This window comes from Gemmatirosa kalamazoonensis, assembly GCF_000522985.1.
Lineage (GTDB): Bacteria > Gemmatimonadota > Gemmatimonadetes > Gemmatimonadales > Gemmatimonadaceae > Gemmatirosa > Gemmatirosa kalamazoonensis.
Genome location: NZ_CP007128.1, coordinates 2234267 through 2349609, shown reverse-complemented (window position 1 = coordinate 2349609; position 115343 = coordinate 2234267). Strand labels below are relative to the sequence as shown.

The following is a 115343-nucleotide window of genomic DNA, read 5'->3' as shown; positions in this document are numbered from 1 at the left end:
CATCACGGTGGGCTGCGACACGTACCCTTCGGTGCGTGTGCGGCCGTCGAGCGCGTTCGTGAGGCGGGTGCCGCTGACGACGGCCTGCGCGCCGATCGCGCCATGGACGCGGCGCGCCGCCGGCTCGTCGTGCCCCATGTGTCCCGCCGGGTGCTGGGCCGCGAGCGGCGCCGCGGAGATGGCGAGGACGAGGACCGAGCGGGCGAGGGGCATCAGTGGGGAACGAGCGCGACGGACGACGGCTGCCACGGAGCAACACCGGAGGCCGGTGCGTACCCCATGCCGCGGCCGCCGTTCAGCGCCCGGCCGCCGCCGTGCGTTCTCGGTTCGGCCCGTCCCGCCGGCCAGGCCTCGATGCCGGCGGCTCCTGCCCCTTCCCCGATCCCATGCGACGCCTCTCCCTCGCCCTACTCGGCGCGGCCACCGTCGGCGCCACGCCGCTCGCCGCCCAGGATTCCACCACCGCCGGCGGCGGCCGCCGCGGCAACGCGGTGCCGAACACGCGCGTCGACACGACGAACCAGGCCCGCCGCGACGCGCTGAAGGCGCAGGCGGTGAAGGCCGTGGACTCGATGGCGACGTTCACGCAGCAGATGGTCGACCAGATCTTCAGCTACGGCGAGCTGGGGATGCAGGAGACCGAGACATCGAAGTATCTCGTCGGCATCCTGCGGAAGAACGGCTTCACCGTGCAGGAGAACGTCGCCGGCATGCCGACCGGCTGGGTGGCGCGGTGGGGATCGGGCAAGCCGGTGATCGCGTTAGGCAGCGACATCGACGGCATCCCGCAGGCGTCGCAGAAGCCGGGCGTGGGCTACCGCGACCCGATGATCGAGGGCGCGCCGGGGCACGGCGAGGGACACAACAGCGGCAACCCGCTGAACGTGACCGCGGCGCTCGCGGTGAAGAAGATCATGGAGCGCGACCACATCCCCGGCACGATCGTGCTGTTCCCCGGCGTGGCCGAGGAGCTCATGGCGGGCAAGGCGTTCTACGTGCGCGCCGGGATCTTCAAGGACGTCGACGCGGTGCTGTTCTCGCACGTCGACAACAACCTCGGCGTGTCGTACGGCCAGGGCGCGCAGAACGCGCTGCTGTCGGCGGAGTTCAAGTTCCGCGGCACGAGCGCGCACGCGGCGGGGAACCCGCAGCGCGGACGGAGCGCGCTGGACGCGGTGATGCTCATGGGGCAGGCGTGGGAGTTCCATCGCGAGCACATGGGGATCGCGCAGCGGTCGCACTACGTCATCCGCGACGGCGGCGACCAACCGAACGTGGTCCCGTCGACGGCGTCGATCTGGTTCTACTTCCGGAACATCGACTATCCGACGACGATGGAGATGTTCGAGGCCGCGAAGCGGATGGCGCAGGGCGCGGCGCTCATGACGGACACGAAGGTCGACACGATCCGCATCCTCGGCTCCGGCTGGTCGGGACACTTCAACAAGCCGATCGCCGAGGCGATGGCGTCGAACATGTCGACGGTCGGACTGCCGACGTGGGACGCGAAGGACCAGGCGCTCGCCCGCGGCATCCAGAAGGAGCTCGGCGTCCGCACGGAGGGGCTCGCGACGCGGCTGCAGGGACTCGGCGGCGGCGTCGACGAGCGGCAGCGTACCGGCGGCGGCTCGGACGACATCGGCGACGTCGCGTGGAACGTCCCCACGGTGACGCTGCGCTACCCGGCGAACATCCCGGGGCTGCCGGGGCACAACTGGGCGAACGCGATCGCGATGGCGACGCCGATCGCGCACAAGGGAACGACGGCAGGCGCGAAGGTCCAGGCGATGACGATGATCGACCTGCTGCTGTCGCGCACGCTGGTGAGCGACGCGATGCACTACTTCACGGACGTCCAGACGAAGGACGTGAAGTACAAGCCGTTCATCAGCGCCACGGACCAGCCGCCGATCGAGCTGAATCGCGAGGTCATGGCGCGGTACCGGGATCAGATGCGGAAGCTGTACTACGATCCGACGAAGTACCGGACGTACCTGGAGCAGTTAGGCATCAAGTATCCCACGGTGCGCGCGGACACGACGAAGGCCGCCATCGTGCCCTGACGCATCCGAGGGACGCGGTCAGTCGGTGGCCTCGACGTGCCACTCCTCGGGGCTCTCGGGGTGGTTCACGAGCGGCCGATGCAGGCCGAACTTCGCCAGGTAGGCGTCGATGTCGCCGGCCTTCGCCGCCGTGAGCTTGGCGGTGAGCGTGGTGAGGTCGCTGCTGTTCAGATCCGCGGCGGCCTCCTCCAGGTGCTTCGAGCGGCCCGCGCCACACTTGCACGGCTCGCCGCAGGGCGACATGCCGGAGGACACCATGGCGGTGCCGCTGTTGCCGATCTTCGCCGCGACGAGCAGCGCCTTCACGTTCTCGAGCGTCTTGGCCTTGTCGGGCTCCTGACCGGCCTTCCAGCCCTTGGGATCGCGCACCGGAGTGCCGTTCGACTTCGTGCGCAGGAAGTCCGACCACAGCACCCCACCTTCCCACACGACGGACGCGTCCTGCAGGTGGGTCCACGAGATCGTGCGCTCGCCCTTGTCGACGTTCGCCGGCTGCGTGGACGTGTACTTGTTGTACGCGAACATGTGGGCGACGTGGTGCTTCTGCTGCCACGCCGCTGTGCGACCGGAGTCCTTGTGCACGGTCACGGCGTAGGTCGCGAGCGCGTCGGCCTGGAACGCGGCGAGTCGATCGAGAAAGCTCTTGCCCTTCGGGTCGAACGCCGGCGTCGCCGCGGCGGTCGGGGTGAGTGACGGCGTAGGACTCGTGGTCGGCGCGGTCATGAGGCCTCCTCGACGAATGGCTGTCAGTTGACGTAGAACGCGGCCACTTTGCGTGTTCGCGGATTCATCCCCGTCATCGCCGTGTGCTCGACGTCGCCCTCGCCGCGCAGGAAGACGACGAGCGTCAGCGCGGACCAGCGGGGGTCGGCGCTCGCCAGCTCGCGCGCGAACAGCGCGGACTTCGACGGCGGGTGCTCCACCGCCGTGGGCTGCCGCACGTGGACGCGACCGGCGAGGTCGGTGAAGAACCGGCGGCGTGCCTCGGTGCCCGCGACCACGGTGTCGAGGGGCGGGCCGAGCGTGAAGCCGACGCCGTCGCTGGCCGTCCGCCACTGCTGCTCGCGAAAGAGCAGCGTGTCCGCCGAGAGCTGGAGCAGCGCGTCGACGTCCCGCGCGTTCACGGCGGCGATGAATCGCTCGGCCTGCGCCCGCGGATCGGACGGCTGCAGCGTCTCGCGCGGCTCGCGGGTCCCGCGACAGGCGAAGGCTGCGCCGAGCAGGAGCAGGGGCACGGCACGAGCGAGTCGGCGATGCACGCTTCCGCGATGCGCTCTCATGGTGTCCTCCGTCGACCGACGGCGCCGCACGCACCATGGCGCACACGCGCGCCATGGGCACCCGATGATACGTCGTCTCCGGAAAGCAGGCCAGAAGAGCGAGCGACCCGCGGGACGCTCGGCCCGATTCACCCCGTCGGCCACGCGTGTCGCAGCACGGCGACAAAGTGGCACGCGCTCCCCGCCGCGACGCACAGGTGCCACACCGCGTGCCCGTAGCGCCACCGGCAGTCGCGCGCGTAGAACACGACGCCGAGCGTGTACGCGAGCCCGCCCGCGGCGAGCCACGCGAAGCCGACGACGCCGATCGCCGCGACGATCGGCCGGATGGCGAACACCACGATCCAGCCCATGCCGAGGTAGAGCGTCAGCGACACGCGCTCGTACTCCGGCCGGCAGCCGACCCAGAGCTTCATCGCGACGCCGACGAGCGCGATGCTCCAGACGACGACGAGCAGCGTCCAGCCGACCGTACCGCGCAGGGCGCCGAGCGCGAACGGGGTCCACGTGCCGGCGATGAACAGGAAGATCGCCGCGTGGTCGAGCACCCGGAGCGCGTGCTTGAGGCGCGGAACGGTGACCGCGTGGTAGAGCGTCGACGCGAGGTAGCAGAGGACGAGCGTCGCGCCGAACACGACGGCGCTGAGCCGGTGCAGCGGATCGCCGCGGGCCGACGCGGCGACGAGCAGCGCTGGGAACGCGGCGACACTCGCGACGAGCCCCACGCCATGCGTGAGGCTGTTCGCGACCTCTTCGGCGAGCGACTGCGGTCGGGCTTCTGACATCGGCGGCGGCGACGGGACGCGTACGAGAGATCCACGTACCGTGCCACCCGCCATCGCGGGGCGGGGCTAGCGGCTCTCCCGCCGCGCTCGGCGCACGGCGACGAGGCCCACCAGGCCGACCGCGGCGAGCGCCGCCGGCGGAGGCTCGGGGGTCGTCACGGCCGGCGCCGAGTCGAGCACCTCCCAGTAGATGCTGTTCGGGTTGAGGGACGGGCTGGAGAGGACGAAGTACTTCGCGCCCGCGCCGGCGAACGTGAGCGACAGCGTCTTGCCCTGCCAGAAGCTCCTGGGATACGGCGTGTCCCAGACGCCGAGCGACGCGTCGGACGGGTCGAACGCGGCGATCCGCGCCGGCGTATCGTCATCGCCCCCGGCGTCGCCGAACGCGAACGTGATGCTGCCGACGGGCCGGAGGAACGTGAAGACCAACGGCACGAAGGCCAGCCCCGGCCTGACCCCCTGGACGAGACCGGTGACCGCCTGCGTGCCAAGAAGCGCCATGCCCGGGAAGGCGACGTTCACCAATCCGTTAGGCGCCCCCGGCGTGACGGTGAGCGTCTGCGCCCCCGAGGTGACCGTCAGCGACGGGGCATAGAGCCCGTTGGGACCGTAGTCGTCCTCGAAGCCGAACGCCTGCGCGGCGGCGACGGACGGCGCGAGGGTCACGGCGAGGACGAGCAGCGAACGGCGCATGGCTCCACTCCCGACTGCGGCGACGACGACCGGTTCCCACGTCTCACGGGAAAGCTCCGTGCCATGGCCGCCGCCGCGGGCTCAACGTCCGACGAGCGCCGCCTCCCCGAGCACGCCGGTGCGCGACACACCCCACACCGCGACCCCGTCGGCCCCGCCCCGCCTAACGAGCGACCGCGCCCCGCCCCATGCCCGCTCGGCCGGCGTCCACGCACCGTTCACGCGCCACGACACCGCCCACCAGCGCGACGGCTCGCCGCCGGCGGGCGCGACGCGGGCAACGACCGCGGCCGCGCCGTCGACCGTCGTGTCGGCGATCGTGGCGACCGTCGGCCGGCCGGGCGCACCGCCGCCGAGCCACGGCATGGGCGGCACGAGCGCGGGCGCGGTGAACAGCGAGTCGCGCACGCGCTGCCCCATCGCCCCGCCCGCGCGCACGAGCACCGACGAGCCGTTGTAGAACACGACGCCGCTCGCGTGGCGTGACGCACGTGCGCGCGTCTCACGCACCTGACGCAGGATCTCGTCGGGCCGGTAGCTGAACGTAGCCGAGTCGGCGATGCGCGGCAGCGTCGCGGAGTCGGGTCGGAGCGCGGTCGTGTCGACGCGGTACGACGCGAGCCCCGGCCACACGGGACGGCCTAACGGATTCTGCTCGGGCTGCGTCCACCAGTCGAGCAGCGCGGTGAAGCTCTGCGCCGGCGGATCGATCGCCCAGTAGAGCTGCGGCACGAAGTAGTCGAGCCACCCGCGCTGCAGCCACACGCGTGAGTCGGCGTAGATCGACTCCACGGGGTCGAGGCCCTTGATCTGCGCGGGCGTGCCCGGTCGCCAGATGCCGAACGGCGAGATGCCGACCTTCACCCACGGCTTCACGCGGTGCACCTCGGCGTACATCCGCTCGACGAACCGGTTCACGTTGTCGCGGCGCCAGTCGGCCCGCGACAGGTTGCGCGGGTTGTGCGCGGCCCACGTCGCGCTGTCGGGAAAGTCGATCGCCTTGCGCGTCGAGTCGTACTGCGGGTACGGGTAGAAGAAGTCGTCGATGTGCACGCCGTCCACGTCGTAGCGCCTAACGACGTCGGTCATCGCGGCGAGCGTGCGCTCGGGGACGGCGGGGTCGCCCGGATCCATCCACAGCGCGCCGCCGTAGACCCGCACGAGGTCGCGGTTCGTGCGGAAGACGTGATTCGCGGGGAGCGCGAGCGAGTCGCGCGCGCTGCCGGCGCGGTACGGGTTGAACCACGCGTGCAGCTCGAGGCCGCGCGCGTGCGCCTCGTCGATCGCGAACGCGAGCGGATCCCATCCTGGGTCAGTGCCCGGCGTACCGGTGAGCAGCCCGGCCCACGGCTCCAGTCGCGAGGTGTACAGCGCATCGGCGCCGGAGCGCACCTGCAGGATGACCGCGTTCATGCCGTCGGCGGCCGCGCGGTCGAGCAGCGTGCGCAGCTCGGTCTTCTGGCGCGCGCTGTCGCCGCGCGACGCGACGCTCGGCCAGTCGATGTTCGAGACGGTCGCGATCCACACGCCGCGCATCTCGGCGCTCGGCGGTGTGGGCGCGCCGGACGTCGCGGCGCCGGACGTGGGCGCGCCGGGCGCGGTCGTGGCGCGGGGGGCGCAGGCGGCGAGCGCGAGGAGGACGAGAAGAAGAGAGCGAGAACGCACTTCGGGACTCGGGACTCGGGACTCGGGACTCGGGACTCGGGACTCGGGACTCGGGACTCGGGCGTTGAATTCGACCATCCCGCAACGGAACGGTGCATTGACCCTCCGCGCGTCCGGTAGCGTGCGGTGCAAGTACCGTCCCGCACCGACCGTCTCATGGGCTTCGGCGATTTCCGCGACCTCGAGGTATGGCAGCGAGCCATGGAGCAGCAGCGTGTCAGCTTCGTGGTCGCCCGACGACTCCCTCACGAGGAGCAGTACGGCCTTGCCGCTCAGATCCGGAGCGCTGCCAATTCCGTCGTCGCGAACATCGTGGAGGGCTACGCTTCGCCGACCCGCGCCAACTATCGGCGATACATCGGCACCTCCAGGTCTTCCAATCGCGAGCTGCAGGGCCACCTGCTCACGACGATCTCGGTCGGCTACCTGGGCGAGGGCGATCTGCGCGAGCTGCTCGTGTTGAACCAGCGCGTCGGGCAGATGCTGACGAAGCTCTACGATCGCCTCGGCCCGCGTCGCGAATAATCCCGAGTCCCGAGTCCCGAGTCCCGAGTCCCGAGTCCCGAGTCCCGAGTCCCGAGTCCCGACTACTCCGCTCGCAGCGCCCGCGCCGGATCCACCCGTGTCGCGCTCCGGGCCGGCACGAACGCCGCGACGAGCGCCACCGCGAGCAGCAGCGCACACGCGCCTAACAGCGCGAGCGGGTCGGTGGGGGTCACCTCGTAGAGCTGCGAGGCGAGCAGCCGCGTGCCGACGAGCGCACCGGCCAGCCCCGCGACCGCCCCCACGCCGGCCACGGCGAGCGCGCGCCGCAGCACGTCGCCGCGCACGCGCGACGGCGTGGCGCCGAGCGTCATGCGCACGCCGATCTCGCGCGTCTGCTCGCGCACCGCGGACGCCATCACGCCGTAGAGGCCGATCGCGGCGAGCAGCAGGGCGACGACGCCGAAGCCGGACAGCAGCACCGTGCTGAGACGCGGCTGCGCCAGCGGACCCGCGAGGTAGTCGTCCATCGTCTGCGCGCGCCAGAGGTCGATCCGTGGGTCGACGTCGTGCAGCAGGCGGCGAACGGACGGCAGCACGAGCGCGAGGTCGCGGTCGGTGCGGATGGCGAACAGCCCTTGCCAGTAGCCCTGCCGCCACGGGTAGTAGATGACCATTGCCGGGTCGCGCAGGCTGCGCAGCCGCGTGTCGGCGGCGACGCCGATGATAGTCACCGCGCTCGTGTCGCCGGGCGCGCGCAGGCGGCGGCCGATCGGGTCGCCGTCGCCCCAGAAGCGGCGCGCGAGCGACTCGCTCACCACGGCCACCGGCGGCGCGTTCTCGACGTCGGTCGCACTGAAGCCACGCCCGCGGATCAGCGGGGTGCCCAACGTCGCGAAGTAGTGCGGACCGCCGATCTCCCACGACATCATCGCCGAGACCGCGAGCGGGTCGGGCGCGTCGGCGGGCGCGAGGCGAACGTTGAACACGTTCGTGCCCACGAACGGCGGTACGACGACCGGCGTCGCGGCGACGACGCCCGGCAGCGCCTCGAGGCGCGCGAGGAGCTGCTCGCCGAGCGTGACCCAGTCGACGATGGTGCCGCCGGGCGTGACCTTGGGTGGCCCCGGCTGCGGCACCGGGGTGGCGAGCGTGAGCACCGCGAGGTGCGTGGGCGTGTAGCCTAACGGCTGCCGCTCGAGTCGACGCAGGCTGCGCGCGAGGAGCCCGGCACCGGCGAGCGTGACGAGCGCGAGCGCCACCTGTACCGCGACGAGCGCGTGTCGCACGCGGCGCCGGCCGATCGACTCGCGCCCCGAGCGCGCGTCGTGCCGGAGCAGGGCCGCGAGCGCGCCACGCGTGGCGACGAGCGCGGGCGCGACGCCGAACAGCAGCACGGCGAGCGCGGTGACGCCGGCGGCGATCGCCACGGGCGCGCCGGCGAGCGAGACGACGTCGACGCGCGGCAGCTTCGCGGGCGCGACCGCGACGAGCGCGCGCAGGAGCACCGTGGCGCACGCGAGGCCGAGCGCGCCGCCGACGACGCCCAGCAGCGCGCTCTCGACGACGAGCATGCGCGCGACGGCGCCCGGGCCGGCGCCCAACGCGCGCCGCACCGCCAGCTCGCGCGCGCGGCCGGTGGCGCGCAGGAGCAGCAGGTTGCCGACGTTGACGCACGCGATCGCGAGCAGCAGCGCGACGGCCGCGGTGAGCGCCGCGAGCATCGGCCGCGCGTCGCCGCCGATCGCATCCACGAGCAGCGGCGCCTCGGCGCGCACGGGGGCGAAGCGCACCGGATGCTTCTCGTCGACCCGGCGCGAGAACGCGAGGTACTCGGCGCGCGCCGCCGCCGGCGTGGCGCCGGGCGCGAGGCGCGCGACGACGCTCAGCAGCGAGCGAGCGAAGCCACCGAGCGGCATCCAGTAGTCGGTGCCTAACGGATAGTCGAGCCCCGCCGGCGCGACACCGACGATCGTGTACCACGTCTGCTGGTACGGCTCGCGCAGCTTGCGGCCGACGACGCGCGGGTCGCCGCCGAAATCGCGCCGCCATGCGGCGTAGCTCAGCACGAGGACCGGCGGCGCACCCTTCACGTGGTCCTCGGGGCGCAGCAGGCGGCCGAGCGTGGGGCGCGCGCCGAGGACGTCGAAGAACGGGCCGGCGACCACGCTGCGGTTGAGCACCAGCGCGCGGTCGCCGTCGCGCAGCGGCGTCTCGTTGGAGCCCCAGTGCGCGAAGCCGCCCACGCCGCGCATGGTGCGCGAGTCGCGGCCGAGCTGCTCGAGCTCCTCGGGCCACAGCGCGAGCTCGACGCCGGCCTTGTCGTACGTGCGCGGCGCGACGAGGCGGTCCTGGTCCCGCACCGGGAGCGGCCGGCGCAGCACCGCGTCGTACACGGTGACCATCGCGCTCGCCATGCCGATGCCCAACGCGAGCACGACGAGGACGGCGGCGGTGAACGCGGGCGCGCGGCGAAGGCCACGGAGCGCGAGGCGGACGTCCTGCAGCACGTGCGACACGATTGGCCTTCCGGGTAGGGGTTCAGTCCGCGCGCAGCGTGCGCGCGGGATCGACGCGCGTCGCCGCGCGCGCGGGCACGAGCGCGGCCACGAGCGCGACGGCGAGCAGCGCGCCGCACGCGCCGCCGAGGGCGAGCGGATCCGTCGCGCTCACGTCGAAGAGCAGCGCCGCGAGCAGGCGCGACGCGACAAGCGTGATCGCGAGCCCGACCGCCGCGCCCGAGCCCACGACGATCGCCGCCCGCCGCAGCACCGCCAGGCGCACGCGACCCGGCGCGGCGCCCAACGCCATGCGGATGCCGAACTCCCGCGTCCGATCGCGCACGAGCGCCGCCATCGCGCCGAACAGGCCGACGCCCGACAGCAGCAGCGCGACGGCACTGAAGCTCGACGTCAGCAGCGCACCGAGCCGCGGCTCGGCGAGCGGCTCGGCGAGGATCTCGTCCATCGTCTGGCGGCTCCACAGCTCGACGTCGGGGTCGACCTCGCGGCCGGCCGCGCGGAGCGCGGGCACCAAGGCCGACAGGCTCGTGGCGCTGCGGATCGCGATCGAACCCTGCCAGTAGCCCTGGAGCGACGGGAAGAACACGGTCGGCGAGACCTCGCGCAGCGTGCGCAGCCGCGTGTCGTGCGCGACACCGACCACCGTCCGCCACCCGTCGCCGCCGGCGATGCCTCCGGCGTTCGCGCCCGGGATGCGCACCCGCTTGCCTAACGGATCCCGCCCCGGCCAGAGTCGGCGCGCGACCGACTCGCTCACGATCACGACGAGCGGCGACGCCGCGTCGTCGCGCGCCGTGAACGCCCGGCCGCGCACGAGCCGCACGCCGAACGTCCTGAAGAACTCGGGCCCGCCCATCTCCACGGGGAACAGCGGGTTCTCCGCCACCGCGGCCGGCGCCTGTCCCTCCACCTCGAAGCGGACCTGCCACACGCCGTTGCCGAGCATCGGGGGCGCGACGATCGGTGTCGCCGCCGTGACGCCGGGGATCGCGCGCACGCGGCGCGCGAGGCGGTCGCCCAGCGCGATCAGCTCGGGCACCGAGTCTTGCTTGTGCGCGTTCCACGAGTACCAGAGCACCGAGAGGTGATCGCTCGCGAAGCCCGTGTCCTGCCACTCGAGCCGCGCGAGGCTCCGCGCGAGCAGCGCGGCGCCGCCCGACATCACCATCGCGAGCGCCATCTGCGACGCGACGAGCGCGTGGCGCAGTGCGCGCCGCCGCGCCGTCTCGTGGCCGGCGCGCGCGTCGAGGCGGAGCGGCGCCGCGACGTGCCCGCGCGCGACGAGCAGCGCGGGCGCGACGCCGAACACGAGCACCGCGAGCGTCGCGATCGCCGTCGCGACGCCCACCGGCGCGCCCGCGAGCCGCACCTCGTCGAGGCGCGGGAGCTGGACCGGCGCGTACCGGACGAGCGTGCGGAGCGCGGTGGCCGCCACGAGCAGCCCGAGCGCGCCCCCGGCCGCGGCGATCGCGAGCGCCTCGACGACGAGCGGCCGCGCGAGGTCGCCGAACCCCGCGCCTAACGCGCGCCGGACCACCAGCTCGCGTGCGCGCGTCGCCGCCCGCAGCAGCAGCAGGTTGCCGACGTTCAGGCAGGCGATGGCGAGCAGCAGCCCGACCGCTGCGGTGAGCACCTGGAGCACCGGGCGCGCGCTGCCGAGCACCGTGTCGGCGAACGTCGCGGCATGCGCGCCGCGGAGGTTGAGCTGCGGCGTGAGGCGCTTCTCGATCGCGAGGTACTCGTCGCGCGCGGCGGCGACCGTGGCGCCGGGCGCGAGCCGCGCGACGGCGAACGCGGAGACGCTCGACTGCCACCCCGACCACATCGGGATCCAGTAGTCCACGCCCGCCGGGTAGGCGAGTCCCGCCGGCGCGACACCGACGATCGTGTAGTCGGTGCCGAGCAGCGGCTCGACGAGGTGACGGCCGATCACCGACGAGTCGCCGCCAAACCTCTCGCGCCACGCGCGATACCCGAGCACCATCGCCCGCGACGCGCGCGTGTCGCCCGGTGACGACGCGTCGGCCTCGTCGTCGCTCGGCCGCAGCAGGCGGCCGAGCGCGGGGCGCGCGCCGAGCACGTCGAAGAAGTTGCCCGTCACCATGCCGCGACTCAGCTCGACCGACCGATCGCCGTAGACGAACGGCGAGGGCGTCGCCGGCCAGTGCGCGATCGCGGCGATCCGCCGCATGGTCCGCGACTCGCGGCGCACGACCGACAGCTCCTTGGTGCCCGTGACCACGTCCGTGTGCGGGTCCGCCACGTACGTCCACATGACCACCACGCGGTCCTGGTCGACGACGGGCAGTCGGCGCACGAGCACCGTGCGGAACACGCTGAACATCGCGACGGACATGCCGACGCCGAGCGCGAGAATGACGACCGCCGTGACGAAGACGCCGGGCGTGCGCCGGAAGCCGCGCAGCGCGAGCCGCGCGTCCTGCGCGAGCGTGGGCATCGCCGCGCTCATTCGGACCGCAGCACGTCCGCCGGATCCGCGCGCGCCGCGCGCCACGCCGGCACGGCGGCCGCCGCGAGACAGACGCCGAGCAGCACGACGGCCGCGCCGCCTAACGAGAGCGGGTCCGCCGGCGACACGCCGTGCAGCGTCGCCGCGAGCAGCCGCCCGCCGGCGACCGCGCCGAACAGCCCCACGGCCGCCCCGACGAGCACCACGCGGAATCCCTCACCGAGCACCAGCGCCCCGAGCGCGCGCGGCGTGGCGCCGAGCGCGGAGCGCACGCCGAGCTCGCGGCGACGCTGCGCGACCGCGCCGGCGACGACGCCGTAGAGTCCGGCCACCGTGAGCACCACCGTGACGAGCGCGTACGACGCGAGCACCGCCGTGAGCAGTCGCGGTCGCGCGAGGGGTGCGGCGACGAGGCGACGCATCGTCCCCGTCTCGCTCACGAGGATCGCCGTCGAGACCTCGCGTGCCGCGCGCCGCACCGCGCCGAGCGCGAGCGACGGATCGAGCGCCGTGCGCACCGCGAGGTAGTTCGGCGGCTGCGCGAACTGGCGGTACGGGAAGAACAGCGACGGCCGCGGATCGAAGTAGTCGCGGTAGCGCGTGTCGCCGACGACGCCGACGACCGTGAGCAGCGACCCGCCGGCGCCCATGTGCACGCGCTTGCCGACCGCGTCCTCGTTCGGCCACAGCAGCCGCGCCCCGCGCGCGCTCAACACGATCACGCTCGGCGCGCCCTCGCGATCGGCGTCCGTGAGGAAGCGGCCGCGCAGCAGCGGCACGCCCGTGACCTTCAGGTAGTCGGCGCTCGTCGACTCCATGTTGAGGTACACGCCGCGCGCGGAATCGTTAGGCGCGGCGCCCTCGGGCACGAGCTGGCCGTCCCATCCACCCGTGCCCGAGAACGGCGGCGCGACCACCGGCGCGACCGCGACGACACCGGGCGTGCCGCGAAGCCGCTCGGCCACCGCGGCGAGCGCATCGAGCCACCGCGTGTTGCCGTCGTCGCCGTCGAAGTCCCCCGCCCCGACCGACGGCAGCAATTGCACGATCGCGAGACGGTCGGCGGCAGGGATGCCGAGATCGAGCGCGGCGAGGTTCGCGAGGCTCCGGCCGACGAGCAGCGCGCCCGCGAGCACCACGAGCGCGAGCGTGACCTGCGTGCCGATGAGCGCGCGGCGCGCGCGCGTGTCCGCGTGTCGGCCCACCGCGCCGCGCGCGCCGCCCAACGTGTCCGCGGGTGCGACGCGCGACGCAGCGACCGCCGGCGCGACGCCCACGAGCAGCACCACGACCGCGGTGACCGCGCCGGCGGCGACGAGCACCGACCAGTCCACGCCGACGTCCGCGATGCGCGGCAGCTCGGCCGGCGCGAGCGCCACGAACGCCCGCACCGCGCCGGCGGCGACGATCGCGCCCAACGCGCCGCCGGCCGTGGCGAGCAGCGCGTGCTCGGCGAGCAGCTGTCCGATCAGCCGCGCGCGGCCGGCGCCGATCGCGGCGCGCACGGCGAGCTCGCGCCGGCGTCGCGCGGCGCGGACGAGCACGAGCCCCGCGACGTTGCCACACGTCACGAGCAGCACGATCGCCGCCGCGGCCGCGAGCGCCGTGAACGCGGGGCGCGCGTCGCCGGCGACGAGCGTCGGCAGCGTGCGCACCGAGGCGCGCGCGGTCCCGAACAGCGATGCGGCCCGTCCGGTCTTGCCGTGATAGAACCGCGTGAGCGCGTCGCGCAGCTGCTCGGGCGACGTGCCGGGCGCGAGCCGCGCGACGACGTCGACGTCGAACGGCGACTTCTCGAGCGAGCCGTTCACCGCGGCGGTCGGCGCCATCGCCGTCCAGAACTGCACGCCGCGCGGTTCGTCGAGCCCCGGCGGCATGACGCCGACGATCGTGTAGTCGGCGTTCCACACCACCGCGTGCAGCGTGCGGCCGATGACGCGCGGATCGCCGCCGAACTGGGTGCGCCACGCGGCGTGACTCAGCACCATCACACGCGGCGCGCCGATCACGTCGTCCTCCGGGCGCAGCGCGCGGCCGAGCACCGGGCGCGCGCCCAGCACGCGGAACAGGTTGCCGCTCGCGATGCTGCCGCGCAGCCGCAGCGGCGCGTCGGCGCTGCCGACCGCACGGAACGGCCATGGCCACGCGCCGTTGTAGTCGACGCCCGCGACCTCCGCCCGGCCGCGCACGGTGGCCGCGAACCTCGGCAGGTCGGTGAGGCTGAGCGGCAGGTGGCTCAACGTGCCCGCGGCGTCGCTCCCCCAGAGCACCACGACCCGCTCCGCGTCGCGCACCGGAAGGCCCGCGAACGCCACCGCGCGCGCGATCACCGCGGTACCCGCCGCGAGCCCGATCCCCAGGCCGAGCGTGAGCGTCACCGCGAGCGTGAAGACGGGCACGCGCCCGAGTGCGCGGAGCGCCTGGCGCGGGTCGTTCCAGAGCTGCGACATGTGCGCCCTCCGGCGACCCGGCGGGCCGGATCGCAGTTACCAGGGGGGCCTCCCCCCCCTTCGCCCAGGGTTGTGCCGCCGCGCGTGCGAGCCGGTACCATTCGAGCGCGCGACCGCGCATCCTGACGCACGTGCCGCGCCGGGCGCACGTCGTCCGCGTCGTACAACACGCACACCGGGCCGTCCCCCACCCCGTCCATGCGCAGGCTTCTTCTCCTCGTCGGTCTCGCGGCCGCCGTCCCCGCCACGGCACAACCGCGGCAGTCCTCGCCCGGGGTCACCCAGGGCGACTTCACCACGCGCGACTTCCGGTTCGAGAGCGGCGAGACGCTCCCCGAGCTGCGGCTGCATTTCCGTACGCTGGGTCGCCCACGGCGCGACGCGCGCGGCGTGGTGCGCAACGCGGTGCTCGTCCTGCACGGCACCGGCGGATCCGGAAGTCAGTTCCTGAGCCCGCAGTTCGTGTCGCTGTACGCGCCGGGCCAGCCGTTCGACACGTCGCGGTTCTACGTCGTGCTGCCCGACGACATCGGCCACGGCGGCTCCAGCAAGCCGAGCGACGGGCTGCGCATGCGCTTCCCGCGCTACGGCTACACGGACATGGTGCGTGCCGAGCACCTGTTGCTGACGCAGGCGTTAGGCGTGAACCACCTGCGCGTGGTGCTCGGCACGTCGATGGGGTGCATGCACGCGTGGATGTGGGGCGAGGCGTACCCGGATTTCGTCGACGGGCTCGTGCCGCTCGCCTGCGCGCCGACGCAGATCGCGGGACGCAACCGCATGATGCGCCGTCTCGCGATGGACGCCATCCGCGCCGACCCGGCGTGGCAGAACGGCGACTACACGACGCCGCCCGTACAGGGGCTGCGCGGCGCGATCGAGATGCTGTGGATCATGGGCACCGCGCCCATCCAGCAGCACGCGCAGGCCCCGACGCGCGACGCGGCGGACAGCGTGATCTCGGCGTACATGCAGCGCCAGCTGCGCGCGACCGACGCGAACGACTTCCTCTACCAGTTCGACTCGTCGCGCGACTACGACCCGTCGCCGAAGCTGGAGACGATCCAGGCGCCGGTGCTCGCGATCAACTCCGCCGACGACGAGGTGAACCCGCCGTCGTTGGGCATCATGGAGCGGCTCATGCCGCGCGTGCCGCACGGGCGGTACGTGCTGATCCCGGAGAGCGCGCAGACGCGCGGACACGGCACGCACACGGTAGCTGCGGTGTGGGGCGCGCAGCTCGCGGCGTTTCTCGGAAGCTTGCCCGAGCGGTGAGCTTGCATGTCGCGCGCGGAGACGCGGAGCACATCGATGGGGCGAGGTGGCAATCGAGTACTCTGGGGATCCAAGTGCGATCGAAAAGATCTCGAGATCCTCTTCATCGCCGTTGGATCCCCAGGGTACTCGCCCAGCACCTCGAGCAAGCAGAAGAGAACATCAACTGCTTTTGACCACAGAGGGCACAGAGGACACAGAGGAAACCCATTGACGTGGTTCTCCTCCGTGTCCTCTGTGCCCTCTGTGGTTCAATTCAAAGAGGACAGTCCTCTGCGGCCCTCTGCGTCCTCTGCGGTTCAATGTTGTTATCCGCGTCCTCCGCGGCTCCGCGTGAGCACGAATCGCCCCACCTGACATGATGACCGACATCGGCCTGATCCCGACGCCCGCCGTGTGGGAGGACGCGCCCGGGCTCGATCTCCCGACGTTAGGCGGCGAGGTCGAGGCCGACGTGTGCGTCGTCGGGCTCGGGGGCTCGGGGCTCGCGGCGGTGCGCGCGCTCACCGCGGCGGGCCGGCGCGTCGTCGGGATCGATGCGGGCGAGGTGGCGTGCGGCGCCGCGGGGCGCAACGGTGGGTTCCTGCTCGCCGGGCTGTACGAGTTCCATCACGACGCCGTCGCGAAGATCGGCCGCGCGCGCGCGCGACGCCTGTACGAGCTGACGATCGCCGAGGTCGCGCGGCTCGCGGCGGAGACACCGGAGGCGGTGCGCCTCGTGGGATCGCTGCGCGTCGCGGCGTCACCCGAGGAGGAGGACGACTGCCGCGCGCAGCTCGCGGCGATGCGCGCCGACGCGCTCCCGGTCGAGTGGTACGAGGGCCCCGAGGGACATGGTCTCCTCGTCCCCACCGACGGCGCCATGCACCCGCTGCGTCGCGTGCGCGCGCTCGCCACGCGTGCGCTCGGCGACGGCGCGCGGCTGTTCGAGCGCACCCGGGCGGTCGACATCGCGGGCGATGTCGTGCGCACGGACGGTGGCACGGTGCGCTGCGGCGGTGTCGTCGTCGCCGTCGACGGGGCGCTCGACCGGCTGCTGCCCGAGCTCGCGCCGCGCGTGCGCACCGCGCGGCTGCAGATGCTCGCCACCGCGCCGGCGCCAGAGGTGCACGTGCCGCGGCCGGTGTACGCGCGGTGGGGTTACGACTACTGGCAGCAGCTCGCCGACGGCGCGATCGCGCTCGGCGGCGCGCGCGACGTGGGCGGCGACGCGGAGTGGACGCACGACGCGCGGCCGACCGCTCCGGTGCAGCGCGCGCTCGAGACGCTCCTGCGCGACCGACTCGGCGTGCGCGCGCCGGTCGTCAGGCGGTGGGCGGCGCTCGTCGGCTACTCGGACACGGGGCTGCCGGTGCTCGCCGAGGTCCGGCCAGGGGTGTGGGCGTGCGGCGCCTACAGCGGCACCGGCAACGTGCTCGGCGCGCTCTGTGGACGCGCGGCGGCGCTGCACGCCGCCGGCGCGCCGGACGCGGCGGCGCGGGAGCTCGTCGCGCTGCTGCGGGGGGCAGACTGATGCGACGGGTCGGCTCGCCTGCGGGACGCCGTGCGGCGGGACGATCGACGACGCCTCGCGCGCGGTACCTAGTATCCAGGGGGGCTCCCCCCCCTTCGCCCAAGGTTCCACGCCGTCGATCTTTCCGCCGTACCTTTTCGACGCGTACCCCGTCCCGCCGTACGCGTCCCGCGGTCGATCGTCCCGCCCTCGACCGTCCCGCCCTCAGCCGTCCCGCCGCACCCGCCCCCTCATGCGCCTCCGCCTAACGCTCGCCGCGCTCCTCCTCCCCGCGGCGCTCGCCGCCCAGCCCAGGCCGTTCGACTTCTCCATCGCCAACATCATGCGCGGTCCGGAGCTCTACGGCCGCGAGCCGCAGCGCGTGCGATGGAGCGCCGATGGGAAGTGGATCTACTTCCAGTGGAACCCGCCGGGCACCGACTGGCGCGAGACGCCGAAGGCGTACCGCGTGCGCGCGCAGGCTGGCGCGACGCCCGAGCGCGTGAGCGACGCGGCGATGGATTCAGCCGGTCCGCTGCTCGAGCGCGGCTCGCTCTCGCCGGATCGTCGCTGGCGCGCCGTCGCATCGGACGGTGATCTGTTCCTGCTCGACGCGCGCACCGGGTCGGTCCGCCGTCTGACCGAGACGCTCGCCGCCGAGTCGTCGCCGCAGTTCTCCGCCGACTCGCGGCGCGTGTTCTTCGTGCGCGACAACAACGTCTTCTCGATCGACCTCGACGGCGGCCTCGTTCGCCAGCTCACCGACGTGCGCTCCGGGCCCGCGCCCGTCGACAGCGCACGAGCGGCCGGACAGCGCGGCGCGCTCGAGGCCACGCAGCGCGAGCTGTTCGAGGCGGTGCGCGACCGCGCCGCGCGCGACAGCATCGCCGCCGCCGAGCGCAAGGCGCGCGAGGCGCGGCTGCCGAAGCCGCTCTTCCTCCTGCAGGGCGAGCGCGTGCAGTCGGTGAGCGTCGCGCCGAGCGGCACCGCGCTGCTCATCACGACGTTCCAGCCGGCCGCGCGCGCGCGCGGCAGGTGCAGGTGCCGAACTACGTCACGCTGAGCGGCTACACCGAGGAGCTGTCCACGCGGACGAAGGTCGGCGACGACCAGGCTGCAGGGCGCGTCGCGTTCGTATCGCTGCCGCGCGGCGACGTGAAGTGGCTTCGCGTGGTGCCCGGCGACACGACGCATCCTCCCGCGACCGCGTTCGTCATGGGATGGGACGACGCGGGCGCGCGGGCGCTCGTCTACGCGGTGAGCCGCGACTACAAGACGCGCGTCATCAGCACCGTCGGCGCGGACTCCGGCGTCGTGCGTCCCATCGACGTCCTGCGCGACTCGGCGTGGGTCGGCGGACCGTGCGCGGGGTGCGGCGGCTGGCTGCCTAACGGATCGCGCGCCTGGTGGGTGAGCGAGGCCGACGGCTACGCCCATCTCTACTCCGCGGCGCCGGACGGCACTGACCGGAAGCAGCTCACCGCCGGGAAGTTCGAGGTCGTGAGCGCGGAGCTGTCCCCCGACCGCACGCAGTTCTGGCTGCACACGAGCGAGCAGTCGGCGTTCGACCAGGACTTCTACACCATGCCCGTCGGCGGTGGCGCGCGCACGCGCATCACGCGCGGCGACGGCAGCCACACCGTCACGCCGTCGCCCGACGGTGCGCTGCTCGCCGACGTGTACTCGCGCGCGAACCGCCCGCCGGAGCTGTTCGTGCTGCCTAACAGGGCGGGAGCGGCCGCGGCGCAGCTCACGACGTCGCCGACCGCCGACTGGCTCGCGTTCCCGTGGCTCGCCCCGGAGATCGTCATGGTGCCCGCGAGCGACGGCGTGCAGGTGCCGGCGCGCATCTACCGCCCGCAGCAGATGAACGCGCAGCCGAACGGCGCCGCGGTCATCTTCGTGCACGGCGCGGGCTACCTCCACAACGTACACCATTACTGGTCGAGCTACTCGCGCGAGTACATGTTCAACCACTACCTCGCGTCGAAGGGCTTCGTGGTGCTCGACATCGACTACCGCGGCTCCGCGGGGTACGGGCGCGACTGGCGCACCGCGATCTACCGCCACATGGGCGGCCGCGACCTGCAGGACCAGGTCGACGGCGTGAAGTACCTCCAGCGCACGTTCGGCGTGCCACCGGAGCGCGTCGGCATCTACGGCGGCAGCTACGGCGGCTTCATGACGCTCATGGCGCTGTTCACGGAGCCCGACTGGTTCGGCGCCGGCGCCGCCCTCCGCTCCGTGACCGACTGGGCGCACTACAACCACCCGTACACGGCGCAGATCCTCAACACGCCGGAGAAGGACAGCGTCGCCTACCGCCGCTCGTCGCCGATCTACTTCGCCCAGGGGCTGAAGGACCCGCTGCTCATGGCGCACGGCATGGTCGACGTGAACGTGAACTACCAGGACATCGTGCGGCTCGAGCAGCGGCTCATCGAGCTCGGGAAGACCGACTGGTCGCTCGCCTCGTATCCGGTCGAGGACCACGGGTTCGTGCGGCCCTCGTCGTGGACCGACGAGTACCGGCGGATCTTCGAGCTGTTCGAGTCGACCATCGGCCGCGCGCCGGGAACGCGGGCGACCGGCACGCGTTGAAGCTGCGTGGCTGCGTGGCTGCGTGCTGCGTGACCAGCCGTTACGCAGCCACGCAGCCACGCAGCCACTCTCTACTGTCGTTCCCGTGTCCCAGACGCGCCTAACGGGCGTCGTCCGTTAGGCCCGCTGACGAACCGCGGCCGCAGCACCCGCTCGCCGATCCGCGTCCGCGGCTCACGGATCGCGAGCGACGCACCACCCACCACCGAGGCCGGCGACACGATGTCCGCCCCCGTCTCCGTCACCTGATACCCGAGGTCGCGCAGCGACTGCACGCTCACCACGCTGAGCGGGTTCGGCGTCGCGCCCACCCACCCCGTCATCAGCTCGCCGCGGAACACCGTCTCGCGCCAGTGCCCGCCGTCGGTCTCCACCTGCGCGCCGTCGGCGGCGTTCGGCGTGAGCCCCACGCGCGCCGTCGCCGACGACGCGTTCGCACCGGTGAAGCGCGCGTCGCCGTTCACGCTGCGCAGCAGGTTGCCCGCCGGCGTGTAGCCGGCCGTCCACAGCGTGCCGATGCCCAACACGTGCCCCAGCTCGTGCGCGAGCACGTCCACGCCGAAGCCGCCCGCCGCCGTGATCTGCGCGACGTCGGCGTCGTCCACCGTCATCGTCCCCGCGAGCGGCAGCCCGCCCGAGCCGAGGTCGCGCAGCATGCACGGCCCCGCCGACGCGAGCGTGTTGTTCAACCCGTCCATCGCGCGCGTGGCGATGAACACGACGATCCCGTTCGTCGACTGGTGCACGGCCGGCGTGCCCGTGTCGCAGTCGCCGACGTTGAGATCGAGCTGACGCGTCGGGAGCGCGGCGGTGATCACGCGCTGCCACCGCTGCACCGCCTGCTGCGCCACCGCGAGCAGCGCCGGCGGCACCGTCCCCACCGGCTGCACGTCGATCTGGAACGCGCTCGCCGGCGCCGCCGACACCGTCACGCTCACGCTCGTCGGCGCGCCGCCGGCGACGCTCGCCAGCACCGACGCGGTCCCCGGCGCCACCATCGTCACTCGGCCGCTCGCGTCCACCGTCACGACGCCGGCGTTCGTCGACTGGTACGTGACGCTCGACGCGGCCTGCACCACGCCGCTCCCGTCGAACGCGCCGACCGTTAGGCGGCCGACCGCGCCCGGCGCCGCGGTGATGCTCGTCGGGAACGCGACGTTGGTCGCCGCGCCGGTACCGGAGCGGCGCACCGCCTTCAGCAGCCACGGCGCCGGCGGGCTCCCCGGCGCGACGGTGCCGAGGTACGTCGCGCCGTTCATCCGCCACACCACGATCGTCCCCGCGGTCGGGTCCTGCCAGAAGATGTCGGCGTGCCCGTCGTCGTCGTAGTCGCCTAACGCGGCGATCGTCCAGCCGGGCGGCACCACGCCGAGGTCCACGGTGCTCGTGTGCGTCGTGCCCGTCATGCGCCACGCCACGCGCGCGCCGGTCGACGTGTTCTGCCACACGATGTCGGCGTTGCCGTCGCCGTCGAGGTCACCCGCCGTCGCCACCTGCCACGCCGTCGGCACGTTCGCGAGGTAGAGCGACGACCCGAACGCCGTGCCGTTCATGAGCCACAGCACGAGGTCCCCGGTCGTCGTGTTGCGCCATACCAGGTCGGCCGAGCCGTCGTGATCGAAGTCCGCCGTCGCGAACACCTTCCACGGCGACGGCGCCGACGACGGCAGCGTCAGCGTCGCGCTCGACGCGTCGGTCGCGTCCATCCGCCACGCGACGAGGCCGTTCGACGGCGTGTGCTGCCAGTAGATGTCGTCGATCCCGTCGTTCGACCCGTCCGCCACGCCGACGATCGACCACGACGTCGGCACCACGCCGTACGACCCGGTGCTCGCGATCGCGCCGTTGCGCACGCGCCAGTACGCGTGGTCGCCCGTACTCGGCTGCTCGAACACGAGCTGCAGGTCGCGCCCCGTCACACCCGTCGCGAAGTGCGGCCCGTCAGGCGTCGCGCGCATGCGGTCGGCCGCGGCCGCCTCGGCGGGCGTGGTGGGCGCGTCGACGCAGGCGGCGAGCGACACGAGAGCGAGCGCCGGAACGGCGCTCGCGGCACGAGCGGAAAGCATGGCAGGCGGGGCGGGCGGGCCGTGGCCCGGGCGGGGATCGCGGCGCGCGCGGCGCCGCGACGAGGTCACGCCCTACTGACGAGCCTGGGGCCCCAACCGTCTCGTGCCGCCCTTCCCGATCACGTACCTCGGCTTCAGCAGCCGCTCGCCGATCTGCAGCGGCGCCGTGAGCGCCCCCGGCAGCGGCACGCGCGAGAACGCCGCCGCCCCGCCGACGATCGACGACGGCGACACGATGTCCGCGCCCGTCTCGGTCACCTGATAGCCGATGTCGCGCAGCGCCTGCACCGTCACCACGCTGAGCGGGTTCGGCGCGTCGTTGATCCAGCCCGTCATCAGCTCGCCGAGGAAGACGCGCTCGCGCCAGTGGCCGCCCGCGGTGCCCATCCCTCCCTCGTCCTCCACCGGCACGCCCGCCGCCGCGTCCGTCGTGAGCCCGAGCCGTACCGTCGCCGCCGACGCCGCCGCACCGATGAACCGGATGTCGGCCGCCGGGTCGCGTATCAGGTTGCCCATCGGCCCGTCGGCGTCCCACATCGTGCCGATGCCGAGCACGTGTCCCAGCTCGTGCGTCAGCACGTCGAGCGCGAGCGCGCCCGTGGACCCGGTGAGCAGCGACACGTCGGCCTTGTCCACCGTCATCGATCCCACGATCGGCAGGCCGCCGTAGCGCGCCTCGCGCACCGCGCACGGGCCCGCGTACGCGAGCGTCCCGCGCGAGCCGTCGATCGGCTGCACCATGAGGTAGACGATCAGCCCATCGGTGAGCCGCTGGATCTGCGACGTGCCGACGTCGCACTCGTTCGCGCTCATCTGCACGATCTCCGCCGGCAGCGCCGTCGTGATCACCCGCTCCCATCGATGCGCCGCCTGCGTCGCGGCGTCGATCACCGCCTGCGACACGACCCCCACCGGCACGATCTCGATGTGGTACGAGCCGACCGGCGCCTTCGCGACCGTCACCGCGACGCTCGCCGTGAGGCTCCCGCCGCTCGTCGCGACGAGCGAGGCGGTGCCCGGCGCGACCATCGTCGCGCGGCCGCTCGCGTCCACCGTCACCACGGCGGCGTTCGTCGATCGCCACGACACGGGCCCCGTCACCACCGGCGTCCCGCTCCCGTCGACGAGCGACGCCGACAGCCGGCCGACCGCGCCCGGCGCGGCGGTGATCGTCGTCGGGAACGCGCGGAACGTCGTGCCCGCGGTCGTCACCGTCACCGCGAGCAGCGCGGTGCGCCCGTCCACCTCGGCGTTCACCGTCGCCGTCCCCGTCGCGAGCCCGTCGAGCGTGAGCGTCGGCGACCCGTCGGCGGCGGTCCCCGGCGTCACGCGCACCGCGCCGGCGGTGCCGCCGAGCGAGTACGCGATCGGCGCGCCGAACACCGCGTTCCCGTCGAGGTCCAGCGCCGACATCGTGATCGTCCGCGAGTCGCCGACGCCGAGCGCGATCGTCGCCGACGGGAACGACAGCCGGGCGACCGGCAGCCGCGCCGCGATCATGGTGTAGCGCGCCTCCGCGCCGTCGATCCGCACCGACACGGTCGCGTTCCCCGTCCCCACCCCGCGCGCCGTCGCCGTGTACCCACTCGGCGAGCGCCCCGCGTCGTCGGGCAGGCCGGCCACCGAGATCACGCCCGCGCGGTCGGTCGACCACGTCACGCTCCGCCCGGCGAGATCGGCCGACGCGAGCGGCGTCCCGTCCGGCGCGATCGCGCTCGCGCGCAGCGTCACCGTGCGTCCGACCAGCACCGTGTCCGGCGCCGCGAGCGTCAGCTTCGCGACCGGCACCGGCACCACCGCCACCGTGATCGTCGTCGTGACCCCTTCGCTCTGCGCCACGAGCCGAGCCGAGCCGAGGGCCGTGCCGCGCAGGAGGACGCTGCCGTCGGTTGCCGTCGCCACCGAGAGCACGGCGCTGTCGGGCGAGCTCCACGTCACCACGCGATCGGAGAGCGCGGTGCCGTTCGCGTCGCGCGGCTGCGCGCGGAGTGTCTGGGTGCGCGCGAGCCACACCGTATCGGCGAGCCGGTCGGCGACGAGGCTCGCCACCGGACGCCGGCGCACGTTCACCACGAGCTGTCCCGTGCGACCCTCGCTCGTCGCCGTCACGGTCGTCCGTCCCGGGGCGAGCGCGGTGAGCGCGCCGGCGCCGTCCACCGTCGCCACGGCGTTGTCCGACGACGTCCACGACACGCCGCGCCCGGTGATCGGGGAGCCGTTCGCATCGCTCAGCGCGGCGACGAGCGACCGCGTGTCGCCGACGGTGATCGTGTCGGCCACGCCGCTCACGACGACGCGCGCCACGGCGGGCGGGCCGTCGGTGTGGCAGGCGCCGAGCAGCGCGGCGCACGCGACGACCAGCGCGACGACCGATGAGGCGCGGCGGCGCGGGAATGCGGAGGACATCAGGCTACGACGATCGAGACGCGTCGTCGTCACGCGTCCTCCCATCGATTCAGAGGCTCAGTTCGCGCTCGCCGTCGGGAACACGATGACGTGGAAGTGCGCCGGGTGGTGCTCCTCGGTCGCGTCCACCGCGCCGCGCTTCGACTCCGCGAGCAGCGTCTTGCGCAGCCACGGGCGGCACGAGCCGCTCGGCGCGCGCAGGTCCACGGCCATGCCGGTCGGATGCACCGACTTCGCGACGCCGTTCGGCAGCTGCTTCTGGAGCGCCGTCGGGCGCATCGCGCTCGTGACGACGAGCGGCGCCTGGCACGCCTGCCGGTAGCTCGCCGCCAGCCGCACCACGAAGTCGCGCGTCGCCGGCAGCACGTACGGCACCGCGACGCCCTTCAGGCGGTAGTTCGAGCCGCCGCGCAGCCGCACGTAGTCGCCTTCCTTCACGCGGTCGCTGATCTCCGAGCGCGACGTCGTGAACTCGATGCCGCGCCGGCGGGCGAACTGGTACGCGCGATCGACCTTGGCCTTCGAGCCGCGGAGCGACTGCGCGTCGAGCTCACGCGCGGAGACGAGCAGACAGATGCCGGAAAGCGCGATGGCGCCGTGCGACAGGACGCGGCGGAGGGGTGACATGGCTCACAGTCTAAACGACGTCGGACGACCTGCAAACGGGGATTCCGACCCCATGACGCGCGAGCGCCACAGGTGTAACCCGCGTCACACTGTCACGAGCCCAGCGCCCCCGCGGTGCGGTCCGTCGCCCGCGACTGCTGCCGCCGCCGCTGTCGCCGCTGCCGGTAGATGAGCAGCGCCACCACGCCGATGCCGATCAGCACCGCCGCGACGTACTGGTCGTAGTGCTCCATGCGGCGCAGCGCGGTCACCGCCGCCTCGCCGAACAGGTAGCCCACCTCGGTGAACAGCACCGCCCACACGATGGAGCTCACCGCCGACCCGATGAAGTAGAGCCACATCGGGAGGTGCGCCGCGCCGCACGCGAGCGGCAGCAGCAGCCGCGCGCCGAACGCGAAGCGCACCGCGAGCGCGCTCCGCCACGGCCGGCGCCGCACGGCGCGCAGCGCGCGCTTCATGTAGCGCCCCACCTTCGGCCACCGACGCCGCACCCAGCGCCCGCGCCACGCGCCGAGCAGATAGAGCAGCGTCGTCGCGATCCACCCGCCGAGGGCGATGGAGATCATCACGCGCTTGAGCCCGAGCTCCCCCTGCGACGCCGCCAGCCCGCCGACGATCGGCGTCAGCTCCTCGGTCACGATGGTCGACGCGCCGAGCGTCACGTACGCCCACAGCTCCTGGAGCGGCGTCAGCGGCGTCAGCGGATCGAGCGTCGGCAGCAGAATGGGAGCGGTCCTCGGCGAAGCGGTCCGGAGGTCGGCGTCGGACCGTGCAATCTACAGCGACGCCTGCGCCCCAGCAGATCTCACGCGGAGCCGCGGAGGAGGCCGAGTATCGCCTCGTGAATCGAAACGCGGAGGGCCGCAGAGGGCCGCCTCGTATTGAACCACAGAGGACACGGAGGACACGGAGGAGAACCCTTCAAGAAAGGCGGTTTCCTCCGTGTCCTCCGTGTCCTCTGTGGTGAAAAGCAGTGCCGTTCTCCGCGGCCCTCTGCGGCCCGCTGCGGTTCGAACCAAAGCGACGTCGCTCCGCGTCCTCCGCGCCTCCGCGTGAGAATGAAGGGCGGCTCGCCAGACTGACCGAGCGATCAGTGCGCGATCGGCCGCGCCTCCGCCGCGAATCCAGGCACCGTGTGCTCCGGCGGACGGATGCCCTCGGGCACCTTGAACTCCGCCGTCCGCTGCTTCGGCCGCATGCCGAAGCGGCGCGCGAGCCCGCTGCGCAGCCCGTCCAGGATCTCGTACACGGTCGGGATCACGAGCAGCGTGAGCAGCGTCGACGTCAGCGTGCCGCCGATCACCGCCACGCCGAGCGGCGCGCGGAACTGCGCCCCCTCGCCGCGGCCGAGCGCCACCGGCAGCATGCCGGCGATGAGCGCGAACGTCGTCATGAGGATCGGCCGCAGACGGATCGCGCCCGCCTCGATCAGCGCGTCGCGCAGCGACACCCCGCGCTCCTCGCGCGCCCACTTCGCGAAGTCGATGAGCAGGATCGCGTTCTTCGCCACGATGCCGGCGAGCAGGATGATCCCGATCAGGCTCATGATGTTGATCGTCTGCCCACCGACCGACAGCGCGATCATCACGCCGATGAGCGACAGCGGCAGCGACACGAGGATCGCGATCGGGTCGAGGAAGCTCCCGAACTGCAGCACGAGGATCAGGTACATCAGCAGCACCGCCGTGCCGAGCGCGAGGAAGATCTGCCCGAACACCTCGTCCTGGTTCTTCGCGTCGCCGCCGAGCGACACGCGCACGCCGGGCGGCAGCTGCATCTTCGCGATGCGCCGCTCGATGTCCGCCGACACGTCGCCGCTCGCGCGGCCCGCGGTGTTCGCCTCCACGCTCACCACCACCTCGCGGTCGAGGTGGTCGATGATCGCCGGCCCGACGCTCTGCGTCACGTTCGCCACCTGGCCTAACGGCACCGTGGACAGCGCTCCACTCGGCGACTGCACGACGAGCGGAAGCTGGCGCAGATCGGCCGCGCGCTGCCGGCTCTCGGGCACGAGGCGCACCTGCACGTCGCGCATCTGCCCCGACGGATCCTGCCAGTCGCCCGCCTTGATGCCGGCGAACGCCGGCCGCAGCGACTGCGCGATCTGCCCCACCGTGACGCCGAGCGCGCCGGCGACGCCGCGGTTCAGCTCCACGTTCAGCTCGGGCTTCTGCCCCTTCGTGGAAAGGCCCACGTCCACCGCGCCCGGCACCTCCTTCACCACGGCGATCACCTGGTCCGCGGTGCGCGACAGCGTCGCCGCGTCGGCGCCGCGGAGCTGGTACTGCAGCTGCTTGCGCCCGCCGCCGAAGTCGCTCGTGAACACCGAGATCGTCGCGCCCGCGATGTGCTTCGTCTCCTGCCGCATCACCGCCGCGAGCTGCTCGGCCGTCATCGAGCGCTCCGTCGTCGGCACGAGCCGCACGTAGATGTTGCCCACGTCCACGGCCTGCGACAGCCCGCCGCCTAACGTCGTGTACGTGTAGCGCACTTCCTTGTGCGACTTCGCGAGCCGCGCGAGCTCCTCCGCCTTCAGGCGCGTGTAGTCCAGGTTCGAGCCCGGCGGCGTCTCCAGCGCGATCGTGAACTCCGCGCGGTCGTCCTCCGGGAAGAAGCCGACGCCCACGTTCCGCAGCGGCGGCATGAGCGGCGGCAGCAGCACGAACGCCGCCACGCCCGCCGCCACGAGCGCCCACCGCACCACGCGCGGCGCCCGCTTGCGCGTCAGCGCGAACACGATCACCGCCACGCCGGCGAGCGCCGCGAACAGCCCCGTCAGGCCGCGGCTCGGGATCGTGAACGACGCGAAGAACGTCCCGATCGCCATCGCCACCATCGCCGCGCGGTGGTCGAGCGCCCACGCGATCACCTTCTTGTAGTTCTCCGCCTGCCGGTTGAACCACGCGTTGAACGCGTCGAGCTTGCGCGTGAGCCAGCCGCGGCGCTCCGCCGGCACGTGCGGATCCGCCCAGTACGCCGAGAGCATCGGGTCGAGCGAGAACGACACGAACAGCGACACGAGCACCGAGCACGCGATCGTCAGCGCGAACGGCTTGAACCACTGGCCGCCCATCCCCGGCATGAAGCCGATTGGCACGAACACCGCGAGGATGGAGAACGTCGTCGCCGCGACGGCGAGCCCGATCTCGTCGGTCCCCTCGTGCGCGGCGCGATAGTGGTCTTTCCCCATCTCCACGTGGCGCACGATGTTCTCGCGCACCACGATCGCGTCGTCGATCAATATGCCGATCGCGAGCGACAGGCCTAACAGCGACATCGTCTCGAGCTTGAACCCGAGCGCCCACACGGCGATGAAGCTCGCCAGCACCGACACCGGGAGCGCGAGCCCCGTGATGACGGTCGACCGCCAGGAGTTCAGGAACAGGAACACCACGAGCACCGTGAGCGCGGCGCCCTCCAGCAGCGCCTCCTCGACGTTCTTCACCGCGTGATCGACGCGCACGCCCGCGTCCTTGATCAGCTCGAGCTTCGTGCCCGGCGGCAGGCGCTTCTGGATCTCCGCCACCCGCTCGCGGATCCGATCGCTCACGTCGGTCGTGCTGTACCCCTTCGACTTCTTGATGTCGAGCCCCACCGACTCGCGCCCCTCGTACAGCGCGAGCGACCGCGGCTCCTCGGTGCCGTCCTTCACGTCGGCCACCTGGCCGAGTCGCACGAGCGTGCCGTTGCGCGTCGCGACGACGAGGTTCGCGAACTCCGACGGATCGACGAAGCGCCCCTTCAGGCGGATCGACCGCTCGTCGAGCGAGCCCTCCACGCGGCCCACCGGCGCGGCGATGTTCTGCAGCTCGAGCGCCTGCACCACCTGCGACACGCTGACGCCGTTCGCCTGCAGCGCGTCGGGCTTCAGCAGCACGCTGATCTCGCGCTCCACCTTGCCGAACACCTGCACCTCGGCCACGCCGGGGATCGACCGCAGCTCGCGCGTGATCCCCGGGTCGGCGATCGTCGACAGCGCCGCCTGCGTCTGCGTCGTCGACGCGAGCGCGAGCGACACGATCGGGCGATCGGTGTCGTTCATCTTCTTGATGACCGGCTCCTTCATCTCGGCCGGCAGGTCGTCGCGCACGCCCGAGATGGCGTCGCGGATCTCCTGCGTCGCCTCGTTGAGGTCCTTGCCGAACTGGAACTCGACGAGGATCTGCCCGAAGCCGTCGTACGCCTTGCCCTGCGTCTGCTTCACGCCGGTGATGGCCTGGATCTGCTCCTCCACCGGGTCGAGGATCTCGTTCGCGACGCCGTCCGGCGAGGCGCCGGGGTACGGGATCGCGACGAGCACGAACGGCGGCGCGACGTCGGGGAACTCGTCGGTCTTCAGCTTCATGAGCGCGACGAGGCCGAACAGCGCCAGCGCCACCATCGCCACGATCGTGACGAGCGGCCGCTTGATCGCGAAGTCCGAGATGAACATGGCGCCCTCCGCCTAACGCGTGACGCGCGGCGCGTCCACCGGCGCGGCCACCCGCACCGGCGTCCCCGCCGAGATCCCCTGCGCCGCACCGATGAGCAGCGTGTCGCCCGCCTGCACGCCGGCGCGGATCTCCACGCGCTCGCGCGCGTCGTCGCGCAGCCCGAGCTCCACGTTCACGCGCTCCACCTTGCCGTTCTTCACGCGCACCACGGCCGGCGTCGTGCTCCGCTGGTCGATCGCCAGGTTCGGCGCGACGAGCGCGGTGCGCCCCTCGCTCGCCACCCGCCCCTCGGCGAACAGCCCGCCGACGAGCGCGTTCCCCGCGTTCGGCACGCTGGCGATGATCTGGACCTGCTTCGTGGTCGGATCCGCGACCGGCGCCACCCGCGTGATGCGCCCGTTGAACGCGCGACCGGGGTAGCCGCTCACCGTGAAGCGCACCGGCGCGCCGACGCGCACCTGCGAGAGCTGGTCGGCCGGCACGCTCGCCTGGAGCTGCATGCTCGACGGGTCCACCACCGTGAACATCGCCGAGCCCACGCTCACCACGTCGCCCGTGCTCACCGACCGCGCGCCGACGATGCCGGCGAACGGCGCGCGCACCGTAGTGTTGCCGAGCAGCCGCTGCGCGTTCGCCGACTGCGCTTCGGCCGCGCTGAGCTGCGCCTGCGCCGCCTGTGCCTGCGACCGCGCCGTCTCCGCGTCGCGCTCGGCGATCGCGCCGGCGGCGAGCAGCCGGTTCGCGCGCTCCGCGTTGCGCTGCGCGGTCTCGTAGGCCACGCGCGCCGACGTCACGTTCGCCCGCGCGGCGATCGCCTGATCGGCGATCCCCGTCGTCTCGATGCGCGCGAGCACGGCGCCGGCGCCAACGCGCTGCCCCGCCTCGGCGAACGTCTGCGTCACCGTGCCCGACGCCTCGGCGCGGATCGTCGCCTGGCGCTCCGGCTGCAGCGAGCCGGAGATCGCCGGGCCGCTCTGGATGCTGTCCATCGTCACGACCGCGATGTTCTCGGAGCCCACCGTCATCGCCGCGGCGGCCGCGGCGGCGGCGGCGGTGTCGGGCGCCGCGCCGCTCTTCGAGCACGCGGCGAGCGCGCCTAACGACGTGAGGGCCAGCGCGGTCAGGATGTATGTGGACGGCCGGGCGCCGCGCCCGGACCGGGTCGTGCTGATCATGGAATGCCCCCGCCGGGTAGCCCGGCCTGCTGTGAGCCGCCCGAGGCGCGCGCCGCGGACTGCTGCGTGGTCGTGGAGGAACTGCCCTGCGCGGCGCCCGCGCTCGACGCGCCGCCAGCGGCGCTCCCGCCAGTGCTGCCACCCGCGCTCCCGCGCGACGCCGCCGAACCGCCGGCCGCCGACAGCGGGAGATCCTTCAACAGCGACAGCTTGAGCCGCGCGATCTGCAGGTCGCGCGCGGCCGTCACCGCGTTCCACTGCGCCTGCTGCAGCAGCAGCCGCGAGTCCGACAGCTCCACGAGCGTCGAGATCCCCTCGCGGTAGCGCACCTCGGAGATCGTGTACGCGCGCGACGCCTGCTGCGCCGTCCCCGCGCTCGCGAGCCACGTCGCCTCCGCCTGCGCGAGCTGCGCGATCGCCGTCTGCGCGTCGAGCGCCGCGAATTCCTCCGTCTGCTTCGCCGACTGCTCCGCCTCGCGCAGCCCCGCCTCCGCCACGAGCTCGTCGCCGCGAATGCGGCCGCCCGCGAAGATCGGCAGCGACACCGAGATGGCCGCCGTCCAGTTCGGGTAGAACTGGTTCAGCCCCGACGGCAGCGGCACGAGCCCGCCCGACGGATACGAGATGCGCTGGTAGGCGCTCGACAGCGCGATCTGCGGCAGCCGCTGCGCGCGCGCCTGCTTCAGCAGGTTGCGCTGCACCGTCACGTTCTCGCGCGCCTGCCGCGACGGCGCGCGCTCGCGCGCGCTCGTGTCGGCGACGCCGAGCACCGAGTCGATCGCCGAGGCGACGCGCGGATCCTCCGCCAGCACTTCGCGCGGATCCACCGCCAGCAGGCCCTCGCCCTGCGCCGCGTTCGTGAGCCCCGCCCGGCCGCGGGCGGCGTTGGGCGCCGCGTTCGCGGCGTTAGGCTCCGGCAGCGTCACCGTGCGCAGCGTCGCCGCCGGCGGCGTCGGCGGCAGCGGCAGGTCGGTCGTCAGCACGAGCGGCTGCGTCGTCGGGAGATTCAGCATCTGCCGCAGCTGCAGGAACGCGACGTCGCGCTGCGACCGCGCCTGGATCAGCACCGGACGCTGATTGTCGCGCGTCACCTGCGCGCGCAGCAGATCGAACTCGGCGACGTTGCCGACCTGCTGCCCGAGCGACGTCTGCCGGAACGCGCGCTCGGCCTGCACGTAGCTCGACTCGCTGATCGTCACGAGCCGGTCGGCGAGCACCGCGTTGTAGTACGCCTGCGCGACGTCGAGCCGCAGCTGCGCGCGCGCCGCCGTGACGCCGATGTCGGCGACGCGCTTCGACGCGTTCGCGATCTGGTTCGCCGCGGCGATGCGCCCGCCGGCGAACAGCGTCTGGCTCCCCGTGAGGCCTAACGTGAACGTGTACGGCGACGCGAAGATGCGCGAGATGCCCGACAGGTCGGCGCCCGACGAGCCACACGTCTGCGCGAGCTGCAGCGCCGCCTGCCGTTCGGCCGCCGTCGCGCCGGCCGGGATCTCCGGCGTGCACAGCGACGAGAGCTTCGGCCCCGACGAGGTGTCCGGGGGCGGCGCCGACTGCTTCGTGATCGCCTGGAACTGGCTCTGGAGCGTCTTCTGGTAGTTCGCGCTGCCGTTGATCTGCGGCAGGTACTGCGAGCGCGCCTGGTACTGCTGGCCGCGCGCGCGGAGCACGCCGGCCTCGGCGACGCGCACCGTCTCGCTCTCCCGCTCCGCGACGCGGAACGCGTCGTCGAGCGAGAGGGTGACGGCGGGCGCGCTCACGGGCTGCTGCGCGAGGGCGAGCCGGGCGCCGCTCACCGCGACGAGCGCGGCGAGCGGGACGGCGATGCGAGCGATCATGACCGGACCTTCGAGGTGCGGGCGGACGACGTGGGCCGGGCGCGGCGGCGCGGGGTACGCGAGCAGCGGACGGCCCGTAGGAAGAGACGGACGTAGAGCGCCGGCGCCCGGTCCGCCGGCTCGGGGTACAGGCCGGGCATCAGGTCGCGACCCATCGCGTCGGAGAACAGCGCAGCCATCAGCATCGTGCCGGCGGCATACGCGTCCTCGGCGCGGACGGAATCGACGCGCTCGACCACGGCGACGGCTGCGGCGGCGGCATCGGCGGGCTGCATCTTCGCACGATCTGCGGACCGCGGGCCCGGGTCGTCCGACCCATCGTCCGACCCGTCGGCGTCCACGTCGTCCGTGCCGAGCGCACGCCAGTCGACGAAGCCGAGCTCCCCGAGGCGGCGCATGTACGTGCGCAGCTCGTCGGCGGCGAGCGAGACGCCGGCCGCCATGCATGGCGCCATGTCCGGACGCTCCTCCACCTCGCTCATCGACTTGCGCATGAGCGAGCGCGTCTCGCGCAGGTGCTGGAGGAGCGCGCCAGCCCACTCGGTGAGCTCGCGCTCGGGGTCGACCGGGAGCTCCGGAAGCGCGGAGCGGCTGGCGACCGAGGACGCGGCGCAGCAGCGCACCGCCTCGTCGATCAGCGCCGCCTTCGAGCCGAACGTGCGGAACAGCGTGACCTCGTTGACGCCGGCGGCCACGGCGATGCGTCGCGTGGTGGCGCCGCGGTAGCCGAACTCGGCGTACACGCGAGCGGCCGCGTCGAGGATGCGGGCGCGATTGTCGAGCATGGGAGGTTCGGGTGGCGTCGGGAGACCGGGAGCGCGAACGGTACACCGGTCCATCCGCGCAAGCAAGTAGGTACTTGCATCCAGCTCCGCGCTCTCCCCTACGCGGCCCCCGCCGACACGGTTTCGCACCCCGCCGACGCACCGGCGTACATTCTCGTCATGACGGCCAGCCCTCCCCTCCCGACCGCCCGACCCCGCTGGCCCGGCGAGTTCACCGTCGGCATCGCCCGCAGCCCGCTCGCCCTCTTCACCCGCCTCGCCCGAGCCCACGGCGACGTCGTCCGCTTCCGCGCCGCCGGCCGCACGTTCGTCGTCGTCGCCCACCCCGAGCTCGCCCGCGAGGTCCTCGTCACCCAGCAGAGGCGCTTCGTCCGCGGCTACGCCCACCGCACGCTCCGGCTGCTCCTCGGCGACGGGCTCCTCACCAGCGAGGGCGACCTCCACCGCCGCCAGCGCCGCCTCGCGAACCCCGCGTTCCACCGCGACCGCATCGCCGCCTACGCCCGCGCCATGAGCGCCGCCGCCGAGCGGTGGAGCGACCGCTGGGAGCGCCGGTCGCCCACCGACGTCGAGGTGGACGTCGCCGCCGAGATGACCACGCTCACGCTCGGCATCGCCGGCGAGACGCTGTTCGGCACCGACGTCGGCGACCGCGCCCGCGACGTCGCCGGGGCGATCGGCGACGCGATGCGCGTCGCACCGCTCGCCTTCCTCCCGTTCGCGCGCTGGGCGCTTCGCCTCCCGCTGCCGCACGTCGGCGGCTTCGTCTCGGCGCGCCATCGCCTCGACCGGATCGTCTACGGCATCATCGCCGAGCGCCGCGCCGCGGCCGACGCCGATCGCCGCGACGACCTGCTGTCGATGCTCCTCGTCGCCACCGATCCCGAGGAGACCGACGGCGAGCCGATGTCCGACGAGCAGCTCCGCGACGAGGTGATGACGCTGTTCCTCGCCGGCCACGAGACGACGGCGAACCTGCTCGCCTGGACCTGGCTCCTCCTCGGCCGCAACCCGGACGCGGAGGCGTGCCTGCACGCCGAGCTGGACGCCATGTTGGGCGCCGGCCCCGCCGCCCGCGCGCCCACGTTCGACGATCTCCCGCGCCTCCCGTACACGCGCAGCGTGCTCGCCGAGTCGATGCGCATCTACCCGCCCGCCTACGCCATCGGCCGCATCTGCGTCGAGCGGTGCACGCTCGGCGGCGTCGACGTCGAGCCCGGGTGGGGCGTCGTCACGTCGCCGTGGCTCACGCATCACGACGCGCGCTGGTGGCCGGAGCCCGAGCGGTTCCGCCCCGAGCGGTGGAGCGAGCCGGCGCCCGACCGGCCGAAGTTCGCGTACTTCCCGTTCGGCGGCGGCTCGCGCATCTGCATCGGCGAGCAGTTCGCGTGGACCGAAGCGACGCTCGTCCTCGCGACGCTGGCGAGCCGGTGGCGGCTGGAGCTGCTCCCCGACCAGCACGTCGCGCCGCTGTCGCGCATCACGCTCCGGCAGCGGCCCGGTGCGCGGGCTCGGCTCGTACCTCGCTCTCCCGCCCCCTCATGAAAGCAGCCGTCATCACGAAGCCCGGCGGCCCCGACGTGCTCGAGATCCACGACCGCCCCGATCCCGTTCCTGGCCATGAGCAGATCCTCGTGCGCGTGCGCGCGTCCGCGCTGAATCGCGCCGACCTGCTTCAGCGCCGCGGCGCCTACCCGCCGCCGGCCGGCGCGCCCGTGGACATCCCGGGCATCGAGTTCGCCGGCGAGGTCGTCGCCCTCGGCCCCGGAGCGCGCGAGTGGCGCGTCGGGGACCGCGTGTGGGGGCTCGTCGGGGGCGGCGCCCACGCCGAGCTGCTCGTCACCCACGAGCGCGCCGTCGCCCCCATCCCCGATGCGCTCGCGTGGGCCGATGCCGGCGCGGTGCCGGAGGCGTTCATCACCGCGCACGACGCGCTCCGCCAGGCCGACGCGCGCCCGGGCGAGGTGGTGCTCGTGCACGCCGTCGGCAGCGGGGTCGGCCTCGCCGCCGCGCAGCTCTCCCGCGCCTGGGGGATGCGCTGCCTCGGAACCGCCCGCACGCCGCAGAAGCTCGACCGCGCGCGCAACCATGGCCTCGACGCCGGGCTCGCGTTAGGCACCGACCTCGCCACGCTCGCGCCGTTCGTCCGCGAGCACACCGACGGCCGCGGCGCCGACGTCGCGCTCGACCTCGTCGGCGGGCCGTACCTCGACGCGACGTTAGGCAGCATGGCCACGCTGGGTCGCATCGTGCTCGTGGGCACGATGGCCGGCGCGCGCGGCGAGCTCGATTACCGGCGTCTCCTGCAGGGACGCATCACGCTGCGCGGCACCGTGCTCCGCGCCCGGCCCATCGAGGAGCGGATCGCGGTCACGCGCCGCTTCGGCGCCGAGGTGGGCCCCGCGCTCGCGAGCGGTGCCGTGCGCCCCGTCGTCGACTCGCGGTTCTCGCTCGACGAGCTGCCGCGGGCGCACGAGCGTCTCGAGTCCAATGCCACGTTCGGCAAGGTGGTCGTGACGATGAGCTAGCGGGCCTCGAACTTGCCGCCAGCGGTGCACCTCGTCATCGTCATCGGATGCCGGCTCTGGGCGCGACGGATGGCGGCCGATGCGGTGGTTCGATGGGCGCCGGCGGACGGTAAGTGAGGAGGGACAATGCAGGTCGTGATCGTGGGGGGCGGACCGGCTGGACTCTACGCCGCCGTCCTCCTCCGGCTGGTCGACCCCGCCGGTGACGTCGTCGTCCTCGAGCGCCAGGAGCCGGGGGCCGGCCCCGTGGATGGGGTCGCATTCGCCGAGCCGACGCTCGCCCGGGTCCGTGCCGCAGACCCGCCGACGTACGACCGCATCGCTCAGCACTTCGAGCGGTGGACGGACCTCGAGGTGCAGGTGCACGGCCGCACCATGCGCTCCGGCGGCCACAGCTTCGCGGGGATCTCGCGCCGCACGCTGAACGCGGTGCTGGCCGAGCGCGCCGACGCCCTCGGCGCCGACCTGCGATTCGGCGTCGACATCCGCGACGACGACGCGCTCGCCGCGCACGGGCTCGGCGACGCCGACGTCGTCGTCGCCGCTGACGGCCCGCACTCCGCGCTGCGCGACAAGTACGCCGAGCACTTCCGCCCGCATCTCGAGGAGCGCCCGACGTACAACGCGTGCTTCGCCACGACGGCGCGATTCGACGCATCGACGTTCGTGTTCGTCGAGAACGAGCACGGCATCTTCCAGGCGCACGCGTTCCCGCAGGACGACCGCCTCTCGACGTTCATCGTGCAGTGCGATCCCGAGAGCTGGAACAACGCGGGCTTCGACTGGCAGGACCCCGCGGTCACGCTCGGCTACTGCGAGCGACTGTTCGCGCCGTGGCTCGGCGAGCATCCGCTGCTCTCCGACTTCGGCACCAGCGAGAGCCCGTGGCGCCGCTTCGTGCGCGTCTCGAACGACCGCTGGCATCACGAGCGTGTCGTGCTCCTCGGCGCGGCGGCGCACACGACGCACTTCTCCGCCGGCGTGTCGACGCGGCTCGCCATGGAGGACGGGCTCGCGCTCGCCCTCGCGCTCGCCGAGGGTGGACCTGACGAGGCGTCGTTCGCCGCGTACGCCGCCGAGCGGAAGGCCGAGACGCTGCGCCTGCAGAGCGCCACCGCGTCGTCGATGGAGTGGTTCGAGAACATCCGCCGCTACATCAACCTGCCCACCGAACAGTTCGCGTACGCGCTCGTCTCGCGCACGCAGGGCGTCGGGCACGAGACGCTGCGGCGACGCGACCGGGAGTTCCTGGCGCGTGTGGAGCGGTCGTTCGTGGCGGAGGGCGGGACCCGGGACTCGGGACTCGGGACTCGGGACTCAGGTGCGGACGCCGAGTCCCGAGTCCCGAGTCCCGAGTCCCGGGTGCCACCACCGATGTTCACGCCGTTCCGCCTGCGCGACATGACGCTCGTCAACCGCGTCGTCGTCGCGCCGATGGATCTCTACAGCGCCGAGGACGACGGCACGCCGAACGACTTCCACGTCGCGCACTACGGCGCGCGCGCGCTCGGCGGCGCCGGGCTGCTCATCACCGAGATGGCCGCCGTGTCGCCCGATGCGCGGCTCTCGCTCGGCTCGGCCGGGATGTACCGCGACGAGCACATCGCCGCGTGGCGGCGCGTCACCGACGTCGTGCACAAGTGGACGCCGGCGAAGATCTGCCTGCAGCTCGGGCACGCCGGCCCGAAGGGCTCCACGAAGCGGCCGTGGGAGGAGCCCGACGCGGCGATCGGCGAGGGCGGATGGGAGACGCTCGCGCCGTCGGCGGTGCCGTTCCGCCCGGGCATGCAGGTGCCGCGGGCCATGACGCGCGCCGACATGGACCGCGTGCGCGACGACTTCGTGCGCGCCACGCGCATGGCCGCCGACGCGAACGTCGACATGGTGGAGCTGCAGTGCGCGCAGGGGCTTCTCCTCTCCGCGTTCATCACGCCGGTCATGAACCACCGCGACGACGAGTACGGCGGCTCGCTCGAGAACCGGCTGCGCTATCCGCTCGAGGTGTTCCGCGCCGTGCGCGGCGCGTGGCCCGACGAGCGTCCGATGTCGGTGTGCATCTCCGCCACCGACTGGGTGGAGGGCGGCGTCGACGCTGCCGAGGCGGTCGAGATCGCGCGCGCGTTCCGCGCCGCGGGTGTCGACATCGTGCAGGTCTCCGCCGGACACACCGCGCCTAACGCACGCCCCGTCTACGGCCGCATGTTCCAGACGCCGTTCAGCGATCGCATCCGCAACGAAGCCGGCGTGCCCACCATCGCCGTCGGCAACATCACCGACGCCGACGAAGTGAACGCCATCATCGCCTCGGGCCGCGCCGACCTCTGCGCGCTCGGCCGACCGCACCTCATCAACCCGAACTGGACGCTGCACGCCGCGGCGGGCTCGGGGACGGACGCGCAGTGGTGGCCGACGCAGTACGAGCGCGGCCGGCAGCAGCTCGAGCGCGAGCTGCAGCACCGCGTCGACATGCTCGAGGCGGGGGCCCTCTGATGGCGACGCGAGCGCCTAACGGATCGCCGCAGGTCGTGCTCATCACCGGTGCCTCGTCGGGCATCGGGAAGGCCTGCGCCCTGCACCTCGTGTCGCGCGGGTTCCGCGTGTACGGCACCAGCCGCCGCGCGCGCCCGGCCGATGCGCCCGCCGGCGTCGAGATGCTCGAGATGGACGTCACGAGCGACGACGACGTGGCGCGCGGCGTGGCGCAGGTGCTCGCGGCGGAGTCGCGCATCGACGTGCTCGTGAACAACGCCGGCTACGGCATCGCCGGCGCGGTCGAGGACACGACCGTCGAGGAGGCGCGCGCGCAGTTCGAGACGAACGTGTTCGGTCCGTTGCGTCTCTGCCGCGCGGTGCTGCCGCACATGCGCGCGCGCCGTGCGGGACTCGTCGTGAACGTGAGCTCCATCGCGGGGCTCGTGCCGGTGCCGTTCCAGGCGTTCTACAGCGCGAGCAAGGCGGCGCTCGAGTCGATGAGCGAGGCGCTGCGCATGGAGGTGCGGCCGTTCGGGGTGCGCGTCGCACTGCTGGAGCCGGGCGACTTCCGCACGGGCTTCACGGCGAGCCGCGTGCGGACCGTGGCGTCCACGCAACAGTCGCCGTACTACGAGCGCGGCGAGCGTGCGCTCGCGGTGATGGAGCGCGACGAGCAGGGTGCCGAGCCACCCGAGGCGATCGCGCGGGAGCTCGAGCGGATCATCGCCGATCCGTCCCCCCGTTTGCGGCATCCGGTGGGCAAGGCGCTGCAGCGCGCGGCGCCCACGCTGCGTCAGCTGCTGCCGTCGGGACTGTACGAGCGGCTCATGATGCAGACGTACGAGATCCTGTCGTGACGATGCATCCGGGCCGCGACCTGTGGGAAACATGCAACAGTCCACGGGTCGAATGACCCCTAGCGGCTATTGCGCTAGTGCCGATCTTCGTCATTGTGTGATCCACGTGACGTTTCGGTCCCGATGGAATCTTCACAGCACCGACGGCATACCATATACTGCCCCGGCCATTCCTGTATCCTCGAGCCTCCTCGTCGTCACGGCGATTCCTTCGTGGAACGTCATGGATGAGGCCCGCCGCTCACGCGAGACCATCGCCTGTTCGTGACGGCCTCGCTCCCCGATCGTGTGAAGTACAGCGGTGCGTCTGACGTAGCAGCCGCAGGCACTAGCGCGCCTCGCATCGCGTTCACCATTCGCGCCCGAGTCACGACTCTCCCGGGAGGAGCCTAGCCGTGTCGCCCATCATCGCGCCGCTGCCACGTACGACTGGAGCGACCGGGATGCCGGTCGTCGCACCGCCGAATCCGGCGAGCGTCGCACATGGAAGTGTCGATCCACTCCGCGGCAGCTTTGCCGAGTTCGCGCGCCCGACGGGCCCCGATCTCCTGGCGCGGACGGCGCCGATCGTTCCGTGGATCATGGCGCGCCGCGAGGCGCATGTGTGGCCGTACGCACGCGCTGTCACGAGCGCGCCGGGTACGACGACGCACGCCGAGGCCGAGACGCAGTCGGCCATCCGCTATGGACTGAACTTCGCGACGCAGGACTATCTGTCGCTCGCGTCGCATCCGTCGGTGCAGGAGGCGGCGATGGAGGCGCTGCGCCGCTACGGCGTACACAGCGGCGGCTCCGCGGCGCTCCAGGGACGCTCCGACATCTCGCGCGCGCTCGAGACGGAGATCGGCGAGACGCTCAACACGGAGCACGTGGTGCTCTTCTCGTCTGGGTGGGGTGCGGCGTTCGGCGCGGTCACGGCGCTCGTGCGTCCCGACGACCACATCGTCCTCGACCGGCTCGCGCACAACTCGTTGCAGACCGGCGCGAACGCGGCGACTCGCAACATCACGCACATCGAGCACATCAACGTCGACGCCCTGCGCCGCGCGCTCGCCGGCATCCGGGCGGGCGACGCCAGCAACGGCATCCTCGTGGTCACCGAGGGGCTGTTCTCGATGGACTCCGACTCGCCCGACCTGCGCGCGATGCAGGCGGTGTGTCACGAGTACCAGGCGACGCTCCTCGTCGACGTCGCGCACGACTTCGGGTCGCTCGGCCCGGGCGGCACGGGGCACATCGGCCGCGAGGGCATGCTCGGCGAGATCGACCTCGTGATGGGCGCCTTCTCGAAGACGTTCGCCTCCAACGGCGGCTTCGTCGCCACGCGGCACCCCGGCGTGCGCGCCTACCTCGAGGCCTACGGCGGCCCGCACACGTTCTCGAACTCGATGTCGCCCATCCAGATCGCGACGGTGCGCGAGGCGCTCCGGATCGTGCGGTCGGAGGAGGGCGACGCTCGGCGCGCCTCGCTCATGAGCGTCGTGCACACGCTCCGCGGCGCGCTGGCCGAGCAGGGGCTCACCTGCCTCGGCGACCCGTCGGCGGTCGTGCCGGTGCTCATCGGGCAGACGTCGCTCGCCCGCGTCGCGAGCGCCGGGGTGCTGGAGCGCGGGCTGTTCGCGAACCTCGTGGAGTTCCCGGCCGTGGGCGTCCGGGCAGCGCGGTTCCGCATGCAGGCCATGTCGGACCACACCCCGCAGCAGGCGCGCGAGGCCGCGGCGCTCCTCGCCGACGCCGTGCGGGAGGCCCGCGAGCGCCTCGCCCCGCCGGGGACCGCAGCCCGCCAGGTCGCGGCCTGACGAACCGGAGCGAGGAGAAACGAGAAGCGGCGGGCGCCCCGGGGCGCCCGCCGCTTCTGTTCTAACCGCGTTGACTGCCGGTCATCGCCGGAGCCGCCGAGGGGGCCCAGCGAGGGTGCTGCCTGCCTAGCTCAGACTTCCGTGCGACGGCGGCGAACCGCGCCGAACAGAGCGATGAGCCCCGTGCCCATCAGGGCGACCGTCGCCGGCTCCGGAACCGAGGAGACGATGAACGTCGCCGAGATCGACTTCGACAGGACCGTGCCCGACTCGATCTGCGTCTGGAGCGTCACCGGATCGATGCCCGGGAACTGCGTCGTGTACGAGCCCGTGAACTTGCCACCGACCAGCCCCGGCCCCGTCACCGTGCCGAGCACGTTGACCGTGGCCGACGTCGTGTTCGCCGTCGGGTCGTACGTCAGGATGACCGGCGTGCCCGGGACGTTACCCGAACCGAACGTGGTGCCGGTGAAGGTGAACCCGCCGATCGTGAGGATCGTCGACGGCAGCGTCGTCGGCGGCGGCGTCGGGCCCGTGCCGAAAACGAAGTCCGTGTTCAGACCCATCGTGAGCGGCGCCAGGAACGAGAACACACCCGTCTGGTCCGCCGGGTTGATCGTCGTGAAGACCGACCCGTTGCCGCCGAGCGTCGGCGGCAGGAAGTCGACGATCAGGTTGTTCGCCGCCCCCGGAAGCTGCTGGAAGACCCGCGCGCTGCCGAAGATGTTCAGCTGGCTGGTCTGGGCCGATGCCGTCGTTGCGCTGACGACCAGTGTCACCGCGACGGCTGCTCCTCTGAAGAACTTTCCTCTCATGCCGCACCCCCCGTGAAGATGACCGAACGCGCGCATGCTGCCTCACCTCGGCGCGAGGTATAGCATGCTGCGACTACGATACGACCCCGCGGCAGTTCCGCAAGTCACGGTTGGCTAACTACTACGTCGACCGCCGCAACTACGGACTCCGGAAGGCCACCACGAGCCCATGGCAAATATCTGTACCGCAGGGCTCGTACCAGCCTCGACGTGATCGCACGGTGATATAAAGCACAAGACGGGCCCGCATCAAGCGATTTCGCGGTCTCGTTTGTGTCCCAACGAACTACGGGGACTCCCTAGCACTTTTCGGCTCCTCTCTCGATCACGATCGCATGCTCCAGCTGCTGTACATCCTGTTCACGGCGTCCGGCGCGGCCGGGTTGATGTACGAGTCCATCTGGAGCCGGTACCTCGGCCTGTTCGTCGGCCACAGCGCGTACGCGCAGATCATCGTCCTCGTCATCTTCCTCGGTGGGATGTCGATCGGTGCGTGGCTGGCGGGACGACGCTCGGCGCGGCTGGCGGACCCGCTGCGCGTGTACGCGCTCGCGGAGCTCGGCGCGGGGGTGCTCGGGGCACTGTTCCATCCGGTGTTCGTGACGGTGACGGATGCCGCCTACCACGCGCTCTTCCCCGCGCTGCCCGCCGGGGCGGCCGTGATCGCGGCGAAGTGGCTGATCGCGGCACTCCTGATTCTGCCGCAGTCGGTGCTGCTCGGGGCGACATTCCCGCTCATGAGCGCGGGCGCCATCCGGCGCGCGGCCGCCGCGCCGGGACGCACGCTGTCGCTGCTCTACTTCACGAACAGCCTCGGTGCCGCGGCGGGCGTGCTCGTCGCCGGCTTCTGGTTGCTCGCGAGAGTGGGGCTTCCGGGCACGCTGCTCGCCGCGGCGGCGGTCAACGCGCTCGTCGCCGCCGGCGCGTGGGCGATCGCGTGGTCGTCGCCGCCCGCCGCGGCCGCGTCGCCGGACGGCACGCAGACCACGCTGCGCCTCGACACGCCGCGCAGCGACGTCTCGCGCCCGCTCGCGCGCGCCCTGCTCGCCGTGGCGTTCGGCACCGCGGTCGCGTCGTTCGTCTACGAGGTGGCGTGGCTGCGCATGCTGGCGCTCGTCGTCGGCAGCGCGACGCACTCGTTCGAGATCATGCTGTCGGTGTTCATCCTCGGGCTCGCGCTCGGCGCGTGGTGGATCCGGGCGCGCGCCGACCGCCTAACGGATCCGGCGCGCACGCTCGGCATCCTGCAGTGGGTCATGGGGAGCGTCGCGATCGCCACGCTGCCGGTCTACGTGCGGTCGTTCGACTGGATGGTCACGCTGCTCGACGCGCTCGACACGACGACGCACGGCTACCAGCTTTTCTCCATCGCGCGCTACCTGCTGTGCCTCGCCGTGATGCTGCCGGCGACGTTCTGCGCCGGCACGACGCTGCCGCTCATCACGCGCACGCTGTTCGTGCGCGGCGCCGGCGAGGACGCGATCGGGCGCGTGTACGCGGTGAACACGCTCGGCTCCATCGTCGGCGCGGCGCTCGCGGGCCTCGTGCTCATGCCGGTGCTCGGGCTCAAATGGCTGCTCGTCGCCGGCGCGCTCGTCGACGTCGCGCTCGGGTTCTTCCTGCTGCTGCGCGTGGCGGACGACGCGCGCGGCGAGCGCCCCGTCGTCGCGACGGTGGCCGCGGTGTCGCTCCTCATGCTGCTCACCGTCGCCGCGCGCACGCCGTTCCACCCGGCGGTGCTGACGAGCGGCGTGTACCGGTACGCGCGCGTCTCGCGGCCGGAGGACATGGAGATGGTCTACTACCGCGACGGGCGCACCGCGACGGTGAGCGTGCGCCGGCAGCGGGGGTCGAGCACGCTGTCGCTCGCCACGAACGGCAAGCCCGACGCGTCGCTCACGAGCGACTGGCTCCGTCCCGACCCGCGCGACACCACGCGGCGGCCGCTCACCGGCGACCAGGTGACGCAGGCGCTGCTGCCGCTCATCGCGCTCGCCCACGCGCCTAACGCGCGGACGGCAGCCGTCATCGGCGAGGGCTCGGGGATGACGTCGCACCTGCTGCTCGCCAGCCCGCGTCTCCAGCGGCTGTCGACGATCGACATCGAGCCGGAGATGATCCGTGCGTCGCATGCGTTCTACCCGGCGAACCGCCGCGTCTTCGACGACCCGCGGTCGACGTTCGTGATCGACGACGCGAAGTCGTTCTTCGCCTCCTCGCGCCGCACGTTCGACGTCATCGTCTCGGAGCCGTCCAACCCGTGGGTGAGCGGCGTCTCGGGGCTGTTCACCGACGACTTCTACCGGCGCGTGCGCGGGTGGCTCGCCCCGGGGGGCGTGTTCGGGCAGTGGCTGCACCTGTACGAGATCGACGACCGCCTCGTGCTCGACGTGCTCGCCGCGCTGCACCGCAACTTCGCGGCGTACGACGTCTATCTCGTGTCGAACGCGGACATCTTCGTCGTCGCGACGAACGGGCCGCGCGTCCCGACGCCCGACTGGGGTGTCGTGCAACTCCCCGGGCTCGCCGCCGACCTGCGGCGCACGCTGCCGCTCGACTCCGCGACGCTCGCCGCCGCGCGGCTCGTGGACCGCGCCGCGCTCGCGCCGCTGCTCGACGAGTGGGCGCCGGTGAACTCCGACTTCCATCCGGTGCTCGATCTCGGCGCCGAGCGGACGCGGTTCATGCGGCGGCGCGCGACCGGCTTCCGCGAGCTCACCGTGGGTCGCTTCGACCCCGTGGCCGCGATGCGCGGCTGGCGCGTCGGGTTCGGCGCGGCGCCGAAGTCGCCCGTCGACCTGCCGCGCGCGAACGCGCTCGCGTTGGGCGCGGCGGTGCGCACGGCGTGGGCGCGCGCGAGCACGCCGGGCGACGGCGTGGCGCAGGCGGTCGGCGCGGCCGGCGACACGGCGGCGCTTCGTGACGCGTTGTACCGTCGCGCGGCCTACGAGAACGTGCTCGCCAGCGGCCGCCCCCCCGCCGACTGGCCGCGCTTCGTCGCGCACGCGCTGGACGTGCTCGACGATCTGCACGGCGGCACGTCGGGCGTCGTCGACACGGCCGTGTACGCGCGGCTGTTCGCGTACCTCGCGCGCACGGGCGCGCCGCCGGGAGCGGCGGCGAGCGTGCACTTCGCGCACGGGCTCGCGGCGTGGGACTGGCGCGAGGCCGCCGACGCCGCGGATTCGCTCGTCGCCGCCCGCGCGCGGGGCGAGCTGTGGGTGCGGCCGTCGCTCCTCCTCGACGGCGCCGTGGTCGCCGCGCTGCGGCTCGGCGACGCCCCGCGCGCCGCACGCCTGTACAAGGCGACGACGCGTGGCGCGGAGCGCGACCTGGACGACGTCCGCACGCTGCTGCTGCCGGCGTGGATCGCGGCGGCCGGCGGCGCGCGCCGGGAGGCCGCCAGCGTCCAGCCCTGACCGCTCGAGCGCGCTGCGCTCGCGCTTCCGCCCCGTACTGGTACATTAGCGCGGTACCTGACGTGGGGGTCCGTCGTGGCGACGGGCACGCTACAGGAGCGACTCGGCGCCGATCTCGGCGACCGCTTCACCGTCGAGCGCGAGATCGCGCGCGGCGGGATGGCCGTCGTCTACCTCGCACGGGACCGGAAGCACGACCGCCAGGTCGCGGTGAAGCTCCTCGACCCGATGCTCGGCATCGGCGTGCTCGCGGACCGGTTCCACCGCGAGATCGCGCTGCTCGCGAGGCTCCAGCATCCGCACATCCTCCCGCTGCTCGACTCGGGGGCCGCGGCCGGGTCGCTGTACTACGTGATGCCGTTCGTCCCCGGCCTGTCGCTGCGCCAGCGGCTCGATCGGGAGGGCCCGCTGCCCGTGCGCGACGCGCTCCGCATCGCCGAGCAGGTGGCCGACGCGCTCGCGTACGCGCACGCCGAAGGGATCGTGCACCGCGACGTGAAGCCGGAGAACGTGCTGCTGCCGGGCTACCACGGCCGCGAGGACCAGTCGGTGTCCGGGTGGCACGCGGTGGTGTGCGATTTCGGCATCGCCCGCCTAACGGGTCGCGACACGCTCGGCGGGGCGACGACCGGCGCCACGCGCGAGCACTTCGTGATCGGCACGCCGTCGTACATGGCGCCCGAGCAAGCCAGCGGCGCGCGCGACGTCGACCCGCGCGCCGACATCTACGCGCTCGGCGTCGTGCTGCACGAGATGCTCAGCGGCTCGCTGCCCGCGTCGCGCGAGGCGTTCGCGCGCGCGCGCGGCGCGTGGCCGAGACGACTCCGCCGCGAGCTCGCGGCGCTGCTCGCGCGTGCGCTGGCGCCCGACCCGGCACGGCGGTTCGCGAGCGCGCCGGAGCTGAAGGCAGCGCTGGAGTCGTGCACCGCCCACGTCGCGCCGCCGCGTGCGGGTGCGTCGTGGAGGCGGCGGACCGCGGCGGGGGCGGCCGTCGCCGCGCTGGGGATCGCGACGTGGCTCGGCGTGCGGGCGTGGATCGGGCGCGCCGACGCGACGCTCGACGACGAGACGTACGTGGTGCTGCCGTTCGCGAACGCCGACGGCGCGGCACCGCAGCCCGTGACCGGCGACCAGAGCGAGCTGCAGCTCGCCGACGCGCTCGCGCGGTGGCGCGGCGTGCGCGTCGTGCCGCCCGAGCGCGTATCCGACGCGCGCCTCCGGCACGGCGCGACGCGGCTCCTGCTCGACGACGCGGTGTCCATCGCGCGCTCGCTCGGCGCGGGTCGCCTGGCGTGGGGCGAGGTGCGCGGGATGGGGGACAGCGTGTACGTGGCCGCCACGCTGTACCGCGTGCGGGGGCGCGGCGCACCGGTGGAGCTGCACCGACACCACGTGAGCGTCGCGCGCGACCTTCGCGACGTCGGCGACAAGTTCGCCGTGCTCGCCGACTCGCTCCTCGTCGGCAGCGGCGCGACGCGGCTCGGCACCGCGGGCGCCGTCGGCACGCGCTCGCTGCCGGCGTGGGAGGCATACGACCGAGGGCACCGCGCGCTCGCCGTGTGGGATCTCGCCGCCGCGCGGCGGGAGTTCCGTACGGCGGCGGAGCTCGACCCCGACTACGCGCAGGCCCAGTACTGGCTCGCGCAGACGAGCACGTGGAGCGACGAGCCAGCCGACAGCGTGCGGCCGGCTGCCGCGCGCGCCGCCGCGCTCGCGTCGCGCCTCGCCCCGCGCGATGCGTCGCTCGCGCGAGCCCTCTCGGCACTCGCCGATGGGCGCTACGTCCAGGCGTGCCAGGCGTACAACGCGCTCGTGCGCGCCGACTCGACGGACTTCACGGCGTGGTACGGACTCGGCGAGTGCTTGTCGCGCGACACGCTCGTCGTGCGGGTGCCGCGCTCACCCACGAGCTACGCATTCCGTGGCAGTTACCGCGCCGCGCTCGACGCGTACCGGCGCGCGCTCGAGCTGGTGCCGGCGGTGCAGCTCGCGTTTCGCGGCGCCGCATTCGGCCGCCTGGAGCGCGTGCTGCTCACGCGCCCGTCGGTCTTCCGGGAGGGAACGCTGGAAGACGGCCAGCGATACGCGGCCTATCCGTCACTCGACCACGACACCCTCGCCTTCGCGGCGCAACCGCGCGCGGCGGTGGAGCGCAGCGGACTGCCGGCGAGCGCGCCGGCCGCGCTCCAACGAAACCGCGAACGGCTTCGCGAGATCGCGCAGCAGTGGGTGAGCGCACTGCCCCGGAGCGCGGCGGCGCACGAGGCGCTCGCCCGCGCATACGAGGGCACGGGGCAGCTTTCCACCTCCGCGGGCCCGTCGGCGCTGTCGGCGGTGCGCGACGCACGACGCCTGGCGACGAGCGCGCCGGAGCGCCTGCGCCTGGGGGCGCTCGAGGTGCAGCTCGCGCTGAAGCTCGGCGATTTCGAGCGGGCCGGCGCGCTCGCCGACTCGCTGCTGCGCGCGCCGGCCGACGACGCGGAGAGCGCGCGGTACGTCGCAGCGCTGGCCGGGCTCACCGGGCGCGCGACCCTCGCCGCGACCGCGTACCGACGGGCGCCTAACACGTCCGCGTTCGTGGCGCCGGGCCGTGGGCGCGTCACGCCCCCCGAGGTGCTCGCCGAGCCGGCGCGGGCGCTGCTCATGTACTCGGCGGTCGGTGCGCCGAGCGACAGCATCCTCTCGCTCGTGCGACAGATCGATGCCGGGGTGGAGAGCTGGGGCGTCGCGGAGGAGCGCATCGCGCTGCGGCAGGCGCTGCTCGCCATCCCGTTGCGCAACGCGTTCCCGACCACCGGCCTCGGTCCGGTGGCAGCGCCCGGCGACGGCACGAACCTCACGCGACGGATGCAGCGCGCGCTGGCGCTGCACGACATCGGCACCGCGCGGCGGCTGCTCTCGGAGCGCCGCGCGATGCGACGCGGTCGCATGCGTCCCACGGACGACGCGATGGACGGCGTGTTCCTGGAAGCCTCGGCGCTCGTGGCGATGGGCGACTCCGCCGGCGCCGCGCGCGATCTCGACCAAGTGCTCGGTGCGCTCACGGCCCTGACGGCACCGTTGGTCGACGAGCCGATGTTGACGCCGATGCTGCCGCGGGCCATGGCGCTGCGCGCGGAGCTCGGCGCCGCGGCGCACGACACGGTCACCGCCGCCCGATGGGCGCGCGCCGTGGTCTCGCTCTGGTCACACGCCGATGCGGCGCTCGCCCCGGTCGTGGCGCGACAACGCGCGCTTTCACGTGGCCGCACCCTTCCGTAGTCCGCAGCCCCACCCCTTGCCACCACCGCCCATGCTCGCCATCCGCTCGTCGCACTCACGCGCCGCCGTGGTGTTCACGACCTTCGCGATCTCGGGCGCCGCCGCGAGCGGGTGCGTACCGTCATCCGGCCAGACAGTGACGATCACACAACTCGTCGACACGGTACCGGTGGCACCGACGCCGGCTCCGACGTGGGCCGCGGGCTACGCGCTACTGACGACGGACGCCGCGCGCAACGCATGGCTCGCCGACAGCGTGCCGAACTACGGACGGAGCCTGGCGTTCGACACGGTGGACGGCGCGGGCGACGAGCAGCGCCTCATGGTGGACTCGACGGGCCTCGGCCCGCAGGCGCGCATCGAGCCGCAGATCGGCGCGTTCAAGCTCGCCGACGTGACGCTCGGCGCAGGTCGCGTCATCGCGCGTCTCATCAACACCTCCGGCACCGCGTCGTACACGTTCCTCGCCATGCAGCCGAACGACACCGTCTACTGGTGGGTAGAGCGACGCAGCCAGCGCTGGGTCGGCGCGATCGTGAGCGTGAAGTCGGGGAACGGTAAGTTCATCGACAGCGTGACGATGACGAACCACGGCGTGTACACGTGGAAGCAGTCGCTGTCCCGCTGGCAACCGGTGCTGCTGTACGCCGCCCCGTGGGGCACGTGCGAGAACTCCGTCTGCTGCGGCACGACGCAGGCAAAGATCGCGGCGGCGATCACGCTCAAGTGACCGCCGCCGCGGGGACGCGCCTACTGCATCGCCTTCGTGTCGTTCGCAACGACCGGCTTCTTCTCGCCGTTCTTCACGTACGTGTCGAGCCACGCGGTCCACCGCGCCCACTGGTCGAGCAGCGTCTCCTTCGTCGCCGGGCCGTGGTCCTCGTACGGGTACATGTACAGCGCCGCCGTCTTACCGAGCCCCTGCAGCGCGTGCATCATGCGGATCGAGCTGATCGGATCCGTGCCGACGTTCTGGTCCTCGAGCGAGTGGTACATGAGCAGCGCGCCCGTGAGCTTGTCGGCGTAGAGGAACGGCGACATCTCGAGGTACGTCTTCTGCGCCTCCCAGAAGTCGCGCCGCTCGCTCTGGAAGCCGTTCGGCGTGAGGCTGCGGTTGTACATGCCGTCGCCGGCGATGCCCGCCTTGAAGTACGGCGTGTGCGTGAGCGCGTTGAGCGTGCTGAACGCGCCGTAGCTGTGGCCACCGATGCCTAACCGCTGGCGGTCGATGAAGCCCTGGCGGTCCAGCTCGTCGATGACGGCGATGAGGTTCGCCTGCAGGTCGTTGATGTAGTTGTCGTTCAGCCGCCCCGCCGTGCCGAACACCGGCGGGTCGAAGTTCGCCACCGCGTAGCCCTGCGTCGCGAGATACTCGATCGTGCGCGGGCCGGCGGTCGGGAACTGGTTGATGTTGTTCGTGCGCAGCGTGCGCTGATAGCCGAGCGAGTCGGTGTACTCGTACGGGTAGAACCAGAACATGCCGGGGAGCCGCGTGCCGGCCTGGTAGTTCTCGGGCAGCGTGACGTTCACCACGAAGCGGTAGCCGTCGGCGCGCGTGACCCACACGCGGCGGCGCTGCAGGTTCGTGAACTCCGGCGTGAGATCCTTGTTGCTCGTGAGCTTCGTGAGCTGACCGCTCGCCGCGTCGCGCAGGTAGCCGTCGGGCACCGTCTTCGGCCCCTCGCGCGTGACGACGAACTTGCCGAACGCGTCGTCGAGCGGCGCGACGACCGTCTCGTACGCGTCGGTGCCGCCCTGGAAGATCGGCGTCTTCTTGCCCGTCCGGATCTCGACGCGGTCGGCGAAGCCGCGCGGCGCGTTCTGCTGCCAGTTGCGGTCGTAGCGCACGCCGGTGAGGTACGCCGACTGGCCGTCGGGCGACACGAGCGCCGCGGGAGCTCCGGTGCGGCCGGGCACCGTCACGAGCTGGCCGGGGTTCTGGTAGAACGACACCGAGTCCGCACCGTTGCCGCCGCGACCGCCGCCACCGAACCCGCCGCGCCCCGTGCCGACGCTCGCCGTCAGACCGCGCATGCGCCAGATCGTGTAGCGCTTGCCGGGCTCGTTGAAGTACGTCGCGTACACGGTACCGACGCCGTTCGTGTTCTCGGCCACGAACGCCATCTTCGCGTCCGGCGCGAACAGCACGCCGCCGATCCGCGCGTCGCTCTCGAGCAGCACCTTGCGGCTGCCCGCGTCGAACGGCGCGGCCCACGCCACGAGACGGTCCTTGCGCCGCGCGCCGCCGCGACCGTTAGGCACCTCGGCGCTGTCGCCGCCGGCGCGCGCCGAGCCGTTAGGCGCCGCTTCCTGCTGCAGGAACGCGAGCGAGCCGTCGGGCAGCCACTGGAAGTCGCGCTTCGCCGTGTCGGCGCCGGCACGGCCGGGGCCCGGCGCGTCGTCGTCGCCGCCACCGATGTCGTTCTCGCGCAGCGGCCGCGACGCGAGCTCGGCGACCGTCTTGCCGTCGGCGTCCCACAGCTGCTCCGTCTGGGGGAAGCTCGTGTACTGGACGATGTACGAGAACGGCTTCCGCATGAGCGTGACGCGGAAGTACTTGCCGTCGGGCGACGGGTCGACGTCGGCGATCATCGCGGGCTGGCCGACGCGCTTCATCGCGCCGCTGTTCGCGTCGAACGTCGCGAGCTGGCCCGTGACGTAGTACTCCATGAGATCCATGTCGTACGGATCGCGGAGCAGGCTCGCGTACGTGCGCGTCTTGTCCTTGTGGCCGTCCGTCAGGCGCACGAGCGGCCCCGTCTCGACCGCGGGGCGCTGCGGCACCGCGCGGCGGTTCGCCGGGGGCACCACGGCGACGAGCCGCGTCCCGTCGGCGGTCCACTCGACCTCCGTCACGAGCGTCGCGAGCACGGGCTGCGCGGCGAGCTGCCGCGAGCGTCCCGTGGCGACGTCGGCGACGTAGATGCGCGACGCGTCGTCGAAGTTCGCGAGGTAGGCGACGCGCTTGCCGTCGGGCGACCACTTCGCGCCGCTCACCGTCGCGCCCTTCGGCGTGTCGATCGTGCGCCGCTGGCCGCTCGTCGCGTCGACGAGCGCGAGACCGTCGGCGCCGCGGGTGGTGAGCACGCGCGCGCGGTTCGCCTTGAAGTCGACCTGCAGGCCGCCGAAGTAGTAGTGCGGCTTGCCGAACTCCTGCACCGTCGGCAGGTCGGCGACGACCGGCACGAGGAAGAACTTCCGATCGGGGCCAAGCGCGGCGGCCGACAGCGTGACGTTGCTCTGACGCGGCGCGGTCACGAGCCGCTCGATCTCGGCCGGCGGCCGGACGTACGACTCGGCGGTCAGCGCCTCGCGCGGCGACCACGCCGCGGCCTTCGACGCCTGGGCCGGCTGCGCGAACGCGGCGGGCAGAGGGACGAGTACGAGCGTGGCCGAGAACAGCCACCGTGCTGGGCGGAGTGATGCGGACATGGGGCGGGTGAGGATGAGGGGCGCGACGGCGCGGCCGACCCGACCGGGCCGCCCGCGCGCTCCCTACAAACGCCTCCCGCCGGCGAAACGCTGTCCCCGCTCTCGCGGGGCTACGGGCGCGGCGCGCCCTTGGCGGCGGCGTGGCCGGCCGTCGTGTCGCCGGCCGGGACGGCGCCGCCGGTGCCGCGGTTCACCCCGGCGGCACTGTCGCCCATCGTGGGCGTCGGCGAGAGCGTCTGCTGCGTCGCCGGGGCGGCGGCGCCGGTGTCGCCATCCTTGGCGTAGTCGGGCTGCTTCGCCCCGCCACAGGCGGCGAGGGCGACGACGGCGGCGAGCGAGAGAAGGCTGCAGGTCGTGGACACGGTCCGGATTCGCTGAGGTTCGGTCGAGATCAGGGCAGCCGCCGCTGCAATGCCCGCGCCTCGTCCAGGTGGCGCACCACCTGGCTCCGCGTGCTCGCGACGAGGGCCGGGAGGTCGCCGCTGCGCGCGACGGGGCGGATGCTGTCGAGCAGCGCCAGCGCCCGCTCGTGCGCGGCGATCTGCGCCTCGACGAACGCGCGGTCGTACGGCGCACCCGCCGGAAGGGCGTCCAGGCGCGCGGCGGCGCTGGCCTGCAGCGCGCGGAGCGGCGCGGCGAGCGGCCCGGTGGACCCGGCGTTCAGCGGCGGGCTGTCGCTCACCTTCTGCCGGTGGGCGCTCGCCAGCACGCTGGCGAACCGCTTCACGTCGGGGTTAGTGGCCTTGCCGAGCGCCGCGCCGGCGAGCTGGGCGTCGGACGCGTTGATCGCATCGACCATCCCCTCGACCGACTCCTCCGACAGCTCCCCGGCGGGCCGGGCGAGCGGCCCGTGGATGTGCCGCGCCTTGCGCCGCGCCGAGTCCAGCGCCGCTTCGCTCGGCGCGGCCCGGGGGGTATCGGCGAGCGGCGTGGCGGCGGGGCTCGCGGCGACGCGCGCCGCGGCGCTGTCCGACCGCGCCCTGCTCGCGTCGCCGCCGCACGCCTGCGCGAGCAGGCAGAGCGCCGCGCCGAACGCCGTCCAGCGGGCCCTCACGGCTTGCCGGCTGCGCCGGCCGACTGGAGCTGCTGCGCCCTGTCGAGGTGCGCCTGCACCTTCGGGATCGCCTGCTGGATGAGCGCGCGCAGGTCCTGGTCCGACGTGGCGCCGGCCATCGTCTGGAGGTCGTTCAGTGCCTTCTGGTGCGCGGCGACCTGCGCGTCGACGTACGCCTTGTCGAACGCCGGGCCCTGCGCGGCGGCGTTCAGCGAGGCCAGCGTCTGGGAGTCGCTCTGGCGGAGCTGGTCGGCCTGCTGCGGCGGGGTGGGCGTGAGGCTCTTCGCCTTCGCGAGCGAGTCGAGCGACTTCTGCATCGCCTCGTGGTCGGAGATCATGAGCCGCGCGAACGCCTTCACGTCGCGGTTCGTCGCCTTGCCCTCGGCGATCTTCGCCTGGCCGATCTCGCTCGCGTTCGTGAGGCCGATGAGCGACGTCATGTTGGCCGGCGTGAGGTTCGCGCTCGCCCCGTTCGCGCCGGTCTGCGCGGAGTCGCGCACGGCCGCGCCGGCGCTCGAGTCGGTGGTGACGGGCGCCGACGCGGCCGAATCCGCCCTGGTGTCGCCCCGCGCGCACGCGCCGAGCGCGGCCGTGGCGCCGACGAGGAATGCCGTACTGAAGCGTCCGACGAGACGCATCCGCTGCCTCCGGTGAGTGGGAGTCCAGCGGGCGGAAGTGCAAGAGGCGGACTCGCACGGTGGTGGGGCGCGCCGCGCACCCGCCTAACGAGAAACCCGTAAACGCACGGCGCGACGGCCCGTCGCGTGCCCGTAGAGCGGGCGCTGACCGTCGAGTCAGCGACGGGCCGAGAAGACCGCCGGGCGGCGGGATCGTGGGGAAGCAGATGGCGTAGGATTCATCGAGCCGATGCACCGTGACATGAATCACATCCTCCAGACCCTGCGCGAGAAGTGGCGGCACTCCGCGGCCGTGACCGGGCTCGCGGCGGTGTCCGCCGCGCTGGCCGTGCCACACATGTGGACGGTCGAGCCGCAGGTGCTGCCGGAGGTGGTGATCTCGGCCACCGAGCGCGTGGCCGAGATCCCGGTCGAGGTCGCGGCGAAGACGGCGTCGACGACCGGGCGTCACATGGGCTTCGACACGAACGTCTACCCGGGCGACAAGGCGATGCGCGCCTGGCGCGAGTCCGGGAAGTACGAGTGGGTGGGCTACTACCTGCCCGCGCCCTGCCACAAGGACAACTCGTGGGCGGGCAAGCGCGAGCGCCTCGTGGACATGAAGTGGGGCATGGCGGTCATCTACGTCGGCCAGCAGACGTGGGGTCGCACGCCGCGACCGAGCTCGAAGGCGGCGCAGAAGGCGCTGAAGTCGGGGGCGAGCTGCAACGCCGACCTCGTGAGCGCGGCGCGCGGCCGCATCGACGGCGACGACGCCGTGGCGAAGGCGGCCACCGACGGCTTCCCGAAGGGGACGGTCATCTTCCTCGACGTCGAGCGCATGGAGAAGATGCCGCAGGCGATGCGCGACTACTATCGCGCGTGGGCCGAGCGGGTCCTCGCCGACGGTCGGTATCGCGTGGGCGTGTACGTGCACGCGCACAACGCCGAGGACGTGCACGACGATCTGCAGCAGGTCTTCGCCTCCGCGCGCAACACGGAGGAGCCGACGATCTGGGTGGCGAGCGGCCACAACTTCTCGCGCGACAAGGCGCCGACCGACGTGGGGCACACGTTCGCCGACGTGTGGCAGGGGATGCTCGACGTCATGGAGAGCAACAACGGCGTGCGGCTGCCGATCGACGTGAACGTCGCCGCGGTGCCGAGCCCGTCGGACACGTACGCGATCGCTACGGACTGAATCCGTCGCAGTCCCTCTGGCCTGCTCCGTGCGGCCTGACGCCCGCATGAAACACCGCTGGCGTGATCGTCTCGAGGGCGCCGACGACGGGCGGCTGGTGGACGGCGTGCGGCGCATGGCGCGGCCGCTCGCGTCGGACGCGGGCCTCGACCCGCTGCTCGAGCGCATCGGCGACGCGCGCTTCGTGCTGCTCGGCGAGGCGACACACGGGACCTCGGAGTTCTACACGTGGCGCACGCGGCTCACGCGGCGGCTCGTCGAGGAGAAAGGGTTCGCGTTCGTCGCGGTGGAGGGCGACTGGCCCGACTGCTACCGGGTGAACCGGTGGGTGAAGGGACGTTCCGACGAGCCGCACGCGACCGACGTGCTGCACGCGTTCGACCGGTGGCCGACGTGGATGTGGGCGAACCGCGAGGTGGCGGAGCTCGCGGAATGGATGCGCGACCACAACCGGCGCTTCCCCGACGAGCGGAAGGTCGGCTTCTACGGCATGGACGTGTACTCGCTGTGGGACTCGATGCGCGGCGTGGTGGAGTACCTGGAGCGCGTGGACCCCGCCGCGGCGCGCTCGGCGCGCCGCGCATACGCGTGCTTCGATCCGTACCACGACGACGAGCACGAGTACGCGCGCGCGACGGCGCTCGTGCCGACGTCGTGCGAGGACGAGGCGGTGCTCATGCTCCGCGCGCTGCGCACCCGCGCCCCCGAGTACAAGGAGGACGGCCGCGAGGCGTACTTCGACGCCGAGCAGAACGCGCTCGTCGCGAAGAACGCCGAGCTGTACTACCGCACCATGATCCGCGGCGGGCCGACGTCGTGGAACGTGCGCGACCACCACATGGTGGAGACGCTGGAGCGCCTCGTCGCGTTCCACGACGAGGCGTTAGGCGCCGGGCGCACGAAGGCGATCGTGTGGGAGCACAACACCCACATCGGCGACGCGCGCTACACCGACATGCGCCGCGCCGGCATGGTGAACGTGGGGCAGCTCGTGCGCGAGGCGCACGGCGAGCGGCCCGACGAGCGCGACGGCGTGGTGCTCGTCGGGTTCGGCACGCACCGCGGTTCGGTGATCGCCGGCGACGAGTGGGGCGAGCCGATGCGGCGCATGCAGGTGCCCGAGGCGCGCGAGGGGAGCTGGGAAGACCTGCTCCATCGCGGCGGCGACGGCAAGGATCTGCTGCTCGTGTTCGACGCCGCCGACGACGGTGGGATCGCGGGGTTGTCGTCGCCGATCGACCATCGCGCGATCGGCGTGGTCTACGATCCCCGGCGCGAGCGGTGGGGCAACTACGTGCCGACGATCGTGCCCCGCCGCTACGACGCGTTCGTGTTCGTCGACGAGACGCGCGGGCTCGACCCGCTGCACATGCCGGCCCGGTTGCAACACGACGAGGTGGCGGAGACGTATCCCACTGGCATGTGAGCCGGCGCTGGTGCGGCGGGGCTGATGCCTCGGCGCTGGAACGGCGGCTCTGATACCGCGCGTTACCAGCGCCGCAGGTTCAGCGCCGCCTCACCAGCGCCGCAGCGACAGCGCCGCCGTTCCAGAATCAGAAGGCCTTCGCCCCGGCCTCGGCCACCTCGTGATCCTGCTTGCCCGATCCGCCGCTGACGCCGATCGCGCCGACGACCTGGCCGTCGCGCTTCAGCGGGATGCCGCCGGCGAAGATCATCACGCGGCCGTCGTTCGAGGCGTGGATGCCGAAGAAGTCCTTCCCCGGCTGCGACAGCGGCGCGAGGTCCTTCGTCGCGATGTCGAACGCGCGCGACGTCCACGCCTTCTTGATGGAGATGTCGACGCTGCCCATCCACGCGCCGTCCATGCGCACGTGCGCGACGAGATTCCCGCCGGCGTCGGCCACCGCGATGTTCATCGGCTGCCCGATCTCACCCGCCTTCTGCTCCGCCGCCGCGATGACGCGGCGCGCGTCTGCCAGCGTGACCATGTGCGACTCCTCGTTGAGATGGACCTGCGCGGGGCGCGGCGTCAGATCGCCGGGCCGGTGTCCTCCTGAAACAGCGTCGTCGACAGGTACCGCGCGCCCGAGTCGGGCGCGATCATCGCCACGCGCTTGCCCGGGCCGAGCTCGCGCGCGATGCCTAACGTCGCCCAGGCGATCGCGCCGCTCGACATCCCGACGAACAACCCTTCCTCGCGCGCGAGCCGCCGCGCGATCGGGAACGCGTCCTCCTCCCACGCCTGCACCACGCGGTCGACCACCGAGCGGTCGAGGTTCGCGGGGACGAAGCCGGGGCCCATCCCCTGGAACTGGTGCTGCCCGCGCACGCCGCCGGAGAGCACCGGCGAGCGCGCCGGCTCCACCGCGACGACGAGCACGTCGGGGTTGCGCTCCTTCAGGAAGCGCCCGACGCCGCTGATCGTGCCGCCCGTGCCGGAGCCGTAGACGAACGCGTCGACGCGCTCGCCCATCTGCGCCCACAGCTCGGGGCCCGTGGTCTCGTAGTGGATGCGCGGGTTCGCGGGGTTCGTGAACTGGTTCGGCATCCAGGCGCCCGTCGTGTCGCGGATGCGCTCCGCCTCCTCGATCGCGGCGAGCATGCGCCGCTCGGGATCGGTGAGCACGAGCTCCGCGCCGTACGCGCGCAGCGTGCGCTTGCGCTCCTCGCTCATCTGCGCCGGGAGACAGAGGATGAGCCGGTAGCCGCGCGCGCTTGCCACCTGCGCGAGGCCGATGCCCGTGTTGCCCGACGTCGGCTCGACGATCGTGCCGCCGGGCCGGAGGACGCCGCGCGCCTCCGCGTCGCGGATCATGCCTAACGCGGTGCGGTCCTTGATCGAGCCGCCGGGGTTCATCCCCTCCACCTTCACCCACACCTCCGCCATCGTCGGGTCGGCGATACGAGACAGGCGCACCATGGGGGTGCGCCCGATCGCTTCGTCGATCCGGGACGGCGTTAGGCCACTCCCGGCGTCGTCGATCATTACTGGTACTGGATGTACAGCGGTCGCGGCCGGAGCTGCAGGACCTCCTTCGGCGTCAGCAGCGCGTCGCCCGCCTTCGTGTCGTTGTGGTAGAACAGCTTGAACCCCGTGAACTGCACCGGGTGCGTCACGATGTAGTCGCGGTACGAATCGTACTTGAGCCACGGCGGGCCCCAGCCGTCCATGTCCATCACGACCTGCACGCGCGGCGTCGGGCGGATGCTCTCCGCGTCGGGCACCATGTCGCGACGGAAGCGATGCACGATGAGGATCTTCGGCGGCAGCTTCTTGTCGGCGACGAGCTTGTCGAGCGTCTGGATGACGTAGTTCACGTCGCTCGCCAGCATCTGCCCCACCTTCACGCTGGGCCTGACGCCCTCCTTCGCGTGGTGCATGTAGAACTCGGGGTCGATGCCGAGGTGCACGTCGGGGCGCTCGAGGTACTTCAGCAGCAGCGGCAGCTCCGCCTGCAGCGTGCTGTGGCCGCCCTGGATGTCGACGAACAGCAGACCCTTGCGGCTCTTCGCCCAGTTGTACGTGCGCTCGATCATCTCCGGCGACTCGCGCCGACGCCATCCGCCGTCGGGGCCGGGCGCACCCTGCGCGACGACGGCGACGAGATGGATCGCCGGAATCGTCTGCACGCTCGGATCCGCGGCGCGCCACTCGGCCACCGTGCGGTCGAGCATCGAGAGCATCTGCTGCTCGGGATACTCGCCGATGACGCCCATCTTCTTCGAGTGCGGGTTGCCGTAGTAGGCGACGATGCGATGGCCGGGGAGCAGCGCGCCGGGCAGCGGCGTCGGCCCCTTCGGCCACGTCGGCTCCTTGCTGAGGCCGAGCCGGACGGCCGACGCGGCGGAGCTGAGGTCGACCTTCTTGCGGCCCGGGATGCCGAACGGCACGACCTTGATCGCCGAGTCGGCGCCCGTCGTCGTGGTCGGGCTCGTGGTGGTCGGGCTCGTGGTCGCCGCGGCGGAATCGACGGGCGTCGCGCTCGCGGCGACGTCGCCGCCGCTCGCGGTCGCGGTGCTCGCCGTCGCGGTGCTCGCGACCGCGGCGCTATCGCCGCCGGTGGCGCCGACCTGCGGCGCGGCGGTGCCCTGCTTGGTGGTCTCGGACGCGCACGCGGCGAGCGCGGCGAGAGAGGCGGCGAGAAGAACGCGGTGCGTGACGGATGTGCCCTGCATGATGCGACGGTCGGGGAAAGCGGCGGCACCCGTGCCGCCGCGCGTGAGAACTATACCACGCGAGGGGACGCAGGTGCCGCCTCCGACGTCACGGCACGTTCGTCGGCTTCGCGTGGAGCTCGTGCGCCTTCGGGGAGCTGTCGTTCGCCGACGCGCGCGCGGCCGGCTGAATGCCCTTCGCGATCCCGCTCGCGGGCGTCTCGCCGGCCTGCTTGAGGCTGTCGATCGTCGACTTGCCGGCGGCGACCGCGCTGTCCATCACCGGCTTCTGCGAGCCGACCGATGGCGCGAGCCGGTTCGTGTCGGCGGGCGCGGCCGAGTCGGCCGACTGGTTCGCGCTCCGCCCGCAGGCGGCCGCGACGGCGAGCAGGGCCGCGGCGAGCATCGCGCGGCCGGCGTGCGAGAGATGCGTGCGCATCGGAGTCTCCCGGATCGTGTCGGGCCCCGCTCGGGCAGGAAGGATGCCGCCGCAGTGACGGCGAACGCGGCTCAGCGCGACAGGACCTGCCGCAGCCCGCTCACGGCCTGCCGCACCGCCGCGTTCGTGGAGGCCGTCTTCGTCGTGAGCTGCACGAGCGCATCGTCGCGGTCGTACAGGTCGTTGCCGAAGTGCAGCCCGTCGTCGGTGGCGAACGCGGTGAAGTACGTGATGTAGACCGGGATCTTGCGCGGCAGCTTCACGGTGCGGTTGTCCGGCCCGGAGTGCATCGCCGCATCCACCTTCTCGGCCGGCCAGTCGAGCACCCACTCGGCCAGCTCCGCGGGCTTCTCCACGCGGATGCAACCGTGGCTGAACGCGCGCACGTCCTTGTCGAACAGATCCTTCGCCGGCGTGTCGTGCAGATAGATGTTGAAGCTGTTCGGGAACAGGAACTTCACGTAGCCGAGCGAGTTCTTCTCGCCGGGCCTCTGACGGATGCGCGTCTCGCCGCCGTCCTTGAAGTACTCGAGCTGGTTCTCCTCCATGTAGCTCGGGTCGGCGGCGATCTTCGGCTCGATCTCCTTCGCCTGGATGTCCGGCGTGATGTTCCAGTACGGCCGGAAGACGACCATCTCCATGGAGTCGGCGAACGCGGGCGTCGTCTTGTCCTCGTAGTTCTGCCCGACGACGACCTTCATCTCGAGCACCTTCTTGCTGCTGTCGTAGGCCTCGAGTCGGAACGCGGGGACGTTCACGTAGATGTAGCGCGAGCCGAGCGAGCGCGGCATCCAGCGCATGCGCTCCATGTTCGCGGCGATCTGCGCGAGTCGGTAGTCGACCGGCTTGTTCATCGACTCCACCGTACCCGTGCCGAGGATGCTGTCGACGTCGATGGCGTGCGCGGCCTGGAACCGCGCCACGGCGCCGGCAAGCTCGCGGTCGTACACCCCGGATGCGGCGGGCGCGCCCGTCGCCGTGCTCCGGGTCCCGGCGGAATCGGGTGGGGCGGAGGTGGGTGCGGCAGGTGCGGCAGGTGCGGCGGTGCTCACCTGGTAGCCCTCCGCGCTCAGGCGAGCGCGCAGCGCCTGCAGCCGCGCGGGGTCGTCGTGCTGGCCGGGCTTGAGCGCCTTGCCGGCGGGCACCGTGCCCCAGCCGCCGCGCGCCGCGATCTGCCGGTACTGCGAGAGCGCCTTCCGCAGCCCCTCGTACTCGGGGCCCTGCGGCCGCATCCCGCCGATGGACTGGTCGAGCGCGTCCGTCGCGAGGCCGCGCATGAGCAGTCCGTCCATCGCCTCGTCGCGCGGGTCGATGTGCCAGTTCTGGTTCACGCTCGACGGGCTCACCTGCCCCACCATGAGATCCTCGCCGAGCGCGGCGTAGCTCGCGGTGAGGAGCACGTCGACGTCGGCCAGCTGCTCCGCCGAGCCGTGGCCGCCGTTCGACCGCATCGTCTGCAGCGCCTGCGTCAGCTCGGCGAACGGATACTCGCTGAGGTCGAGCGCGTCGCTGCTGTCGGCGTCGAGCATGGCGGTGGTGAGCGCCTGCACGCGCTGGGAGATGAGGCCGTCCTCGTTCATCCAGAGGGGGCTCTGCCCGTAGCTCTTGTAGAGCTTCTTCGCGTGCGCCCAGTGGTCGTCGTTGAAGCCCTGCGGCTTCGCGCCGGCGAGCCGCTGCTGGATGGCCGAACGGAGCGTCGCCGCGGGAACGCCCTGCACCGCCGTGACGGCGGGCGGGTTCCACGACCGGGTGACCTCGCCACCCGACTGCGTCGTCTCCACCGCCCCCGAGGCGGTCCGGGTGTCCCTCGCCTTGCACGCTCCGAGGGCGAGGAGCGGCGCCGTCGCGACGAGCGCGAGGCGGCGGAACGAGCGGATCGGCGGCTGCAGCATCTGGGAGGACATCTCGCGGTGTGAGGGTGTGTGTGCCCCGTCACAAGGCGAAATGCGGGCCATCGACTGATGAGTCTCCGTGCCGCGGCGTGCCGTCCGGAGCGGGCTGGTCGGCACCGGGCACGACCTCTGCATTAGGGGATGCCGTTCACGACCTCAGCCGCACACGCCGAAGACGACCATGGATCCGATCTCGATCGACCGCCGCCGCGCCAGCCGCCCCGACTCCAGCAGCCGCCGCACGCGCCTGCGCCTCCGCGACCTCTGCGACGAGGTGCTGGCATCGTACCGCGTGGCGACGGGCAGCGACCCGCTGTCGCCCGCCGAGCGCGACGACGCGCGCGAGCTGCTGCGCCAGGTCACCCCGTCGGTGCCGACGCCTCGCCGCTGACGCGACGAACCGACGCCGTCAGCACCGGGCGAGGAACCAGCAGCGCGTGGCCGGCGACGTCTCGAAGAACTGCAGCAGCATCGCACCCACCTTCTGCCGCGCGCTCTGCGCCGGGTGGGTGCGGTCCGACGGGTTGAAGTCGGATGGGGCCCAGGAGAGGCCATCGGCGCGCGGCTGCGCGCCGGCAGCCCACGGGTAGGGACCCCACGCGATCCACGGCGCCTCGCCCGTGTCGTACCGCAGCGAGCCCGCGCGACGGTCGGCGGCTCCGCCGGCCATCTGGTCGATCTGCGCACCGATCAGCCACTTCACGGCGAAGCCGGTCTCGTACGCGTACGGCTCCGGGTTCAGCGCCGACGTCGCGTACCCGGCATAGATGCGGCTCGTGAGGAAGACCTGGCGGAGGTTCGGGTAGCGCACCTTGAGCGCGCGCATCACCTCGCCGAGCTGTCGCTCCATCGCGTAGGCGTCGGCGGCCGTGTCGGGGAGCGACACGCGCGGCTGGGCGTTCGCCAGCTTGACCCACGCCGCCTGCACCTGGCGCTCGCTCAATCCGAGCGGCCGCAGCCAGGTGTCGCGGATGCGGTCGTAGTCCGGGGCGGTGGGGCTCGTCCACATCGAGGTGGTGCGACCGCCGTAGGCGCCGTTCACGAGCGCCAGCGTCGTGTGGTTCACCGTCGGGTCGGCCGTCGCCTGGCCGATGAAGCTGTACGGCGCGCACGACCCCGGCAGCCTGCCGTCGGAACAGAACTCCTGGGTCGCGTTCGACATCCCGATCGAGAGCAGCACGATCTTCCCGCTCGCGCTCGGCTGCCCGTTGGGGTCGAGTGGCTGGATGCGCGCCGCGGCGGCCTGACCGGCCGCCAGATGCGCCGCCGGTGGAGCGTTCGCCCCGTCGGGGTACAGCCCACCCTGGAAGCCGAGGTAGCAGCCGCGACCGAGGTCGCTCAGCGGCACCTTCGCGGTGTCGGCGGCGGACGCGCACGCCGCCACGGCGACGGACGGAGCGTCGGTCGGCGCCGACGCGCTGGAGCAGCCCGCGACGACGAGGGCGAGGACGAGGGACGAGGCGAGCGGCTTCGGCGACATGGGCGGCGGGGTGAGCGTGCCGCCTACTGACGCACGGCTCACCCCGCCGTTAACGGGCCGCGTCGCCTAACGCGCCAGCTTCACGAGCAGGGCCCCGCCGATCGCGCCGACGAGCGCGACGGCGAGCGCGCTCAGTCCGACGACCAGCCACCCCATCGTGTCGCGCGGAGCGGCGATGATCGACGGTGCGGGCGGGGGCGCCGGTACGACGGGGGCCGGGCTCACGGGGGTGGCGGGGGACAGCGGCGTGTAGCGCGGTCCCACCGGCACGCCCCGCCACGCCGCGATCTGCTCCGCCACCACGTGTCCGAGCTCCGCGGAGCTGGCGAAGCGTCGATCCGGCTCCGTGTCCAGCGCGCGGTCGAGCGTCGCCTGGAGGTCGGCGGGCCAGGCGCGGTCGGGGCGGACCTCGCGCAGCCGCGGCGTCCGCTCGGTGAGCCGGCGCATCGCCTCGCCGAACGTGCGCGCGGGATGGGCCTTCTTCCCGGTGAGCATCTCGAAGATGATGAGCGCCAGCGCGTACTGGTCGCTCCGTCCGTCGATCTCCTTGTCGCCGACGAGCTGCTCCGGGCTGACGTAGGCCGGCGTGCCGACGATGATCCCGGTGGACGTCACCGTCTGCCCCTTCCGCCAGTTCGCCTTCGCGATCCCGAAATCCACGACCTTCACGACGTCGCTCCCGTCCTTGCGACGGGCGAGCATCACGTTCTCGGGCTTCAGGTCGCGGTGCACGACGCCCATGTCCTCGGCCGCGCTCAGCGCCTCGCCGATCTGCCGGGCGATGTGCCCGGCCCGTTCGGGGGACGGCGGGCCCTGCTGCGCGAGCAGCGACGCGAGGGAGCTCCCCTCGACGAGCTCCATCGCGATGTAGAACATGCCGTCCGGCGTCTCGCCGAAGTCGTAGGTGGCGACGACGTTCGGGTGGTTCACGCGGCAGGCGCTGAGCGCCTCGCGCCGGAAGCGGGCGACGAGCTGCGGGTCGTCGGAGGCGTCGGGGTGGATGATCTTCAGCGCCGCGGGCCGGCCGACACGCACCTGCTCGGCGCGCCACACGCTGCCCATGCCCCCCTCGCCGATGCGGTCCTTCACGAGGTAGCGCTCGTCGATCATGCGGCCGGCGAGCGAGCCGTCGGCGACGATCCCCTCCAGACCCTTGCCGTCGGTGGGACAGAACAGCATCGCGCCGTCGTACGTCGCTCCGCAGGCGGGGCAGCGCTTTCGGGCCGGCTGATACGGTAGGGCAGGAATGGCGGCGGCAGGCATGGGACGTGGGCTGGCGGGGGGGTGCGCCAGTCGAGCGCAGAATGTTCACCGTTCGCGCGGCCGATGCCAGCCCGAGTTCCCGGCGGCTTCGAGCGTCGCCATTTTCGAGCAACGGCTCTCGCTGTCGGAGACCCGCACGACACCTCCTGAGCGCGCAGGATCAGACGCCAGTCATGGAGCAACCACGGAGGACTCACATGTGGATTGGGTCTGCCACCGCCGTGTCCCGTCACGCATCGATCCGGCGCCGTTGCGCGATGGGGCTGCTCCTCGGTGCCGTGGTCCTCACCCACCCGTCGCGAGCGCTCGCAGCACCGCGTGTCGGGCCGCCATCCTCCGCCGCGTTCCATCCGTGCTTTCCGTACGACATGGGATGTGCCACGGTGTGGATCATCACGCACGGCACCGAAGGATGGGTCCGCGTGAGGCCGGACCCGGGCGTGATACTGTGGAACGTCCAGATGTTCATCCGCGGCCACGAGCTCGACTCGCCACCCGGATGGAGCGACTGGGCCCGACCGGAAGGGGCGGCCCACCTGTCGGACCCACGCGAGCCGTTCCAGCAGTGGATGGTCGATTCCGATTTCGGCGGCGGCTTCGACCTTTTCACGTCCGCGAGCCCGCTGCTCGGATGCGGTGACTGGAATACCTACGTACCGACCGAGATCTCGGACGAGAACGGGAACGTGATCGACGTCCGGGTCGACACAATCCCCCTGTGGCCTGGCGGAATGATCGTCTGCGGCACGCAGAAGCAACCGGCGTGGATGCTCTTCCACCTCGTGGACCTCGACTGGCGCGCGAGCGACGTGCGATTCGATCCACGCATCAGCGCTCCGCCCGTCAGCATCGCGCCGGAGCCCAGCACGCTGGCACTCGCCATGACGGGCCTGTGTGCTCTCGTGTGGGTCACGCGCATGCGTCGGGGCGCCCGTGCCCGGCGCGAGCGTGCCTAACGCTTCTTCGCTAGGATCGTCCCCCGGCACGTCGCCGCGCCGCAGTGGCAGGGAAAGCGGCGCTTCGCCGCGGGCGTGTGCCGCTCCTCGAGCACGTACGCGTAGTCGTACGCCAGCTCCTCGCCGGGCTCCACGTCGCGGATCGTCTCGATCCAGATGCGCCCGTCCTCGACGACGGCGTCGCAGTTCGGGTCGCAGGAGTGGTTGATGAAGCGCGCCTCGTTGCCGTCCACCGCGGCGTCGATCACGACGTCGTCGTCGATCGCGAACAGGTAGGTGTGGTGGCGCTCGCCGGGAACGTCGGGGTAGCGGGCGTCGGCCTCGGCGGGGGTGAGTCGCTGGCCCGCATACTCGACGAGGCGCGTCCCCGCCGGAATGAAGCGCGTGGCGAACGCGCCGAGCCCCTGGATGGAGGAGGAGCGGATCTCGAAGGGCGGGTCGGCGGGCAGTGCGGACACCGCGGGAAGTTACCGGGCGCGACGCGGCCCGCGTACCTTTCGCCGCCCCTCACGAACCGAATCCGCCGCCCGCATCTCGTTTCCCGTGTCGCTCGTCCAGATCGTCCTGCTCGCCGCGCTCGCCGCCGTGCTCCCGGCGGGCATCGGCGCGTTCCTCGGCGCCGAGCGGATCGGGGCGGCGCGTCGGCGCGACGACCGCGCGGGCGGCGCCGAGCGCGCGATCGCGTGGGCGAACGCGTCGGCGGCGGGGCTCATGCTCGGCATCGCCTACGCCGTGCTCATGGCCGGGACGGCGCTCGTGCCGCTCGGCGGGACGCTCGGCGCCGGGCTCGGCGTCGGAGCGATCCACTTCCTCGGCGTGCGGGCGCGCACGACGCTCGCCCGGCGCGCCGTGATCGCGAGCGCGCTGCACTCCGCGGCGGAGGGGATCGCGATCGGCGCCGCGGCGGCGCTCGCCCCCGCGTTCGGGTTGTTCCTCGTGCTCACGTTCGCGCTGCACAACGTGTCCGAAGGCGCGGTGCTCGGCTCCGCGGTCGCGTACGACGGACGGAGCGCGTGGTCGGTGGCGCAGGCGGCGATGCTCGCGCGCACGGGCCAGCCGCTGCTGGCGGCACTCACGATGCTCGTCCTGCATGCCGCGCCGGTGCTGCAGCCGTGGGCGCTCGGCGTCGCGGCCGGCGCGCTCGTGTACCTGGTGCTGGCCGAGCTGCTGCCGGGGAGCTACCGGCTCACAGGACGGACGAGCATCGCGGTGGTGGTGAGCGTCGCCGCCGGGATCGTGGCCCTGCTCGGCGGGCGCTCGCGATGAGCGACACGATGCGCGTGTTCGTGTACGCGCTCTACACCGCGCTGGCGACGGGGCTCGGCGCGCTGCCGTTCCTGTTCGTGCGCGACCTGTCGCGGCGCGTCGTCGCGGCGTCGAACGCGATCGCCGCGGGGCTCATGCTCGGCGCGAGCCTGGGGCTCGTGGCCGAGGGCGCGCAGCGCAACGGCTGGGCGACGTTCGTGGGGGTGAACGTCGGCATCGGGTTCATCGTGCTGACGCAGCGGCTCATCGGCGACCACGAGCCGGAGATCGGCCAGTTCCGCGGCGCCGGCGCGCGGCGGATGCTCCTGATGGTGGTGGTGATGACGGTGCACTCCTTCGCCGAAGGCGCCGCGGTCGGCGTGTCGTTCGGCGGCGGGATGGCGCTCGCGACGGCGATCACCGTGGCGATCGCGGTGCACAACGTGCCCGAGGGGCTGGCGATCAGCGCGGTGCTGCGGCCCCAGGGCGTGTCGCTGCTCGCGTGCGCCGCGTGGAGCGTGTTCTCGTCGCTGCCGCAGCCGCTGATGGCGGTGCCGGCCTATCTGTTCGTGGAGCGGGTGGCGAGCGCGCTGCCGTACGGGCTGGGGTTCGCGGCGGGGGCGATGATCTTCATGGTGCTCGTGGAGCTGCTGCCGGAGGCGTACGAGCAGGAGCGCGGGCGGCGCGTGGCGCTTCTCACGGGGCTGACGCTCGCGGCGATGCTGCTCTTCCAGCAGTACGTGTAGCGCGGGACGCGCAAGGATTTCTTAGCGCGCGTCCGTCACCGCCGGAGAACGTGACCCTCGCCACGTTCTCTGGCGCGCGGTAACGTTCGCATGCCCGAGTCTGCTCGATGACCACGTCGACGCCGGCGTGCTCGGGTCCCCCCACCTCCCTGCGCGATCGTCTCGCGTCGTCACGCGAGCCCCCGACGTCGCGCACCGCCGCGAAACCGCGGCGACCCGCCCTTCCAATCCGACGTGCACCCCGCCGCGGCGAACGCCGCGGCCATCGGCGCACGCTGCCGACCATGCCCCCGACCACCATGTCGCGCCTCGCCACTCCGCCGTCGTCGCGCCCGGGCGCGACGCGCACGCTCCCCGTCGCCGACCGCCAGTACACGGACGTCCGCGAGATCGGCCCGCTGCTCGTGATGTGGTGCGAGGACGGGTCGGTGTGGGCGCGTGGGCTGCCGCCGCTCCACCACGTCGAGCGGCTCGACGATCGCACGGGGGAGATGCGGCTTCGCGACTTCGCCCAGGCGTGCGCGCGCATCGACACGTGCACGATGCAGGGCGTGCTCGACCGACTCGCGCGCGAGCTGCAGCACGCGCACGCCGGCGACCCGTTTCTCCCTTACCTGATGCAGTGGGTGGAGCACCGGGTGCGCGTGATCGCCCGCGGCGCGCGCTGACCGGCGCGCGCTGACCGGCGCGCGCTGACCGGCACGCTCGCCGCCGTTCCGGTCGCGGGGCCCGCGTCGTAGCTTCGACGCAGGACCGACCGACGCACCACCCGCCCCGCGATCCGCCGCCATGTTGCGTGTCCGACCGATCCAGCGCCTGCTCCCCGCCCTGGCGGCGTGCGCGCTGGGCTCCTGCAAGAGCTCCGACACGACCACCGAGGAGCCGGAGCCGCTCGCCACGGTCACCGTCTCGCCGACGGCCCTGTCGTTGCGGGTCGGCGACACCGCGAGCGTGACGGTCACGACGACGCCGGCGCTGTCGACCGGACGCACGGTCACGTGGACCAGCAGCCGCCCGTCGGTGGCGACCATCACGAGCGTGGCGCCGCTCGGCGGGCGCGTGTCGGTCCGCGCGGCGGCGGCGGGGACGGCCTCGCTCGACCTCACGTTTACGACGCCGCAGCAGACGGCGACGAAGAGCGTGTTCGTCATCGTGACGACGGCGACGCCGACGGCACCCTGACCGGAAGGGGGAGCGCCATGAGCGGCAACGGCACGGACCTCATCACGATCGCCCGCGAGTTCGGCGCCGGTGGGAGCGAGCTGGCCGAGGCGCTCGGCGAGCGGCTCGGGTGGCCGGTGCTGGACCGGCAGCTCGCCGAGCGCGTGGCGACGCGGCTCGAGCTCGACCCGGAAGCCGTCGAACGCATGGACGAGCATGCGCCGACGCTGCTCGCCCGCGTCGCGTCCGCGATGCTGGTCTGCCCGCCCGAGGCGCCGCTGTTCGTCGACACGGCGTCGGTGATGAGCCCCGACGCCGTGGCCGACGCCGTGCGCGCCGAGATGCTGGAGGCGGCCCGCACGCCGCCGCTGGTCGTGGTCGGGCACGGCGGGCAGTGCCTGTTCGCCGCCCGGCCGGGGACGCTCCACGTGCGCCTCGTGGCGCCGATGGCCGATCGGGTCGCCCGCATCTGCGAGCGGCAGGGGTGCGACCCGCGCACCGCCGCGACGCGGATCCGCGAGGCGGACGAGGACCGGAACGCCTACATCCGCCGATATCACGACGCGGAGTGGCGCAATCCCCTGCTCTACGACCTCCAGATCAACACGGGGCGCGTGTCGATCGCGGACGCGGCGGACCTCGTGGTGCGGCTCGTGCGGTCGCCGGACGCCGCCGGGAGCAGCGGTCCGCGCTAGACGGGACGGGCCGCGCGGCGTGTCGCGCGAGAGCGGCGAGGGGCGCGGATGGACCAGGTTTCCATCGGTCGGTGCGAGCGAGGGTCCGCCGGTTTAACGAAACCCCGCGGCGGCGCGTTTCTATCGCAGCCAACGCAGGTTCCTACCGCCGTCTCGACCTCCATGCCAACGCCTTCCCTGCCGGCCGCACGTCGCGGTCGACACGTGTTCCTCTTTGCCGTCGCCCTCGTGCCCGCGCTCGTCGCCGCCGAGGCGCGCGCGCAGCAGCAGCCGCCGGTGCGCATCCCCGCGCTCGCCGCGCCGATGTCCGACTCGGCGACCGGTCGGCCGATCACCCTGAGCGAGGCGATCGCGACGGCGCAGCGCAACGCGCCGTCGGCGATCCAGGCGCAGGGCCAGGTGCGCGCCGGGGCGACGTCGGTGCGCGCGGCGCGCGCCGCGTTCATCCCGAACGTGAACCTCAGCACGGGGCTCACGCGGCAGAACAACGTCGCCACGCGCGTGAACCCGACGACGGGCGAGCTGTCGAGCAATCGCTACCAGTCGACGACGAGCCTGTCGGCGAGCCTCGATCTGTTCGACGGCTTCCGCCGCATCAACGACCTGAAGGCCGCGCGGGCGCAGGAGAACGCCGCGGAGACCGGCGTGTCGGCGACGAACGCGAACCTCGCGTTCAGCGTGAAGCAGCAGTACTACGCGGCGCTCGCGGCGCGCGAGTCCGAGGTCGCGGCGCAGGCGCAGCTCGCGCAGGCGGAGCAGCAGCTCGCGCTCTCCATCGCGAAGCTGCACGCGCTCACGGCGACGCGCTCCGACTCGCTGCGCGGCGTGATCGCGGTGAGCCAGGCGCAGCTCGCGCTGCTGCAGGCGCGCAACAATCGCGCGACGGCCGACGCGGCGCTCACGCGCGTGATCGGCTCCGACGTGCCGGTGAGCGCGACGCCGACGGGGCTCACCGCGGACACCGCGTTCGTCGCGCTCGACAGCGCGCAGCTCGCGGCGCTCGCGCAGGACAACCCGAACATCCGCTCGGCGCAGGCGAGCCTCGAGGCGGCGCGGTTCTCGTACCGCTCGGCGCGCGGCGCGTACTACCCGACGGTGTCGCTGAGCTACGGGCGCAACCTCAGCTCGTCGAACAACTCGTTCGATCCGTTCGGCTCGGACTACACGACGAGCGGCAACTTCCGGCTGAACGTCGGGCTGCCGCTGTACAACCAGTTCAATCGCGAGCGCACGATCATCAACGCGGGGATCGCGGCGTCGAACGCCGAGGCCTCGCTCCGCGACCAACAGCTGCTGGCGCAGCAGTCGCTCGTCCAGGCGATCACCGCGCTGCGCACGGCGCAGCAGCAGATCGTGCTGCAGCAGCAGTCGGTGGCGGCGGCGGAAGAGGATCTCCGCGTGCAGCAGGAGCGCTACCAGCTCGGGGTCTCGACGCTGCTCGACGTGTTGACGTCGCAGACGCAGCTCAACAACGCGCGGCTCGCGCTGGTGCAGGCGCGCTTCTCGGCGCGGACGGCGCGCGCGCAGCTCGAGCAGCTCGTCGGTCGCGACCTGTAACCCTCATGCCTTCCTCCTCCCCAGCAGGGTCGAATCACGTCATGCGAATCTCCCCCTCCGCGGCCCGCCTCGTCTGCACGTTAGGCGCGCTCGGCACGCTGGCCGCTCTCGCCGCGTGCAGCGACAAGAAGGCCGAGGCGGCGCCCGTGCAGACGGTGCCCGTGCAGCGCCAGAGCGTCGTCGTCGACGTCGAGGCGACGGGCGTCATCCAGCCGATCGGCGCGGTCGACGTCCGGTCGAAGACGTCCGGGCAGATCGTGCAGATGCCGGTGCAGACCGGCTCGCAGGTGAAGCAGGGCGATCTGCTCGTGCGCATCGACCCGCGCGACGCGCAGAACCGCTACAACCAGGCGAAGGCCGCGCTCGACGCGGCGCACGCGTCGGTGCAGGTCACGAAGGCGCAGTTCGACCGCAACTCGTCGCTCGCGAAGCAGGGCGTGATCACGGCGCCGGAGCTCGAGAGCTCGCGCATCGCCTACGCGAACGCGCAGTCGCAGGTCGCCTCGGCGCAGACGCAGCTCGAGCTCGCGCAGATCTCGCTCGAGGACGTGACGATCACCGCGCCGTCGGCGGGGACGATCATCGCGACGAGCGTGGTGCCCGGGCAGGTCATCGCGTCGTCGACCAACTCGCCGAGCGGCGGCACGATCCTCATGACGCTCGCGAACCTCGGCTCGGTGTACGACTCGACGCTCGTGAACGAGAGCGACATCGGGAAGGTGAAGCCCGGCCAGGCGGCGACGATCACGGTCGATGCGTACCCGAACCGGCAGTTCCGCGGCGTGGTGGAGAAGATCGAGCCGCGCGCGACGGTGCAGCAGAGCGTGACGATGTTCCCGGTGAAGATCCGCATCGACAACATGGACGGCGCGCTGATGCCGGGCATGAACAGCGACGTCGCGATCCTCGTCGACAACCGGCAGGACGTGCTCGCGGTGCCGGTGGACGCGGTGCGTCCGGCGCGCGAGGCGACGACCGCCGCGCAGGCGCTCGGCCTCGACACGAACACAGTGCGCGCGGCGATGCAGGGGCAGATGCAGAATCGCGGCGGCCCGGCCGGCGGCGACACCGGTGCCGGCGTCGCGGTGGCGGGCGACGGCGCGTCGCGCGGCACACAGAACGCCCAGAGCGGCCAGGCCGGCCGCGGTGCGCCTAACGCAGGTCAGGGCGGCGCCGGGCGCCAGGGCAACTTCGGCGGGCCGCCGCCGTCGGCCGCGGCGTGCGACTCCGTGAACAAGGCGCTCGCCGCGCACCCGAAGCAGCGCGCGCGCCTCGACTCGCTCATGTCGCAGATGCGCTCCGGCGCGGTGGACTTCCAGACGGCGCGTGAGACGATGCGCGCGCTGTACGACAGCATGGGCGTGGACCCGCGCGCGGCGCGCGGCTGCCGTGGCAACGGCCAGGGCGGCGGCAACGGCGGCAACGGCGGCAACGGCGGCAACGGCGGTGGCCAGGGCGGCGCCGGCGGGGCCGGCGGCTTCGGCGGGGCTGGCGGGGCCGGCGGGTTCGGCGGCGGCGGGATGGGCCGCGGTCGCGCCGCGCAGTCGCGCGGGATCGTGTTCGTGCAGAACGGGGCGTCGTACGAGCCGCGCCTCGTGCAGCTCGGCCTGAGCAACTTCGACGTCGTGGAGATCGTGTCGGGGCTGCGCGAGGGGGAGCGCGTGGCGCTCGTCTCCGGCGCCGTGCAGCAGCAGAACCGCACGAACATGCAGAACCGGATGCGCAGCAACTCCGGCCTCCCCGGCATGGGCGGCGGCCCGGGCGGCGGCGGTGGCGGCCCGCGCGGCGGCGGTGGCGGTGGCGGCGGCCCGCGCGGCGGCTGAGGCCTAACGGCGAACGGGAGACCAACGATGCCCTTCGGGGAGATCCTGCGCGTCGCGCTCGAGGCGCTGCGCGTGAACAAGATGCGGTCGGTGCTGACGATGCTCGGCATCATCATCGGCGTCGGCGCCGTGATCGCGATGCTGGCGCTCGGCAACGGCGCGAAGGCGGCCGTGAACGAGCGCATCCAGGCGCTCGGCACGACGCTCGTGACGGTCGTGCCGGGGCAGGTGTTCACCGGCGGCATCGCGTCGTCGACCGACCGCGCCCAGCTGAAGACCGACGACTACGAGATGCTGCTCACGCGCGGCACGACGTGGACGGCCGTCGAGCCGGAGATGTCGCGCAACCAGCAGGTGCAGTACCTCACGGCCAACACCAACACGAACATCATCGGCGCGACGGCGAACTACCCCGACGTGCGGCGCTACTCGATCGGCGTCGGGCACATGTTCACCGAGAACGACGACCTCGGACGCAAGCGCGTGGCGGTCATCGGCGCGACGACGGCGACGAACCTCGGCGTCACGGCGCCGGCGGGGCTCATCGGCCAGCAGATCCGGATCAACGGCGTGGCGTTCGACGTCATCGGCGTGTTCGCCGCGAAGGGCGGCGCGACGGGCTTCAATGACCCCGACGACCAGATCGTCATCCCGTTAGGCACGGCGCGCTTCCGGCTGTTCGGCACGGAGAACCTGCGGTCGATCAACCTGCTCGCGCCGAGCGAGGACAAGATCGACGAGGTGATGGCGGAGGCGGAGAAGATCATGCGCCGCTCGCACCGCCTCGCCGTCGGCCGGCCGAACGACTTCCAGATCCGCACGCAGGCCGACTTCCTGAACACCGCCGCCGAGACGACCCAGGTGTTCACCTACCTGCTGGCCGGCGTGGCGCTCGTCAGCCTGCTCGTCGGCGGGATCGGGATCATGAACATCATGCTCGTCTCGGTCACCGAGCGCACGCGCGAGGTCGGCGTGCGCAAGGCGCTCGGCGCGACGCGCAAGACGATCCTCGCGCAGTTCCTCATCGAGGCGGTGGTGCTGTGCGCGCTCGGCGGCGTGATCGGCATCCTCGCCGGCACGGGCACGGCGGCGATCCTGCACTCGGCGCTCGACTGGAACACCCAGGTGTCGATCCCGTCGATCGTCGTCGCGTTCGTGTTCTCGGCCGCGGTCGGGATCATCTTCGGCGTGTGGCCGGCGCGCCGCGCGGCGTCCCTCGACCCGATCCTCGCGCTGCGCTACGAGTAGGAGGGCAGGAGGGCAGGAGGGCAGGAGGGCAGGAGGGCAGGAGGGCAGGAGGGCAGGAGGGCAGGAGGGCAGGAGGGCAGGAGGGCAGGAGGGCAGGAGGGCAGGAGGGCAGGAGGGCAGGAGGGCAGGAGGGCAGGAGGGCAGGAGGGCAGGAGGGCAGGAGGGCAGGAGGGCAGGAGGGCAGGAGGGCAGGAGGGCAGGAGGGCAGGAGGGCGTCGGACTCTCCTGCCCTCGCGCGTTTCGCGCGCGCCCTCCTGCCCTCCTGCCCTCCCCTTCAGGCGCCCGACTTCGCCGACGTCAGGTACAGATTGAGGGACCCGAACTTCAGCTGCGACTTCATCTGCAGCACGACGCGGCGGTCGTCGTCGGACAGCCAGATCTCCGCCTTGCCGCCCTCGCCGAAGATGCCCGTCGTCTTGATCGTCGGCTGGACGACGACGGCGTCGAACGTGCCGGCGGGGACGGTGACCTTCTCGCGACGCAGGACGCGGATCGTGACGGGGTTGCGGTCGGGCTTGAAGTAGCGCTCGAACGTGTACGTCTGCCCCACCGTCAGCGGGACGGTGCGGATGAAGTACAGGAACGACCCGTCGTCGAGCGGGTTGGACACCGACTTCTGCTCGCCGTCGTTGTCCGTGAGGTCGTCGAACGCGGCGCGCTCGGGGAAGATGTCGTAGCGCCGCTCGGCCTCCTTGAAGCCCTCGTCGAGGTCCTGGTAGAACCGGAGCGACGAGAGGTCGTCGGTCGAGAACCAGCTCTCGAAGCGGTCGTCGACCTTGATGAGCGGGATGCCGCCCTTCGCCGTGAAGACCGTGTGGTAGGCGGGCCGGCCGCGCACGTTCTCGATCGCGCGCACCTCCATCGCCCCCGTGCCGACCTTCAGCGAGCCGAAGTGGACGTTGTACGTGAGCACCTCGCCCGGCGCGAACGGCCGCGTCGCGATCTTCGCGCGCTCGGCCGACGACAGCTGCGCGGCGTAGCCCTGCGCCTGCGCGGCGGGCGCGGCCAGGCCGGCGGCCGCGCTGAACGCGAGCGCGCCGACGAGACGGTGCATGACGGGATGGCGAAGTCGGTATGCCTGCATGAGCCCGAGGAGGATCCGGCGTAATCGCGCGGGGGGCGCGTAGGAAGGACGTGCGGCACGGCGGCGCGCCACGAGAACGTCCGGCGCAGCGGGAATGCCGATCGTCGGTCATACCCCGCGAGCGCCCGAATGCTTCCACACGCGAGGAAGAAAGTTCCCCGATTCCGGATCGCGGGCGGTGACGGGGAGCGCGTCGTTTGGAAGGTTTACGAGGATTTCGGAACGGCCTAAGGACTTCCCGCCCCTCGCACGCCAACGTCGGTCGACCCCCGTCGTGCCCCGTTGGCTCATCCGAGAAGGGAGGAAGACATGACGTCCTGGCGCCGCCTCGTTCCCGTCGCTGTCTCCGTCGCCGCGCTCGCCGCTCCACTCCACGGCCAGCCGCTCTACTACGGCGGCGATCCCAGCACCAACAACAGCTTCTCGAGCGGGATCCACCTCTTCCTCTCGAACGCGCCGAACCAGCTCGTGTTCGACAACTTCGACGTCGTCGGACAGACGTGGCAGGTGAGCTCGGTGTTCGCGAACCTCAACACCAACCTGCTCCCCTTCCCGCCGACGCTGTCGTGGGAGATCCGGACGGGGATGGCGCTGAACTCGAGCGTCGGCACGGTGGTCCACAGCGGCTCGGGCGCCTTCTCGCTGAACGGCTCCACGTACACGATCCCGGTGTCCCCGTTCACGCTCGGCCCGGGCACGTACTGGCTGTCGATCTACGGCGACTACGCGAACGCGACGAGCGGCCTCAGTGCCGGCCCGTACGCGACGACCGGCGTGAACGCGATCAATGCGGTGGGCGACGGGGCGGCGCTCTGGCTGATCGGAGCGGACGACAACAACGTCGGCGGCAGCCTCGACCCGATCTTCCACGACATCTCGTACGGCGTGAACGGCACGGTCGTGCGGGGCGGCGGGCCCGGAGCCACGGTCCCCGAGCCGGCGACGTGGACGCTCCTCGCTGCCGGGCTGGTCGGAATGGGTACGCTGCGCCGGCGCCGCGGCTGATCGAGTCGCCGTGACCTTTGCGCGCGGTACGCCGGCATCCGCTTCACGGCACTGTGAAGCGGGTGCCACCGATTTATGAAGGATTTGGAGCGGCTTAGGGATTTCCTCACCGCTGCGCCGCATCGTGACCGCGATCCCAGCGATGCGCTGTAGCGTCAAAACACGCCGTCATGAGGAGAAACCCAATGCCGTCCTCGCGCCGATTCGTTGCTGCCGCAGGGCGACCGCAGGAGGTCGCGAGATACCGTCGCGCTGCCGTCGCCCTCCTGACACTGATCTGCGCGCTCGCGTTACGCCCCACCCGCCTCACCGGCCAGCCCAACCTCAACACGGCGCAGGTCGCCATCACCCCGAACTTCTCCGGCGGCTCGGGACCGTTCCAGCAGGTCGTGAACGGGTTCGGGCACGTCCTGGCCGGGGGCGGCGCGACCGGGGGACCGATCGGCCCGGTGGTGCCATCCGGCGATGCCAGCGCCGACGTCAGCCCTGGACTAGTGAAGCTGTTCGCCTCCGCGTTCGCGTCCACGAACTCGGTGGCGCGCGGAATCTTCCGCGACCAGGTGACGTTCACCTCGCCCGTCCTGCCGACGGGGACGATCGTGACGGTGCCCTACTTCGTCGGCATGGACGGGCTGCTGCAGATCAACTTCCCACCGGGCATCGGCGCCGCGAGCTGGCAGCTCCAGGCCGTGATGGGCGGCGGCGCGTTCCAGGTGTCGAGAGGTGGTCAACTCAACAACGCCAGCGGCACCGTGCTGTACACGGGTGACCCGCTCGGCCTGTACCTCGGCCTCGCGACCGTGCAGATCGGAGTTCCGACCCAGATCGACGCCGAGTTCACGATCTCGGCGCAGGCGGCGTTCGACTTCGTGGGCCCGGGCGACGCGACGGCGAACTTCCTCAACACGGGTTTCTGGGGCGGCATCCAGAGCGTGAACTTCGGGGGCGCCCCGGTCGCCTTCTCGGTGACGTCGCTCTCCGGCACGGACTGGACGCAGAGCTTCGCCTCGCCGGCAACGACGACCCCCGAGCCCGCGACGTGGACGCTCCTGGCCGCCGGACTGGTCGCGATCGGCACCCTGCGCCGGCGCCGCGCCTGATCAGCCGCCCAGCCCGCGCAGCGCCTCGATGCGCGGGCTGCGGCTCTTCGGGCTGTCGAGGCTGAACGACCGCGCGTCGCCGAGCTGGTCGCGGACGAACGCGGTCGTCTCCTCGATCGCGGCGTCGAGGGCCCGATCGCGGCGGCGGTCGAACGCGCCCCACACGATCGCGCCCTCGTCGGGCGAGTACTCCCAGAGCCCGACGAGACGGCCGCGCTCGAGGATGGCGTGGCTCGGCAGATCCATCAGCCCGCTGTTCGCGCGATCGGTGCCGACGAACGCGGTGAACCGCTCGACGTCGGACGGGTCGAGCAGCATCTGCACGTCGCGGCGGTTCGCGCTGATCGGGTCGAGCGAGCTGACGAGGGCGTAGCGCTTGTCGCCGCCCGGCTCGAACCGGCGCCACGCGTCGGCGTCCTCCGGGAGCAGCAGGCGGTCGCTCCCCTCCTCCGCCGGCACCAGGCCGAGCGGCTCGACGGCCGCCTTCGTCGCCTTCACGCCGAGCCCGGAGAACCACTGGAACTCGGCCACGGTGGCCGGCCCGTGCCAGGCGAAGAAGCGCCGGCCGAGCGTCACGAACGGATCCTCGACCGAGTCGCCGTCGGCGAGCGGGTTCGGCGACCAGGCGACGTACGCGTAGCGCTGCTGGTCGAGCCGACCGTTCACCGGCACGCGGCGAATGTCGCCGCGCGCCTGCAGCCGGCCGAGCGCGATGGGGAGCGTGGTGGTGAGCCCCTTCTTCTTCCCCTCCTCGCCGAGGCTGCGGGAGGCGTCGCCGGTGGCGGCGCGGATGCCGTCGGGGTCGAGCGGGCCGCTCTTGGCGAGCGACTGCACGACCGCCGCGCACAACCGGTCGATCTCGTCGTCGGTGACGCCGAGCTTCGCGGCGGTCTTCATCTCCGCGTCGCCGAAGCCGGCGCCGACGCGGAGCGCGAGCGCGAAGTCGCGCGCGGGTACGACGTACGTGCAGCCGCGCGCCGCGGGCAGCTCGTGGATCCGCTGCGCCGCGACGGCCGCCTCGGCATCGGCGCGCGAGGTGCCGGCGCGGGCGAAGAGCGTGAGGTACGGACCGACGCCGCCGACGGAACGCGCCCAGCCCGCGCGCTCGAGGACCTCCGCCGGTGACCGCTCGCGCAGCGAGCCGTCGAGGCCCGCGCGGTTCCACCACCACTCGCGGAGCTTGGAGAGGTTCATGGCGCGAAGCTAACGCCGCTAGGTTTGAGGGACCACGCCAGCCCCAAGAAGACCGTGTCGAACGATACCACCCCCCGCTCCAACTTCATCCGCGACCTCGTCGAGGAAGACGTCGCGACCAACCGGTTCGGCCGGCCCGTGACGACCCGGTTCCCGCCCGAGCCTAACGGATTCCCGCACATCGGGCACGTGAAGTCGATCGTGCTGAACTTCGGGCTCGCGCGCGAGTTCGGCGGGCGGTGCAACCTGCGTTTCGACGACACCAATCCGTTCACGGAGGACATCAAGTACGTCGAGGCGATGAGGCGCGACATCGCGTGGCTCGGCTACGAGCCCGACGCGGTGTACTACGCGAGCGACTACTTCGAGCAGCTGTACGAGTTCGCCGAGCTGCTCGTGACGAAGGGGAAGGCGTACGTCGACTCGCAGACCGACGAGGAGATCCGCGCCAACCGTGGCACCGTGACGACGCCGGGCACGAACAGCCCGTATCGCGACCGCACGCCGGACGAGAACCTCGACCTGCTGCGCCGCATGAAGGCGGGCGAGTTCCCCGACGGGGCACACGTGCTGCGCGCCAGGATCGACATGGCGCACCCGAACATGATCATGCGCGATCCGCTGCTGCTGCGGATCCGCCACGCGCACCACTACCGGCGCGGCGACGCGTGGTGCGTGTTCCCGCTGTACGACTTCGCGCACGGCCTCTCCGACGCGATCGAGGGCATCACGCGGTCGCTCTGCACGCTGGAGTTCAAGGACAACCGCGACATCTACGACTGGCTCGTGCGGGAGTGTGGGTTCACCGACCATCCGCCGACGCAGATCGAGTTCGCGCGGCTGGAGCTGGACTACACGCTGCTCAGCAAGCGCAAGCTGCTCCGCCTCGTGAACGAGGGACTCGTGAGCGGCTGGGACGACCCGCGCATGCCGACGATCTCGGGGATCCGTCGCCGCGGTGTCACGCCCGAGGCGCTGCGGAACTTCGCCGAAGCGGTGGGCGTCGCACGCAAGCCGGCGCGCACCGAGCTGGCGACGTTCGAGCACTACGTGCGCGACGACCTGAACATGCGCGTGCCGCGCGTGATGTGCGTGCTGAAGCCGTTGAAGGTCGTGCTGACGAACTGGCCGGCGGGGCAGGTCGACGAGCTGGAGGCGCCGTACTACCCGCACGACGTGCCGCTCGAGGGCTCACGCACGGTGCCGTTCTCGGGCGAGCTGTGGATCGAGCGCGACGACTTCATGGAGGATCCGCCGAAGAAGTTCTTCCGCCTCGCGCCGGGACGCGAGGTGCGGCTGCGCTACGGCTACCTCATCACGTGCCAGGAGGTCGTGAAGGACGCCGCCGGCGAGATCGTGGAGCTGCGCTGCACGTACGATCCGGCGACGCGCGGCGGCGACGCGCCCGACGGACGACGCGTGCAGGGCACCATCCACTGGGTGTCGGCGGCGCACGCGGTGGACTGCGAGGTGCGGCTGTATGACAAGCTGTTCACGGTGCCTAACCCCGATCACGGTGACGGCTCGGTCATGGAGTCGGACGACGACACGCCGGCCGACTTCCTCCGCTTCCTGAACCCCGAGTCGCTCGTCGTGGTGCCGCACGCGAAGGTGGAGCCGAGCGTCGCGCGCGATCCGATCGGCACACGCTACCAGTTCGAGCGCACGGGCTACTTTGTGAGCGATCCGGTCGACGCGACGCCGGAGCGGCTCGTGTTCAACAGAACCGTCACACTGCGCGATTCCTGGGCGAAGGTCGCCGCGAAGTAACGCGTTCGTCACGCACGGCGAGGCCTCCGCGGAGCACTCCGCGGGGGCCTCTCGCGTCAGGTGCCTAACGGCCTCGGCCGTATTGGTCGCATTTTCGACTCAGCTGTAACGCGCGTCACAGGGGGTGGGTGACTTGCGGGGCCTCGCACGCGTATCTCGCGTGCAGTCGTCGTGACTCAGTCGACGCTGTCCCGCCTCGCCGGCCTCTCCGGCACCCGCAGCACCGCTCGCACGCTGGACCACACGGCCGCGTCCCCCGCGCCCGTCCAGCTCGACGCCCTCGGCGTCTCCCCCTGCGATCGGCCGCCCCTCCCAGCAATCCCCAGCGAAAGATGTTCAACCCCTCCCCCCGCCTGCCCCGCGCCGGCGCCCTGCTCGCGTGCGCCGCCCTGGCTGCCGCGTGCGATTCCCTGCCGTCCACCGCGCCGGAGACCAGCCGGTTCAGCGCGCCTAACGCGCGCATGAACGACATCAACTCGTCGGCCACCACGGCGTCGGTGAGCGTGACGTACGCCTCGGGTGCGCTGGACACGGTCGCATGGAGCATGACGGCCGGCGCGACCGCGCAGCTCGCGGCGACGCTGCGCGACACCCTCGGCAACGTCGTCACGCCGACGCCGGCGACGACGTTCAAGAGCACGAGCCCCACGATCCTGTCCGTCGACTCGGTGACGGGCGCGCTGAAGGCGCTCGCCGCCGGCACGGCGAACGTCACGGCGACGATCTCCGGTACCGTCGGGACGAGCAAGACGATCACGGTGAAGGCCGCGACGACGACGATCACGACGCGGACGATCCCGCTCTCCGTGCAGCGCTTCGACGGCGGCGCGGGCGTCGTGATGGTGTCGAACGGCATCCCGCTCGCGAAGGGCTATCTCACGACGGCGAACCTGAGCCAGGTCCACGTCAAGGTGGGCAGCGTGGAGCAGCCGGTGTACGTGCGCGCGCTCTCCGGCAAGTGGTCGGACAGCTCGCTGCGCGCCGTGTTCGTGCAGTTCGACTACGACATCCCGAGCACGGCGCCGATCGCGGCGTCGCTCGTCATCGGCGGCGGCTCGCGCACGCTGCCCGACCTCGCGGCGCGTCCGGCGCTGCCGGTGCCCGCGGCCGCGGCGCTGCCGAACGATCCGACCTACCTCGTGAGCACCCGATGGACGGGTGTGACGTACGCGGCGAAGACGACCGCGCCGACGGCGGTGATGACGCAGTTCGAGGGTGATTACACGCGGCTCGAGGCGGCCGACTGGACGTCGTGCGGGCCCAAGTTCGACTGCAGCCGCACGGCGGGGTACGACCGGGCCTACATCCTGTATCAGGCGTGGCAGCGCACGGGCAATCCCACCGACTGGTACCACGCGACCGCAGTCGCGGCGGATTACTTGAAGACCTACGTCATTCCGAATGGCGCGCCGACAGCGTGGTGGAGTCAGACCGAGGGCGTCGCCGTACACTACTGGGCGACCGGTGACGAGATGAGCCGCTACCAGCTGCGCAAGATGGCGGAGATGCTCGCCTGGATGGTCCGCCCGGGCTACGCAGCCTACATGGGTGGCACGTACGGCGACGACCGCTTCCGGGCGAAGGCATTCACGGCGGCGGTGGACGCGTGGATGATCGGCATCATCAATCAACCTGCCGACGCTGCGAACTACTACAAATCGATGGGCGCGCCTAACACCTACTACGCCTCGTACCTGACGCAGTCGACACTGGGCACGTGGGTGACCGCGCTACTGTCCACGCAGCGGACAAACGGGCAGTTCGGCGGCCGCTACTACAGCTACGGCACGTGGAGCCCGGATTCGGGCGGCCAGTCGAACTACATGGTCGGCATGCTGCTCGAGTCGCTGATCCGCTACCACACCGAGATCAAGGCGGACACGCGCATCCCCCCGGCGGTGAAGAAGTGCATCGACGACCTGTGGGCGCGCGAGTGGGACGCTCCGGCGCAGGGCTTCCAGTACCACAGCCTGCGCGGCACGGACGAGGGAGGCACCACGCAGGCCAAGGCGAGCCCGCAGCCGGGACTCAACGCGCTGATTCTCCCGGCCTTCGCGTGGTACGCGAGGATCAGCGGAAACAGCGCGACGTACCGCAGCCGCACCGACGCGATCATCGCCGGACTGGCGTCGCCGACGAGCCGCAACTGGTGGCCCTACTCGGGCAAGGCGTTCGACCAGGCGTATCTCCACCTGTTCAACAGCTTCGCCTGGCGCGCCGGGCTGCTCTGATCGATCGACGCGTCACGTGAGCGAGGGTGGGCGGCCGACGCATCGGCCGCCCACCCTCGTCTCGTTGGAACACGCGGATCAGCGGCCGGGCGGCGAGCCGCGGTGCAGGCGCACGTCGCCGTTCACGATGCGCACGCGCACCTCGCTGCGACCGTCGCCGAGCGTCGCGCTGCCGCGGACGTAGCGGCGCGGCGTCCCCTCGCGCGCGTCCCAGTCCGCGGTCTCGCGCAGGTCGATCGGCCAGTCGCTGTAGATGTGCGTGGCGTGTCCGAGGTTGTTCGTGTAAGCCGTCTCGAGGTCGAGGCGCGCGGAGATGTCCGCGGGAAGCCACACGTCGGCGGCACCGTAGCCGGTGGTGACGTACACGTCGTGCCGCGCCGCGCCGTCGCCGACGACCACGATCGTGACGTCGCCGGCTCCCGTGTGCCCCTCGGCCGAGCCGTCCACCGGGCCTAACGAGATCTCGCCGCCGCCCGTCGTGGCGCTCACGAGCCCCGCCGAGCGCCCGACCGTGATCGAGCCGCCGCCGGTGTACAGCACGGCGCCGCGCGGCGCCTCCTCGATCGCGATCGCGCCGCCCGAGCTGCGACGGCGGATCGCGCCGCCCTCCACGCCGCGCACCGTGTCGACGTCGGCGAGCTTGCGGCGCGCGTCCAGGTACGTCGTCGTGGAGCGCGACCGCACGACGTCTTCGTACGACGGCTCGATGGACACGCTCGTGCCGCGGCCCGCGTAGGTCACGTCGCCGGTCCCGGAGTGTCCGGTGAGGCCGCCGACGACGCGCTCGATGAGCACCTCACCGCCGCCGGTGGCGACGCGACCGGTCAACCGCGCGTCGGACACGTGCACGTCGCCGCCGCCGGTGGAGAGCTGCGCATGGCCGGTCACGCGCTGGATCTCGATCTCGCCGCCGCCCGTCGATCCGGTGAGCGTGCCCTCGAGGTCCCGCACGGTGACGGAGCCGCCCGCCGACGACAGCTGCACGTCGTAGCGCCGCGGCACGCGGATGACGAAGCGGTGCGACGAGCTCTGGATCCGCTCCGTGCCGTCGTACACCGCGCGCAGCCGCACGCCGCCGCCCAACAACGGCTCGAGCGAAACGCGCGTGCTGCGCCACGCGCGGCCGGCGAGCGTGCCGCGCACCGTCACGCGGTCGTCGTCGGTGCCGGTGATGTCGACCGCGCCGCCGGTGCGCAGGTCGAGCGTGAGCGTGCCGCCGCGCGACGCGGGTAGCGCACGCTCGAACGTGGAGTCGTCGCGCTGGCGCGTATGGACGACGGGTGCGAGCGCGCCCACGTCGGGCACGAGCGCGGCCCGCAGCGGCTCGACGGGCGTGCGCGGCACGACGGTCGACGGGCTCGCGGCGCGCGGCACCGCGCGGAACGCCGAGAGCCCGACGACGAGCGCGCACGCGAGCAGCACGCCGGCGGCGCCAGCGGCGCGCGACGGTCGGCCGCGCGCGCGTCGCGGGTCGAGCACGTCGAGCAGCCGCCCCTCGAGCTCCGAGCGCCGCGCCATCGACACGGTGACGAGCGCGGGGAGACCGGAGTCGCGCGCGAGTCGCGCCATGTCGAGCAGCTGCGACGCGTACTCCGCCGGCGCGCTGCCCAACGCGAGCACGCGGTCGTCGCACGCGCGCTCGCGTTCCGCGACGAGCCGGCGCGCGGCGAGCCACGCGCCGGGATGGAACCAGTACAGCGCGCATGCGGCGCTCGAGACGAGCTGCACGAGCGCGTCGCGCCGCGCGACGTGCGCGAGCTCGTGACGCAGCGCTGTACGGCGACGCGGCTCGGCCCAGTCGGCGGCGCTGGCCGGAAGCACGATCACCGGCGCACGCACGCCCCACGTGGCGGGCGACGCCGCGCCCTCGTGCAGCAGCAGCCGCACCGGCGCGCGCACGCCGGCGCGCGCGCACTCGTCGTCGAGCAGCTCTCCCCACGCGTCGTCGATGCGCTCGGCGCGGCGCGCGAGACGGCCCAACGCGACGTGGCCGGCGACGAGACGAAGGAGGAGCGCGACCGCACCAGCAGCCCAGATCGCGGCGGCGAGCGTCGCGAGATCGATCGGCTGCGGCGCACTCGGCGAGTCGGCGCCGCGCGTCTTCAGGCGCGCGGGTGGTCCGGCGTCGTCACCGACGAGCGCCGCGGGCAGGGGCGCGACGACGGCGCGCGGGAGCGGCGGCCGCGCGGTGCCGTGGGCGCTCGACGTGTCGCGCACGGCGAGCACGGGCACGCGCCAGCGCGGGCCCAACGCGATCGTCGCCGGGAGCACGAGCAGCGCGCCGAGCGCGACGGCCCACAGCGCGTGGCGCGTGGCCGCCGTGGCGGAGCGCAGCGAAGCGGCGATCAACCCGGCGAGCGCGAGGAGCAGCGTTGCCTTGGCGACGATCTCGATGGCGAGCGTGCTCATGCCGCACCTCCGCGCCGCCGCGCGTCGTCGATGATGGCGGAGAGTCGTTCGAGCTCGTCGTCGGTGAGGCGATCCTCGTACACGCCGAGCATCGCGGCGACGGCGGCGCTGGCCGAGTCGTTGAAGAACGTGCCGACGACGTTGCGGAGCGCGGACCGGCGGACCTGCTCGGTGTCGCGCGTCGGCAGGTAGACGTAGCGCACGCCGCACTGCTCGTGGCGGAGCAGGCCCTTCTCCTCGAGGAGCCGGAGCATGCCGCGGACGGCGGAGTTGCTGACCGCGTCCGGGAGCTCGGCCCGGACCTCCTCCGCGGTGGCCTGCCCGCGTCGGTACACGATCTCCATGATCTGTCGCTCGCGCGGCCCGAGGTCCGCGTGCGGTGCGGTCGACATGACGCCTCCTGTCAGTGCATTGACATGTCAATACAGTGGCAGAACGCGCCCCGCCGTCAAGAGCACGGCGGGGCGCGTTGGGACGAACGGGGGATGCGTCGGGATGATGCGGCGGGTCGATCGGCTGCGTGCAACCTTGGGCGAAGGGGGGGGAGCCCCCCCTGGGAACTACGATCCGGCGCGCCGGCTCACTGGCGGGAGGCGACGCGGGCGGCCGCGAGCCGCTCCTGCCACAGACCCGGCAGCTGGCGCTTCAGCGCCTCCACCTTCGGGCGGTCGTGGATCACGATGTACGGGTAGCTCGGGTGGTGCTCGGCGAAGTCCTGGTGGTAGTCCTCCGCGGCGTAGAACGGGCCGAGCGGCACGACCTGGGTGACGATCGGGGCGCGGTAGGCGTGCACCTTCGTGAGCGAGTCGATGAACGCGGCCGCCTCGCGGCGCTGCGACTCGTCGCCGTAGAAGATCGCCGACCGGTACTGCGTGCCGACGTCCGGGCCCTGGCGGTTGAGCTGGGTCGGATCGTGCGCGACGGTGAAGAACACCTTCAGCAGTTCGTGGTAGCTCACCTGCGCCGGGTCGTACGTCACGCGAACCGACTCGGCGTGCCCGGTCTCGCCGGAGCTCACGTCCTCGTAGCCGGGGTTCTTCACCTTGCCGCCGGCGTAGCCGCTCACGGCGTCGGTCACGCCGCGGACGTGCTCGAAGACCGCCTCGATCCCCCAGAAGCAGCCGCCGGCGAACACCGCCGTTCGACGCTCGGTCGATGGTGGCGCACTGCTGCCGGCATCGGGCGATGCCGCGTGAGTGCTGCGCGTAGCGAAGACGATGGCGATGGCCGCGAGGGCCGAGGCGACGGCGGCGAGAGCGCCGGAGCGGGAGCGCGAGCGGAGCGAGGTACGCATGGGGCGGGTCGCGTCGAAGAAGGTCGGACGGCGATCGGGATACGATACACCGCGCGCTGGCGGATGTACCGACGGGACCAGAGTGCCGCGCGGGCGTCGAGAGTTCCCGCGCGCGGGAATAAAGCGGCCGATAAGTCAAACTACTATTGGACTTATTCCGCCGGGAGGCCGCGATGCGCACGCCAGGCAGCACCCGTACGATCATCACCCTCGCTCTCGCCACGCTCGCGCTCGGATGCGACTCGACGGGCGGGCCGGGAACGGAACCCACACCGGAGGACATCGCGAAGGGACAGCAGATCTTCCGCATGGACACGTTCGGCGACGAGCAGTTCTGGACCGACACGCTGCATCTCGAGCGCGTGGTGCAGCAGGCGGTCGACCCGACGACCGCGCTCGCCGTGGGGCTCAAGGTGGACATGGACGCCCTGCCGGCCGACCTCGTGCAGGCGATCCAGGCCGGCAAGGTGGACCTCAAGAGCCCGGCGACGACGCTCGCGCTGCTCAAGCTCGACGCGGTGGTCGGCGTGAAGGGGACGGTCCAGTCGGTCGGCGGGCGGGACACGCTCACGCGCCTCGGCATCACCTGCGCGCTCTGCCACTCCACGGTCGACGACGCGTTCGCGAAGGGGATCGGGCATCGCAAGGACGGGTGGCCGAACCACGATCTGAACGTGGGCGCGATCGTGGCGCTGTCGCCGGTGCTGCCGGCGAGCGCGAAGGCGGTGTTCAACTCGTGGGGCCCGGGCATGTACGACCCGCGCTTCAACATCGACGGGCAGAACACGCCGCTCGTCATCCCGCCGGCGTACGGCCTCGCGCAGGTGCGCAACGAGACGTACACGGCCGAGGGTCCCGTCTCGTACTGGAACGCATACGTCGCCGTGACGCAGATGCATGCGCACGGCACGTTCAGCGATCCGCGGCTCGGCATCAACATCGTGCAGACGCCGGATCTCGTGACGTCGAAGCTGCCGGCGCTGCGCGCCTATCAGTTCAGCCTCCAGGTGCCGCCGGCACCGGCGGGCTCGTTCGACGCCGCGGCCGCCGCGCGCGGGCAGGTCGTGTTCAACGCGAGCTGCGCGAGCTGCCACGTCGGCGCCACGCTCACCGACAACAACAGCGGCGTGCTGCACGCGCCGAGCGAGACCGGCGTCGACGCGCGGTACGCGCTGCGCACGCCGACGAAGCGCTACCGCACCACACCGCTCCGCGGGCTGTGGCAGCACGCGCCATACTTCCACGACGGCAGCGCGAAGACGCTCGCCGACGTGGTCGAGCACTACGACACGGTTCGTGGGCTGCACCTCAGCGCGGCGCAGAAGCAGGACCTCGTGGCGTACCTGAAGACGCTCTGACGTCTTTCGCGCCGATGCACGGCTCCACGTACGAGAGTTCGTAGGACTGAAGAAGGACTGAAGGGGGACTGAAGAAGGACACTTGAAGGGTTCCCTCTTCAGTCCTCCTTCAGTCCTCCTTCAGTCCTCCTTCAGTCCTCCAGAGACACGTACGTGGAGTCCAGGATGGGCCCTCACGCCGGCGAGATGCGCATCTCTTCGCCGGCCAGGCGTCGCATCAGGTCGGCCAGCTCCGCGTGCCGCTCGGGCGCCCAGCCCGAGAGCGCGTCGCGCAGCCAGTCGAGACGCGCGGTGACGAGGCGCTCGAGGACCGCGTCGCCGGACGGAGTGAGCGGGTGGGCGTCGCCCTGCGGCGCGCGTGTCACGAGGCCGCGGTTGAGCAGCACGCGCAGCGCGGTCGCGAGGCGCGCGGGCTGGATGCCGCGCGCCCTGCCTAACGCGGCGACGTCGAGCGCGGGGTTCTCGTCGAGCCGCGCGAGCAGCCAGCACTCGGCGGCCGGCAGGTCGACACCGGCACGCTCCGCGGTGCGCTCGAGGAGCCGCTTCTGCACGTCGCGACGCGACAGCGCGGCGAGGCCCTGCGCGACCTGGGTGAGCGAGTCGTCCTCCGCCGGCATGGCGATCGCCTCGCCGACCTCCGTGCTCTTCGCGGCGACGGTCTCGCGCAGCGGCTTCTCCTCGAGCGCCCAGCTCAGCACGAACGCGAGCGCGCCGATCGCCGCCGCGACGACGAACACGGTGCCCAACGCGCCGGTGAACGCCGTGACGTACGTCTCGCGGAGCGCCGCGGGAAGCGCGCGCAGCGACTCCGGGCTCACGTGTGCGCCGCCACCCATCCCGCCCGGCGGCATGGTGCGGGCGAGCGTCGCAGCGAGCCTTCCGGCGAAGATCGCGCCGAGGACCGCCGTGCCGACCGAGCCACCGATCGACCGGAAGAGTGTGGCGCCCGACGTGGCGACGCCGAGGTCCTCGTACTCCACCGCGTTCTGCACCGCGAGCACGAGCACCTGCATCGTCATCCCCATGCCCATGCCCAGCACGAGCATGTACAGCGACGCCGTGCCGACGCCCGTGTCGGCGCGCAGCCGCGAGAGCAGCGCGAGGCCGAGCGTCATCACGGCGGTGCCGGCGACGGGAAAGATCTTGTAGCGTCCGCTGCGGCTGATGAGCTGTCCGGCGGTGATCGACGTCACCAGCATGCCGCCCATCATCGGCAGCAGCTCGAGCCCCGACGCGGTGGGGCTCGCGCCGCGCACGACCTGGAGGAACAGCGGCAGGTACGTGATGGAGCCGAACATCGCGAAGCCGACGATGAGCCCCACGGCGCCGCTCACGACGAACACGCGGTTGCGGAACAGCCGCGGCGGCAGCACCGGCTCCGCGGCCCGCCGCTCGACGAGGACGAACGCGGCGAGGGACAGCACGGACGCCGCGCCTAACGCGAGGATCGGCGCGGAGCCCCACGGGTACGTCGTGCCGCCGAGGTCCGTGAGCAGCACGACGCCGGCGAGCGCCGCGGCGAGCAGCCCGGCGCCGAGGTAGTCCACGACGTGCCGCGCCCGGCTCGTCGACGAGGGGAGCGTGGCCGCGAGCACGACGACCGCGATGGCGCCGAGCGGGAGGTTCACGTAGAAGATCCAGCGCCACGACAGGTGCGTCGTGAAGAATCCGCCGAGCAGCGGCCCCGCGATGCTGGACACGCCGAACACGGCGCCGAAGATCCCCTGGTAGCGTCCACGCTCGCGCGGCGGCACGATGTCGCCGATGGCCGCCTGCGTGCCGACGACGAGTCCTCCGCCGCCGATGCCCTGGATCGCGCGGAACAGGATGAGCTGGAGCATGCTGCGGCTCGCGCCGCACAGCACCGAGCCAGCGAGAAAGACGACGATCGCGGCCTGCAGCACGCGCTTGCGGCCGTACAGGTCCCCGAGCTTGCCGTACAGCGGCGTGACGACGGTCTGGGCGAGCAGGTACGCCGTCACGACCCACGCGAGCCGCTCGAGGCCACCGAGCTCCGACACGATGGTCGGGAGCGCGGTCGCGACGATGGTCGAGTCGAGGGCCGAGAGGAGCATGACGAGCATCAGCCCGGCGAACACGACGACGGGGTGGCGCGCGCGGGCGGGGGCGACGGCGGCGGGCCTGTCGAGAGCGGCGGTGGTCATGGGCGCCGGACGTGCAGAGTGCGTTCCGGCACCGGGGTCCACGCGAGACGGACCCGCCTGTCATGCCGTCGACAGCTTCCGGTGATCATCTTCGGTCGTGGCCGCCTTCCGTACCGCATGTCATCGCCAACGTCGCGCTCCGTACGCCCGGTCCGCTGGACCGTTCTCGCACCCGCGCTGCTCGCCCTTCACGCAAGCGTCGCCGTCGCGCAGCAGCCGGACAGCAGCGCGGGGCCCCTCGTGTCGCGCCGCGCGCTCGGCACGTTCGCCGGCTTCGTGGCGGCGGGCGCGGCGCTGTACCCGCTCGACCGTCGGCTCGAGCGCGCGTTCCGCGCGCCGGGCGTGCAGCGGAGCCTCGCCGCGCGCGACGCGGCGGCCGGCTTCAACCTGGTCGGCGACCCGGGCGTCATCGCGGCCGGCGTCGTGATGTTAGGCACGGGGTGGGTGGCGCGTCGCCCGTCGCTCGCGCGGGCGGGGCTGCACGCCACGGAGGCGATCGTGCTCGGTGGCTCGGCCACGGCGCTGCTGAAGATCGCCGCGGGGCGCCAGCGGCCGCTGCTGGAGCCGGGCGACCACGACGACTTCGCGCTCGGCCGCGGCAGGAGCGAGGGGCGCGCGTCGTTCCCGTCGGGGCACACGACGGCGGCGTTCGCGTTCGCGTCGGCGGTGAGCGCGGACGTGCGCGCGAGCCAGTGGCGGCGATCGCATCCGCGCGCCGCGGCGGCGACGGGCGCGGCGCTGTTCGGCGGCGCGGCGCTCGTGGGCGCCGCGCGCATGTTCGACGACAAGCACTGGGCGAGCGACGTCGCGGTCGGCGCCGGCGTCGGCACGCTCGCCGGCGACGTGGTGTCGGCGTATGCGCGAGCGCATCCCCGGTCGCGGCTCGAGCGGCTGGTCGGCCGCGTCGCGGTCGTGCCGTCGGCGCGCGGGCTCGCGCTCGGTGTCGCGACGCGATGACCCAGGCGCCGATGCCTAACGCGCAGCGCGGCCCGCTGCGTCGCTTCGTGGCGGCGCGGCTCGATCGCACGTCGTACCTCGGGCTGCACCTCACGCTCGGGCTGCTCGCGCTCGTGCTCGCGCTGTGGGCGTTCGGCGCGCTGCTCGGCGAGATCCTGGAGAACCAGGGACTCGTGCGATGGGACCAGGCGACGAGCGCGCGGATCCACGAGGCGATGACGCCGGGCCTCACGCGCGCCGCGCTCCTGCTCACGAACGTGGCCTCGCCGGAGGGGATGATCGTGCTCGGCCTGTGCGCGATGCTGCTGCTCTGGCGGAAGCACCGCCTGCTCGCGCACACGTGGATCGCCGCGGCGATCGGCGGCGAGATCCTGAACGCGGTGGTGAAGAGCGCCGTGCACCGCACTCGGCCGACGTACGGCGCGGGGTACCTGCATCTCAGCTCGTACAGCTTTCCGAGCGGCCACGCGATGGCGGCGACGATCGGCTTCGGGATGCTCGCCTACGTCCTGCACCAGCTGCGGCCGCGGCCCGCGGTGATCGTCGCGGCGTACACGGGGGCGCTGCTGCTCGTGGCGATGGTGTGCGCGACGCGCGTGTACCTCGGCGTGCACTACCCGAGCGACGTGCTCGGCGGGTTCCTCGCGGGCGCGGCGTGGCTCGCGGTGTGTGTCACCGGCGCGGGCATCGCCAGCCACCGCCGCGCGACGCCGACGACGCCGACGACCTGACACGGACACTCCCCTTCTCTCCCCTGCCACGATGCGACGTCTCGTTCCTCTCTGCATCCTCCTGTCCGCCGCCGCGCTGCACGCCCAGCCCGTGACGAAGGACGCGCCGAACTATCACGTGACGCACCGCGTGCGGCTCGGCGGCGCGGGCGGATGGGACTACCTGGTCGCGGACGCCGCGTCGCATCGGGTGTTCGTGACGCACGGCACGCACGTCGTGGTGGTGGACACGCGCACCGACTCGGTGGTGGGCGACATCGCGGACACGCCGGGCGTGCACGGCGTGGCGCTGGCGCCGGATCTCGGCCGCGGGTGGACGAGCAACGGCCGCGACTCCACGCTCACGGTCTTCGACTACACGACGCTCGTGCCGCTCGCGCGGATCCACGAGCCCGGCGTGAACCCCGACGCGATCACCTACGACTCGGCGACGAAGCGCGTGTTCGCGTTCAACGGCCGCAGCGGCGACGCGGTGGTGGTGGACGCGGCGACGGATTCGGTGCTCGGGCGCATCCCACTGGGCGGCAAGCCGGAGTTCGCGGTCACCGACGGGCGCGGGATGCTGTGGGTGAACATCGAGGACCGCGGCGAGATCGCGGCGATCGACACGCGCACGATGGCGGTGACGGCGCGGTGGTCGATCAAGCCGTGCGAGGAGCCGAGCGGGCTGGCGATCGACCGCGAGCACCGGCGGCTGTTCTCGGTGTGCGACGACGTGATGGCGGTGTCCGACCCCGACGCGCGGAAGGTGGTGGCGACGGTGAAGATCGGCGGCGGCCCGGACGCGACGGCGTTCGACGCCGAGCGCGGGCTCGTGTTCGCGTCGAACGGCGAGGACGGCACGATCACAGTGGTGCGCGAGAGCGGGCCGAGCACGTTCCGCGTGGTGCAGACCGTGCCGACGAAGAGCGGAGCGCGGACGATGACGCTCGACGCGACGACGCACGTGCTCTACACGGTGACCGCGGACTTCGAGCCGGCGGTCGCGGGGGCGCGGCCGGCGATGAAGCCGGACTCGTTCACGTTGCTGGTGATCGAGCCGTGAGACGCGCGGTCTCGCGCGCGACGTCGTCGAGCCGCCGTGACTACTTCAGACCACGAGTGATTCTCGATGCCGTTTCGTTCACTTCGTAGTCCACCGATGAAACGTTCTTGACGAACGGTCTGCTTACGACGGCCTTCACGAGGTCCGAGTGCATGAAGGCATCCATGGCTTCCTTGCTCTCCCACAAGTAGAAGCCCCCGAACGCGTTTCTTTCCTCGTCCGCCAGCCAGACCTTTGAAATGAGGCCATTCACATTGGCCAGCACGGGAGCGTCCGGCTCGACCATCTTTCTCAGATATTCCGCCTGCGAGATATCATCCAGCTGATACGTGATGATTTGCGCTTGCATGGTTTCCTCACAGGTGGGAGTCGTGAAGACGCGGTCGTTAGGCTGCGCTCCTGGTCGGGGTGAGTCGACGGTGATCGGGGTGATTCCCTCCGGGCTCGGGTGGTCGTGGGACCCGTGCGGCTAGTATCGATCCATCGGCGCAGCCGTCAAGTGACGGCGCGCCATCGCCATCCCCGCCGTCGCCGGCCAGCCGGCCCCGAACGGCGACGAGTGGTGACGCTCCCGGAGCGACGCCCGGCGCGAGCGGCCTACCGCCCCTCCACGTGCAGCACGCTCGAGTGCCGCTTGAGCGTGCGGAGGAGGAGATAGAGCACCAGCCCGGCGAGGAAGATGCCGACCCACATCGGATCCACCGCGGCCTCACCGCGCGCGGCGCTCTCGCGAACGACGTCGAGGGCGGTGAGGCACGCGACGACGCCGAAGACGGCGGAGTACTCGCGCTTCAGCACGTTGCGACCGGAGAACGGCAGCGTCGGCGCGCGCCACCGGCGCGGGTCGGGGAGGAACGCGGGCGTCTCGGCGGCCCACCGCTCGTACACGTCGCCGAACTTGCCGCGCAGGAACTCCTCCTCGGCGAACATGATGCGCTCGTAGTACAGCCAGAACGCGAGCGAGATCACGAGCGCGAGCCACGCCGACCGCGGGAACAGCGCGACGCCGAGCCAGTTCAGGAAGTTGCCGACGTACAGCGGGTGCCTAACGATCGAGTACATCCCGGTCGTGTTCACCGTGCTGGCGATCTGTCCCTCGGCGGTGTTGCGCCCCGACGTGCCGGCGGGCGCCGATCCGATGGCGAGCGCACGCACGGCGACGCCCGCCATCGACACGAGCAGACAGAAGAGGTCCCAGCCGCGATCGGGCACGGGCACCTCGCCGGCGCGCGCGCGCGCCCACGTCACGACGACGACCGGAACGAACAGGACGACCGGCAAGTAGCTCCGCCAGCGGAAGAGCCAGTTGCCGGCCGAGACGAACTCCTCACGTAACGGCATTCCACGAACCCTCGGGTACTTCGATCGGGCGGACGGCTTGAAAGGTACTTGGGCCCGAGGCTCGGCTGTACCCGTCCGGGCTCACGCGGAGACGCGGAGCGCGCGGAGAACTTCCAGGAACACTCGGTGTTCTCCGCGTGCTCCGCGTCTCCGCGCGAGATCAGCCCTGCAGCGTGTACTCCCGTCCCCGAATCGCCACGAGGAGCGTCGGCACGACGAACAGCGTGATGGGCGTGGAGAGCGCGAGGCCGCCGATGACCGCGAGCGCGAGGGGCCGCTGCAGCTCGGAGCCGGCGCCAAGGCCCAGCGCCAGCGGCAGGAGGCCGAACAGCGTGCACAGCGTCGTCATGAGGATCGGACGCAGGCGGATGCGCGCCGCCTCGCGGATCGCCGGCTCGAGCGCGAGGCCGCCGGTGCGCATGCGATGCCGCGTGAAGTCGAGCAGGATGATGCCGTTCTTCACGATGAGCCCCACGAGCAGGATGAGCCCCATGAAGCTCGACACGTTCAGCGGCGTGTGGGTGACGAGGAGCACCAGCATCGCGCCGACGAACGACAGCGGCGCGGCGAGCAGCACGACGAGCGGCTCGACGAACGACTCGAACTGCACGACCATCACCGCGATGACGCTGAGCGCGGCGATCGCGAGCACGAGCAGCAGCGCGCGGAACGCCGCCTGCTGGCTCGCGTACTGGCCGGCGAGCTCCACGCGCACGCCGCGCGGCGGCGGCGTGGCGGCGACCACGGCCTTCACGTCGTCCATGATGGGGCCGAGCGCGCGCCCGCTGATGTCCGCGGTGACGTCGATCATCTGCTGCTGGTTCTCCCGCAGCAGCTCGGCCCGCGTCTCCGTCGGGTGGAAGCTCGCGAGCGCGCCGAGCGGCGTGGTGGCGCGCGACTCCGGCGAGACGATCGGGATCGCGCCGAGCTGCGCGGGGTCGAAGCGCACCGAGTCGGGCGCGCGCACGCGGATGCCGATCGCGCGATCGGAGAGGCGCACGTCGCCGCCCTCGGCGCCGAGCAGCGCGCCGGCGACCTGCGCGCTCACCTGGTCCGGCGTGAGCCCGACGCGGTTCGCCTCCGCCGCGTCGATCGTCATCTGCATCTCGGCGCTCGGCTCGCTCACGCCGTTGTAGACGTCCTCGAGCCCCTCGACCTTCTCGAGCTTCTCACCGAGCGCGTGGCCGTACGCCTCGAGCGCGGCGAGGTCGGATCCGAACAGCTTGATCTCGACGGGGCTCGCCGCGCCGGCGAGGTCGTTGATGACGTCGGAGAGGATCTGCACGAACTCGACGCGCATGCGCGGCACCGCCGCCTGCACCCGCGTGCGCACCTCGTCGATGACCTCGAACACGCTGCGGTCGCGCTGCGACGGGGAGCGCAGACGCACCGCGATGTCGCCGGTGTTCTGCTCGGTGGCGAACAGCCCGAGCTCCGCACCCGTGCGGCGCGACGTGCCCGCGACCTCCGGCGTCGTCGCGAGGATGCGCTCGACGACGTGGAGCTGCCGGTCGGTCTCGGCGAGCGCGGTGCCGCCCGGCGTGACGTAGTCGAGGATGAACGCGCCCTCGTCCATCTCGGGGAGGAACCCGGTGCCGACGAAGTGGTACACCGCGGCGCCCGCGGCGACGAGCACCACGGCGGCGGCGAGCATCGTGCGGGTGTGGTGCAGTGCCCCTGCGAGGGCGCTCTCGTAGCGCGAAGCGAGCGTGTAGCGTGGAGCGGGGAGCGTGGAGGGCTCCTCGGAGCCGTCCATGCTCCACGCTCCACGCTCGTCGCTCGTCGTCAGGAACTGCTCCGCCATGAGCGGGATGACGGTCAGCGCGAGCACGAGCGAGACGAGCACCGCGATGGTGAGCGTGATCGACAGCGCGCGGAAGAACTGTCCCTCGACGCCGGTGAGGAGGCCTAACGGAAGGAAGACGACCACGGTGGTGATCGTCGACGTCGTCACGGGCCAGATCAGCTCCTGCACCGCGTGGCGCACGGCGATCGCGCGGTCCGGTGTGAGGTGCAGGTGGCGGACGATGTTCTCGGTGACGACCACCGCGTCGTCGATGACGAGCCCGATGGCGATCGCCATCGCGCCGAGCGTCATGAGGTTGAACGTCTGCCCCACGCGCGCCATGACGAAGACGGTGATCGCCATCGTCAGCGGGATGGCCGACGCGCTGATCGCGGTGATGCGCGCATGGCGCAGGAACACGAGCAGCACGAGCACGGCGAGCACCGCGCCGACGAGCATCGCGTCGCGCACCGAGCGCACCGCGTCGCGGACGAGCGCGGCCTGGTCGTACACGGGCTTCAGCCGCACGCCCGGCGGGAGCGCGGCCTTCAGCTCCGCGGCGAGCGCGGCGACGCTGTCGGAGATCGCGAGGGTGTTGCCGCCGATCTGTCTCGTCACGTTCAACAGTGCGGCCGGCCTGCCGTCGCCGGCGATGACGCGCACGTGGTCCTCGGTGCCGGGGAGCACGCGCGCGACGTCGCGCACGCGGAGCCCGCGGCCGACGACGATCGACGCGACGTCCTCCGCCGACTGCGCCTCGGTGGTCGTGACGACGAGGTACTGCTTGTAGCCCGTCGGCATGCGGCCGACCGCGTTCACCGTGGTCGCCTGCCGGATCGCGGCGGCCAGGTCGTCGTACGTCATGCCCTGCGCGGCGAGGCGCGCGGGATCGGCGACGACCTCGATCTCGCGCACGTCGCTCGCCTGGACGTCGACGCGGCCGACGCCGGGCACGCGCGCGAAGATGGGGCGGATCTGGTACTGCGCGATGTCGTACAGCGTCGCCGGGTCGCCGCCCTCGAGGTTGTACGAGAGGATCGGGAAGAGCGATGGCGTCTGCCGCTCGACCTGGATGTCGAGGCCCGCCGGCAGCTCGGACTGCACCTGGTTCACGCGCGCCTGCACCTGCTGCAGCGCGTACTGCATGTCGGCGCGCTCGGCGAACGTGACGTTGATCTCCGCCCCGCCGCGGATGGACTTCGACTGCACGCGCGTGACGCCGGGGACGATGCTCACCGCCTCCTCGATCGGGCGCGTGACCGAGAACAGCACCTGCCGCGCGCCGAGCGCGGAGCCCTGCACCACGACGGTGATGCGCGAGAAGTTGAGCTCCGGATAGATCGCCGACGGCAGCGTGAACGCGGCCCACACGCCGGCCGCGCTGAGCAGCGCGACGACGAGGTAGACGAAGCGGCGCTGCGCCGCGAGGAGCCCGAACAGTCCGCTCGAGGACGTCGTCGTCACGGCTTCTCGCGCGCGGTGGACGCACCCGCCTGCTCCGGCGACACGACCTTCGCGCTGTCGGCGACGCCGTACGCGCCGTACGTCACGATGCGCTCGCCCGCCGCGAGCCCGCTGGTGACCTCGACCACCGAGTCGGCGCGCGCGCCGACGGTGACCGGCCGCGCGTGCGCCACGCTCCGCGCGTCGACGACGAACACCTTGTAGCCGTCGCCCTCCGGCACGAGCGCGTCGATCGGCACCACCACGGCGCGCGGCTTCACGGCGACGGCGATCCGGCCGGACACGGTCTCGCCGATGCGGAGCGGGCGGCGCACCGCGGGGACGCGCACGCGCACCGCCACGCTGCGCGTCGCCTCCTCCACCGCCGCGCCGACGTCGACGACGGTGCCGATGCCTAACGGCTCGGCGGTCGCGCCCTGTCCGGCGCCGAGCGCGACCTTCGCGCCCGGCGTGACGCGCGCCGCCTCGCTCGGCGTGGCGTAGAGCACGACGTCGAGTGCCGACGGGTCGGCCACCTCGACGAGCGGCTGCGACGGGTCGACGGTGGCGCCGAGCGTGGCGGCGAGCTTCGTGACGACGCCGGCGATCGGGGAGCGCACCGTCGCGAGCTGCTCCTGCCGCCGCGCGCCGACGAGATCCGAGCGCGCGCGCGCTCGAGCTCCGCCGCCGCCTGCTCGGCCTCCTTCCGCGGCACGATCCCCTCGGCGACCAGGCGGCGCGTGCGCTCGGCGTTCTGCTGGGCGGCCGACACCGCGGCCTCCGCGCTGCGCGACGACGCGGCGAACGTCTCCGGATCGAGCACGACGAGCGGCTGCCCCGCGGCGACGCGCTGGCCCGGGGTCACGAGCACCTGCGTCACCCGCCCCTGCGTCGGCACGCCGAGCGACGCGACGTGTCCCGCCTGCGCGACGACGGTGCCGATCGCGCTCACCGACTCGGTGAACGGCTGCGCGGCGACGACGGCGGTGCGCGCACCGACGACGGCGGGCACCGCCGACTCGCCCTCCGCGGCCTCCGACTCGTGCTTGCAGGCGGCCGCCGCGAGCGCGACGGCGAGGAGGGCGAGGCGCGTCATCGTCAGCCGCGTCATCGGGAAGCGTCGGGGGTGAGCGTGAGCGCGCGGAGGATCGACGCGGCGATCCAGGCGTCGGAGAGATCGGCGACGTACTGCGCGAGCACGTCGCGCGCGTTGCGCTGCGCCTCGAGCGCGCCGGGGAGCGCCGCGGCGCCCTCGCGGTAGGCGACGAGCGACTTCGCCGCGATGCGCTCCGCGGCGTCGAGGAGCTGCCGGTCGCGGCGCACCTTCTCGAGCGCGACGGCGAGCTCGCGCCGCTCGCGCGCGATCTCGGTGCGGTTCTCGACCTCGGCGAGCGCGAGCTCCGCGCGCGCGCGCTCGTGCTCCGCGTCCGCCTGCGCGATGGGGCCGCGGTTGCGGTTCAGCAGCGGGAGCGGGATGGTCACGCCGACCGTCGGCAGCACGCCGGGCTCGTCGCCCTTCGGGTCGCGCGTCTCGAAGCCGGCGGTGATCGCGGGTCCCGCCCACACCGACCGCCGCTCGGCCAGCGCGCCGAGCCGCGCCGACTCCACCGACGCGCGCGCCGCCGCGATCTGCAGCGTGGGCCCGGCCGGGACGTCAGGCCCGATGCCTAACGACGCCCCAGCGGGCGCCGGCTCGTCGGGCGGCGCGGCGAGCGAGTCCGCCGGCGCGAGCGTGGCCTCGTCGGCGGCGAGGCCGAGCGCGGACTGGAGGTCGAGCACCGCGGAGACATAGGCGAGCGAGTCGGCGGCGGCGGCGTTCGCCTGCTGGCCGGCGTTCACCGTCGCGAGCTCCACGTCGAGATCGCTCGCATCGCCGGCGTCGCGACGCTTCTCGGCGATCACGCGCAGGCTGTCGGCGTCCTGCGCGTTGCGGCGCGAGAGGCGGAGGCGCTCGCGCGCCGCGAGAGCCAGCGTGTACGTCGTGTCGGCGCCGAGGGCGACCGCCGCGCGCGCGAACGCGAAGCGGTACTGCGCGGCGTCGCGTCCCACCTGCGCCGCGCGGATGCGCGCCGCGCGGAGGCCCGGCAGGTCGAGCGGCAGCTCGGCCTCCACGTGGTACTGCGGCGCGGACTTCGAGTAGCCGGCGACGAGCGCGGGGTTCGGCCGGGCGCGCGCGACGAGCAGCCCCGCGTACGCGAGCGACGTGTCGGCGCGCGCGACGCCCAGGCGCGCGCCGCGCGCGAGCGCCGCGGCGACGGCCTCGGTGCGCGTGATCGACGTCGGTGTGGTGGGCGGTGTCCCCTGCGCGGCCGCGGCGCGCGCGATCGAGGCGATCAAGCAGCACGCGGCCAGCACCAGGCCGGTCGTGGAATGCATGGGCGTACGGGTGGGAGATGCCGGGCGAACGCTACGGCGCGTAGCTGTCAGGGGGATGACACGGCGGGCGCTGCGCCGTTCGCCGGCGGGAGCGTCACGCGCACCACGGTGCCGCCCGCGGGCGCGGGCTCGAGGCGGATGTCGCCGCCGTGCGCCGTCGTGATCCAGCGCGCGATCGCGAGGCCGAGCCCCGCGCCGTCGGCGCCGTCTGCTCCGTCGCCGCGATCGCGCGACGCCTCGCCGCGCCAGAAGCGCTCGAACACGTGCGGCAGCTGCTCGACCGGCACGCCGACGCCGTCGTCGGCGACGAGGAGCGTCGCGCGCCCCGCGCTGTCGCCGACGCGCACGCGCACGTGGCCGCCCCGCGGCGTGAACTTCACGGCGTTGTCGAGCAGGATCATCACGAGCTGCCGCAGCAGCGTGGCGTCGCCGTCGACGGCAGCCTCCTCGAACTCGTCGACCGACAGCTCGACGCCCTTCGACGCGGCGAGCGCGCGCGCGGCACCGACCGCGTCGAGCGTCACGTCGTCGAGGAAGACGCGGGCGCGCGCGATCGGCCGCTCGCCGGCGTCGGCGCGGGCGAGCGTGAGCAGGTCCTCGACGATGCGCCCCATGCGACGGCCTTCCTCCTCGATGCGGCCGAGCGCCGCGGCATACGCGGCCGCGTCGCGCGGCTGCTGCAGCGCGACCTCGGCGCTGCTCCGCAGCACGGTGATCGGCGTGCGCAGCTCGTGCGCGGCGTCGGCCATGAAGCGGCGCATGTGCGCGATGTTGCGCTCCACCGGCGCGGTGGACTGCCGCAGCAGCAGCCACACCGCGCCGGTCACGAGCACGACGGCGAACAGCGACGCGCCGCCGAACGCGGCGATGAGCTCCGCGTAGCGATCCTCCAGCTCCACCTGGTCGGCGACGGCGACGGCGATCATGCGCGCGCCGCTCGCGAGCGCGAACCGCTCGGCGTGCAGCCGGAGCGTGCGCGGGTGCGCGCCTTCCGTCTCGTGGTCGACGTCGACCGGACCATGGCCCGCGCGCTCGGCGGCGGCGCGGATCCACGCGTCGACGCGCGCGGGCTTCACCGGGCGGCCGGCGCCGTCGAGCAGGTACAGCGCGCGGTCGGGAACGTGCAGCTCGTCGACCGCGTCGACGACGTGGCCGGTGGCGCTCGCCTCCATCTCACGGATGCGCGCGGCGCGCTCGAGCTCCTCCGTCGCGTCCGCGAGCGAGCGGTCGAGGTCCGTGCGGAACTGGTGCCGGATGGCGAGATAGAGGCCGCCGAGCAGCAGCGCGAGCACGGCGCAGAACGTCGCGACGTACCAGCCGATGAGCTGTCGCCGCAGCGCGCCTAACGGCCCGCGCGCGGTTCGCCGGTCGTCAGACACCGAACCGGTACCCCGCGCCGCGCAGCGTGTGAATCAGCTTCGGCTCGTAGTCGTCGTCGATCTTGCGGCGCAGGCGGCGCACGAGCACCTCGAGCACGTTCGTGAACGGGTCGTGGTTCTCGTCCCACACCTGCGCCGTGATCGCCGCGCGGTCGACGACCTGGTCGCGGTGGCGCACGAAGAGCTCGAGCAGCGCGAACTCCTTCGCCGTCAGCTCGATCGGCGCGCCGGCGCGTCGCACGCGATGCGCGGCGAGGTCCACCTCGAGGTCCGCCACGCGCACCGTCTCCCACGCGCCGCGCGCGCCACGCGCGCCGCGCCGGGCGAGCGCGCGCATGCGGGCGAGCAGCTCGCGCAACGCGAACGGCTTCGTGAGGTAGTCGTCGGCGCCCACGTCGAGGCCCGTGACGCGATCGTCGACCGTGTCGCGCGCGGTGAGCATGAGGATCGGCGTCCCGACGCCGCGCGCGCGCAGCTCGCGGCACAGATCGAACCCGCTGCCGCCGGGGAGCATGACGTCGAGCAGACAGAGGTCGAAGCCGCCGCCGACCGCGCGCGCGAGCCCGTCGCGATACGTGCCGGCGCGCACGACCTGGATCTCGTGCTCCGCGAGCCCCGCGCGCAGCACGGCCGCGATCTTCGGATCGTCCTCGACGAGCAACACGCGCATCTGAGACCTCAGGGCAGGAGGGCAGGAGGGCGCGCGAAACGCGAGGGCAGGAGAGTCCGAAATCTCTCCTGCCCTCGCGTTTCGCGCGCCCTCGTGCCCTCCTGCCCTCGCCGTGCGAGGCAGAGCGAGAGCGCGAGCGGCGGCAGCCCCGCGCTCTCGCGGCGCAGGTCCACGCGGTCGGCGTCTTCGATCGGGTACGGCGTGACGCGGCCGTTCACGACGCGCATCTGCGAGCCGTAGAGCTGCCTGCGACCGGCGCGCACGCGCAGGCGGTCCTCCAGCACCGCGACGTCGGCGGGGAGCGACTCGTCGGGGCCGGCGTCCGCGAGGCGGTGCAGCACGACCGGCGCGAGCGCGGTATCGCCGGCGGCGACGAGCCACACCGCGCGCACGCCGGCGGGGCCGACGACGCTGCGCGTGGGCCACCGCGCGCCGCGCTGCGCGGCGAGCGCGCGGAGCCGTTCGACCGTGGCGCTGTCGCCGCGTCCGGCCGGCGGCGCGCCGTGGAGCTCGAAGCCGAGCTGCACGGGGAGCGGCGCCTCGATGTCGAGCGACGTGCCGCGCACGAGCGCGTCGCGCAGCGCGTCGTCGCTCCAGCCGCCCTTCGACTCGTCGAGGCGCGCGCGCTGGTCCTGGTACCACGCCGCGGTGGAGTCGACGCGGCACGCGCCCTGGCCACGACGCGGCTGCGCCTTCGTCACCGGCTGCGCGGTCTGCGCCGCGACGGGCGCGGCGAGCAGCAGTGCGGCCAGCGGCCTAACGAATGGGAGCGGCATCGGGGAAACGTTGCGGCCCAGCGCGGGCCGGCCGCCAGAGTATACCCCGGATCCCCTGCCGAAGTGTCCGGGGTCCGTGACGGCGCCGATGACGGCGCGGGCGATGCTGCGCCGACGATACGGCGCGATGGGGCGCGAACGGCGTCTCACACCGCGGCACGGCGCCGTGCTGCGTGGTTCAGCGGTGTGAAACGGTGCGTGCGCAGCATCGCGCCGTACCGTCCGCGCCGTATCGCCACCGCCGCGCGCGGCGCCGTTGGACGCCGTCAGGTCAGCGACGCTCGAGCGTCACCCCGGCGCGCACCGTGCGCGGCAGCCCGTACGAGATCAGCGCCGCCGTCCCCGCGCCCGACAGGTTGATCTGGTACTGCTCGTCCGTGATGTTCTCGACCGACACGAAGCCCGTCACGCCGCGCACGATCTCGCGCTGCACGTTCGCGTCGAGCACCGAGAACGGCTCGAGCGGCACGCCCTGCAGCGTCGTCGTCTTCCCCTCGTGCCGCCAGATGCCGGTCCATGCGCCGAGCAGCGGCGACGTGTACGTCGCGCGGATGGTCTGCTTCGGCGAGGGCACGCGGTTGACGTGCGGCTTGTGATCCGGGTCGGCGATGTTCGTCTGCTGGCGCGCGTCGTCGTAGCTCGCGCTCCCGCTCACGAACAGCGCCTGGATCGGCCGCACGGCGAGGTACGCCTCGGCGCCGCGGCTGCGGACCGCGTTGACGTTGAGCCGCTGCCGCGTCGTCACGCCGCCGCTCGTCGAGATCGTCGTCGGTACGTTGAAGTCGTAGTAGTCGGCGACGTACGCGGTGCCCTTGAGCTGCACCCACGCCGCCGGCTGCCAGTCGAGGCCGACCTCGCGGCCCAACGCCGTCTCCGGCGCGAGCTCCGGGTTCGGCAGCGTGATCTGCGTCGGCGAGATCTGCTTGCGGTAGAGCTCCGCGAGGTTCGGCGCGCGGAACGCGCGGTAGGCCGCGGTATGGAGCGACAGCGCGGGCAGCGCCTGCCACCGCACGCCGACGCGCGGCGAGAACGCGGCGCGCGTGCGGTTCGGGTACGACACGGTGCCCGCCGCCGCGTCGACCGAGCGGCCGTTGTCGTTCGTCCACCCGTCGACACGCGCGGAGAGCTCCACGCGCAACGTCGCTACCGGCGCCGCGATCGCCTGCACGAACGCGCCGCTCAGGCTCTGGTCGCCGCCGGAGAGGATCGTGCGCGTGACGCGGCCGCAGCTCGCGCCGGGGCACGTGGTGTTGAAGTCGACCTCGTCGAAGTTGCCGTTGTAGTGCCGGTAGTCGCCGCCGACGCTGAACGACTCGAGGCCGAACAGGTTCGTGCGCGTCCACATCGCCGACGCGCCCCAGTCGTGGCTCGGGATGTCGGCGACGACGTTGCTGTCCTCGCACTGCCGCGGGAGCGACGACGGCACCGCGCACGTGCCGGAGTTCGCGCGCGGCGCGGTCGAGCGCTGGTGCTCGTCCTGCCGGCCGTCCCACGCCCGCACCGTGAGCAGCCCCGTCGCGTACGCGCCGACGTCGAGCCCCGCGTTCAGCTCCTTCATGTCGCGCGTCTGGTAGTTCAGCGCCGTGCCCGCGATGCGATTGTCGCCGTACCCATGGCCGGTGACGAACGCCGAGAGCCGCGCCGACGGCGCGTAGTTGAGCCGCACGTGCAGGTTGCGCTGCACGATCTCCGAGCGCTGGTCGATCGCGCCCGGCGACGTGCTCGGGACCTGCGACGCGACGCCGTTCGTCACGACCGTCGTGCTCCCCGGGCCGATGAGCCGGTAGCCGCCGCCGCTCTGGTAGTCGCCGCTCACGTTCGCGGTGAGCGCGCCGGCGATCGGGATGCCGGCCGATGCGAACACGTGCCGGGCGTCGCGGCTCCCACCCTCGACCGTCACGCTCGCCGCGCCCGGCGACAGCGGCCGCGAGTAGAACGAGATCACGCCGCCCATCGCGCCGTTGCCGTAGAGGCTCGACGTGCCCCCCTCCACGACCTCGACGCGGTCGAGCAGCCGCATCGGCACGCGCCCCCAGTCGATCCACTCGCCCCACGCGTCGTTCACCGGGATGCCGTCGAACAGCACCGCCGTGCGCCCTTCGTCGACGCCGCGGATCGACACGATCTGCGCCGTGCCGCCGACGAGGCTCGACGTGCGCGGCAGCTCCACGCCGGGGATCTCGCGCAGCAGATCCTGCGTCTCGCGCGCCGGCGTCGTGCGGATCTGCTCCGGCGTGAGCACGTTCACCGTCGACGCCACACGGTTCGCCTCGACCGGCGTGCGCGTCGCGGTCGTCACGACGCTGGAGAGCAGCAGCGAGCCCGTCTCGAGCGCGACGTCGAGCGTCGCCGGCTGACCGCGCACGACCTGGATGGTGCGCCGCACCGGACGGTAGCCGAGCGCGGTGACGAGCAGCTCGTAGCGGCCCGTCGGCAGGTCGCGCAGCACGTAGCCGCCGGCGGCGTCGGTGACCGCGACGCGCGCCGGCGACTCGACGGCGACCCGCGCGCTCGCGAGCGGCGTGTGGTGCTCCGCCGTGGTCACCGTGCCGCGCACGGCGACCGGGGCCTGCGCGACGAGCGGCGCGGCCGGTACGAGCAGCGCGACGCAGAGGGCGGGGGCGCGGCGGAGGAGAGGGCTCATCGATCGTCCAGGAAGGGTGTGCGGCGGGGCCGCCGAGGTGGCGCGCCCGCCGTGAATAACGTCCCGCACGATACGCTCGTTGTGCCGCCGCCGGTCCCCGGCGGGCACCGAATGTCTATGCAACCGGTGGGGCGCCGAATAGTCTTTTCCCTGACAGGAGCGCAGTCGCGCCCGGTAAGAAGCCCCGAGGTCGGGGCCGAGTCCTCACCCCGCAGGCCGTCGCCACCCGCCGCTGCCGCATGAATATGCCGCCGCCCCGCCGCCCTCTCCTGGCCGGGCAGGACCTGCAGGCGCTCCTCGTGGAGCATCTCGCCGACCACGCGATCTTCGCCCTCGACCGCGACGGACGCGTCGTGACGTGGACGGCCGGCGCCCGCCGGATGAAGGGATGGGACGACGCGGAGATCCTCGGCCAGCATTTCTCGCGCTTCTACACGCCGGAGGACGTCGCCGCCGGCCTTCCCGAGCGGCTGCTGGCGGTCGCCGCCGAGACGGGCACGGCCCAGCACGAGGGGTGGCGCGTGCGGAAGGACGGCTCGCGCTTCTGGGCGGACGTGGTCATCACCGCGCTCCGCGACGAGCGCGGCGCGCTGGTCGGCTTCGCGAAGGTGACGCGCGACCGGACCGAGCGGATCGAGGCGGCGGCGCGCGCCGAGCGGCTCGCCGCGCAGTCGCTGGAGCTCGAGCACCAGGTGGAGGAGGCGCAGGCGCTGGCGGAGGAGAACGAGCGGCTCTACGCCGAGGCGCGCGAGGCCGCCGCGCGGCTCTCGCTGCTCGACCACGCCGTGCAGGCCGCGTCGGAGTCGATCGTCATCGCGACCGCGGAGTTCGACGACGAGGGACCGCACGTGCTGTTCGCAAATCCCGCGTGCAGCCGCCTGACGGGCCGCACGGTCGAGGCATTGGTCGGGCTGCCGCTGCGCGCGGTCCTGCGCTTCGAGGCGCGCGACGGCGCGTCGCGCGCGGCACGGGCCCGGCTGCTCGCGGGGCAGCCGGCGAACGGACACATCGACTTCGCGGCGCCGGACGGCGGGCGGCGCGTGCTGGAGTACCGCACCGCGCCGATCCGCGAGGCGAGCGGCGCGCTGCGCCATCTCGTGGTCGTGCTGAGCGACGTCACGGAGCGCGTGCGCGTGGAGGAGCAGTACCGGCAGGCGCAGAAGATGGAAGCGTTAGGCCAGCTCGCCGGCGGCATCGCGCACGACTTCAACAACCTGCTCACCGTCATCGGCGCGAACGCGGCGTTCCTCGATCAGGCGATCGCCGCCGACGACGCGCGCCACACCGACGTCGACGAGATCCGCGGCGCGGTGGCGCGCGCCGGCGCGCTCACGCGGCAGCTGCTCGCGTTCAGCCGCCGGCAGCCGTTCGCGCCGCGCGAGCTGGATCTCAACGACGTGGTGCAGGGCGCGGAGTCGCTGCTGCGCCGCGTGCTCGGCGAGAACATCGAGCTCGTGACGCGGCTCGCCGACGGGCTGCCGGCGATCGTCGCCGACCGCGGCCAGCTCGAGCAGGTGCTGCTCAACCTCGTGGTGAACGCGCGCGACGCGATGCCCGACGGCGGGCGGCTCGAGATCGCGACGTTCGCCGCGGCCGATGGCGGCGTGACGCTGCGCGTGCGCGACTCGGGCGTGGGCATGAGCGCGGAGACGCAGTCGCGCATCTTCGAGCCGTTCTTCACGACGAAGGAGCCGGGGAAAGGGACGGGGCTCGGCCTGTCGACGGTGTACGGCGTCGTCGGGCGACTGGGAGGGCGCATCATGGTGGAGAGCGCGCCGGGCCGCGGCGCGACGTTCACCATCCAGGTGCCGCCGCCGACCGCGGCTCCCGCCGCGCCGGCCGAGGCGCAGGACGAGACGGGCCCCTCGGCGGGACGTGGCGAGGTCGTGCTGCTCGTGGAGGACGAGGAGGCGCTGCGGCGGGTCGCGCGGCGCGCGCTCGTCGCCGCCGGGTATCACGTCGTCGACGCGCCCGACGGCCCGACCGCGCTCGCGACCGCGGCGACGCTCGATCGCGTGGACTTGCTCGCGACCGACGTCGTCATGCCGGTGATGCGCGGCTCCGCGCTCGCCGCTCGCCTGCGCGAGCGGTTCCCCGCCCTGCGCGTGCTCTACATCTCCGGCTACACGGGCGACGTCGAAGTGGAGCGCGAGCGCTCGGAGCCGGGAACGCGCTTCCTCGAGAAGCCCTACGACGGCAACGCGCTCGCCCGCGCCGCGCGCGCGCTGCTCGACGCCTGAGCGCCTAACGGCGTCGCGACGGGCGCATCGGCGCGCAGCACGCCCGAGAGGATCCACAGCCCCGCGGCGAGGTACGCGACGCCGCCGGGGATCCACATGATGAGCCCCGCGAGCTCCTGATCCTCGAGCGGCGTGAACCCCCACGGCGCGGTGGTGGTGAGGTACGCCGCGATGAGCGGCCGGTCGGCGAACGTCAGCAGCGCGCCGAGCGCGCCGGTGTGCAGCGCGGTGAGGAACAGCACGAGCAGCCGCGTGGCGAGCCGGTCGCGTCCGCGCGCGCCGAGCACGGCCCACCAGAAGAGCAGCGCGGTGCCGAGGAAGCTCGCGTGCTGCAGCGCGTGCGCCGCCTCGCTGCGCAGCGCGAGCCCGTACAGCGCCGGCGCGTGCCACATCCACACCGCGGCCCCGTGTATCGCGGTCGCGGTCCACGGCTCGGCCAGCGCGTGGAGCGGGCGCACCGTGCGGGCGAGCCGCGCCGCGCCGCGGTGCGTGCGTCGCGGCAGCGCCCACGCCAGCGCGACGAGCGGCCGGCCGAGCACGAGCAGCGGCGCGGCGACGGCCATGAGCAGCTCGTGCTGCGCCATGTGCGCCGAGAACAGCGCGGCGCCTAACGGATGGAGCGGCGACACGAGCGCCCCGGCGAGCGCGAGCCAGCCGAGCGCGAACGCGACGACGGCGCCGCGCGTCACGCCCCGGTCGGGGCCCGCCCGCCGGCGCAGCCGGACGACGCCCCACGCGTAGGCGAGGCCGAGCAGCAGCACGGCGACGACCGCGCCGGGCTCTGTGAGCCATGCGCCGGCGAGATCGTGCGGCTCCGGGGGCCGACCGGGATGGGCGAGCGCAACGCGCGGCGCCGTCAGGAGCAAGACGAGTACGAACCGTGCCGTTCGATTCGACCGCAGAGGACGCAGAGGACGCAGAGGAGAACCAACTGCTGTCGGCTTCCTCTGCGTCCTCTGCGGTTCGAATGCCGAGCCCATGTCACGGCCCCGCCACGTCGAGCCGTGGCACGTGGTACGACGCGAGCAGGCTGTCGATCGTCGGCTTGCGCCGCACGAGGATCGCGTCGAGCGAGTCGCGCAGCGCCGTGTCGCCGCGCCGCACGCCCATCGCGATGTCGAACACGAACGGCAGGAACGGCAGGTCGATCTGCGGCGACACCGGCGTGACCGCGAGCGGCCGCGGCGCGCGCGCGGCGAAGTAGCCGGCGAGCGGTCCCCACGCGATCGCGACGTCCACGTCACCGCGCGCGACCGCGTCCACCACGCGCGCCGGCGGCGCCGGCTCGCGGTAGTCGCCATACACCGTGTAGCCGCGCAGGTGGTCCGGCGGCACGTCGCGCGCGAGCAGCGCGTGCACCGGCGGCGTCGCCGCGTAGTCGTCGCCGACGACGCTGACGCCGATGCGCAGCCGCTTCAGCACCGGGTCGTCGAACGACCGCACGTGTGGGCCGCCGCGCTGCGTGACGAACACGTACGTCGAGCGATAGTACGGCCGCGTACGCAGCGCGCGGTCGAAGCTCGCCGGGATGCCGAGCAGCACGTCGCAGGCGCCGGCGGCGAGCGTGTTGCGCACGTAGCCGCGCCGCTGCGCCCACCAGGTGTACTCGAGCCGCGCGTGCAGCTCGGTCGCGAGCAGCTCCGCGATGTGATTCTCGAACCCCGCGCCGGTGCTGTCGGAGAACGGCAGGTTGTTCGGGTCGGCGCACGCACGCAGCACGCGCGCACCGGGGGTGCCGGCGACCCACACGGCGGGCGCGAGACCGGACGGCGCCTGCGCCGCGTCGCGCGGCGAGAGGGCCGCGCCGCCGTCCGCCGCGGACGCGGTCGGCGCGGCAGCGGCGGCGCCGCGGCCGCGCGCGACGAGGACCGCGGCGACGACGAGTGCAGCGGCGACCGTGAGCACGGCGACGAGCCGGCGACGGCGCCGAGTGGGCGACGGATGCGTGACCATGGGATCCCTGGGACTGGCGCCGCTAAGATGTCGCATCTTTCGTTCCCGATACGTCGAGCCCGGCGCAATCCTTGCGCGCGTCGTCGGTGATGCTCGACTTCCGTGCCTTCCTCGGCGATCGCCCCGTCGACCGCCGCGCACTGCTGCGCCTCGCACTCGCGATCCCGTTCGCGCGCGTCCTCGCGCCGCGGCGTGTGCGTGTCGTGCTCGTCGGCGCGCCCGATCCGTCGCTCGCCGACGCGCTCGCGTTCGGCGTCGACGAGGCGACGCGCTCGGCGCAGCCGTTCGGTGTCGCGGTCGCGCTCGAGCGCGCCGCGGACGCCGCCGCGGTCACGGCGGCGCGCGACACGGCGCTCGTGCTGTTCGGCGGCGACGACGCGGCGGACTGCCGCGCGGTGGCGGCGCGCGCGCGCACGCTCGGCGCGGTGTACGTCGACGCGTGGTGCGGGCTCGACGCGTGGACCCGGCGCGCCGACGGGTGCGCGCGCGCGATCGTGCACGTCGCGCCGTCGGACGCGATGCGCGTCGATGCGCTCGGCGCCGGCGCGCCCGAGGCGCTCCGCGCGCGCCGGTGGCTCGTCACGACGGCCGACGCGTCGGACGCGCAGATGCTGCTCGCCGTGCGCGGCGCGCGCGCGCTCGGCGCCGCGGGCGCGACGGTGGTCGGCCTCGTGGGACAGACCCGCACCGACGGCGCGGCGCACGACGCGCTGCTGCACGTCGGCACGACGATCGAGGCGCGACTCGCCGACGACGCGAGGCCGCTGCGCGCCGTCGGCTGGCACGCGTCGCTCGAGCCGTACGGCGGCGCGCAGCTCGGCGACCGCTTCCGGGGCGCGGTCCATCGCCCGATGGACGAGCGCGCGTGGGCCGCGTGGGCGGGGGTGAAGCTCGTCGTCGAGGCCGCGCTGCGCGCGGGCGCCGCGGAGTCGATCGCGCAGCGACTCGCGCGCGCGGACTTCATCTTCGACGCGCACAAGGGCGTGCCGCTGTTCGTGCGCGCCGAGGACCGACAGCTCGTGCAGCCGCTCTATCTCGTGCGCGCCGGAGACGATGGCGCGGACACCGTGGTCGCGACGGCGCCGCGCGTCGGCGGCGGCGACCCGCGCGCGCGGCTCGCCGCGCTCGGCCGCGAGCCGCACGCGTGCGGGGCCGGCGCGTGACGCGCCTAACGATCTTCGGCGCGGCCGCGACGCTGCTCGCGGGCGGGGCGCGCGGCGCGCCGGCGCAGACGGCGACGCGCGCGCCCGTGATCGCGGTGAGCGACGAGGTCGGGCACGAGGTGCGGCTCGTCGACGCGGGCACCGGCGCGACGCTCGCCACGATTCCCACGAACGCGCGCGCGCGCGGCATCCACGCGAGCCGCGACGGGAAGCGCGTGTACGTCGCGCTCAGCGACGACGCGGTGAACGCGCAGTCGAGCGCCGACGCGATCGCCGTGATCGACGTCGCGACGCGGCGCATCGTCGAGCGGCTGCCGGCGGGCAGCGATCCGGAGCAGTTCGCGGTGACGTCCGACGACCGATGGCTCGTCGCGTCGAACGAGGACGCGAGCGCCGCGTCGGTCGTCGCGCTCGACGGCGGCGGCGTTGCCGCGACGCTCGTCGTCGGGATCGAGCCCGAGGGCGTCGCGGTGAGCCCCGACGGCCGGTGGGCGCTCGTCACGGCGGAGACGAGCAACTCGGTGTCGATCGTGGATCTCCGTGCGCGCGTGGTGGCCGGCGCGGTGCTCGTCGACCCACGACCGCGCGGCGTGGCGTTCTCCGTCGACGGCGCGCGCGCCTACGTCAGCGCGGAGATCGGCGGCACGCTGAGCGAGATCGACGTGCGGCGGAAGACCGTCGCGCGCACCGTGCCGCTCGAGCACGGCGCCGGCAAGCCGGTCGGCGTGGCGGTCTCGCCCGACGGTCGCCGGGTGTACGTCGCGAACGGCGCGGCCGACGCGGTGAGCGTGCTCGACGCGCGCACGCTGCGTCCCGTGGGGCGCGTGGCCGTCGGACGCCGGCCGTGGGGGATCGCGGTGAGCCGCGACGGGCGGTGGATCGCGACGGCGAACGGGCTCGCCGACACGATCTCGCTCATCGACGCGACGACGCTGCAGGTGGTGCGCACGGTCCCCGCCGGCAGGCGGCCGTGGGGCGTGACGTTCCTCCCCTGACGGCCGCCTAACGCGCCGGCCGACGGGCTAACGCACCGACCGCGACAGCGGCGCGCCGTCGCCGACGAGCGTCATGCCGTCTTCCGACAGCCGCAGCGCGGCGAGCGGGCTCGGGGTCGAGCGGCCGGTCATCAGTCGGTCGAACGTGCTGCGGATGACGGCGTAGCACTCGCACGACGCCGCCTCCAGCAGCGCGCGGTCGACGACGGTGATGCGGCCGCGGCTGTAGCGGATCGCCCCCGCCTTCTGCAGCACGCCCGCCGCCACCGTCACCGTCGCGCGGCGCACGCCGAGCATCTGCGACAGGAAGAGCTGCGTGAGCTCGATCCGATCGCGCCCCACGCGGTCGTGCACGAGCAGCAGCCAGCGCGCGCACCGCTGGTCGACGCCGTGCTTGCGGTTGCACCCCGACGACTGGGCGACGAGCGAGTACAGCGCCTGGGAGAACAGGTGCAGCTGGGCGCGGAGCGTCGGACAGCGCGGCAGCACGTCGCGGAACGCCTCGGCCGCGATGAGATGCCCCACGCCGGGCACCTGCACGAACGACTGCTCGGGCGTCTGGTCGACGCCGTGGAACAGCGCGAGCCCGGTCATCCCTTCGTTGCCGATCGTCGCCGTCTCGATGGCGGAGCCGTCCGCCATCACGCTGAGCGACGAGATGACGGCGTCTTCGGGAAAGCAGACGGCTGGGATCGGCTTGCCGGAATCGCAGAGCACTCGCCGCGTGACGAGGTCCACGCGCTCGAGCACGGGCTCCAGCACGGCCAGCTCCTCGGGCGGAAGCGCGGCGAGGATTCTGTTACGATGAGTCATGAGTCTGTGGGAGAGCGCCGATCGGTACGACGTCGGTACGACGTCGGTGCGACGTCGGTACGGCGGCGTACGGTGGTGGTGCACAAGGTGTTCCGCCGTCGACCGATGGCCGGCCGATTGCAGATACCGTGCGATCCCAACTAATTCGCGACCTCCGACGCACGCCCGTGACGAGCACCTCCACGCCTGAGCGCGCCGCGCCACGCTGCGCGACCACTCCGACGACCACCCCGGCCCGACACGACGGACGGCGCAGACCGACCCACGGTGCGACGCCGACCGCCGACGGGACGCGCTTCACGGTGTGGGCGCCGCACGCGCGCGACGTGGCGCTGCGGCTCTACGACACGCGCGGGGACGCGCTGCGCGACGTGCCGCTCGAGCCACTGGACCGCGGCGAGTTCGCGATCGACGTGCCGGGCGTGCGCGCCGGCGCCGACTACGCGCTCGTGCTCGACGGCGGCGACGCGCTCCCCGATCCGGCGAGCCGCTGGCAGCCGCGCGGCGTGCACGGACCGTCGCGCGTCGTCGATCCCGCGGCGTTCCGGTGGACCGACGCGGCGTGGCAGGGGCTCGCGCGGCCGGCGGACTACGTCATCTACGAGCTGCACGTCGGCACGTTCACCGACGCGGGCACGTTCGACGCCGCGATCGCGCACCTCGCCGAGCTGCGCGCGTTGGGCGTCACGGCGATCGAGATCATGCCGGTGGCGGAGTTCCCGGGCGACCGCAACTGGGGCTACGACGGCGTGCACCTGTACGCGCCGTCGCGCGCGTACGGCGGCCCCGACGCGCTGCGCCGCCTCGTCGACGCCGCGCACGCGCACGGCATCGCCGTGGTGCTCGACGTCGTCTACAACCACGTCGGCCCCGAGGGAAACTACCTCGAGCGCTTCGGCCCGTACTTCACCGACCGCTACCAGACGCCGTGGGGACGCGCGGTGAACTACGACGGCCCCGGCGCGGACGGCGTGCGCCGCCACGTGATCGAGAACGCGTGCTACTGGGTGGAGGAGTTCCACGTCGACGCGCTGCGACTCGACGCGATCCACGGGATCTACGACTTCGGCGCGCGGCACGTGCTCGCGGAGCTCACGGACGGCGTGCACGCGCTCGCCGAATCGTTAGGCCGCCGCGTGCATCTCATCGCGGAGAGCGATCTCAGCGACCCGCGCGTCGTGCGCCCCACGTCCGAGCACGGCCTCGGCTTCGACGCGCAGTGGGCGGACGATCTGCACCACGCCGTCCACGTCGCGCTGACCGGCGAGTCGGCGGGCTACTACGCGGACTTCGCCCGCTACGGTTCGTCGCACGCGGACAACGCGGAGACGGTGGAGACGACGATCGACGAGTGCCGCGGCCGAGCGGTGGCGGCGCTGATCGCCGCGCTCCGCGCCCCGTTCGTGTACGATGGGCGCTACGCGCCGTCGCGCGACCGCGTGTTCGGCGCGAGCGCGGAGGGGATCCCGCGCGAGCGGTTCGTCGTGTGCAGTCAGAACCACGACCAGATCGGCAACCGCGCGCACGGCGACCGGCTCGCGACGCTCGTCGGGCTCGCGCAGCAGAAGCTCGCCGCCGCGATCGTGCTGCTGTCGGGCTACGTGCCGATGCTGTTCATGGGCGAGGAGTACGGCGAGACGCGGCCGTTCCAGTACTTCGTGAGCCACTCCGATGCGGATCTCGTGCACGCCGTGCGCGAGGGACGCCGCCGCGAGTTCGCCGAGTTCGCGTGGAGCGGCGAGGTGCCGGATCCGGTGGACGAGGCCACGTTCCGCCGCTCCACGCTCGACCGGAGCGTGCGCCGGCGCGCGCCGCACGCGCAGCTCCAGGCCCTCTACCGCGACCTGCTCGCGATCCGGGCGCGCGAGCCGGCGCTGCGGCCCGACGGCGCGCGCGTGCGGGTCGACGGCGACGCGGACCGCGGATGGGTGCGCGTGACGTTCGGCGACGCGTGCTGCGCGGTGTTCAATCTCGGAGCCGAGCCGCGCGTCGTGCCGCTGCCGGAGATCCGGGGCGCGTGGCGCGGCATCCTGTCGACCGACGACGTCGCGTACGGCGGCGCGGGCGCGACGTGCGTTCGCGAGGGCCCGCGCGGCGACGCGGTGCGGCTCGCGCCCTTCACGGCGGAACTGTTCGCGCACGACGACGCGTAGCGATGCGGCGCGGGGAGCGCGTGTAGATTCCCCGCTCACCCGCGCCCCGCTCGATGTCCGCTCCTCTGTTCGCGCTGCTCGTGTTCGTCGGCTCGCTCGCCGCGGGGCTGCTCGGCGCGCTCACCGGGATCGGCGGCGGCATCGTCATCGTGCCGATGCTCACGACGCTGTTCCACGTCGACCTGCGCTACGCGATCGGCGCGTCGCTCGTGTCGATCATCGCGACGTCGTCGGGCGCCGCGGCGGCGTACGTGCGCGAGGGGTGGACGAACGTGCGCGTCGGCATCCTGCTCGAGGTCGGGACGACGATCGGTGCGCTCGGCGGCGCCGCGATCGCCCCGCTCGTGCCGACGAGCGCGCTCTCCATCCTGCTCGGCGTCGTGCTGCTGCTCACGACGTGGCGCTCGCTGCAGGCGCCAGCGAGCCACGACACCGACGCGCCGTCGCACCCGTGGGCGCGGCGCCTGCGCCTCGAGTCGTGGTACCCGACGCCGAGCGGGCCGCGCGCGTACGGCGTGCAGGCGGTGCCGGTCGGGTTCTCGCTCATGTTCCTCGCCGGCGTCTTCTCCGCGCTCCTCGGCATCGGTTCGGGCGTGCTGAAGGTGCTCGCCATGGACCGCTACATGAAGCTGCCGCTCAAGGTCTCGACGACGACGAGCAACTTCATGATCGGCGTCACCGCGGCGGCGAGCGCCGGCGTCTACCTGCACCGCGGCTACATCCTCCCCGAGATCGCCGCGCCGGTGATGCTCGGCGTGCTCGCCGGCGCGATGCTCGGCGCGCGATTGCTCGGCGCCGCGCGCACGCGGGCGCTGCGGCTGCTCTTCAACGGCGTCGTGATCGTCCTCGCGGTGCAGATGCTGTACGCGGGCGTGCGAGGGTTGCCATGAGCGGGCCGAGCGATCGACGGGTGGAGGTCGTCGTCGGGCGCGTGCTGCAGGTCGGCGTCGTGGCCGCGGCGATCGTGGTGCTCGCCGGTGCCGCCCTCGCGCTCGCGCAGGGCCGCCATCCCACGACGGCGAGCTTCCGCGTCTTTCACCCCGAGTCGACGCCGCTGCTGGGGAGCGTGCACGGCGCGGTGCGCGGCGCCCTGTCGCTCGACGGACGCGCCACCATGCAGCTCGGCCTCGTGCTCCTCGTGGCGACGCCGATCGCGCGCGTGGCCCTCACGCTCGTGGCGTTCCTGCTGCAGCGCGATCGCGTGTACGTGCTGCTCACGGCGGTGGTGCTCGCGCTGCTGGTCTACGGCCTCGCCGTCGGCGGCTGAGGCATCGGGAGCGACATAGGGGAGCGGCCGGCCGACGGTGTCGGTCGGATGGCGGCGCCGCCGGGGAATGCCGGTGCGGCTCGCGGCGACTCCGGGTCGGAGCCGCCACCGGACCCGCGACCGGACCCGCCTCCCTCCCGCCACCACATCGTGCCGCTTCCGTGATGTCGGACTCCCGCCTCGACGCGCCTAACGGGCGCGCGTCCGCGACGCTCGCCGCGGACCGCACGCTGGAGCACCGGCACCTCGCCGCCATCCGCGCCGCGCGCCTGGTGCTGCTCGACAGCGCGCGGCGCGCCGACGCGAGCGAGATCGAGGCCGCCATCGCGCCGTTCGTGCGCTCGATGCGCGACGCCGATTTCTCGCGGCCGACGATCTGCTCGCTCGTCGCCGCGGCGATCGACGCGGGGCTGCCGACCGGACGCGGCCCGGCACGGCGGGCGCAGCGCGCGGCGTCGCTCGCGCGATGGACGCGCCTCGCGGGGGAGCTCGCCGACGGCGCCGCGCGCGACGCGTGACGCGTGACCTCAGTACAGGGTCACCTGCTGCGTCAGCCCGCCGTCCACGTAGTACGTGCTGCCGGTGACGTAGCCCGCCTCGTCGCTCGCCAGGAACGTCGCGACGGCGGCGACGTCCTCCGGCGTGCCGAAGCGGCCCAGCGGGATCTCGCTCACCGCGTTGGCGTACGCCACCGGATCCTCGAGCACCGCGCGGTTGATCGGCGTCGCGATCGCCCCGGGGGCGATGTTGTTGACGGTGATGCGGTGCGGCGCGAGCTCCATCGCCAGGTTGCGCATCAGCATCCGCACCGCGCCC

90 protein-coding genes and 1 pseudogene (2 of these 91 running past the window's edge) are annotated in these 115343 nt (G+C 72.8%); 42 read left to right on the top strand and 49 right to left on the bottom strand.

Features of this window, described 5'->3' with window-relative positions; all coding sequences use genetic code 11:
* On the bottom strand, nucleotides 1–213 hold the 5' portion of the coding sequence (locus tag J421_RS10135; RefSeq protein ID WP_025411068.1) for a hypothetical protein. It extends 1098 nt beyond the left edge of the window; the window shows 213 of its 1311 coding nt (coding positions 1–213); it begins with the start codon at nucleotides 211–213; the stop codon falls past the left edge of the window.
* A 173-nt stretch (nucleotides 214–386) separates the two neighbouring features.
* Here J421_RS10135 and J421_RS10130 point away from each other — a divergent pair, with 173 nt between their 5' ends.
* Entirely contained in the window at nucleotides 387–2063 is a 1677-nt protein-coding gene (locus tag J421_RS10130) for an amidohydrolase (protein ID WP_025411067.1), read from the top strand.
* An 18-nt stretch (nucleotides 2064–2081) separates the two neighbouring features.
* Here the strand turns inward: J421_RS10130 and J421_RS10125 are convergent, their stop codons facing one another.
* From J421_RS10125 to J421_RS10105, 5 genes are all read right to left on the bottom strand, one after another.
* The gene (locus J421_RS10125) at nucleotides 2082–2786 is read right to left on the bottom strand and encodes a hypothetical protein (RefSeq protein WP_025411066.1); all 705 of its coding nucleotides are present in this window, start codon (nucleotides 2784–2786) and stop codon (nucleotides 2082–2084) included.
* A gap of 23 nt (nucleotides 2787–2809) precedes the next feature.
* A complete protein-coding gene (locus J421_RS10120) occupies nucleotides 2810–3298 on the bottom strand; it encodes a hypothetical protein (RefSeq protein WP_025411065.1) in 489 nt (162 codons plus the stop codon).
* A 173-nt stretch (nucleotides 3299–3471) separates the two neighbouring features.
* A complete protein-coding gene (gene trhA, locus J421_RS10115) occupies nucleotides 3472–4128 on the bottom strand; it encodes a PAQR family membrane homeostasis protein TrhA (RefSeq protein ID WP_025411064.1) in 657 nt (218 codons plus the stop codon).
* A 66-nt stretch (nucleotides 4129–4194) separates the two neighbouring features.
* On the bottom strand, nucleotides 4195–4821 hold the full coding sequence (locus J421_RS10110) for a hypothetical protein (RefSeq protein ID WP_025411063.1): 627 nt from the start codon (nucleotides 4819–4821) through the stop codon (nucleotides 4195–4197).
* A gap of 81 nt (nucleotides 4822–4902) precedes the next feature.
* Entirely contained in the window at nucleotides 4903–6486 is a 1584-nt protein-coding gene (locus tag J421_RS10105; protein ID WP_025411062.1) for a glycoside hydrolase family 10-like protein, read from the bottom strand.
* A gap of 156 nt (nucleotides 6487–6642) precedes the next feature.
* On the opposite strand from J421_RS10105, the gene J421_RS10100 reads away from it, so the two are divergent.
* A complete protein-coding gene (locus tag J421_RS10100) occupies nucleotides 6643–7011 on the top strand; it encodes a four helix bundle protein (RefSeq protein WP_025411061.1) in 369 nt (122 codons plus the stop codon).
* 62 nt (nucleotides 7012–7073) lie between these two features.
* Here J421_RS10100 and J421_RS10090 read toward each other — a convergent pair whose 3' ends face one another.
* Genes J421_RS10090 through J421_RS10080 form a run of 3 tightly spaced genes read right to left on the bottom strand, consistent with a single transcriptional unit; the run spans nucleotide 7074 to nucleotide 14411 of the window.
* Complete coding sequence (locus J421_RS10090) at nucleotides 7074–9488, bottom strand: ADOP family duplicated permease (RefSeq protein ID WP_158508731.1); 2415 nt, start codon at nucleotides 9486–9488, stop codon at nucleotides 7074–7076.
* Between the two features lie 22 nt (nucleotides 9489–9510).
* Entirely contained in the window at nucleotides 9511–11949 is a 2439-nt protein-coding gene (locus J421_RS10085; protein ID WP_158508729.1) for an ADOP family duplicated permease, read from the bottom strand.
* Between the two features lie 8 nt (nucleotides 11950–11957).
* Nucleotides 11958–14411: an ADOP family duplicated permease gene (locus J421_RS10080; protein ID WP_025411058.1), complete on the bottom strand. Its 2454-nt coding sequence runs from the start codon at nucleotides 14409–14411 to the stop codon at nucleotides 11958–11960.
* A 198-nt stretch (nucleotides 14412–14609) separates the two neighbouring features.
* Here J421_RS10080 and J421_RS10075 point away from each other — a divergent pair, with 198 nt between their 5' ends.
* The 4 genes from J421_RS10075 to J421_RS10060 all read left to right on the top strand — a co-directional run bounded on the left by J421_RS10075 (nucleotide 14610) and on the right by J421_RS10060 (nucleotide 19779).
* A complete protein-coding gene (locus J421_RS10075) occupies nucleotides 14610–15686 on the top strand; it encodes an alpha/beta fold hydrolase (protein ID WP_025411057.1) in 1077 nt (358 codons plus the stop codon).
* A gap of 358 nt (nucleotides 15687–16044) precedes the next feature.
* On the top strand, nucleotides 16045–17199 hold the full coding sequence (locus J421_RS10070) for an NAD(P)/FAD-dependent oxidoreductase (protein ID WP_201773136.1): 1155 nt from the start codon (nucleotides 16045–16047) through the stop codon (nucleotides 17197–17199).
* A gap of 232 nt (nucleotides 17200–17431) precedes the next feature.
* On the top strand, nucleotides 17432–18241 hold the full coding sequence (locus J421_RS10065) for a TolB family protein (RefSeq protein WP_104022469.1): 810 nt from the start codon (nucleotides 17432–17434) through the stop codon (nucleotides 18239–18241).
* Nucleotides 18220–19779 (top strand): S9 family peptidase, encoded by a 1560-nt coding sequence (locus J421_RS10060; RefSeq protein WP_158508727.1) that lies wholly within the window; start codon nucleotides 18220–18222, stop codon nucleotides 19777–19779. Before J421_RS10065 ends, J421_RS10060 begins: the two co-directional genes overlap by 22 nt.
* Nucleotides 19780–19850: 71 nt before the next feature.
* Here J421_RS10060 and J421_RS10055 read toward each other — a convergent pair whose 3' ends face one another.
* The 8 genes from J421_RS10055 to J421_RS10020 form a co-directional block, all read right to left on the bottom strand.
* A complete protein-coding gene (locus J421_RS10055; RefSeq protein WP_104022467.1) occupies nucleotides 19851–21845 on the bottom strand; it encodes an FG-GAP-like repeat-containing protein in 1995 nt (664 codons plus the stop codon).
* Between the two features lie 72 nt (nucleotides 21846–21917).
* Entirely contained in the window at nucleotides 21918–24251 is a 2334-nt protein-coding gene (locus J421_RS10050) for a leishmanolysin-related zinc metalloendopeptidase (protein WP_025411054.1), read from the bottom strand.
* Nucleotides 24252–24308: 57 nt separating this feature from the next.
* Nucleotides 24309–24878: a DUF5715 family protein gene (locus tag J421_RS10045; RefSeq protein WP_025411053.1), complete on the bottom strand. Its 570-nt coding sequence runs from the start codon at nucleotides 24876–24878 to the stop codon at nucleotides 24309–24311.
* A 92-nt stretch (nucleotides 24879–24970) separates the two neighbouring features.
* Nucleotides 24971–25540 carry a DedA family protein gene (locus J421_RS10040; protein ID WP_025411052.1) on the bottom strand — a complete coding sequence of 190 codons (570 nt, stop codon included), beginning with the start codon at nucleotides 25538–25540 and terminating at the stop codon, nucleotides 24971–24973.
* 428 nt (nucleotides 25541–25968) lie between these two features.
* Nucleotides 25969–29310 (bottom strand): efflux RND transporter permease subunit, encoded by a 3342-nt coding sequence (locus J421_RS10035; protein ID WP_025411051.1) that lies wholly within the window; start codon nucleotides 29308–29310, stop codon nucleotides 25969–25971.
* Between the two features lie 12 nt (nucleotides 29311–29322).
* A complete protein-coding gene (locus tag J421_RS10030) occupies nucleotides 29323–30486 on the bottom strand; it encodes an efflux RND transporter periplasmic adaptor subunit (RefSeq protein ID WP_025411050.1) in 1164 nt (387 codons plus the stop codon).
* Nucleotides 30483–32324, bottom strand: coding sequence for a TolC family protein (locus J421_RS10025; RefSeq protein ID WP_025411049.1), 1842 nt, complete (start codon nucleotides 32322–32324; stop codon nucleotides 30483–30485). The genes J421_RS10030 and J421_RS10025 overlap by 4 nt, the downstream gene beginning before the upstream one ends.
* Nucleotides 32321–33109 (bottom strand): TetR/AcrR family transcriptional regulator, encoded by a 789-nt coding sequence (locus tag J421_RS10020; protein ID WP_025411048.1) that lies wholly within the window; start codon nucleotides 33107–33109, stop codon nucleotides 32321–32323. The genes J421_RS10025 and J421_RS10020 overlap by 4 nt, the downstream gene beginning before the upstream one ends.
* 159 nt (nucleotides 33110–33268) lie before the next feature.
* Between J421_RS10020 and J421_RS10015 the strand changes: the two genes are divergently transcribed.
* The 5 genes from J421_RS10015 to J421_RS09995 all read left to right on the top strand — a co-directional run bounded on the left by J421_RS10015 (nucleotide 33269) and on the right by J421_RS09995 (nucleotide 40765).
* Nucleotides 33269–34654: a cytochrome P450 gene (locus J421_RS10015; protein ID WP_025411047.1), complete on the top strand. Its 1386-nt coding sequence runs from the start codon at nucleotides 33269–33271 to the stop codon at nucleotides 34652–34654.
* Nucleotides 34651–35637, top strand: a complete 987-nt coding sequence (locus tag J421_RS10010; protein WP_025411046.1) for an NAD(P)H-quinone oxidoreductase — start codon at nucleotides 34651–34653, stop codon at nucleotides 35635–35637. Before J421_RS10015 ends, J421_RS10010 begins: the two co-directional genes overlap by 4 nt.
* Nucleotides 35638–35763: 126 nt before the next feature.
* Entirely contained in the window at nucleotides 35764–38127 is a 2364-nt protein-coding gene (locus J421_RS10005) for an oxidoreductase (protein ID WP_025411045.1), read from the top strand.
* On the top strand, nucleotides 38127–38966 hold the full coding sequence (locus tag J421_RS10000) for an SDR family oxidoreductase (RefSeq protein ID WP_025411044.1): 840 nt from the start codon (nucleotides 38127–38129) through the stop codon (nucleotides 38964–38966). Before J421_RS10005 ends, J421_RS10000 begins: the two co-directional genes overlap by 1 nt.
* A gap of 581 nt (nucleotides 38967–39547) precedes the next feature.
* Nucleotides 39548–40765 carry an aminotransferase class I/II-fold pyridoxal phosphate-dependent enzyme gene (locus tag J421_RS09995; RefSeq protein WP_201773135.1) on the top strand — a complete coding sequence of 406 codons (1218 nt, stop codon included), beginning with the start codon at nucleotides 39548–39550 and terminating at the stop codon, nucleotides 40763–40765.
* Nucleotides 40766–40896: 131 nt separating this feature from the next.
* Here J421_RS09995 and J421_RS09990 read toward each other — a convergent pair whose 3' ends face one another.
* A complete protein-coding gene (locus J421_RS09990) occupies nucleotides 40897–41544 on the bottom strand; it encodes a PEP-CTERM sorting domain-containing protein (RefSeq protein ID WP_025411042.1) in 648 nt (215 codons plus the stop codon).
* 371 nt (nucleotides 41545–41915) lie between these two features.
* Between J421_RS09990 and J421_RS09985 the strand changes: the two genes are divergently transcribed.
* The 3 genes from J421_RS09985 to J421_RS09975 all read left to right on the top strand — a co-directional run bounded on the left by J421_RS09985 (nucleotide 41916) and on the right by J421_RS09975 (nucleotide 48990).
* Nucleotides 41916–44999, top strand: coding sequence for a fused MFS/spermidine synthase (locus J421_RS09985; protein WP_025411041.1), 3084 nt, complete (start codon nucleotides 41916–41918; stop codon nucleotides 44997–44999).
* 75 nt (nucleotides 45000–45074) lie between these two features.
* Nucleotides 45075–48260, top strand: coding sequence for a serine/threonine-protein kinase (locus J421_RS09980; RefSeq protein ID WP_025411040.1), 3186 nt, complete (start codon nucleotides 45075–45077; stop codon nucleotides 48258–48260).
* A 136-nt stretch (nucleotides 48261–48396) separates the two neighbouring features.
* Complete coding sequence (locus J421_RS09975; protein WP_148306241.1) at nucleotides 48397–48990, top strand: hypothetical protein; 594 nt, start codon at nucleotides 48397–48399, stop codon at nucleotides 48988–48990.
* A gap of 20 nt (nucleotides 48991–49010) precedes the next feature.
* Here J421_RS09975 and J421_RS09970 read toward each other — a convergent pair whose 3' ends face one another.
* The 4 genes from J421_RS09970 to J421_RS09955 form a co-directional block, all read right to left on the bottom strand.
* Nucleotides 49011–51692: a prolyl oligopeptidase family serine peptidase gene (locus J421_RS09970; RefSeq protein ID WP_025411038.1), complete on the bottom strand. Its 2682-nt coding sequence runs from the start codon at nucleotides 51690–51692 to the stop codon at nucleotides 49011–49013.
* A 110-nt stretch (nucleotides 51693–51802) separates the two neighbouring features.
* Nucleotides 51803–52054, bottom strand: coding sequence for a hypothetical protein (locus tag J421_RS09965; RefSeq protein WP_025411037.1), 252 nt, complete (start codon nucleotides 52052–52054; stop codon nucleotides 51803–51805).
* Between the two features lie 29 nt (nucleotides 52055–52083).
* On the bottom strand, nucleotides 52084–52746 hold the full coding sequence (locus tag J421_RS09960) for a DUF4142 domain-containing protein (RefSeq protein ID WP_025411036.1): 663 nt from the start codon (nucleotides 52744–52746) through the stop codon (nucleotides 52084–52086).
* Nucleotides 52743–53384 (bottom strand): DUF4142 domain-containing protein, encoded by a 642-nt coding sequence (locus tag J421_RS09955; protein WP_025411035.1) that lies wholly within the window; start codon nucleotides 53382–53384, stop codon nucleotides 52743–52745. The genes J421_RS09960 and J421_RS09955 overlap by 4 nt, the downstream gene beginning before the upstream one ends.
* Nucleotides 53385–53625: 241 nt before the next feature.
* On the opposite strand from J421_RS09955, the gene J421_RS09950 reads away from it, so the two are divergent.
* Nucleotides 53626–54564 (top strand): glycoside hydrolase domain-containing protein, encoded by a 939-nt coding sequence (locus J421_RS09950; protein ID WP_025411034.1) that lies wholly within the window; start codon nucleotides 53626–53628, stop codon nucleotides 54562–54564.
* A 46-nt stretch (nucleotides 54565–54610) separates the two neighbouring features.
* Nucleotides 54611–55990 (top strand): erythromycin esterase family protein, encoded by a 1380-nt coding sequence (locus J421_RS09945; RefSeq protein ID WP_201773134.1) that lies wholly within the window; start codon nucleotides 54611–54613, stop codon nucleotides 55988–55990.
* A gap of 127 nt (nucleotides 55991–56117) precedes the next feature.
* Here the strand turns inward: J421_RS09945 and J421_RS09940 are convergent, their stop codons facing one another.
* The 5 genes from J421_RS09940 to J421_RS09920 all read right to left on the bottom strand — a co-directional run bounded on the left by J421_RS09940 (nucleotide 56118) and on the right by J421_RS09920 (nucleotide 61023).
* Entirely contained in the window at nucleotides 56118–56513 is a 396-nt protein-coding gene (locus tag J421_RS09940) for a GlcG/HbpS family heme-binding protein (RefSeq protein ID WP_025411032.1), read from the bottom strand.
* A 41-nt stretch (nucleotides 56514–56554) separates the two neighbouring features.
* Entirely contained in the window at nucleotides 56555–57511 is a 957-nt protein-coding gene (cysK, locus tag J421_RS09935; RefSeq protein WP_104022461.1) for a cysteine synthase A, read from the bottom strand.
* Nucleotides 57511–58701, bottom strand: coding sequence for a hypothetical protein (locus tag J421_RS09930; protein ID WP_025411030.1), 1191 nt, complete (start codon nucleotides 58699–58701; stop codon nucleotides 57511–57513). Before J421_RS09930 ends, cysK begins: the two co-directional genes overlap by 1 nt.
* A gap of 88 nt (nucleotides 58702–58789) precedes the next feature.
* Complete coding sequence (locus tag J421_RS09925; protein ID WP_025411029.1) at nucleotides 58790–59119, bottom strand: hypothetical protein; 330 nt, start codon at nucleotides 59117–59119, stop codon at nucleotides 58790–58792.
* Between the two features lie 71 nt (nucleotides 59120–59190).
* Nucleotides 59191–61023: a L,D-transpeptidase family protein gene (locus J421_RS09920; protein WP_158508725.1), complete on the bottom strand. Its 1833-nt coding sequence runs from the start codon at nucleotides 61021–61023 to the stop codon at nucleotides 59191–59193.
* Nucleotides 61024–61192: 169 nt separating this feature from the next.
* Here J421_RS09920 and J421_RS09915 point away from each other — a divergent pair, with 169 nt between their 5' ends.
* Nucleotides 61193–61402, top strand: coding sequence for a hypothetical protein (locus tag J421_RS09915; RefSeq protein WP_025411027.1), 210 nt, complete (start codon nucleotides 61193–61195; stop codon nucleotides 61400–61402).
* Between the two features lie 18 nt (nucleotides 61403–61420).
* Here J421_RS09915 and J421_RS09910 read toward each other — a convergent pair whose 3' ends face one another.
* Entirely contained in the window at nucleotides 61421–62491 is a 1071-nt protein-coding gene (locus J421_RS09910; RefSeq protein ID WP_148306240.1) for a hypothetical protein, read from the bottom strand.
* A 66-nt stretch (nucleotides 62492–62557) separates the two neighbouring features.
* Nucleotides 62558–63670, bottom strand: coding sequence for a serine/threonine-protein kinase (locus J421_RS09900; RefSeq protein WP_025411024.1), 1113 nt, complete (start codon nucleotides 63668–63670; stop codon nucleotides 62558–62560).
* Between the two features lie 341 nt (nucleotides 63671–64011).
* Here J421_RS09900 and J421_RS32060 point away from each other — a divergent pair, with 341 nt between their 5' ends.
* Entirely contained in the window at nucleotides 64012–64710 is a 699-nt protein-coding gene (locus J421_RS32060; protein ID WP_158508723.1) for a PEP-CTERM sorting domain-containing protein, read from the top strand.
* On the opposite strand, the gene J421_RS09890 is transcribed toward J421_RS32060, so the two are convergent.
* A complete protein-coding gene (locus tag J421_RS09890) occupies nucleotides 64707–65168 on the bottom strand; it encodes an SET domain-containing protein (RefSeq protein WP_025411022.1) in 462 nt (153 codons plus the stop codon). The genes J421_RS32060 and J421_RS09890 overlap by 4 nt on opposite strands.
* An 85-nt stretch (nucleotides 65169–65253) precedes the next feature.
* On the opposite strand from J421_RS09890, the gene J421_RS09885 reads away from it, so the two are divergent.
* The 8 genes from J421_RS09885 to J421_RS09840 all read left to right on the top strand — a co-directional run bounded on the left by J421_RS09885 (nucleotide 65254) and on the right by J421_RS09840 (nucleotide 73185).
* Nucleotides 65254–65976 (top strand): ZIP family metal transporter, encoded by a 723-nt coding sequence (locus J421_RS09885; protein WP_025411021.1) that lies wholly within the window; start codon nucleotides 65254–65256, stop codon nucleotides 65974–65976.
* A complete protein-coding gene (locus J421_RS09880; protein ID WP_025411020.1) occupies nucleotides 65973–66701 on the top strand; it encodes a ZIP family metal transporter in 729 nt (242 codons plus the stop codon). The genes J421_RS09885 and J421_RS09880 overlap by 4 nt, the downstream gene beginning before the upstream one ends.
* 284 nt (nucleotides 66702–66985) lie before the next feature.
* On the top strand, nucleotides 66986–67369 hold the full coding sequence (locus J421_RS09875) for a hypothetical protein (protein ID WP_148306238.1): 384 nt from the start codon (nucleotides 66986–66988) through the stop codon (nucleotides 67367–67369).
* 121 nt (nucleotides 67370–67490) lie between these two features.
* Entirely contained in the window at nucleotides 67491–67883 is a 393-nt protein-coding gene (locus J421_RS09870) for an Ig-like domain-containing protein (protein ID WP_025411018.1), read from the top strand.
* Nucleotides 67884–67900: 17 nt separating this feature from the next.
* Nucleotides 67901–68557 carry a cytidylate kinase-like family protein gene (locus J421_RS09865; protein WP_025411017.1) on the top strand — a complete coding sequence of 219 codons (657 nt, stop codon included), beginning with the start codon at nucleotides 67901–67903 and terminating at the stop codon, nucleotides 68555–68557.
* 162 nt (nucleotides 68558–68719) lie between these two features.
* Nucleotides 68720–70114 (top strand): TolC family protein, encoded by a 1395-nt coding sequence (locus J421_RS09860; RefSeq protein WP_158508721.1) that lies wholly within the window; start codon nucleotides 68720–68722, stop codon nucleotides 70112–70114.
* 41 nt (nucleotides 70115–70155) lie between these two features.
* Entirely contained in the window at nucleotides 70156–71937 is a 1782-nt protein-coding gene (locus J421_RS32055; RefSeq protein ID WP_025411015.1) for an efflux RND transporter periplasmic adaptor subunit, read from the top strand.
* A gap of 27 nt (nucleotides 71938–71964) precedes the next feature.
* On the top strand, nucleotides 71965–73185 hold the full coding sequence (locus J421_RS09840; RefSeq protein ID WP_025411014.1) for an ABC transporter permease: 1221 nt from the start codon (nucleotides 71965–71967) through the stop codon (nucleotides 73183–73185).
* Nucleotides 73186–73459: 274 nt separating this feature from the next.
* On the opposite strand, the gene J421_RS09835 is transcribed toward J421_RS09840, so the two are convergent.
* Nucleotides 73460–74239 carry a DUF3108 domain-containing protein gene (locus J421_RS09835; protein ID WP_025411013.1) on the bottom strand — a complete coding sequence of 260 codons (780 nt, stop codon included), beginning with the start codon at nucleotides 74237–74239 and terminating at the stop codon, nucleotides 73460–73462.
* 339 nt (nucleotides 74240–74578) lie between these two features.
* Here J421_RS09835 and J421_RS09830 point away from each other — a divergent pair, with 339 nt between their 5' ends.
* Both J421_RS09830 and J421_RS09825 read left to right on the top strand, forming a co-directional pair.
* Entirely contained in the window at nucleotides 74579–75274 is a 696-nt protein-coding gene (locus J421_RS09830; protein ID WP_025411012.1) for a PEP-CTERM sorting domain-containing protein, read from the top strand.
* 185 nt (nucleotides 75275–75459) lie between these two features.
* Nucleotides 75460–76374 (top strand): PEP-CTERM sorting domain-containing protein, encoded by a 915-nt coding sequence (locus tag J421_RS09825; protein ID WP_025411011.1) that lies wholly within the window; start codon nucleotides 75460–75462, stop codon nucleotides 76372–76374.
* Here the strand turns inward: J421_RS09825 and J421_RS09820 are convergent, their stop codons facing one another.
* Nucleotides 76375–77568 (bottom strand): DNA glycosylase AlkZ-like family protein, encoded by a 1194-nt coding sequence (locus J421_RS09820; protein WP_025411010.1) that lies wholly within the window; start codon nucleotides 77566–77568, stop codon nucleotides 76375–76377.
* A gap of 54 nt (nucleotides 77569–77622) precedes the next feature.
* On the opposite strand from J421_RS09820, the gene J421_RS09815 reads away from it, so the two are divergent.
* Nucleotides 77623–79338 (top strand): glutamine--tRNA ligase/YqeY domain fusion protein, encoded by a 1716-nt coding sequence (locus tag J421_RS09815; RefSeq protein ID WP_025411009.1) that lies wholly within the window; start codon nucleotides 77623–77625, stop codon nucleotides 79336–79338.
* A 332-nt stretch (nucleotides 79339–79670) separates the two neighbouring features.
* A complete protein-coding gene (locus J421_RS09810) occupies nucleotides 79671–81569 on the top strand; it encodes an Ig-like domain-containing protein (RefSeq protein WP_148306235.1) in 1899 nt (632 codons plus the stop codon).
* A 78-nt stretch (nucleotides 81570–81647) separates the two neighbouring features.
* Here the strand turns inward: J421_RS09810 and J421_RS09805 are convergent, their stop codons facing one another.
* From J421_RS09805 to msrA, 3 genes are all read right to left on the bottom strand, one after another.
* Nucleotides 81648–83978: a M56 family metallopeptidase gene (locus J421_RS09805; protein ID WP_025411007.1), complete on the bottom strand. Its 2331-nt coding sequence runs from the start codon at nucleotides 83976–83978 to the stop codon at nucleotides 81648–81650.
* Nucleotides 83975–84370 (bottom strand): BlaI/MecI/CopY family transcriptional regulator, encoded by a 396-nt coding sequence (locus J421_RS09800; RefSeq protein ID WP_025411006.1) that lies wholly within the window; start codon nucleotides 84368–84370, stop codon nucleotides 83975–83977. The genes J421_RS09805 and J421_RS09800 overlap by 4 nt, the downstream gene beginning before the upstream one ends.
* A 188-nt stretch (nucleotides 84371–84558) precedes the next feature.
* Nucleotides 84559–85272 carry a peptide-methionine (S)-S-oxide reductase MsrA gene (msrA, locus tag J421_RS09795; RefSeq protein WP_025411005.1) on the bottom strand — a complete coding sequence of 238 codons (714 nt, stop codon included), beginning with the start codon at nucleotides 85270–85272 and terminating at the stop codon, nucleotides 84559–84561.
* A gap of 173 nt (nucleotides 85273–85445) precedes the next feature.
* On the opposite strand from msrA, the gene J421_RS09790 reads away from it, so the two are divergent.
* Nucleotides 85446–86630, top strand: coding sequence for a c-type cytochrome (locus J421_RS09790; RefSeq protein WP_025411004.1), 1185 nt, complete (start codon nucleotides 85446–85448; stop codon nucleotides 86628–86630).
* 173 nt (nucleotides 86631–86803) lie between these two features.
* On the opposite strand, the gene J421_RS09785 is transcribed toward J421_RS09790, so the two are convergent.
* Nucleotides 86804–88795 (bottom strand): MFS transporter, encoded by a 1992-nt coding sequence (locus J421_RS09785; RefSeq protein ID WP_025411003.1) that lies wholly within the window; start codon nucleotides 88793–88795, stop codon nucleotides 86804–86806.
* Nucleotides 88796–88912: 117 nt separating this feature from the next.
* On the opposite strand from J421_RS09785, the gene J421_RS09775 reads away from it, so the two are divergent.
* Genes J421_RS09775 through J421_RS09765 form a run of 3 tightly spaced genes read left to right on the top strand, consistent with a single transcriptional unit; the run spans nucleotide 88913 to nucleotide 91528 of the window.
* Nucleotides 88913–89752, top strand: a complete 840-nt coding sequence (locus J421_RS09775; protein WP_148306234.1) for a phosphatase PAP2 family protein — start codon at nucleotides 88913–88915, stop codon at nucleotides 89750–89752.
* Complete coding sequence (locus J421_RS09770; protein ID WP_025411001.1) at nucleotides 89749–90483, top strand: phosphatase PAP2 family protein; 735 nt, start codon at nucleotides 89749–89751, stop codon at nucleotides 90481–90483. The genes J421_RS09775 and J421_RS09770 overlap by 4 nt, the downstream gene beginning before the upstream one ends.
* A 31-nt stretch (nucleotides 90484–90514) precedes the next feature.
* Nucleotides 90515–91528, top strand: coding sequence for a YncE family protein (locus tag J421_RS09765; RefSeq protein ID WP_025411000.1), 1014 nt, complete (start codon nucleotides 90515–90517; stop codon nucleotides 91526–91528).
* Between the two features lie 40 nt (nucleotides 91529–91568).
* Here J421_RS09765 and J421_RS09760 read toward each other — a convergent pair whose 3' ends face one another.
* The 4 genes and pseudogenes from J421_RS09760 to J421_RS33610 form a co-directional block, all read right to left on the bottom strand.
* Nucleotides 91569–91877: a YdhR family protein gene (locus J421_RS09760; RefSeq protein ID WP_025410999.1), complete on the bottom strand. Its 309-nt coding sequence runs from the start codon at nucleotides 91875–91877 to the stop codon at nucleotides 91569–91571.
* A 248-nt stretch (nucleotides 91878–92125) separates the two neighbouring features.
* Nucleotides 92126–92869 (bottom strand): methyltransferase family protein, encoded by a 744-nt coding sequence (locus J421_RS09755; protein WP_025410998.1) that lies wholly within the window; start codon nucleotides 92867–92869, stop codon nucleotides 92126–92128.
* A 160-nt stretch (nucleotides 92870–93029) separates the two neighbouring features.
* Nucleotides 93030–96119 carry an efflux RND transporter permease subunit gene (locus J421_RS09750; protein WP_025410997.1) on the bottom strand — a complete coding sequence of 1030 codons (3090 nt, stop codon included), beginning with the start codon at nucleotides 96117–96119 and terminating at the stop codon, nucleotides 93030–93032.
* Nucleotides 96116–96760: pseudogene (locus tag J421_RS33610) on the bottom strand (efflux RND transporter periplasmic adaptor subunit); the annotation flags it as partial. The gene J421_RS09750 and the pseudogene J421_RS33610, both read right to left, overlap by 4 nt.
* A 78-nt stretch (nucleotides 96761–96838) precedes the next feature.
* Here J421_RS33610 and J421_RS34870 point away from each other — a divergent pair.
* Nucleotides 96839–97228, top strand: a complete 390-nt coding sequence (locus J421_RS34870) for a hypothetical protein (RefSeq protein ID WP_236646293.1) — start codon at nucleotides 96839–96841, stop codon at nucleotides 97226–97228.
* Here the strand turns inward: J421_RS34870 and J421_RS09740 are convergent.
* From J421_RS09740 to J421_RS09720, 5 genes are all read right to left on the bottom strand, one after another.
* A complete protein-coding gene (locus J421_RS09740; RefSeq protein ID WP_025410994.1) occupies nucleotides 97206–98474 on the bottom strand; it encodes a TolC family protein in 1269 nt (422 codons plus the stop codon). The genes J421_RS34870 and J421_RS09740 overlap by 23 nt on opposite strands.
* A gap of 47 nt (nucleotides 98475–98521) precedes the next feature.
* The gene (locus J421_RS09735; RefSeq protein WP_025410993.1) at nucleotides 98522–99853 is read right to left on the bottom strand and encodes a sensor histidine kinase; all 1332 of its coding nucleotides are present in this window, start codon (nucleotides 99851–99853) and stop codon (nucleotides 98522–98524) included.
* Nucleotides 99846–100523, bottom strand: coding sequence for a response regulator transcription factor (locus tag J421_RS09730; RefSeq protein WP_025410992.1), 678 nt, complete (start codon nucleotides 100521–100523; stop codon nucleotides 99846–99848). The genes J421_RS09735 and J421_RS09730 overlap by 8 nt, the downstream gene beginning before the upstream one ends.
* Nucleotides 100524–100531: 8 nt before the next feature.
* Nucleotides 100532–101299: a DUF6624 domain-containing protein gene (locus J421_RS09725; protein WP_025410991.1), complete on the bottom strand. Its 768-nt coding sequence runs from the start codon at nucleotides 101297–101299 to the stop codon at nucleotides 100532–100534.
* 271 nt (nucleotides 101300–101570) lie between these two features.
* Complete coding sequence (locus J421_RS09720; protein ID WP_025410990.1) at nucleotides 101571–103943, bottom strand: TonB-dependent receptor; 2373 nt, start codon at nucleotides 103941–103943, stop codon at nucleotides 101571–101573.
* Between the two features lie 245 nt (nucleotides 103944–104188).
* On the opposite strand from J421_RS09720, the gene J421_RS09715 reads away from it, so the two are divergent.
* The gene (locus J421_RS09715; protein WP_025410989.1) at nucleotides 104189–106183 is read left to right on the top strand and encodes a PAS domain-containing hybrid sensor histidine kinase/response regulator; all 1995 of its coding nucleotides are present in this window, start codon (nucleotides 104189–104191) and stop codon (nucleotides 106181–106183) included.
* On the opposite strand, the gene J421_RS09710 is transcribed toward J421_RS09715, so the two are convergent.
* Together J421_RS09710 and J421_RS09705 are read right to left on the bottom strand one after the other, a co-directional pair.
* Complete coding sequence (locus J421_RS09710; protein ID WP_025410988.1) at nucleotides 106132–107049, bottom strand: cytochrome c oxidase assembly protein; 918 nt, start codon at nucleotides 107047–107049, stop codon at nucleotides 106132–106134. The genes J421_RS09715 and J421_RS09710 overlap by 52 nt on opposite strands.
* Before the next feature lie 115 nt (nucleotides 107050–107164).
* Nucleotides 107165–108136, bottom strand: coding sequence for a quinoprotein dehydrogenase-associated putative ABC transporter substrate-binding protein (locus J421_RS09705; RefSeq protein WP_025410987.1), 972 nt, complete (start codon nucleotides 108134–108136; stop codon nucleotides 107165–107167).
* A gap of 71 nt (nucleotides 108137–108207) precedes the next feature.
* On the opposite strand from J421_RS09705, the gene J421_RS09700 reads away from it, so the two are divergent.
* Nucleotides 108208–109299 carry a type 1 periplasmic-binding domain-containing protein gene (locus J421_RS09700; protein WP_025410986.1) on the top strand — a complete coding sequence of 364 codons (1092 nt, stop codon included), beginning with the start codon at nucleotides 108208–108210 and terminating at the stop codon, nucleotides 109297–109299.
* Nucleotides 109281–110294, top strand: coding sequence for a beta-propeller fold lactonase family protein (locus J421_RS09695; RefSeq protein ID WP_025410985.1), 1014 nt, complete (start codon nucleotides 109281–109283; stop codon nucleotides 110292–110294). The genes J421_RS09700 and J421_RS09695 overlap by 19 nt, the downstream gene beginning before the upstream one ends.
* Nucleotides 110295–110321: 27 nt before the next feature.
* Here J421_RS09695 and J421_RS09690 read toward each other — a convergent pair whose 3' ends face one another.
* Nucleotides 110322–111107 (bottom strand): Crp/Fnr family transcriptional regulator, encoded by a 786-nt coding sequence (locus J421_RS09690; RefSeq protein WP_025410984.1) that lies wholly within the window; start codon nucleotides 111105–111107, stop codon nucleotides 110322–110324.
* A gap of 167 nt (nucleotides 111108–111274) precedes the next feature.
* On the opposite strand from J421_RS09690, the gene treZ reads away from it, so the two are divergent.
* The 4 genes from treZ (at nucleotide 111275) to J421_RS09670 (ending at nucleotide 115045) form a co-directional block, all read left to right on the top strand.
* Complete coding sequence (gene treZ, locus J421_RS09685; protein ID WP_158508719.1) at nucleotides 111275–113260, top strand: malto-oligosyltrehalose trehalohydrolase; 1986 nt, start codon at nucleotides 111275–111277, stop codon at nucleotides 113258–113260.
* A gap of 53 nt (nucleotides 113261–113313) precedes the next feature.
* Nucleotides 113314–114150, top strand: coding sequence for a sulfite exporter TauE/SafE family protein (locus J421_RS09680; RefSeq protein WP_025410982.1), 837 nt, complete (start codon nucleotides 113314–113316; stop codon nucleotides 114148–114150).
* Complete coding sequence (locus J421_RS09675; protein WP_025410981.1) at nucleotides 114147–114527, top strand: DUF1634 domain-containing protein; 381 nt, start codon at nucleotides 114147–114149, stop codon at nucleotides 114525–114527. The genes J421_RS09680 and J421_RS09675 overlap by 4 nt, the downstream gene beginning before the upstream one ends.
* Nucleotides 114528–114691: 164 nt before the next feature.
* On the top strand, nucleotides 114692–115045 hold the full coding sequence (locus J421_RS09670; protein ID WP_025410980.1) for a hypothetical protein: 354 nt from the start codon (nucleotides 114692–114694) through the stop codon (nucleotides 115043–115045).
* A gap of 9 nt (nucleotides 115046–115054) precedes the next feature.
* Here the strand turns inward: J421_RS09670 and J421_RS09665 are convergent, their stop codons facing one another.
* Nucleotides 115055–115343: the end of an SDR family NAD(P)-dependent oxidoreductase gene (locus J421_RS09665; RefSeq protein WP_025410979.1), read on the bottom strand. Its footprint extends 482 nt past the window's final position; the window shows 289 of its 771 coding nt (coding positions 483–771); the start codon falls outside the window, past its right edge; its stop codon occupies nucleotides 115055–115057.

Excerpts from the sequence above, each read along its gene's own strand:
- J421_RS10130 (WP_025411067.1), top strand. The coding sequence starts at position 387 with ATGCGACGCCTCTCCCTCGCCCTACTCGGCGCGGCCACCGTCGGCGCC.
- J421_RS10125 (WP_025411066.1), bottom strand. The coding sequence starts at position 2,786 with ATGACCGCGCCGACCACGAGTCCTACGCCGTCACTCACCCCGACCGCC.
- trhA (WP_025411064.1), bottom strand. The coding sequence starts at position 4,128 with ATGTCAGAAGCCCGACCGCAGTCGCTCGCCGAAGAGGTCGCGAACAGC.
- J421_RS10110 (WP_025411063.1), bottom strand. The coding sequence starts at position 4,821 with ATGCGCCGTTCGCTGCTCGTCCTCGCCGTGACCCTCGCGCCGTCCGTC.
- J421_RS10100 (WP_025411061.1), top strand. The coding sequence starts at position 6,643 with ATGGGCTTCGGCGATTTCCGCGACCTCGAGGTATGGCAGCGAGCCATG.
- J421_RS10085 (WP_158508729.1), bottom strand. The coding sequence starts at position 11,949 with ATGCCCACGCTCGCGCAGGACGCGCGGCTCGCGCTGCGCGGCTTCCGG.
- J421_RS10080 (WP_025411058.1), bottom strand. The coding sequence starts at position 14,411 with ATGTCGCAGCTCTGGAACGACCCGCGCCAGGCGCTCCGCGCACTCGGG.
- J421_RS10075 (WP_025411057.1), top strand. The coding sequence starts at position 14,610 with ATGCGCAGGCTTCTTCTCCTCGTCGGTCTCGCGGCCGCCGTCCCCGCC.
- J421_RS10070 (WP_201773136.1), top strand. The coding sequence starts at position 16,045 with ATGATGACCGACATCGGCCTGATCCCGACGCCCGCCGTGTGGGAGGAC.
- J421_RS10065 (WP_104022469.1), top strand. The coding sequence starts at position 17,432 with ATGCGCCTCCGCCTAACGCTCGCCGCGCTCCTCCTCCCCGCGGCGCTC.
- J421_RS10055 (WP_104022467.1), bottom strand. The coding sequence starts at position 21,845 with ATGCTTTCCGCTCGTGCCGCGAGCGCCGTTCCGGCGCTCGCTCTCGTG.
- J421_RS10050 (WP_025411054.1), bottom strand. The coding sequence starts at position 24,251 with ATGTCCTCCGCATTCCCGCGCCGCCGCGCCTCATCGGTCGTCGCGCTG.
- J421_RS10045 (WP_025411053.1), bottom strand. The coding sequence starts at position 24,878 with ATGTCACCCCTCCGCCGCGTCCTGTCGCACGGCGCCATCGCGCTTTCC.
- J421_RS10035 (WP_025411051.1), bottom strand. The coding sequence starts at position 29,310 with ATGTTCATCTCGGACTTCGCGATCAAGCGGCCGCTCGTCACGATCGTG.
- J421_RS10030 (WP_025411050.1), bottom strand. The coding sequence starts at position 30,486 with ATGATCAGCACGACCCGGTCCGGGCGCGGCGCCCGGCCGTCCACATAC.
- J421_RS10025 (WP_025411049.1), bottom strand. The coding sequence starts at position 32,324 with ATGATCGCTCGCATCGCCGTCCCGCTCGCCGCGCTCGTCGCGGTGAGC.
- J421_RS10020 (WP_025411048.1), bottom strand. The coding sequence starts at position 33,109 with ATGCTCGACAATCGCGCCCGCATCCTCGACGCGGCCGCTCGCGTGTAC.
- J421_RS10015 (WP_025411047.1), top strand. The coding sequence starts at position 33,269 with ATGACGGCCAGCCCTCCCCTCCCGACCGCCCGACCCCGCTGGCCCGGC.
- J421_RS10010 (WP_025411046.1), top strand. The coding sequence starts at position 34,651 with ATGAAAGCAGCCGTCATCACGAAGCCCGGCGGCCCCGACGTGCTCGAG.
- J421_RS10005 (WP_025411045.1), top strand. The coding sequence starts at position 35,764 with ATGCAGGTCGTGATCGTGGGGGGCGGACCGGCTGGACTCTACGCCGCC.
- J421_RS10000 (WP_025411044.1), top strand. The coding sequence starts at position 38,127 with ATGGCGACGCGAGCGCCTAACGGATCGCCGCAGGTCGTGCTCATCACC.
- J421_RS09995 (WP_201773135.1), top strand. The coding sequence starts at position 39,548 with ATGGCGCGCCGCGAGGCGCATGTGTGGCCGTACGCACGCGCTGTCACG.
- J421_RS09985 (WP_025411041.1), top strand. The coding sequence starts at position 41,916 with ATGCTCCAGCTGCTGTACATCCTGTTCACGGCGTCCGGCGCGGCCGGG.
- J421_RS09970 (WP_025411038.1), bottom strand. The coding sequence starts at position 51,692 with ATGTCCGCATCACTCCGCCCAGCACGGTGGCTGTTCTCGGCCACGCTC.
- J421_RS09955 (WP_025411035.1), bottom strand. The coding sequence starts at position 53,384 with ATGCGTCTCGTCGGACGCTTCAGTACGGCATTCCTCGTCGGCGCCACG.
- J421_RS09950 (WP_025411034.1), top strand. The coding sequence starts at position 53,626 with ATGAATCACATCCTCCAGACCCTGCGCGAGAAGTGGCGGCACTCCGCG.
- J421_RS09945 (WP_201773134.1), top strand. The coding sequence starts at position 54,611 with ATGAAACACCGCTGGCGTGATCGTCTCGAGGGCGCCGACGACGGGCGG.
- J421_RS09940 (WP_025411032.1), bottom strand. The coding sequence starts at position 56,513 with ATGGTCACGCTGGCAGACGCGCGCCGCGTCATCGCGGCGGCGGAGCAG.
- cysK (WP_104022461.1), bottom strand. The coding sequence starts at position 57,511 with ATGATCGACGACGCCGGGAGTGGCCTAACGCCGTCCCGGATCGACGAA.
- J421_RS09930 (WP_025411030.1), bottom strand. The coding sequence starts at position 58,701 with ATGCAGGGCACATCCGTCACGCACCGCGTTCTTCTCGCCGCCTCTCTC.
- J421_RS09925 (WP_025411029.1), bottom strand. The coding sequence starts at position 59,119 with ATGCGCACGCATCTCTCGCACGCCGGCCGCGCGATGCTCGCCGCGGCC.
- J421_RS09920 (WP_158508725.1), bottom strand. The coding sequence starts at position 61,023 with ATGTCCTCCCAGATGCTGCAGCCGCCGATCCGCTCGTTCCGCCGCCTC.
- J421_RS09915 (WP_025411027.1), top strand. The coding sequence starts at position 61,193 with ATGGATCCGATCTCGATCGACCGCCGCCGCGCCAGCCGCCCCGACTCC.
- J421_RS09910 (WP_148306240.1), bottom strand. The coding sequence starts at position 62,491 with ATGTCGCCGAAGCCGCTCGCCTCGTCCCTCGTCCTCGCCCTCGTCGTC.
- J421_RS09900 (WP_025411024.1), bottom strand. The coding sequence starts at position 63,670 with ATGCTGTTCTGTCCCACCGACGGCAAGGGTCTGGAGGGGATCGTCGCC.
- J421_RS32060 (WP_158508723.1), top strand. The coding sequence starts at position 64,012 with ATGGGGCTGCTCCTCGGTGCCGTGGTCCTCACCCACCCGTCGCGAGCG.
- J421_RS09880 (WP_025411020.1), top strand. The coding sequence starts at position 65,973 with ATGAGCGACACGATGCGCGTGTTCGTGTACGCGCTCTACACCGCGCTG.
- J421_RS09875 (WP_148306238.1), top strand. The coding sequence starts at position 66,986 with ATGCCCCCGACCACCATGTCGCGCCTCGCCACTCCGCCGTCGTCGCGC.
- J421_RS09870 (WP_025411018.1), top strand. The coding sequence starts at position 67,491 with ATGTTGCGTGTCCGACCGATCCAGCGCCTGCTCCCCGCCCTGGCGGCG.
- J421_RS09865 (WP_025411017.1), top strand. The coding sequence starts at position 67,901 with ATGAGCGGCAACGGCACGGACCTCATCACGATCGCCCGCGAGTTCGGC.
- J421_RS09860 (WP_158508721.1), top strand. The coding sequence starts at position 68,720 with ATGCCAACGCCTTCCCTGCCGGCCGCACGTCGCGGTCGACACGTGTTC.
- J421_RS32055 (WP_025411015.1), top strand. The coding sequence starts at position 70,156 with ATGCGAATCTCCCCCTCCGCGGCCCGCCTCGTCTGCACGTTAGGCGCG.
- J421_RS09840 (WP_025411014.1), top strand. The coding sequence starts at position 71,965 with ATGCCCTTCGGGGAGATCCTGCGCGTCGCGCTCGAGGCGCTGCGCGTG.
- J421_RS09835 (WP_025411013.1), bottom strand. The coding sequence starts at position 74,239 with ATGCACCGTCTCGTCGGCGCGCTCGCGTTCAGCGCGGCCGCCGGCCTG.
- J421_RS09830 (WP_025411012.1), top strand. The coding sequence starts at position 74,579 with ATGACGTCCTGGCGCCGCCTCGTTCCCGTCGCTGTCTCCGTCGCCGCG.
- J421_RS09825 (WP_025411011.1), top strand. The coding sequence starts at position 75,460 with ATGCCGTCCTCGCGCCGATTCGTTGCTGCCGCAGGGCGACCGCAGGAG.
- J421_RS09820 (WP_025411010.1), bottom strand. The coding sequence starts at position 77,568 with ATGAACCTCTCCAAGCTCCGCGAGTGGTGGTGGAACCGCGCGGGCCTC.
- J421_RS09810 (WP_148306235.1), top strand. The coding sequence starts at position 79,671 with ATGTTCAACCCCTCCCCCCGCCTGCCCCGCGCCGGCGCCCTGCTCGCG.
- J421_RS09805 (WP_025411007.1), bottom strand. The coding sequence starts at position 83,978 with ATGAGCACGCTCGCCATCGAGATCGTCGCCAAGGCAACGCTGCTCCTC.
- J421_RS09800 (WP_025411006.1), bottom strand. The coding sequence starts at position 84,370 with ATGTCGACCGCACCGCACGCGGACCTCGGGCCGCGCGAGCGACAGATC.
- msrA (WP_025411005.1), bottom strand. The coding sequence starts at position 85,272 with ATGCGTACCTCGCTCCGCTCGCGCTCCCGCTCCGGCGCTCTCGCCGCC.
- J421_RS09790 (WP_025411004.1), top strand. The coding sequence starts at position 85,446 with ATGCGCACGCCAGGCAGCACCCGTACGATCATCACCCTCGCTCTCGCC.
- J421_RS09785 (WP_025411003.1), bottom strand. The coding sequence starts at position 88,795 with ATGACCACCGCCGCTCTCGACAGGCCCGCCGCCGTCGCCCCCGCCCGC.
- J421_RS09775 (WP_148306234.1), top strand. The coding sequence starts at position 88,913 with ATGTCATCGCCAACGTCGCGCTCCGTACGCCCGGTCCGCTGGACCGTT.
- J421_RS09770 (WP_025411001.1), top strand. The coding sequence starts at position 89,749 with ATGACCCAGGCGCCGATGCCTAACGCGCAGCGCGGCCCGCTGCGTCGC.
- J421_RS09765 (WP_025411000.1), top strand. The coding sequence starts at position 90,515 with ATGCGACGTCTCGTTCCTCTCTGCATCCTCCTGTCCGCCGCCGCGCTG.
- J421_RS09760 (WP_025410999.1), bottom strand. The coding sequence starts at position 91,877 with ATGCAAGCGCAAATCATCACGTATCAGCTGGATGATATCTCGCAGGCG.
- J421_RS09755 (WP_025410998.1), bottom strand. The coding sequence starts at position 92,869 with ATGCCGTTACGTGAGGAGTTCGTCTCGGCCGGCAACTGGCTCTTCCGC.
- J421_RS09740 (WP_025410994.1), bottom strand. The coding sequence starts at position 98,474 with ATGCATTCCACGACCGGCCTGGTGCTGGCCGCGTGCTGCTTGATCGCC.
- J421_RS09730 (WP_025410992.1), bottom strand. The coding sequence starts at position 100,523 with ATGCGCGTGTTGCTCGTCGAGGACGATCCGAAGATCGCGGCCGTGCTG.
- J421_RS09725 (WP_025410991.1), bottom strand. The coding sequence starts at position 101,299 with ATGCCGCTCCCATTCGTTAGGCCGCTGGCCGCACTGCTGCTCGCCGCG.
- J421_RS09720 (WP_025410990.1), bottom strand. The coding sequence starts at position 103,943 with ATGAGCCCTCTCCTCCGCCGCGCCCCCGCCCTCTGCGTCGCGCTGCTC.
- J421_RS09715 (WP_025410989.1), top strand. The coding sequence starts at position 104,189 with ATGCCGCCGCCCCGCCGCCCTCTCCTGGCCGGGCAGGACCTGCAGGCG.
- J421_RS09705 (WP_025410987.1), bottom strand. The coding sequence starts at position 108,136 with ATGGTCACGCATCCGTCGCCCACTCGGCGCCGTCGCCGGCTCGTCGCC.
- J421_RS09690 (WP_025410984.1), bottom strand. The coding sequence starts at position 111,107 with ATGACTCATCGTAACAGAATCCTCGCCGCGCTTCCGCCCGAGGAGCTG.
- J421_RS09680 (WP_025410982.1), top strand. The coding sequence starts at position 113,314 with ATGTCCGCTCCTCTGTTCGCGCTGCTCGTGTTCGTCGGCTCGCTCGCC.
- J421_RS09675 (WP_025410981.1), top strand. The coding sequence starts at position 114,147 with ATGAGCGGGCCGAGCGATCGACGGGTGGAGGTCGTCGTCGGGCGCGTG.
- J421_RS09670 (WP_025410980.1), top strand. The coding sequence starts at position 114,692 with ATGTCGGACTCCCGCCTCGACGCGCCTAACGGGCGCGCGTCCGCGACG.